99 protein-coding genes, 3 tRNA genes, 1 other RNA gene, 3 pseudogenes and 1 riboswitch (1 of these 107 running past the window's edge) are annotated in these 115,343 nt (G+C 44.8%); of the genes and pseudogenes, 64 read left to right on the top strand and 42 right to left on the bottom strand.

What is annotated here, in order from left to right; translation table 11 throughout:
• The 4 genes from ICV38_RS06815 to ICV38_RS06800 form a co-directional block, all read left to right on the top strand.
• A protein-coding gene (locus ICV38_RS06815; RefSeq protein ID WP_215378596.1) for a FecR family protein crosses the window boundary here: on the top strand, positions 1-718 show its 3' end. It extends 1,430 nt beyond the left edge of the window; the window shows 718 of its 2,148 coding nt (coding positions 1,431-2,148); its start codon lies beyond the left edge, outside the window; the stop codon is at positions 716-718.
• A 26-nt stretch (positions 719-744) separates the two neighbouring features.
• The gene (locus ICV38_RS06810) at positions 745-2,238 is read left to right on the top strand and encodes a FecR domain-containing protein (protein ID WP_215378594.1); all 1,494 of its coding nucleotides are present in this window, start codon (positions 745-747) and stop codon (positions 2,236-2,238) included.
• Positions 2,239-2,278: 40 nt separating this feature from the next.
• Positions 2,279-3,022 (top strand): hypothetical protein, encoded by a 744-nt coding sequence (locus tag ICV38_RS06805; RefSeq protein WP_215378592.1) that lies wholly within the window; start codon positions 2,279-2,281, stop codon positions 3,020-3,022.
• 418 nt (positions 3,023-3,440) lie between these two features.
• Complete coding sequence (locus ICV38_RS06800) at positions 3,441-3,983, top strand: hypothetical protein (protein ID WP_215378590.1); 543 nt, start codon at positions 3,441-3,443, stop codon at positions 3,981-3,983.
• Here ICV38_RS06800 and ICV38_RS06795 read toward each other — a convergent pair.
• Entirely contained in the window at positions 3,965-4,630 is a 666-nt protein-coding gene (locus tag ICV38_RS06795) for a prepilin-type N-terminal cleavage/methylation domain-containing protein (RefSeq protein ID WP_215378589.1), read from the bottom strand. The genes ICV38_RS06800 and ICV38_RS06795 overlap by 19 nt on opposite strands.
• A 44-nt stretch (positions 4,631-4,674) precedes the next feature.
• Positions 4,675-5,073, bottom strand: coding sequence for an ATP-binding protein (locus ICV38_RS06790; RefSeq protein WP_215378587.1), 399 nt, complete (start codon positions 5,071-5,073; stop codon positions 4,675-4,677).
• 201 nt (positions 5,074-5,274) lie between these two features.
• On the opposite strand from ICV38_RS06790, the gene ICV38_RS10315 reads away from it, so the two are divergent.
• The 9 genes from ICV38_RS10315 to ICV38_RS06745 are packed head-to-tail and all read left to right on the top strand — an operon-like array spanning position 5,275 to position 16,038.
• Positions 5,275-6,003: an A24 family peptidase gene (locus ICV38_RS10315; protein ID WP_256441307.1), complete on the top strand. Its 729-nt coding sequence runs from the start codon at positions 5,275-5,277 to the stop codon at positions 6,001-6,003.
• 12 nt (positions 6,004-6,015) lie between these two features.
• Positions 6,016-6,354, top strand: a complete 339-nt coding sequence (locus ICV38_RS06780; protein ID WP_215378583.1) for a DUF2497 domain-containing protein — start codon at positions 6,016-6,018, stop codon at positions 6,352-6,354.
• Between the two features lie 4 nt (positions 6,355-6,358).
• The gene (locus ICV38_RS06775; RefSeq protein WP_215378581.1) at positions 6,359-8,782 is read left to right on the top strand and encodes a type II secretion system protein GspD; all 2,424 of its coding nucleotides are present in this window, start codon (positions 6,359-6,361) and stop codon (positions 8,780-8,782) included.
• 8 nt (positions 8,783-8,790) lie between these two features.
• Positions 8,791-9,117: a hypothetical protein gene (locus tag ICV38_RS06770; RefSeq protein ID WP_215378580.1), complete on the top strand. Its 327-nt coding sequence runs from the start codon at positions 8,791-8,793 to the stop codon at positions 9,115-9,117.
• Between the two features lie 39 nt (positions 9,118-9,156).
• A complete protein-coding gene (locus tag ICV38_RS06765; RefSeq protein ID WP_215378578.1) occupies positions 9,157-10,764 on the top strand; it encodes a PilN domain-containing protein in 1,608 nt (535 codons plus the stop codon).
• A complete protein-coding gene (locus ICV38_RS06760) occupies positions 10,765-11,955 on the top strand; it encodes a hypothetical protein (protein ID WP_215378576.1) in 1,191 nt (396 codons plus the stop codon). It abuts the gene before it with no gap.
• Positions 11,956-11,960: 5 nt separating this feature from the next.
• Positions 11,961-12,962 (top strand): SPOR domain-containing protein, encoded by a 1,002-nt coding sequence (locus ICV38_RS06755; protein WP_215378574.1) that lies wholly within the window; start codon positions 11,961-11,963, stop codon positions 12,960-12,962.
• 15 nt (positions 12,963-12,977) lie between these two features.
• Positions 12,978-14,765, top strand: coding sequence for a GspE/PulE family protein (locus ICV38_RS06750; protein ID WP_215378573.1), 1,788 nt, complete (start codon positions 12,978-12,980; stop codon positions 14,763-14,765).
• 16 nt (positions 14,766-14,781) lie between these two features.
• Positions 14,782-16,038, top strand: a complete 1,257-nt coding sequence (locus tag ICV38_RS06745) for a type II secretion system F family protein (protein WP_215378571.1) — start codon at positions 14,782-14,784, stop codon at positions 16,036-16,038.
• 52 nt (positions 16,039-16,090) lie between these two features.
• On the opposite strand, the gene ICV38_RS06740 is transcribed toward ICV38_RS06745, so the two are convergent.
• Positions 16,091-16,483 (bottom strand): hypothetical protein, encoded by a 393-nt coding sequence (locus ICV38_RS06740; protein WP_215378569.1) that lies wholly within the window; start codon positions 16,481-16,483, stop codon positions 16,091-16,093.
• Positions 16,484-16,806: 323 nt separating this feature from the next.
• Here ICV38_RS06740 and ICV38_RS10355 point away from each other — a divergent pair, with 323 nt between their 5' ends.
• The 5 genes from ICV38_RS10355 to ICV38_RS06715 all read left to right on the top strand — a co-directional run bounded on the left by ICV38_RS10355 (position 16,807) and on the right by ICV38_RS06715 (position 21,220).
• Positions 16,807-17,346 (top strand): type IV pilin protein, encoded by a 540-nt coding sequence (locus tag ICV38_RS10355; protein ID WP_215378567.1) that lies wholly within the window; start codon positions 16,807-16,809, stop codon positions 17,344-17,346.
• Positions 17,347-17,490: 144 nt separating this feature from the next.
• Entirely contained in the window at positions 17,491-18,057 is a 567-nt protein-coding gene (locus tag ICV38_RS10350; RefSeq protein ID WP_215378565.1) for a prepilin-type N-terminal cleavage/methylation domain-containing protein, read from the top strand.
• Between the two features lie 60 nt (positions 18,058-18,117).
• Complete coding sequence (locus ICV38_RS06725) at positions 18,118-18,588, top strand: STAS domain-containing protein (protein WP_215378563.1); 471 nt, start codon at positions 18,118-18,120, stop codon at positions 18,586-18,588.
• Positions 18,589-18,648: 60 nt separating this feature from the next.
• Positions 18,649-20,619: a tetratricopeptide repeat protein gene (locus ICV38_RS06720; RefSeq protein ID WP_215378562.1), complete on the top strand. Its 1,971-nt coding sequence runs from the start codon at positions 18,649-18,651 to the stop codon at positions 20,617-20,619.
• Positions 20,620-20,656: 37 nt separating this feature from the next.
• The gene (locus tag ICV38_RS06715; RefSeq protein ID WP_251368126.1) at positions 20,657-21,220 is read left to right on the top strand and encodes a type II secretion system protein; all 564 of its coding nucleotides are present in this window, start codon (positions 20,657-20,659) and stop codon (positions 21,218-21,220) included.
• A 68-nt stretch (positions 21,221-21,288) separates the two neighbouring features.
• Here ICV38_RS06715 and ICV38_RS06710 read toward each other — a convergent pair whose 3' ends face one another.
• The 4 genes from ICV38_RS06710 to tsaE form a co-directional block, all read right to left on the bottom strand.
• Positions 21,289-21,792 (bottom strand): type IV pilin protein, encoded by a 504-nt coding sequence (locus tag ICV38_RS06710; RefSeq protein WP_215378560.1) that lies wholly within the window; start codon positions 21,790-21,792, stop codon positions 21,289-21,291.
• 525 nt (positions 21,793-22,317) lie between these two features.
• Positions 22,318-22,393, bottom strand: a tRNA-Lys gene (locus ICV38_RS06705).
• Between the two features lie 87 nt (positions 22,394-22,480).
• Positions 22,481-23,824 carry an N-acetylmuramoyl-L-alanine amidase gene (locus ICV38_RS06700; protein WP_215378558.1) on the bottom strand — a complete coding sequence of 448 codons (1,344 nt, stop codon included), beginning with the start codon at positions 23,822-23,824 and terminating at the stop codon, positions 22,481-22,483.
• The gene (gene tsaE, locus ICV38_RS06695) at positions 23,825-24,352 is read right to left on the bottom strand and encodes a tRNA (adenosine(37)-N6)-threonylcarbamoyltransferase complex ATPase subunit type 1 TsaE (protein ID WP_215378556.1); all 528 of its coding nucleotides are present in this window, start codon (positions 24,350-24,352) and stop codon (positions 23,825-23,827) included.
• A gap of 42 nt (positions 24,353-24,394) precedes the next feature.
• Between tsaE and queG the strand changes: the two genes are divergently transcribed.
• From queG to ICV38_RS06680, 3 genes are read left to right on the top strand one after another with little or no spacing between them, the layout of a single operon-like run.
• Complete coding sequence (gene queG / locus ICV38_RS06690; RefSeq protein ID WP_215378554.1) at positions 24,395-25,495, top strand: tRNA epoxyqueuosine(34) reductase QueG; 1,101 nt, start codon at positions 24,395-24,397, stop codon at positions 25,493-25,495.
• Positions 25,496-25,528: 33 nt separating this feature from the next.
• Complete coding sequence (locus ICV38_RS06685) at positions 25,529-26,314, top strand: AzlC family ABC transporter permease (RefSeq protein WP_215378552.1); 786 nt, start codon at positions 25,529-25,531, stop codon at positions 26,312-26,314.
• 8 nt (positions 26,315-26,322) lie between these two features.
• The gene (locus tag ICV38_RS06680; protein WP_215378550.1) at positions 26,323-26,673 is read left to right on the top strand and encodes an AzlD domain-containing protein; all 351 of its coding nucleotides are present in this window, start codon (positions 26,323-26,325) and stop codon (positions 26,671-26,673) included.
• Between the two features lie 23 nt (positions 26,674-26,696).
• Here ICV38_RS06680 and ICV38_RS06675 read toward each other — a convergent pair whose 3' ends face one another.
• Together ICV38_RS06675 and ICV38_RS06670 are read right to left on the bottom strand one after the other, a co-directional pair.
• Positions 26,697-29,759, bottom strand: a complete 3,063-nt coding sequence (locus tag ICV38_RS06675; protein WP_215378548.1) for an FAD-binding and (Fe-S)-binding domain-containing protein — start codon at positions 29,757-29,759, stop codon at positions 26,697-26,699.
• Positions 29,756-30,448 (bottom strand): GntR family transcriptional regulator, encoded by a 693-nt coding sequence (locus tag ICV38_RS06670; RefSeq protein ID WP_215378547.1) that lies wholly within the window; start codon positions 30,446-30,448, stop codon positions 29,756-29,758. Before ICV38_RS06670 ends, ICV38_RS06675 begins: the two co-directional genes overlap by 4 nt.
• Positions 30,449-30,630: 182 nt before the next feature.
• On the opposite strand from ICV38_RS06670, the gene ICV38_RS06665 reads away from it, so the two are divergent.
• The 3 genes from ICV38_RS06665 to ICV38_RS06655 all read left to right on the top strand — a co-directional run bounded on the left by ICV38_RS06665 (position 30,631) and on the right by ICV38_RS06655 (position 33,795).
• On the top strand, positions 30,631-31,815 hold the full coding sequence (locus ICV38_RS06665) for an alanine--glyoxylate aminotransferase family protein (protein ID WP_215378545.1): 1,185 nt from the start codon (positions 30,631-30,633) through the stop codon (positions 31,813-31,815).
• 144 nt (positions 31,816-31,959) lie between these two features.
• On the top strand, positions 31,960-32,364 hold the full coding sequence (locus tag ICV38_RS06660; protein WP_215382829.1) for a heme-binding protein: 405 nt from the start codon (positions 31,960-31,962) through the stop codon (positions 32,362-32,364).
• Between the two features lie 6 nt (positions 32,365-32,370).
• Positions 32,371-33,795, top strand: a complete 1,425-nt coding sequence (locus ICV38_RS06655) for a DEAD/DEAH box helicase (RefSeq protein WP_215378543.1) — start codon at positions 32,371-32,373, stop codon at positions 33,793-33,795.
• A gap of 15 nt (positions 33,796-33,810) precedes the next feature.
• Here the strand turns inward: ICV38_RS06655 and gluQRS are convergent, their stop codons facing one another.
• The gene (gene gluQRS, locus ICV38_RS06650; RefSeq protein ID WP_215378541.1) at positions 33,811-34,758 is read right to left on the bottom strand and encodes a tRNA glutamyl-Q(34) synthetase GluQRS; all 948 of its coding nucleotides are present in this window, start codon (positions 34,756-34,758) and stop codon (positions 33,811-33,813) included.
• 3 nt (positions 34,759-34,761) lie between these two features.
• Here gluQRS and dnaE point away from each other — a divergent pair, with 3 nt between their 5' ends.
• Positions 34,762-38,376, top strand: coding sequence for a DNA polymerase III subunit alpha (dnaE, locus tag ICV38_RS06645; RefSeq protein ID WP_215378539.1), 3,615 nt, complete (start codon positions 34,762-34,764; stop codon positions 38,374-38,376).
• Between the two features lie 3 nt (positions 38,377-38,379).
• Here dnaE and ICV38_RS06640 read toward each other — a convergent pair whose 3' ends face one another.
• The 3 genes from ICV38_RS06640 to ICV38_RS06630 are packed head-to-tail and all read right to left on the bottom strand — an operon-like array spanning position 38,380 to position 41,071.
• On the bottom strand, positions 38,380-39,522 hold the full coding sequence (locus tag ICV38_RS06640) for a glycosyltransferase family 9 protein (protein WP_215378537.1): 1,143 nt from the start codon (positions 39,520-39,522) through the stop codon (positions 38,380-38,382).
• 11 nt (positions 39,523-39,533) lie between these two features.
• Positions 39,534-40,313: a glycosyltransferase family 2 protein gene (locus ICV38_RS06635; protein WP_215378535.1), complete on the bottom strand. Its 780-nt coding sequence runs from the start codon at positions 40,311-40,313 to the stop codon at positions 39,534-39,536.
• Positions 40,310-41,071, bottom strand: coding sequence for a glycosyltransferase family 2 protein (locus ICV38_RS06630; RefSeq protein ID WP_215378533.1), 762 nt, complete (start codon positions 41,069-41,071; stop codon positions 40,310-40,312). The genes ICV38_RS06635 and ICV38_RS06630 overlap by 4 nt, the downstream gene beginning before the upstream one ends.
• A 10-nt stretch (positions 41,072-41,081) precedes the next feature.
• Here ICV38_RS06630 and msbA point away from each other — a divergent pair, with 10 nt between their 5' ends.
• Positions 41,082-42,845, top strand: a complete 1,764-nt coding sequence (gene msbA / locus ICV38_RS06625) for a lipid A export permease/ATP-binding protein MsbA (protein ID WP_215378531.1) — start codon at positions 41,082-41,084, stop codon at positions 42,843-42,845.
• A 4-nt stretch (positions 42,846-42,849) separates the two neighbouring features.
• On the opposite strand, the gene rng is transcribed toward msbA, so the two are convergent.
• The 8 genes and pseudogenes from rng to ICV38_RS06585 all read right to left on the bottom strand — a co-directional run bounded on the left by rng (position 42,850) and on the right by ICV38_RS06585 (position 49,503).
• Positions 42,850-44,313: a ribonuclease G gene (gene rng, locus ICV38_RS06620; protein WP_215378529.1), complete on the bottom strand. Its 1,464-nt coding sequence runs from the start codon at positions 44,311-44,313 to the stop codon at positions 42,850-42,852.
• The gene (locus ICV38_RS06615) at positions 44,310-44,933 is read right to left on the bottom strand and encodes a nucleoside triphosphate pyrophosphatase (protein ID WP_215378528.1); all 624 of its coding nucleotides are present in this window, start codon (positions 44,931-44,933) and stop codon (positions 44,310-44,312) included. Before ICV38_RS06615 ends, rng begins: the two co-directional genes overlap by 4 nt.
• Positions 44,934-44,937: 4 nt before the next feature.
• Positions 44,938-45,381 (bottom strand): 23S rRNA (pseudouridine(1915)-N(3))-methyltransferase RlmH, encoded by a 444-nt coding sequence (gene rlmH / locus ICV38_RS06610; RefSeq protein ID WP_215378526.1) that lies wholly within the window; start codon positions 45,379-45,381, stop codon positions 44,938-44,940.
• 17 nt (positions 45,382-45,398) lie between these two features.
• Positions 45,399-45,785: pseudogene (gene rsfS / locus ICV38_RS06605) on the bottom strand (ribosome silencing factor); the annotation flags it as partial.
• 47 nt (positions 45,786-45,832) lie between these two features.
• Positions 45,833-46,522 (bottom strand): adenylyltransferase/cytidyltransferase family protein, encoded by a 690-nt coding sequence (locus tag ICV38_RS06600; RefSeq protein WP_215378524.1) that lies wholly within the window; start codon positions 46,520-46,522, stop codon positions 45,833-45,835.
• Between the two features lie 10 nt (positions 46,523-46,532).
• Positions 46,533-47,444: an oxygen-dependent coproporphyrinogen oxidase gene (hemF, locus tag ICV38_RS06595; protein ID WP_215382827.1), complete on the bottom strand. Its 912-nt coding sequence runs from the start codon at positions 47,442-47,444 to the stop codon at positions 46,533-46,535.
• Between the two features lie 40 nt (positions 47,445-47,484).
• Complete coding sequence (gene purD / locus ICV38_RS06590) at positions 47,485-48,762, bottom strand: phosphoribosylamine--glycine ligase (RefSeq protein WP_215378522.1); 1,278 nt, start codon at positions 48,760-48,762, stop codon at positions 47,485-47,487.
• A 21-nt stretch (positions 48,763-48,783) separates the two neighbouring features.
• Positions 48,784-49,503, bottom strand: coding sequence for a YebC/PmpR family DNA-binding transcriptional regulator (locus tag ICV38_RS06585; RefSeq protein ID WP_215378521.1), 720 nt, complete (start codon positions 49,501-49,503; stop codon positions 48,784-48,786).
• A 152-nt stretch (positions 49,504-49,655) separates the two neighbouring features.
• On the opposite strand from ICV38_RS06585, the gene ICV38_RS06580 reads away from it, so the two are divergent.
• Positions 49,656-49,740, top strand: a tRNA-Leu gene (locus tag ICV38_RS06580).
• A gap of 36 nt (positions 49,741-49,776) precedes the next feature.
• On the opposite strand, the gene ICV38_RS06575 is transcribed toward ICV38_RS06580, so the two are convergent.
• The 3 genes from ICV38_RS06575 to lptF form a co-directional block, all read right to left on the bottom strand.
• Complete coding sequence (locus tag ICV38_RS06575) at positions 49,777-50,718, bottom strand: CysB family HTH-type transcriptional regulator (protein WP_215378519.1); 942 nt, start codon at positions 50,716-50,718, stop codon at positions 49,777-49,779.
• A 63-nt stretch (positions 50,719-50,781) separates the two neighbouring features.
• Entirely contained in the window at positions 50,782-51,936 is a 1,155-nt protein-coding gene (lptG, locus tag ICV38_RS06570; protein ID WP_215378517.1) for an LPS export ABC transporter permease LptG, read from the bottom strand.
• Positions 51,933-53,054 carry an LPS export ABC transporter permease LptF gene (gene lptF, locus ICV38_RS06565; RefSeq protein ID WP_215378516.1) on the bottom strand — a complete coding sequence of 374 codons (1,122 nt, stop codon included), beginning with the start codon at positions 53,052-53,054 and terminating at the stop codon, positions 51,933-51,935. Before lptF ends, lptG begins: the two co-directional genes overlap by 4 nt.
• Before the next feature lie 193 nt (positions 53,055-53,247).
• Between lptF and ICV38_RS06560 the strand changes: the two genes are divergently transcribed.
• The 9 genes from ICV38_RS06560 to ICV38_RS06520 all read left to right on the top strand — a co-directional run bounded on the left by ICV38_RS06560 (position 53,248) and on the right by ICV38_RS06520 (position 63,157).
• The gene (locus tag ICV38_RS06560; protein WP_251368125.1) at positions 53,248-54,858 is read left to right on the top strand and encodes a leucyl aminopeptidase; all 1,611 of its coding nucleotides are present in this window, start codon (positions 53,248-53,250) and stop codon (positions 54,856-54,858) included.
• Between the two features lie 14 nt (positions 54,859-54,872).
• Entirely contained in the window at positions 54,873-55,337 is a 465-nt protein-coding gene (locus ICV38_RS06555) for a DNA polymerase III subunit chi (RefSeq protein WP_215378514.1), read from the top strand.
• Positions 55,338-55,349: 12 nt separating this feature from the next.
• The gene (lgt, locus tag ICV38_RS06550; protein WP_215378512.1) at positions 55,350-56,141 is read left to right on the top strand and encodes a prolipoprotein diacylglyceryl transferase; all 792 of its coding nucleotides are present in this window, start codon (positions 55,350-55,352) and stop codon (positions 56,139-56,141) included.
• A gap of 12 nt (positions 56,142-56,153) precedes the next feature.
• Positions 56,154-57,062 carry a LysR substrate-binding domain-containing protein gene (locus ICV38_RS06545; RefSeq protein WP_215378510.1) on the top strand — a complete coding sequence of 303 codons (909 nt, stop codon included), beginning with the start codon at positions 56,154-56,156 and terminating at the stop codon, positions 57,060-57,062.
• 132 nt (positions 57,063-57,194) lie between these two features.
• A complete protein-coding gene (locus tag ICV38_RS06540) occupies positions 57,195-58,499 on the top strand; it encodes a malonyl-CoA decarboxylase domain-containing protein (RefSeq protein WP_215378508.1) in 1,305 nt (434 codons plus the stop codon).
• Between the two features lie 154 nt (positions 58,500-58,653).
• A complete protein-coding gene (dctP, locus tag ICV38_RS06535) occupies positions 58,654-59,727 on the top strand; it encodes a TRAP transporter substrate-binding protein DctP (protein ID WP_371819231.1) in 1,074 nt (357 codons plus the stop codon).
• 3 nt (positions 59,728-59,730) lie between these two features.
• Positions 59,731-60,237: a TRAP transporter small permease gene (locus tag ICV38_RS06530; protein ID WP_215378506.1), complete on the top strand. Its 507-nt coding sequence runs from the start codon at positions 59,731-59,733 to the stop codon at positions 60,235-60,237.
• A 2-nt stretch (positions 60,238-60,239) separates the two neighbouring features.
• Complete coding sequence (locus ICV38_RS06525; protein ID WP_215378504.1) at positions 60,240-61,598, top strand: TRAP transporter large permease; 1,359 nt, start codon at positions 60,240-60,242, stop codon at positions 61,596-61,598.
• A gap of 35 nt (positions 61,599-61,633) precedes the next feature.
• The gene (locus ICV38_RS06520) at positions 61,634-63,157 is read left to right on the top strand and encodes a malonyl-CoA synthase (protein WP_215378502.1); all 1,524 of its coding nucleotides are present in this window, start codon (positions 61,634-61,636) and stop codon (positions 63,155-63,157) included.
• Here ICV38_RS06520 and ICV38_RS06515 read toward each other — a convergent pair.
• From ICV38_RS06515 to ICV38_RS06495, 5 genes and pseudogenes are all read right to left on the bottom strand, one after another.
• Positions 63,154-63,972: a sulfite exporter TauE/SafE family protein gene (locus ICV38_RS06515; RefSeq protein ID WP_215378500.1), complete on the bottom strand. Its 819-nt coding sequence runs from the start codon at positions 63,970-63,972 to the stop codon at positions 63,154-63,156. The two genes, ICV38_RS06520 and ICV38_RS06515, sit on opposite strands and share 4 nt — an antisense overlap.
• A non-coding RNA gene (gene ssrS, locus ICV38_RS06510) (6S RNA) lies at positions 63,973-64,191 on the bottom strand.
• Between the two features lie 84 nt (positions 64,192-64,275).
• Positions 64,276-64,506: pseudogene (locus ICV38_RS10380) on the bottom strand (cell division protein ZapA); the annotation flags it as partial.
• Positions 64,487-64,768: a hypothetical protein gene (locus ICV38_RS06500; protein WP_215378498.1), complete on the bottom strand. Its 282-nt coding sequence runs from the start codon at positions 64,766-64,768 to the stop codon at positions 64,487-64,489. The pseudogene ICV38_RS10380 and the gene ICV38_RS06500, both read right to left, overlap by 20 nt.
• A 109-nt stretch (positions 64,769-64,877) precedes the next feature.
• Positions 64,878-66,899 carry a TonB-dependent siderophore receptor gene (locus ICV38_RS06495; protein WP_215378496.1) on the bottom strand — a complete coding sequence of 674 codons (2,022 nt, stop codon included), beginning with the start codon at positions 66,897-66,899 and terminating at the stop codon, positions 64,878-64,880.
• Positions 66,900-67,038: 139 nt separating this feature from the next.
• A riboswitch (cobalamin riboswitch) is annotated at positions 67,039-67,254 on the bottom strand.
• Positions 67,255-67,336: 82 nt separating this feature from the next.
• Here ICV38_RS06495 and ICV38_RS06490 point away from each other — a divergent pair.
• The 6 genes from ICV38_RS06490 (at position 67,337) to ICV38_RS06465 (ending at position 74,014) form a co-directional block, all read left to right on the top strand.
• On the top strand, positions 67,337-67,954 hold the full coding sequence (locus ICV38_RS06490; RefSeq protein ID WP_215378494.1) for a Crp/Fnr family transcriptional regulator: 618 nt from the start codon (positions 67,337-67,339) through the stop codon (positions 67,952-67,954).
• Between the two features lie 213 nt (positions 67,955-68,167).
• On the top strand, positions 68,168-69,877 hold the full coding sequence (oxc, locus tag ICV38_RS06485) for an oxalyl-CoA decarboxylase (RefSeq protein WP_215378492.1): 1,710 nt from the start codon (positions 68,168-68,170) through the stop codon (positions 69,875-69,877).
• 76 nt (positions 69,878-69,953) lie between these two features.
• Positions 69,954-71,204, top strand: a complete 1,251-nt coding sequence (gene frc / locus ICV38_RS06480) for a formyl-CoA transferase (RefSeq protein WP_215378490.1) — start codon at positions 69,954-69,956, stop codon at positions 71,202-71,204.
• Between the two features lie 71 nt (positions 71,205-71,275).
• Positions 71,276-71,704, top strand: coding sequence for a PAS domain S-box protein (locus ICV38_RS06475; RefSeq protein ID WP_215378488.1), 429 nt, complete (start codon positions 71,276-71,278; stop codon positions 71,702-71,704).
• A gap of 128 nt (positions 71,705-71,832) precedes the next feature.
• Positions 71,833-73,080, top strand: a complete 1,248-nt coding sequence (gene frc, locus ICV38_RS06470; RefSeq protein ID WP_215378487.1) for a formyl-CoA transferase — start codon at positions 71,833-71,835, stop codon at positions 73,078-73,080.
• 1 nt (position 73,081) lies between these two features.
• A complete protein-coding gene (locus ICV38_RS06465) occupies positions 73,082-74,014 on the top strand; it encodes a methionyl-tRNA formyltransferase (protein ID WP_215378485.1) in 933 nt (310 codons plus the stop codon).
• Positions 74,015-74,028: 14 nt separating this feature from the next.
• On the opposite strand, the gene panC is transcribed toward ICV38_RS06465, so the two are convergent.
• From panC to metG, 4 genes and pseudogenes are all read right to left on the bottom strand, one after another.
• Entirely contained in the window at positions 74,029-74,880 is an 852-nt protein-coding gene (panC, locus tag ICV38_RS06460) for a pantoate--beta-alanine ligase (RefSeq protein ID WP_215378483.1), read from the bottom strand.
• Positions 74,877-75,740, bottom strand: coding sequence for a ScpA family protein (locus ICV38_RS06455; RefSeq protein WP_215378481.1), 864 nt, complete (start codon positions 75,738-75,740; stop codon positions 74,877-74,879). Before ICV38_RS06455 ends, panC begins: the two co-directional genes overlap by 4 nt.
• Entirely contained in the window at positions 75,733-75,921 is a 189-nt protein-coding gene (locus tag ICV38_RS06450; protein WP_215373543.1) for a DUF3460 family protein, read from the bottom strand. Before ICV38_RS06450 ends, ICV38_RS06455 begins: the two co-directional genes overlap by 8 nt.
• Before the next feature lie 109 nt (positions 75,922-76,030).
• Positions 76,031-77,695: pseudogene (gene metG, locus ICV38_RS06445) on the bottom strand (methionine--tRNA ligase); the annotation flags it as partial.
• Between the two features lie 150 nt (positions 77,696-77,845).
• Here metG and ICV38_RS06440 point away from each other — a divergent pair.
• The 3 genes from ICV38_RS06440 to ICV38_RS06430 are packed head-to-tail and all read left to right on the top strand — an operon-like array spanning position 77,846 to position 81,607.
• Complete coding sequence (locus tag ICV38_RS06440) at positions 77,846-78,688, top strand: formate dehydrogenase accessory sulfurtransferase FdhD (protein ID WP_215382821.1); 843 nt, start codon at positions 77,846-77,848, stop codon at positions 78,686-78,688.
• A gap of 40 nt (positions 78,689-78,728) precedes the next feature.
• The gene (gene dcd, locus ICV38_RS06435; protein ID WP_068948880.1) at positions 78,729-79,295 is read left to right on the top strand and encodes a dCTP deaminase; all 567 of its coding nucleotides are present in this window, start codon (positions 78,729-78,731) and stop codon (positions 79,293-79,295) included.
• Positions 79,296-79,339: 44 nt separating this feature from the next.
• Positions 79,340-81,607: an arginine/lysine/ornithine decarboxylase gene (locus ICV38_RS06430; RefSeq protein ID WP_215378477.1), complete on the top strand. Its 2,268-nt coding sequence runs from the start codon at positions 79,340-79,342 to the stop codon at positions 81,605-81,607.
• A gap of 46 nt (positions 81,608-81,653) precedes the next feature.
• Here ICV38_RS06430 and ICV38_RS06425 read toward each other — a convergent pair whose 3' ends face one another.
• From ICV38_RS06425 to argH, 3 genes are read right to left on the bottom strand one after another with little or no spacing between them, the layout of a single operon-like run.
• The gene (locus tag ICV38_RS06425) at positions 81,654-83,186 is read right to left on the bottom strand and encodes a TRAP transporter large permease subunit (RefSeq protein WP_215378475.1); all 1,533 of its coding nucleotides are present in this window, start codon (positions 83,184-83,186) and stop codon (positions 81,654-81,656) included.
• Positions 83,183-83,734 (bottom strand): TRAP transporter small permease subunit, encoded by a 552-nt coding sequence (locus ICV38_RS06420; protein WP_215378473.1) that lies wholly within the window; start codon positions 83,732-83,734, stop codon positions 83,183-83,185. Before ICV38_RS06420 ends, ICV38_RS06425 begins: the two co-directional genes overlap by 4 nt.
• A 1-nt stretch (position 83,735) precedes the next feature.
• Positions 83,736-85,154, bottom strand: a complete 1,419-nt coding sequence (argH, locus tag ICV38_RS06415; RefSeq protein WP_215378471.1) for an argininosuccinate lyase — start codon at positions 85,152-85,154, stop codon at positions 83,736-83,738.
• A gap of 43 nt (positions 85,155-85,197) precedes the next feature.
• Here argH and hemC point away from each other — a divergent pair, with 43 nt between their 5' ends.
• Positions 85,198-86,175 carry a hydroxymethylbilane synthase gene (gene hemC, locus ICV38_RS06410; RefSeq protein ID WP_215378470.1) on the top strand — a complete coding sequence of 326 codons (978 nt, stop codon included), beginning with the start codon at positions 85,198-85,200 and terminating at the stop codon, positions 86,173-86,175.
• Between the two features lie 30 nt (positions 86,176-86,205).
• On the top strand, positions 86,206-87,030 hold the full coding sequence (locus ICV38_RS06405; protein ID WP_215378468.1) for a uroporphyrinogen-III synthase: 825 nt from the start codon (positions 86,206-86,208) through the stop codon (positions 87,028-87,030).
• A 14-nt stretch (positions 87,031-87,044) separates the two neighbouring features.
• Here the strand turns inward: ICV38_RS06405 and ICV38_RS06400 are convergent, their stop codons facing one another.
• Positions 87,045-87,617, bottom strand: coding sequence for a chorismate lyase (locus ICV38_RS06400; protein WP_215378466.1), 573 nt, complete (start codon positions 87,615-87,617; stop codon positions 87,045-87,047).
• 2 nt (positions 87,618-87,619) lie between these two features.
• Positions 87,620-89,140, bottom strand: a complete 1,521-nt coding sequence (locus ICV38_RS06395) for a DEAD/DEAH box helicase (protein ID WP_215378464.1) — start codon at positions 89,138-89,140, stop codon at positions 87,620-87,622.
• A 248-nt stretch (positions 89,141-89,388) separates the two neighbouring features.
• On the opposite strand from ICV38_RS06395, the gene leuE reads away from it, so the two are divergent.
• Positions 89,389-90,066 carry a leucine efflux protein LeuE gene (gene leuE / locus ICV38_RS06390; RefSeq protein WP_215378462.1) on the top strand — a complete coding sequence of 226 codons (678 nt, stop codon included), beginning with the start codon at positions 89,389-89,391 and terminating at the stop codon, positions 90,064-90,066.
• On the opposite strand, the gene ICV38_RS06385 is transcribed toward leuE, so the two are convergent.
• On the bottom strand, positions 90,067-91,464 hold the full coding sequence (locus tag ICV38_RS06385) for an aldehyde dehydrogenase family protein (RefSeq protein WP_215378460.1): 1,398 nt from the start codon (positions 91,462-91,464) through the stop codon (positions 90,067-90,069).
• Between the two features lie 49 nt (positions 91,465-91,513).
• On the opposite strand from ICV38_RS06385, the gene msrA reads away from it, so the two are divergent.
• The gene (gene msrA / locus ICV38_RS06380) at positions 91,514-92,086 is read left to right on the top strand and encodes a peptide-methionine (S)-S-oxide reductase MsrA (RefSeq protein WP_215378458.1); all 573 of its coding nucleotides are present in this window, start codon (positions 91,514-91,516) and stop codon (positions 92,084-92,086) included.
• 7 nt (positions 92,087-92,093) lie between these two features.
• On the opposite strand, the gene pdxH is transcribed toward msrA, so the two are convergent.
• Positions 92,094-92,729: a pyridoxamine 5'-phosphate oxidase gene (gene pdxH / locus ICV38_RS06375; RefSeq protein ID WP_215378457.1), complete on the bottom strand. Its 636-nt coding sequence runs from the start codon at positions 92,727-92,729 to the stop codon at positions 92,094-92,096.
• A gap of 22 nt (positions 92,730-92,751) precedes the next feature.
• On the opposite strand from pdxH, the gene ICV38_RS06370 reads away from it, so the two are divergent.
• From ICV38_RS06370 to ICV38_RS06345, 6 genes are all read left to right on the top strand, one after another.
• Complete coding sequence (locus tag ICV38_RS06370; protein ID WP_215378455.1) at positions 92,752-93,540, top strand: ThiF family adenylyltransferase; 789 nt, start codon at positions 92,752-92,754, stop codon at positions 93,538-93,540.
• A gap of 298 nt (positions 93,541-93,838) precedes the next feature.
• Positions 93,839-95,164, top strand: a complete 1,326-nt coding sequence (locus ICV38_RS06365) for an amino acid permease (protein ID WP_305848977.1) — start codon at positions 93,839-93,841, stop codon at positions 95,162-95,164.
• A gap of 9 nt (positions 95,165-95,173) precedes the next feature.
• Positions 95,174-96,292, top strand: coding sequence for an alanine dehydrogenase (ald, locus tag ICV38_RS06360; protein ID WP_215378451.1), 1,119 nt, complete (start codon positions 95,174-95,176; stop codon positions 96,290-96,292).
• A gap of 53 nt (positions 96,293-96,345) precedes the next feature.
• A complete protein-coding gene (locus ICV38_RS06355; RefSeq protein WP_215378450.1) occupies positions 96,346-96,921 on the top strand; it encodes a TMEM165/GDT1 family protein in 576 nt (191 codons plus the stop codon).
• Positions 96,922-96,965: 44 nt separating this feature from the next.
• Positions 96,966-99,575: an aminopeptidase N gene (pepN, locus tag ICV38_RS06350; protein ID WP_215378448.1), complete on the top strand. Its 2,610-nt coding sequence runs from the start codon at positions 96,966-96,968 to the stop codon at positions 99,573-99,575.
• 73 nt (positions 99,576-99,648) lie between these two features.
• A complete protein-coding gene (locus ICV38_RS06345) occupies positions 99,649-100,647 on the top strand; it encodes a class 1 fructose-bisphosphatase (RefSeq protein ID WP_215378446.1) in 999 nt (332 codons plus the stop codon).
• 63 nt (positions 100,648-100,710) lie between these two features.
• Here ICV38_RS06345 and cphA (ICV38_RS06340) read toward each other — a convergent pair whose 3' ends face one another.
• Positions 100,711-103,281 (bottom strand): cyanophycin synthetase, encoded by a 2,571-nt coding sequence (gene cphA / locus ICV38_RS06340; protein ID WP_215378445.1) that lies wholly within the window; start codon positions 103,279-103,281, stop codon positions 100,711-100,713.
• Positions 103,282-105,474: a cyanophycin synthetase gene (gene cphA / locus ICV38_RS06335; RefSeq protein ID WP_215378443.1), complete on the bottom strand. Its 2,193-nt coding sequence runs from the start codon at positions 105,472-105,474 to the stop codon at positions 103,282-103,284. It lies immediately after the preceding gene.
• Between the two features lie 203 nt (positions 105,475-105,677).
• Here cphA (ICV38_RS06335) and ICV38_RS06330 point away from each other — a divergent pair, with 203 nt between their 5' ends.
• The 9 genes from ICV38_RS06330 to ICV38_RS06290 all read left to right on the top strand — a co-directional run bounded on the left by ICV38_RS06330 (position 105,678) and on the right by ICV38_RS06290 (position 115,334).
• Positions 105,678-108,035, top strand: a complete 2,358-nt coding sequence (locus tag ICV38_RS06330; RefSeq protein WP_215378441.1) for an ABC transporter ATP-binding protein — start codon at positions 105,678-105,680, stop codon at positions 108,033-108,035.
• Positions 108,032-108,502: a DUF1854 domain-containing protein gene (locus tag ICV38_RS06325; protein ID WP_215378439.1), complete on the top strand. Its 471-nt coding sequence runs from the start codon at positions 108,032-108,034 to the stop codon at positions 108,500-108,502. The genes ICV38_RS06330 and ICV38_RS06325 overlap by 4 nt, the downstream gene beginning before the upstream one ends.
• Before the next feature lie 15 nt (positions 108,503-108,517).
• Positions 108,518-108,593, top strand: a tRNA-Thr gene (locus ICV38_RS06320).
• Positions 108,594-109,109: 516 nt separating this feature from the next.
• On the top strand, positions 109,110-110,372 hold the full coding sequence (oxlT, locus tag ICV38_RS06315; protein WP_215378437.1) for an oxalate/formate MFS antiporter: 1,263 nt from the start codon (positions 109,110-109,112) through the stop codon (positions 110,370-110,372).
• A gap of 69 nt (positions 110,373-110,441) precedes the next feature.
• Positions 110,442-110,813 (top strand): DUF2946 domain-containing protein, encoded by a 372-nt coding sequence (locus tag ICV38_RS06310; RefSeq protein ID WP_215378435.1) that lies wholly within the window; start codon positions 110,442-110,444, stop codon positions 110,811-110,813.
• Positions 110,814-110,894: 81 nt separating this feature from the next.
• Positions 110,895-113,099, top strand: coding sequence for a TonB-dependent receptor (locus ICV38_RS06305; protein ID WP_215378433.1), 2,205 nt, complete (start codon positions 110,895-110,897; stop codon positions 113,097-113,099).
• A gap of 41 nt (positions 113,100-113,140) precedes the next feature.
• A complete protein-coding gene (locus ICV38_RS06300) occupies positions 113,141-114,349 on the top strand; it encodes an exo-alpha-sialidase (RefSeq protein WP_215378431.1) in 1,209 nt (402 codons plus the stop codon).
• Positions 114,346-114,822 carry a TlpA disulfide reductase family protein gene (locus ICV38_RS06295; RefSeq protein WP_215378429.1) on the top strand — a complete coding sequence of 159 codons (477 nt, stop codon included), beginning with the start codon at positions 114,346-114,348 and terminating at the stop codon, positions 114,820-114,822. Before ICV38_RS06300 ends, ICV38_RS06295 begins: the two co-directional genes overlap by 4 nt.
• A 32-nt stretch (positions 114,823-114,854) precedes the next feature.
• Positions 114,855-115,334: a copper chaperone PCu(A)C gene (locus tag ICV38_RS06290; RefSeq protein WP_215378428.1), complete on the top strand. Its 480-nt coding sequence runs from the start codon at positions 114,855-114,857 to the stop codon at positions 115,332-115,334.
• Positions 115,335-115,343 lie beyond the last annotated feature (9 nt).

The raw sequence follows: 115,343 nt of genomic DNA, 5'->3' as shown, positions 1-115,343 counted from the left end.
TTTAGTTCTTAATGGCTCAGGTGCTTCACAAGATTCTAAGACCGCTGCAGCCAGTATCGTCAGTCAAGCAAATACCATCAGCACCCAAGCGAATACGGCGATTACTTCTGCTGGTAATGCCAATTCTGCTGCTACTAATGCAATGACCTCAGCTCAGACAGCAGCAAATCAAGCTTCTGCATCTGCATTGGCAGCTGCCAATAGCTCCTTAAGTGCTTATGCCTCAGCACTTACAGCTGCCCAGACGCTTCCTACGCTTGAAACTATCTCCCAAACGATTGCAACTCCTACAGTTCTTGGTCCTTTAGGAAATGTGACATTTAGTACAACAAACGTGGCAATGAGCTGTATTCCGGGCGTCAACTGTGGCGGGGGATCTGCAACGATTAATAACCATGCATTTATTTTCAATTTCCAAAATTCAACTGTAACGAACAACTACAACATTAGTTTTAATCAGTTCAATGGGTACACTGGAACGGTAAGTGGTTCAAATAGTGCAACAGCAATCAATTGGAGTTCACCAACGATTGTTAGTTTGCCTGTATCAGGACAGGTCTCTACAGCGCCAGTGAGCGCTGCAATGGATGTCGTTTTAACTTCAGTGGGGCTTCAAAATGTCACTAATAGGGCTAACTTAGCCACTGTATATACCAGCATTAATAGCGGTAGTGCTTATATGGGTGTTGGTAATGGGTATAAAATTTTAGGAAAGTAAGGCAATCAATTTTTAGGAAATTGACTATGAGCTTAATAAATCATCGCCTCCTCATTTCTCAGGTAATTTATCTTTCTTTCCTTGTTTGCATTGGTATGGGTGGCGCATTTGCAGATCAAATGCCAGCACAGTCAGGCATCATTGCTTTGGCTAATGAACCAGCAACTATTAAAACCGTATCTTTAGAAGGCAAGATCATTGGGCGATCCGCGGGAACGGGTCAGCCGATTTATTTGAATGATGAAATTAAGACTGGCCCTCAAAACCGACTGCAGATTCTACTCAAGGATCAGTCTGTTTTCAATATTGGACCCAACAGTATCTTGATCATTGATAAGTTTGTCTATGACCCCAATAAATCGGAGTTGAATGTCAGTATTCAACGCGGGGCATTTAAGTTTGTTTCGGGAAAGATCTCTAATGGCAATCCTGACGCTATGAAAGTCTCGATTCCAAATGCGACGATTGCGGTGCGCGGAACTGGGGTTGCCGGTGAGGTCGCGCCCAATGGGTCTTCTACCGTCGTTTTATTGCATGGCGTTGTTGGCATCACCAGTACTAATCAGGGTGCTAGCTCAACAGCGACATTGAGTAAATCTGGTTGGGGGGTACAGGTTGGTGCCCAGGGAAATCTTTCTAGTCCATCGCTAGTACCTATTGAAACACTTAAAGGGATTACTCAAAAAGTGGGGTCTAGTAATACGGCGCCAAATACCCAGACTGCAGCTAGCTCTTCAAACAACCCTAATCAATCAAACACCCAATCGAATTCAGGCCTATCTTCAGCTGAGTTAGCTAATTCTGTAGATGCTAGTCGTTATGTAAGTGCTGCTGCTGCTCAGAACTTTAAAACCAGTTTTACAAATGCAGTCAATGCCCAAACTGCTTTAAATGGCAATAGCAATATGCTAAGTGCTAGCGTACTAAGTGATGCTATTTCGAATAACCCAGAAGTTTCGGCAGGGATTGTTAAAGCTTTTGGTATGCCACCAGGTACTATAGTGCCAACTAGCACTTTGTCACAATTTATAAATAGTGATTTTGCGACCTATTACGCACTTTTAGTATTTCCAACCATTTATTCTGCAAGCGACATTATTAATAGCAGAATGGGCCCACTAGGCAATGTTAGTTTTAGCGCCAATAACATTGGCATGGCCTGTCAAAATACGAACTGTGGAACTGGCGCTACTGCAACTATCAACTCGCAAACAGTTGTACTTAATTATTCAACTTCTGTGATGACAAACTCTTATAACGTTTCTTATGCCAACTTTAACGGCGCCACTGGAAGCATAGTGAGTTCTGGAAGTTCGAGCTTTAGTGCCCTAACAGCAGCAAATGCTCAAAACGTACAATTACCCATGGGGACTACCTCTGGACCAGGATCAGCAACCTTAAATATGATTGGCCAGTTTGGCTCGCTAGGTAGCTTAACTGGTAAGTGGTCAACCCTAACTACTACTATTGGTCAGGGATCTGGAGTAATGCGGGCAGGCTATCAGGTAAAAGGGCAGTAGTAAATATATCTGACATTGATAATATAGTGCTAAAGATAAAGTGTCTAATTCAAAAAAACATCACTTTCAAAATATTCTTCAATCGCGAAGATATTCGGAGCATTCTCTAGCAAAGAGTTTTCTTCAGGCGCAATTAATTGCTGGTATATCAGCTAAATCAGATGATCCCCACACTCAAAATCTCTTGAGAATCTCAGAGCAAATGATTGCTTATGTTGAGAGTGAAGGTAGTCATCAGGAAAAGCTTGGTACTGAGCCTGCTTACCACAATCGTCAGCATTTTGCCGATACCATTCTTGCGATGGGTTTTTATTTGCAAGATATAGACAACTTTTCTGATATTCAAAAACTATTGTTGTTGCTAACTATGCTTTGCCATGACTTTGGCCATGTTGGCGCCGCCAATAAATCTTCCTTAGATCATAGTCAAGAAGTAGAGACCGTAAGATTACTCAGGAATACACCACTTAATCAATTGCCATTAAACTACTTTGAGCTAATTGCTAAGCTCATAAAAGGAACTGAGCAAAGTTGTTTGACTCAAAACCGAGCTAACTATAACAATCATCCTGAGAATCTTGAATTCCTCATGCAATCATTGGTTAATGATGCTGATATCTCACTAAGCTTTATCGATTCGCTATGCCCGCAATTAAGTAAGTTAATTCTTATAGAGCTTGGCAATGATCAGCCTAGTGAGCAAGAGGTTAATAAATTGATGACAAAATTTAAACAAGATTATGACCTTACCACTAGAGTTGCTAGATCATACTATTATGAATGACAAATCATTGATTAATCATTAATGATGTAGTTGCCTGAATTTCTTTAAATCTTGAGCTACTCGATTTAGTAGCTAAGAGCACACAAGTCCCAGAGCTTATTGCAGTTAACACTGCACCATTAATACTGCAAATATTTTGAGATGTCGTTGAGTAAATTACATTACCGGGACCGCTACCGCCATAAGTGTCTAAATTGATCGTCGATCCTAAGGATATAGATTGATCAGATAAAATAATGAGTAAAGGAGACTGATCAATTTTTCGATTGGAATAGCTTTCGTTCGATTCTTTATTGATCCTGTTTGTTTGATCTAGATAAAATTGGTAAGCACCCCAAAAACTAAATATTACGATATTGAGAAGGGCGATATAAACTAGCGTCTCTACTAGAGAGATGCCCGGTACGCACCTAGCTAAATGTTTACAATTTCTCATAATTTAAAAAACAACAAAGATGGCTTTGCTATTTTAGCTGCACTAGTGATAGTGGTGATCTTTTCCATCGCTATATCGCAGTGGATAATAACTGATTCAGCCACCTCTAAATTTAAAATTACGCCAGTGATCTATGCCAAACACTTAGCTCAAGCTCAGCAAATTAATAACCTGATTAGTTCAAGTATTGATTCCTTTGATATATTTAAATCGCAAGCTAGCTTTGATCAGTGCTCTCGGGAAAGTAGCGCTTGCTCTAGATATATTAATGCTACGCAAAATGCACTGTGTACACCCACTCCTACGGCAGGTAAGGCTTACGCTCAGGCAATCGCCAGCCAGAACTCTTCTGTCAATAACAAGAAAATTTTTACTCTAGTTTGGTGCGATGATTGCCTATCTCCTTCTCAAATTCAAATCACCACCTGCGTATCCGATATTAGCGGTGAAAATATCGCGCTTTCAGTGTGGCGTTTAACTCAGAAAAATAAAGACTTAAAGTTAGTTCAGGAGGAGGAGTTCTGATAGTCAATTGCAGGATAGTAGTATTTAATAAAGCCATCGCTTCTAGGATTTTTTAAAGTTCCTTGAAAAATCAATAGATAGCTTGGTAATGCCGAGCTTATATTGAGATTGTCTAGCGGGCAATTGGCTGTGATTACTTCCGTATTATTATTTTGTGCCTGAACTACTGTTTGGCACTTAATGTCTGTAGGCCCTGTCGCCGACCCTAAAGCGGGAACTGATTGCAGTGCATTTTTTGCTAAAGCTGATTGCGCCGTATTCAATGATGTTGTTCTGCAGCTTAGCGCTACGCTAGATAGATTGCACGTGAGTGGGTAAACATTGGCTAAAACAGTAGCGCTATCTAAGTCCGACTTGCTTTGACTACATTGTTTATTTGGGCTAAGACTAATTTGCGTCACAGTACTAGAATCATTTGTGATGAATTGGCAATTGCTATCTGCTCCAGGTACCCCAATATATTTTGTCCAAATAAGCTTCTCTAGATAGCGCTGCGCACTAATATTGTTGGCACTGATGCTAAGGTTCATGCTACTCATATTTTGGGTTTGTATAAAACCCGTAACCCCGAGCATGGCAATAGCAATAAGGCTAATAGCGACCAGTATCTCAATAATGCTCAAACCTTTTTTTAAACAGGTATGCATGAATTTCTTTTGAGGATTTTTTATCAATTCAGACAGCTTAAGCGCTATGAATGAAACTTCAGGGTCGTGAGGTTCCCATCTGATTGAGGATCAATTCTAAATTCCAGTGCAATTTTTTTAATCAGATCTATTCCCATGCCACCCAACTCTGAAGGAAAGTGCGTTTGATACATAAATAATTCTGGATTGCTCGGTGGGGCATCATCTTTAATAATAACTTCAATGACATCGCCCAGCTTTGCAATAGTTAGCACAAGATATCCTGGCTTTGTATTTACATAAGCATGACGGACGATGTTTTGCAGAGCTTCGCCAACGGCAATCTGAATGTCTGTTTTATCTTGGATTTCGAGCTTTTCCAGTGTGCTGTGAACAAACTCTCTTGCTAAGGACAATTGGCCTGGTAAGGACTGGAAAGTGGTTGAAAAAGATGTGATTGTCATTGTTTTCAATATATTGCCCTAGGTGGGCATTCTTTCGGCTATTTGCAATTAATACTAGCACCCCAAAACAAGGCCTTAAACCACCCTAGCTGTTGTTTACTGGAAAAATAGTGAATATCTCAAGTTCCGCTAAACTAAGTGCCTAGGGGTCTAATTTATCGTATTTGAGGGTATCTTGTGTTGCAGGCAAATCCTATCTTGATGGCTGTTTTGGGGTTTTTACTGGGGGCCTGTATAGGCTCCTTCGTCTATGCCTGCGCGCAGCGAATTGTGGGTGGCGAAGACCTTCTCTTTGCCAGGTCTCGGTGCAGATCCTGTGAAAAACCCCTTTTAAAACAACAACTTATACCAATTTATTCTTGGTTAGCTCAAAAGGGTCGCTGCGCCTGTTCCCGCATATTACTAAGTAAGGGTTATTTATATTCCGAACTGGGGTTTGCATCACTCTTGGCGATAGTTTGGTATGGGTTGCCACTTGGTGATGCTCTGGCCTTAAGTTTGTTTTATGGCTTATTGGGCATTTGTTTTTTTACTGACTTTTTAGACCAAGTATTGCATATGCCCACCATGCTAATCCTGATTGGATCTGGGATTTTATTAAAGTCAGTTTTAGCTGTCCCATTACTGACTGATGCCATCTTGGGTAGTACTTTCGGCTTTGCCTTAATTTATGGCAGTAATCTGATGTATCGATTTTTTAGAAAAAAAGATGGTTTTGGTAGTGGGGATGCGTGGCTTTTGGCTGGAATTGGAGCATGGACCAGCCCCCTCATAGTTTTGTTTGTTTTTATTTTAGCCGCTTGGATTGGTGCTATTTTTGGAATGGTATCGATTCTTAGAGGCAAAGGCAGTCTTGGCTCACCGATTCCATTTGGGGTATATCTTGCCATCAGTACGGTATTAATTGGCCAAAGGCAGCTTTTTGTCTAATCAGGAGCCTTTATGAGCATGGAAAAAGAGGAAATTGAGCAATCTATTCAGCATCTTATTCATGAGGCGGAAATGGCCGCGCAGTTGTTGTCTCAGAAGCAAGACGATGCCCTGGATCGTCTGAGTGCCAGTAATTTGCCGGAGAACCAAATAACACTGATTGCGGAAGAGATTAAACGTTTCAGGGCTGAGTTTGAAGGTAATGTCAGTGAGGATATTATTGAAAAAACCTTGGCTAATGTATTACGCCCCGCAATAGACAGGTGGCTTGAATTAAATATGGCGGCAATTACTAGGGATGTTGTTTCAAAAAAGCTAGATGAAATTTCAAAGGATGCACTGTCGAAGTGAAAATATGCGTCTAAAAATAGTTAGCCTTGCGATTGGTCTTGTTTGCATCACTTTATTAGGTGGATGCTCGACTCCTACTATTGATTTTGATATGGGTTCGGCCAAGGAGCGATTCAAGCAAAACAGGCTAAAGATCCAAGAAGATGACGATATGGAGAGTATTGCTCTTTTACAAGGGACCGAGAAAATCAATTCTGTCTTACTCAGATTTCGATATGGTCCAGATAGTCTAGAGGAAAAAGACTTTATAGATTACCTAAGCTCATTAAATTTGCAGGATGTTAAAAGGAATAGTTCTCTTGAAAAGAAAAAACTAACAGATATTGAGCGGGGTAATATAGATTCTGAAAGACTCGAGCAAAGAGCTTTGCTGATTCAAAACGAAAAACAAAAAATGCTTTCCCAACTTCTGGTAGCTCAGCGCGTTATTAAAAACTATACTCAAAACAAGCAGACTGTTGTTTTAAATTTACGTAATGCGCCACTATCAAGTGTGCTTGAAGATTTGGCTCAAAAACAAAATGCACAAGTGATGTTTTCAACTCAGGCTCTTGAAAAATCACCGATGGTAACGATTGATTTGAATGGTCAACCTGATGTTTTATTCGAAAAATTGGTCGCCCAATATAAATTTAATTCTAGCTATGATATTGAAGCTCGTTTGTATAGAGTTTCTGCTCCAAATGAATTGCGAGTTAAGGTAGAGACGCAAAATGGAACTAGAGATGATATTAATTTCAATACTCTGTCTTTAGACAATACCCTTATTCCAGCAAACTTTATTGCAGCGATTGGATATTATCGAAGTCTCGTTCAAAGGCTATCAAATGAAACAGCATCTACTTTCTTAAATGCTATACAGCAAACCTCATTTGCTCAGTCTGGCTCAGAAGCTCAACGCAAATTGCATATGGCTATGATGAGAGATGCTTCTGAGCTCCAAGCAAAGTTAGAGTATTTTGATCGTCAAACTAATCTTCAACTACGTGGATATGTATTTGAAAAGAAAGATCAAAAAGCAGTTTCTGAAAACGTCATGAACTTTGGAACTTTGGATGAGTGTATTAAGCCTGGTAAGGAGCTTTATACAGAAAAACTGTATGTTTATAGAGAATTTCCAAAATATGTGGCAGAGCAAATTAGAGATTACGCTGTTAATGAGGGTTACGCCGCTTTAGGTTATTTACCAGGGCAATACCCAAAAATGCAGCAAGCGAGCAGAACGCAAAATCAAGGTCGTTCACCCAATAATCCGTTGGGTAGCAATCAAGCCCCAGGAATGCAAGCACCCTTAAACCAGTGGACCCCTCAAAATCCCGGTTCTGGAGGCGCAACTCCTCCTAACCAAACTCCTGGACAACAAGCCCCCTTGAATCAGTGGACTCCTCAGGCTCAAGGGGGAGGCTCTCTGCCCCAAACCCAGGGTCAGAACCCTTACAATCAAGCTGTACCATTTCCTCCTGGTCAACAACCTATGGGTCAAGGCCCTGTCCAATACCAAAACTTATCCACTGGAAGGTCAGGCTGCTCTCAACCAGCAATGGTGGTTCAAGAGGATGCTACCGGCATTATTGTGACTGGTACTCGTGAGCAAATACAGCTTGCGAAGAGATTGGCGTCTACTTTTGACATCACATCAAAACAAGTTTTGATTGAAGTGTTTATGGTTGAGGTTGATAAAAATTGGCAAAGAGAAATTCAGAGCAAGATTGGGGGCCAATCATCAAATCCAAACAGCTCTGGAGGTGTTGGAGGTAGCGCCACTAACTTCCCAACAACGGGTCCAAATGGACTCATTAGCGTTCAAAGTACCACTACAGATGGTGGGTTTGTAGGTCAGTTCATCCCTGGAAAGGGTTACTTAACCCAGTTCTTGAACTTGTTGGAATCGAACAATATTGGTCGAAAGATCTCTAGCCCAACAATTCTGGCAAAGGATGGGCAAACTGCAACAGTGAATCGAGATAATATCGTGAGACAGATATTGACCCAACAAACAACCGTTGCTGGAACATCGCCTGTTACAACAAATTCTCAAAATGTGATTGATCTAAATGCACCTTTAGTACTGAAGGTAACTCCACGTGTTAATCACCATAATAATCACGTCAGTATTGACTTTGATTTTAATGAGACGGTTTATGACACTGCTGGGACCCCAACTATTACCTCTCCAACGATTTCCAACAGTATTGCCACTACATTAGAATCTGCGCCAGGCGACGTTATTGTGTTAGCGGGACTCTATAAAGAGACAAATGGGCGTTCAACAACGGGGGTACCAGGCACCACAGGCTTCGGTGCTTTGACAGGCTTAATCATGGGATCTGACTCTTTGAGTACGAAAAATAGTGAATTATTAGTTTTTATTGCGCCCACAGTTATTGAGCCAGTAGCTGGAAAAACACAAATCAATTCAGTGAGATAAGTAAATCGATGAATTACTCGGAATCTTTCTTTTTTATTCTGACTGGTATCTTAGTCATAGTTGGACTAATTATTTTTTTATTGATAATACGAAAAAGAAACGAGGAGCCTCTAACTTTTTCAAGCATATCTGACGGTGGTGTGCAATCTGAAAGCATAGTGAGCACTAAAAGAGTTAGCGATTCTCTAGAGGCTGTTGATGAGGAATTAGAGCGGTTGATAGAAATTGAAAGCTCTTTACTAGCCGTTAAGGAGTTATATTTGAAGCGCCTCATCTCAGCACAGAAATATGTTGAGGAAACGAGGTTAATTGCCCAACAAAAAATTAAATACTAAATTTTGATAGAGCAAATTAAATTTCTAATAAAGAAAAGGATGGATCGTCCTCACCAGATTTTTGTCCTTAAATTAACTGTTGATGCTTGGGTAGGTGGTATCACCTCATATGAAGATGAGAATCTAACAATCCATAAACTCATATGGCATCCGTTACCCAAAAAAATTGATCCTAATAAGCCGAGTTTAGATATTGAAATTCTTCAAGCTAGCCTGGCAGAGCTTGTCGAAAAGTATGATTTGGTTGGATATGACGTTGCTTTTTCTTTAGCCAGCAGTATTGCAGAATTAAAAATGCTAACTGTGCCGTTTGACTTGAGTAATAAAGCAGATCAAAAAGAGTTTTTAGCCAATAGTAAAGATAAAGTTTTTTGGCAGGAATTTGATGCTGAAATTATTGACTTGAAGTTCCCAATCTTTAGCTATGAGTACGCCGCACCTTCAGAGGATGAAGGAAGCTCCCTTATTTATGCGACTTGGGCAGATCAAAGGGCCATTAATATTTGTATTGAGTTCTTGTTAGCTGCTCAGCTTTATCCCATCTTAATTTGTCCAGAGACTCAATCAATATATAACTATTTATACAGGCAGCTAGATCGACTAGAAAAGGAAACGTTTTTTGGTGTTTTACATATTGCTTCCAAGCGATCTCAGTTAATGATTATCGGTCCCGAGAGAATTGTTCACGCAAAGCTAAACATTACAGAGTTGGATGAAGTATTGCTTGAAGATCTTGAAAAAATTGATGAGGTAGATGGTCCATTTTGGGAGGAGGTGGGAGCCCGCATAGGAAATGCCCTCAAACAGGCATTTTTATACCTCAAAGAGGAGGAGGGAATACCGCCAATACGAAATATCTATGTAGTATCTGAGTTATCCAGTATTAAAAATACCATGTTGCTACTTGGTCGTAACTTTAATTTGAGCAATTTAAAGTCCTATCCTTTTTCAAAGAGTGTTAGTCAAATGATTTCCATGGCTGATTCAAACAGAGTTGATAATCAATCAGTCTTTAGTGGTATTTTGGGGCTTGGCTTACAAGAGGTCGTTAAGAAAAGGATTTTTTTAGGAAAGAGCAGTGATAGAGAAAGTTTTGTTGATTTAAATCTACAGCCCTGCATTAAACGCATCACTAGCAATCGAAAAATTGTAAAAATAATCCAAAATATTTACTTGATAGCATTCATTATCTTGGCCATAGGCTTGATTTGGAGCATCATTTATTTATTACCTACCTACATCATTAATCAGACTCAGTTACAGCAATATCGTCTGGAAAATAAGGCTTTGCTCACTCAAGAGAAGGCTCTAAATGAGACACAGGCGGAGAGTAAAAGATATAGTGAGCAAATTGCATTGCTCTTAAAGGCAAGCCAAGGTGCTTCTAAATCAAGATTGATGACATTGTTGCCAAAAATTGTTCCCTCTGGTGTTGAGCTTGATAGTTTTACGGTTACCCCGGATAGCATCAGCATTACTGGACGCGCAACAAGTACTGCCACTGCACAAAATTTTTATAATGCATTGTCAGATAGTGAGTTAGCCACCAATTTGGGTATGGTAGTCGATCGGGAGAATTCACTTTCATTAGTAACCCGTTTTAAGATTGCCGGTAAACCGTCTAAAGTAGAATTGGTAGAGCCTTAAATGACGGAAAAACAAAAAATATTTTCAGGTCCTCTTTCTCAAAGAGCGCGGAAGATTTTGAAGTCGTTGTATGGACTCGAGTCTGATCGGACAATTAATGAATCTCCAAAAAACTTTCGGCCCTCTAATACTTTTAAGCATAACCAAGGGGGAATTGATGGCGATCAACTTTCATGGAGCCATCGTTTTAGGCATGAGAAAAAAGAGCCAAAATTAGGCATGACCTCAGCATTTCCTTCTGATGTAACGCTTAAAAAGCTAACTGAGGAAAAAAATGTATTTGACGAAAAGAAGCTGTCGGGAAATTTTTTTTTATTACGAAATGTAATCAAAGATTCCCTGATCCATCTACTAAATATTGTAGGTTTCTATCATCATAGGCACTTTTCTAAAAGTCGCTATGCCCGAGAATCTAAAGGTACATATCTGATTGATCTAGTATTGGCAGTTAGTATTTTCTTTGTTCTTATCGTCGCGGTATTTTTATCTGACTTTACCCTTTTAAAATCTGAGGTAGGCTCGATTAAATCCAGAATTGGTAACATTCAGGATATTAAAGATAAAACCAATAGCATTAATCGCTTATTAGGGATCGAAAGAGCTTCGCTTGAGTCAAAAAAGCAGACTTATAGTCAATTGCAAAAACATGTGTTTGATCAAAGTTCAATTAAAGACTTAGTTACTAAGTTTCTTGCTGAGTTAGAGAATAATCGAGTAACGGTTAAGATATCCTTGGCACGTTTTTCAAACTTTCCAGTTTATGAGACCAAAAACTTACAGCGCCCTGTAACTTCAGCCAAAGATGTGCCATCTAGCGCTGATCGACTAAAAGAAATGGCACGTATTGCAACTAACAAAGAACCAATTGCCAACCAGGTGGCACAAGAATCTAAAAATAAGACAGAAAAAGGTAAATTACAAGGCTCTCAAGACTTAAATTTAGCCCATTTTTTGCCTGAAGATGCCGATCTAATAACACCTTATGATGCAAATCGATTGGGTATTAATTACTATTACATCAAATTAGAACTTAGTGGAGCTTATATAAACTACCTGGCGATCCGCCAGCAACTTATTAGCCTAGTTCCTGGGGCAATAATAGAATCTGAGAAAGTAACTTCTCAGAATAATAAGTCGACCGTTACAATTGTGGTGGGCATTAATTTGCCTTTCTACCAAGAGAAAAACTAGAACTTATGAGATTGCTCATTTATCCTTTCCTTGCCATTAATATTTTATTTGTGCAAGATATATCTGCTCAGGTAACTAGGGTTGAAGCGCCTATTTCAGCGCCTTCTCCGCAAACAGTGAGATTGGCAGACCCCTTTTCACGGGGTGTTCAAAAACCATTTTCTTATGGTGAAGTTATTAGTGCCAATCCATTAGATGGATCGAAGGCTAATGGTGTTCGATTTTCCACCCAAACTACTGCCGATAATTTACGTCGTTTGCCTGATCTGAGTTCTTATCGTTTGGTTGGTATCTCTAGCAAACCGATTCCGCAAAAACCCAATATTGTGGGGCCTGTTTTAAATATGCCCGATAAGGGGGAGGCTCCTCTGCAGTTCTATCTCAGAATAGGCTCCTTTAATCAACTAAGTTATGCAAAACAATATGCTTGGGATTTTTTTACAACAAACAAAATCTTAATTGATGCAAATTTTGTAATTCGTAGAACGCCATGGAAAGAGGGTGGCAATCTCTTTCAAATTGATTACGGCCCTTTTACTGATTATGAACATGCATTGATTTCCTGTGAACAGCTCACCAAGCACGTCGTTCCCCCACTTACAAAATGTCCCTTAGTCAAAGAGTACGCTTCCTTACAGGAGCAGCAGGCATTCACCAGCAATGCCTTAGTTGGTCTTTCTGCAGCTACGATCAGTCAATTTAGTGATTCCGAAATTTATGAGCCTAAGAAACTGATGACAACGAGCTTTAAAATTAAGGAGGGTGATAAGTTAGGCGCTGGTGAGTATGTTGTACTTAAAATAAATCAAGATGGTGTTTATTTGGCAAAATTAAATACGCTTACTTATTTTTTATCAATCGATACTATTCCATTTAATGCCCCTGGAACTTCTCGAGATGATAAAAATTCTACAAAAGATGAGAAAAATTTAGCTAAAGATGATAGATCGCTGATAAGAGACGATAAGTCTATCTCTAAGAGTATCTCAGCTAATCCACCTCGATAGGTTACAAAAATAATCATGAGTTTGTACTCTGACGATAGTAGTGCTAAGGCATTAAAAGCTCTCATTAGCATCGGTAAATTAAGCCAAGCTCAACTCGACAATTTATTCACTTCAGGACGTCCTGCAGGTTCAATATTAGATGAATGCGTTGCGAATGGGCAATGTGACGAAGAACTACTTAGTGCCATATTTTCTAAAGGTTTTAATTTAAGACGTACTAATTTGAATTTTGATGATCTTAATGAAGCGACTTTAGGTTTATTAAGAAAGAGTTTCATGGAGGTAAACCGAATAATTCCGATAGGCATGGAGGATCGATTTATCAAGATTGCCATGGTAGATCCTGTTAATTTAAAGCTTGCCAACGAGATTAAGGAGTATTCAGGTCTTAATCCGGAGTTTTATGTAATCAAGCCTTCCGAATTTGAAGACTGTATTCGAACCTCTTACTGGAAAAATCTACCCGAGCAAGTCATTTCCCCAAAAAATGATGACAATGCTTCAGAATCTGAATATACAAAAAATGTTTTCTCTAATTCAAGTCAATCTCAGCCTCGGTCATCTAATGGCGGAGCAAGGCAAGTCCGAAGGGCTTTTAAAACTCGCTGGAATATTCATGACAAAGAATTGGTCGTTGAATTTTGCGATCAAATCTTAAGCGAGGCAATTGTTGATGGTGTCTCTGATATTCATGTAGAAACCTTTCGCAATAGTGCTAGGGTTAGAATGCGCAAAGATGGTGCCATGCAGGTGATGGACCATTATTCTGATTATCTTTTTGTGAACTATGGCGCCGTATCAGCTCGTTTCAAAATTATGGCTAGTTGTGATATCTCAGAAAAGCGCCTTCCTCAGGACGGTGCAATTACGATTAAGGATGATAAAAATAACGATATTGATTTTCGATTTAGTACAGTCCCCACTAAAAATGGTGAACGTATTGTCATGCGTATTTTGGCGGGTGACTCCACTTTGTCCCTTGATAGTATTGGTTTAGATTCAAAAGATTATCAAAAAGTTATCGATGCCATTACTTCCCCTCAAGGAATGATTTTGGTAACAGGTCCAACGGGAAGCGGAAAAACAACGACCCTGTATGCTGCCTTAAAGCATATCAATTCCTCAGATATTAATATCCTTACAGTTGAAGATCCTATTGAGTACTACTTGGAAGGAGCTGGCCAGGTTCAGGCAAACGAAAAGATAGGATTAACCTTTTCATCGATTTTGCGGGCATTCTTACGCCAAGATCCTGAAGTCATATTGGTGGGCGAAATTCGTGATCAGGAAACCATTGATATTGCAATCAAGGCTTCATTAACTGGCCATCTATTGTTATCAACCCTGCATACCAATGATGCGGTCTCAACGATATCAAGAATCGTCAATATGGGTGTTCCCAATTTTATGATTTCCTCAGCCTTAACAATGATCATTGCACAAAGGTTAGTGAGAAAAAATTGTCCTGATTGTATTGTTCCTGACAAAGCTGGTACAGCTGATATTTTGAAACGAGTTGGATTTCATGAGGATGAAATTGGCTCGTTTACGCCGATGGTTGGTGTTGGATGTCCAAGCTGTCAGGGTACTGGCGTAAAAGGCCGGCAAGGTATTTACGAGGTACTCAGAAATACCCACGCCCTAGAAGAGGCGATTCTCAGAAATGATCAAGCCCCACAGTTATTAGAGGTTGCCCGTAAAGATGGTTTTAAGACCTTACAGGAAACAGGTAGACAATTAATTCAGTCTGGCGTCCTTTCTCTTGAGGAATATCAGAGAAGCCTAAATATGGATGGTCAATGAGTGATCGCTTGAGCCCATGAGAAACTTTACCTATCAAGCAAAAGATCGCGTTCGAAAAAAAATCAAAGGTAGTTTTCAAGCTGAGAGCATGACTAAGGCTAGGGTACTCCTTCGCAATAAAGGCCTATCAGAAATTACTATCAAGGAATTGCGTCCTGCAAGATCTTCAGCGAGCCTTAGGGGTGCAAAAAACAAAACTAGCTTTAATTTCGCTTTTTCATTTTTTAATTCTATTTCCCCTTTGGTGCTATTAGTTTTTTCTAAAAAACTGGCAACTATGATTCGGTCAGGGTTGCCCATTCTTGATTCTTTAATTCTTATCCAATCACAAACTGAAAATAAGGCATTTGCCAAAGCTTTACAAGACATCATTAATTCAGTTAACTCCGGCGTTTCATTTTCTGCAGCGCTAGCTAAATACCCCCGCTATTTTGATGAGGTTTATCGCAATATGATTGAAGCAGGGGAGGTTACTGGCAAGCTCGATATTTTTCTTGATAGGCTTGTTGAAGGTTTGGAGCGTATGCAAACGATACGCAGCGGTATTAAGAGCGCTCTTTTTTATCCGATGACTCTTGTTTTGGTTACGCTTGCAATATCTGCATTCATGATGATTAAGGTTGTTCCCACATTTGTTGGTATTTATGGAAATATGGGTGTTAAGTTACCAGGGCCGACCCAAGTCATTATGGATATTAGCGCGTGGATGTTAGACGGCTGGAATATGCTGGCATTAATGATTGGATTGCTTTTAACTTATGCAGCTAATGGAATTCTGAATAAATACTCATTTTTATATAAAAGAGCAATCTCAACAATCTTATTAAAGTTGCCCATCTTTGGAAACATCATCATCAAAGCCTCGATTGCGCGCATGTCTTTACTGATGGCGAACCTCTTTGTGGCAGGTATTAGCATTGATGAAATTATGCGTATTGCAAGTAGGACTACTAAGAATATTCTCTTTGTAGGAGCTATGCAAAGAATAAGCAAAGAAATTGTGACGGGTAAAGAGCTATCTACGTTGTTTGAGCAAGAAACTGTTTTTCCGCTTGAACTCTCTCAGTTAGTTAAGGTTGGAGAGAAGACCGGACGTATGGATGAAATGCTCACCTCAATTGCCAAATATTATCTAGAAGAATTTGAAACAGTGGTCAAGGGTTTAACGACAGTGATTGAGCCCTTGATGATTGTGTTTATCGGACTAGTCATTGGAATGTTAGTTATCGCCTTATATTTACCGATATTCAATGCCGGCGATGCAGTTGGCTAGGTATATGAGCAGTTATAGATCTGCTTAAGTCTTATAAAAAAGCCTGGGGTACTTAGAAGGGGAGAAGCGTGGAGCGAATCCACAGCAAAATACGCTCTGCAGAGCGGCGCCTTCTGGTTTCTTGGGGGCTGATAGCCGCTTGATTTACCTTAAGTTCAACTTGAGCCACTATTTCCGTGAGGGCGTAAATTCTGCCTCGTAAATCTGCTAACTCTTGACTGAGTCCCTGGTACTTAATGAGGTCTTTTTCAAGCATGCGCCAGTACCGATCGCCATTGGGCATCACTAGGATGTTCTCTGGTCCCATAGGCACTTCTTCAAGTTTGTGGACGGTATTTTCTTGCGGTGCTGAAATAAATTCAAACCAGTCAGATTGAGTCTCTTTTTCTAAAATAGGCGTTTTTTTGATTTCGCTATCGTATTCTGAAAATGACGTTTGGTTCATGAATAGTATTTTTATCGTTTTTGGTTATGTATAGGGCTTAATACCACTAGGTATAGTATGGATCATACTAAAAATATCTACCAATAGTATGCAAAATACAGAAAATATTAAGGAAGCCTGGAAATTTTTGGTGATTAAGGCCAGAAATAGGACTATTTTTAGTAATGGTAGATTTCGTATAGTGAGAATAATTAGCGCGTTAAAAAAGAGGGTTTTCCCTAGTAAATTATCAAATAATGTCACAAATACTATGTAAAAATGATGTTGCTTAATTAAAATCTAAGCTAAATAAACCCCTTAAAACCCCTAAAGAAGGTTGGAACATGACTGTGATTAAAAAATACTCAGAGACACTAAAAAAAGGTTTTTCTCTGATTGAATTATTGGTGGTCGTTGCCATAATCGGTGTTTTGGCAGCGATTGGTATTGTGGGTTATCAAAAGTATTTAGACAGCGCCAAGCGAAACGCAACGATTGCCAATGCTGCAAACTTTTTAAAAGCACTTGCTGCTGAGGGTACTGCCCGTAGTGGAGGCTTAGCGACTTCAGTGGCTAATTGCAGTCCAAACTCGTTTAACAATACTCTTACTGGCACCACCTATGGGCCCGGCTCATGCTTTGGTGACATTGCCGCCAATATGAAAAATCCCTACAATCAAGCCGACACTCTAGTGCTCGAGGATGGGACTGCAACAGGGCAGGGGGCTAGCGGATGCAGTACAGTTGGGCATATTGCAATTTGGATGAATTCATCGCCGTTGGGTTCTTACAGCGCTAGCACAAATATTCAAGTTGCAGCTTGTTTACCTAATGACGATGGGAATGCAATACTAGGCCCCACCCAAAATGTAAACGGTTTCTAATTTTAGTTGAAGTGATACTTGAATCCCTGCAATAAGCAGGGATTTTTTTAGTCCAAAGTCCACATGTATTTAAAAATTTACATTTTTTATTATCTATCTAACACCATAAGGCTGTATTAAAAAACCCTTAAAGAATATCTGAACATGAGCGCGATTAAAAAATACTCAGAAGTGCTAAAAAAAGGCTTTTCCCTGATTGAATTGTTAGTAGTAGTAGCCATCATCGGTGTTTTGGCAGCGATTGGTATTGTGGGCTATCAAAAATACTTAGAGAGCGCAAAAAGGAATGCCACGATTGCGAATGGGGCAAACTTTTTAAAAGCATTGGCCGCTGAGGGTGCGGCTCGAAGCGGTGGTTTATCTACCCAAAATATTACTTGCAGTGCAGATCCAACCAAATGGAAAAATGATACCGTTCAAAATTCAGCAGGTTTTGATGTCTATCCATTAGGCACATGCTTTGGAGATATAGCTGCCAATATGAAAAATCCATATGACCAATCAGACACCAAAGTTATTGAGTCTGGATCGACTACATGCACTACGCTCGGCCATATTGTTGTTGGAGTTCCATCAACATTAGGCCCTATTTATAACTCTGGTAATCAAATTACTGTTGTAACTTGTGTAGACTTCTATGGCGACGGTGCGCCGAACCCAGCAATCCCAATATTTGATCCAACATCTGTCCCAACACTCAATGGATTTTAATTATGCTTAAGGATAAGAACTGATTTCTGCCATGTAGCAGAGATTTTTTTCTCAATCGTTATGGGATATTCATTCACACGCAACGTCAATGTTCTTAGTGTAGAATTTTTTGATGCAATTGATTTATCTAATGCAAATCTGATTCAATGTGAATTTGATGAGGTTATTTCAAAAGACTTTATCCAAGTCTTTCTGAGCGCCAAAAATCTTAAATATATTGATTCTTCAGGTGTAGCTACGCTACTGATGATGAAGCGTCGCTGCGGCCAGCTTGGATGTGAGTTCATCATTACCGATATTTCGGCGGCTGGGTACAGGGTGATTGAGCTAGCAAAACTAACCGACCTACTTCCAATTAAAAAAGTAGTTGATGAAGATAGTGGAGCGCCTAAAAAAACAATTGAATTTAATGATAGCTTTTTCACCAATCAATCCATTCAAGGCGTGCAAGTTTTAGACGACTCTATGGAGCAGTCTGCCTCAGAGGCGGATTTAGATTCTTTAAATTTTAAGCCCGGATCATTTCTTTAGTACTTTAAAAGAAGTGGCTGTCAGTTTATCGAATTAGCAATTTATTTTTTTAAGACTCTCTTGAAATTAGAACAAGCACTCAAGCTTCACCAGCAAGGCGAGATTGCAGCCGCCCAAGGAATCTATAAGGAAATAATTGAACTAAGCCCAAATGACTTTAATGGATGGCATCTATTAGGGTTGACCTATTATCAACAGGGTGATCTAAAAAGGGCGATAGAGTTGATAACAAAGTCTATTTCTTTTAATCCAAACTATGCACCTGCGCACTTTAATCTAGGCTGTGCCTTACAAGATTTAAATCACTGGTTCAAAGCTCTTGATAGTTACAATACGGCTATTAGGATTGAGTCTAGATACGAACAAGCCTATTTAAAGCGCGTGGAGATTTTAGTTAAGCTTAATCAAATATCTAACGCCTTAACTTGCTGTAATGAGCTAATCAATCTCAAGCCAGACTACCACTTAGCTTTTTATAAGCGGGCAGAGATTCATTTGATGCTTAAGAATCCGCTTGATGCATTATCTGACTACGAGATGTCGATAGAGTTACAACCTAATTTTATTGAGGGACACTTCAGTCTTGCTAACGCGCTATTTGATTTGCGTAAATTTGATCGAGCTCTACTTCATTATCAAAAGGCTATTGCCATTGACCCTCATTATGATTTTTTATATGGGTTTTATATACAGGTCAAAATGAGGATGTGTCACTGGGAAAACATATCAGAAGATTTATTACTTTTTGAAAAGAATCTAACTGAGGGTCTATGGTTCACATTCCCCTTCATCTCTCTAAATTTATTTGATAATCCAAGCTTGCATCAACAAGTTGCTACTTCCTATGTGAATAAGACATATTTAAATACACATATACCCATCAGCTCTTCTTCTATAAAAAATAAGAAAAAAATTCGGATCGGATATTTTTCTGCAGATTTTCGTATTCACCCAACATCACAATTGATTATAGAGATTTTACGGCGCCATGATCGGAGTCAGTTCGAGGTCTATGGTCTCTCGTACGGTCCTGAAAATAATGATTCGACTAAGCGATATATCAGCACAATTTTTGATAAATTTATTGATGTTACTTCGTTTAGCGATACTCAAATTATTAAGCTCTCTAAAGATTTGGGAATTGACATTGCGATTGAATTGGGTGGTCATACCCAGCATGCTAGAACCGGAGTATTTCTGACGAGATGTGCTCCAGTACAGATTAATTATCTAGCCTATCCAGGAACTATCGGCAGTGATGTAGTTGATTACATTATGGCTGATAAAACGGTTATCCATAAGGGTAATCAAGAATTTTTCTCAGAAAAAAAGATTTATTTGCCACATTGTTATGTAACACACGATAGTCAAAATATCATTCCAGAGAGTAAATTGTCTAGGCAGGACTTTGGCCTTAGTCAAAATGCATTTATTTTTTGTTGCTTTAATAGCTCCTTTAAGATTTTGCCTAAAACCTTTGATATGTGGATGCGTATTCTCAAATCGGTCGAAGGTAGCATGCTCTGGCTTTTACTTGACAATCCCTTTGCTGTAAGTAATTTATTAAAAGAAGCGCAATTACGAGGTATTGATCCAAATCGTCTTGTATTTGCTAAGCGCATGGACTTGGATCAACATCTTTCAAGACATCGTTTAGCTGATTTATTCCTTGATACGTTGCCATACAACGCTCACACAACAGCCAATGATTCTCTCTCGTCTGGGCTGCCAGTATTAACGCTAATAGGGCAATCCTTTGCCAGTAGGGTGGCAGCCAGCTTACTGAAAGCTATTGAATTGCCTGAGCTCATATGCCACACCCAAGCCGAGTACGAGGCTAAAGCTATTGAGCTGGCACGAAACCCTCAAAAATTGACTAATTTGAAGAAGAAATTGGCCAAGAATAGGGATAAAACCCCCTTGTTTAATGGGTCTCAACTCACCCGAGATATTGAGTCAGCTTATTTAGCAGTCTATCAACGCTATCAAGAGGGATTGGCTCCTGAGGATGTATTTGTAAATACTTATTGAGTTATATTATTGGTAAATTACCTACGGGGTTCACATAATGCAAAAGAAAATTAAAGACGGTTTTTCATTGATTGAATTACTCGTAGTCGTTGCCATTATTGGTGTTCTGGCTGCTATTGGTATTGTGGGCTATCAAAAGTATCTTGACTCCGCTAAAGATGCAGTTACAAAAGCCAACTTTAAGCAATTGGCTGATGCACTGCTCATAGAGGATTCACAAATCAATCTTTGCCAATCGACTCCCAGATTATTAGATTGTGTCAATACAATATCAGCCAGCGCAAGCATGAAAGACGCCTATACCTTGCAAAACCTGGTAGTGTTAAATGATTCTTATTCGGGTACAAATTCAGCTCCCTATGGAAATCTTCCTGATGGTTCCTGGGGACAACAGTTTATGAGTATTGGCATAGCCATTTGTCAGAATTTTACGGATTCTAGGGGAAATGTATTTAATCCTGATCGGTCTGGTGCCTATGACAGCATTAGAAAGATGGCTTTATTTGGAAAACTATCGAATGGTGATACTTTCTTTCAAGAGCTGAAATTTAATAGCTTAAAAAGTGGCCTTTATGGCTCTACCGGAGCTTGTGATGGTTAATGCCTTCACATGTAAATATTTGATTGAAGTTATTTCAAGAACATTATTTGAGCATGAATAGATCTTAATTAATAAACCTCTGTAACATTAAAAAGTTGACTGCTACCATCTGGTTGGCATGCGCCAACTACCACGGTGTTTCCAATCATTCCCGTCCAAATAGATCCAGCCAGCGGATCAATACCTGGGATGACCATATTTCGCGAGGTATCTGAAAGATCACAGAAATTTGCTGTTGAGATGAGTCGAGCAAAAAAAATGGCGGAGGGATAGTTTTGTCCGGTATACGGGTTTCTCATCGGATTAGCATTCATGACTGACCAAGCACAGGGGGATACATTCCCAAAGCCATTGCTTTTTATCAGGCTAATCATATTCTGGCACATTCCGCCAGGCAGCATTTCTACCGCCATTGCTTTGGCTAAAGTATTGGCGTTAGCGATATTGACCGCTTTTTTGCTTGATTCAATATATTTTTGATAGCCAACAATGCCAATTGCAGCCAAAACCCCAATAATAGCTACTACGACAAGTAGTTCGATCAGAGAAAAGCCATTATGTTTAATACGCATAAATGTTCCATTTCTAGCAGAAATCAAAGAAAATCAAGCAAATGTATATCAATGTTCAACCTAAATAAATTAATTATCAATATTTGCTTATTTAGAAAATTATGCTATCGAATGTGCAAGTACTTTGGGTGCTCAAGTAAGGTCTATATTGCCCTAACTATTTCCTGTATCACGAATTTCTGACTAGTTCGACAACATTAGTTTTTCCAGAACTTTATTAAATAATTCATAATGAACGAACAAATACCGAATAAAAAGCAGCTAACTTCCGCGCTTTAATTGGATTTATACAATTAAATCTGATGGTTAGGATTGCTTAATTTTTGTGCAATTTAAGTTTTTTTGCATAATAGCAACACGCTCACGCTGATAATCAACGAGTTGTCTTGGAAGTGCGTGTATGGTGGTCTTCTGCTTGGTTGCTTATCCCTTTAGCTTGCAGTGGGTGCTAGAAATGGGCAAGAGGTGTGTGAGTGCTTTGTTGTGAAAGAAAAAGCGCACTTTCGTGCGCTTCGCCTTATGCTATGGTGGGTCGGGCGAGATTCGAACTCGCGACCAACGGATTAAAAGTCCGCTGCTCTACCGACTGAGCTACCGACCCAGTTAAGCCATAAATTATAGCAAGAAGTTTATTGATGATCCTTTGGCCTGTAGGGTCTGCCCGTAAGCCCTTGTAGATACAAGTCAACTATGTATTAGTCCGCCGTGCCACTGGTGGATTTTTAGAGAAATAGTCCTTAATTCCCTTCAAAATTGCCTCAGCAATTCGGTCTTGATAGCCGTCATCATTCAACCTAGCTTCTTCTTGTGGATTACTAATAAATGCTGTCTCAACGAGGATAGAGGGGATGTCTGGTGCCTTCAGAACAGCAAAACTCGCCTGTTCTACCTTTCCTTTATGTAGTGGTGCAAAACCGCCGATTTGCTTCAGAACCGAATTGCCGACCTGAAGTGAATCTTTAATCTGGGCGGTGGTAGACATATCCAGGAGTAGGTTAGCGACTTGGCGATCTTGGGTTTTGATGTTGATACCCCCAACTAAGTCTGAAGCATTTTCCTTATTCGCCATCCAGCGCGCCATTGTGCTACTGGCTCCCATTTGTGAAAGCGCAAAAACCGAAGCACCTTTGGCATGGGGTTGAATAAATGCATCTGCATGAATGGAAACAAAGAGATCAGCCTCAACCCTTCGAGCTTTCTGTACTCTGACGTGAAGTGGCACAAAGTAATCACCATCTCTTGTTAAGAACGGGCGCATATAGGCTTCATTCTCAATCTTCTCTTTAAGTCTTTTAGCAATCGAGAGTACGACATGCTTTTCTCGAGAGCCTAAAGATCCAATGGCACCAGGATCTTCGCCGCCATGCCCCGGGTCGATGGCGATGGTAATTAAGCGTTTGTATTTCGCTGGCGCTGGAGATTCTTTGGTCTCGGGTATCGCTTGTGCAACTGGCGGCTTCGGGATATCTTTTTTGGTGGCAAACTGCGCAATGAAATCCACTTCTTCATTTGATTTTGCCAGAGCACTTTCTTTGCGTGCACTGCTCTTCACTAACTCCATGAGTGGATCGGGAGGGGTTGTGGGATACAAATCAAATACCATGCGATAGTTGTATTCAGCGACGGGGTCTAGTGTGAATAGCTGAGGTTTAATGGGTTCCTTTAGATCAAACACCAAACGCACAACACCTGGTTGAAACTGGCCTACGCGGACTTGTGAAATATAAGGATCGTTCGGTTTTACCTTGGCTACTAAATCCTTGAGTGTGGAATTGAGTTCTAAGCCTTGAACATCAACTACCAAACGATCTGGATTGGTCAAAATTTGTTGGCTAATCGGTAGCGGTGTATCTGACTCTAAGGTAATGCGGGTGTAGTCCTCTGATGGCCATACGCGCACACCCAGTATCTTGGCGCCCCAGGCGATCTCAACTTCAGTAAAAAGCAAGGCAAAGCTGAGTAGCTTTGCAGATGTTTTAAGGTGCTGCCTTCTAGAGAGATTGGTTTGCCCAATAGTCTTCTTGATGCGCATTTATTGAGTTAAATTCTTGCTTAAATGATTCAGAATACTGAGGCCGTCATTGAGAAAGGCATTGAGCATCATCGAGCGTTCATTTTCCTCGGCGCCAGCAGTTAGCTCGATTTCGAGATCAAAGGCTGGTAAGGTCCCCTCAGCTTTTTCTGGCCACTCGATTAAGCAAATGCCAGGAATATCAAAGTACTCTGCAAATCCCGCCTCTTGCCACTCAAGAGGATCGCGCATTCTGTAGAGGTCAAAATGATGCACGGTAAAAGCACCATGTTTGGTTTTCAGTAGGTAAGGCTCACATAGGGTGTAGGTAGGACTTTTGACCTTTCCTTCATGGCCCATAGCTTGAATCAAATATCGAGCAAAGGTTGTTTTGCCGGCGCCTAAATTGCCTACCAAGGCGATATTGAGGTGCCCCAGTGGATTTTGTTCAAGGAACCTAAAAATACTAGTGGCAAGCTGTTTAGCAAGGTTGGCGGTGTCCGCTTCTTGCCTACAATGTTGCTTGTGTGTTCCCAATGATTTGCTCATGGTTCTAGTTTATTCAATTATTGCGCTACATTCTCTATTCATATGCCTTTATCTACTCATTTCTCTACTCAAGACGAGTCTAAGCTGCGCGCTTGGCTTGGGGATAAGGCTGGAGAATTAGGGTTCGATGGTTTGCGGATTACCGATACTCAATTGGGTGTTGCCAGCGAGCGTTTGCAGGAATGGTTGGCAGAGGGGCGCCATGGTCATATGGAATATATGCAGCGTCATGCTGATCTGCGCTCAGATCCGCAGTTATTAGTACCCGGTACGGTGCGAGTCATCTGCGTAACGATGAACTATCTTCCACAGGAAAGTGATTTTGAGTTGGAATGGAAGAGGTTAGAGGACCCAATGCAAGCAGTGGTCTCCATGTATGCAAGAGGGCGCGATTATCACAAGGTCCTACGCAATCGTTTACAAGAGTTTGCTAAAGCAATTGAAGAAAAAATTGGGGCTTTTGGATATCGAGTCTTTACTGATTCTGCACCTTTGATGGAAGTTGAGCTTGCTCGTAAAGCCGGTTTAGGTTGGCGTGGTAAACATACGCTCTTACTGAATCGCGAGTCTGGCTCAACATTCTTCTTAGGTGAAATTTTGGTGGATGTACCACTGCCGATTGATCAAGAAACAGAAGAGCATTGCGGTTCCTGTACATCTTGTATTGATGTCTGTCCCACCCGTGCTATTACTGCGCCTTACCAATTAGATGCACGTCGTTGCATTTCTTATCTCACTATTGAAAATCCAGAAGCTATTCCGGTGGAGTTTCGCAGAGCGATGGGTAATCGAGTTTATGGTTGTGATGACTGTCAGCTCATTTGCCCATGGAACAAATTTGCTAAGCGAACACAGTTACCAGATTTTGCTCAACGACATGGCTTAGGCCAAGCAAGTCTGCTGCATTTATGGTCATGGACTGAGGCAGAGTTTGAGCAGCGCCATGAAGGTAGTGCAATTCGGCGAATTGGTTATGGCCGCTGGCGTCGTAATCTCGCCGTTGCCATGGGTAACGCACTGGCAAGTCCAATTGTGAGCTACCAAGATAAAGCAGGGATTCGCAAGGCACTAGGCGAGGGGATGGCAACAGCAGATGCCATGGTGACTGAGCATATTCAATGGGCCCTAGAACACTCTTTTTGAGCAACAATTACCGCTAGCTCTTACAATAAATCCATGTCATCGGCCGATCAACCTTATATAGATCCTAGCGAAATCGCGCTAGAAGGTTCAGCAGTCGAGCGCTTCAACAATCCTAGACATGCATTTTGGATGGGAATGCGAGATGCCGCTGGCGCTCCAGCCATGGTGCTCTTTGCGGGTATGGTCGGTTTTGGGGCGATGGGTAAAACCAATGGCTTTGATGTTTGGTTCACTACCTTTACTTCTTTTTTCATGTTCGCCTTACCAGGGCAAGTAGTTTTGTTAGAGATGGCCATTACTGGCTCATCAGTGATCGCCATTGCGTTGGCAGTGACATTAACTTCGACTCGTTTTATCACGATGACTGTCACACTCTTTCCGCAGTTTGCTAAAAAGGATCGCAATCGAAGTTTGTATGCCTCAGTGCACTTGTTGGCAATGACAGCGTGGGCAATCTCGATGAGAGAGTTTCACGCAATCGAGACTAGGCATCGCTTGGCCTATTTTGTTGGCCTTGGCTTGCTGTGTTGGTTAATTTCAATTCCGGGAACCATCTTGGGTTTTTACTTAGCAGGGATGGTGCCACCAGCTGTCACACTAGGTTTAGTGTTCATTAATCCTCTGTTCTTTTTGTTAACGTTTACTGAGGTCAAACCTTGGATTAATCGGATTGCGATCTTGATGGGCTGCATTTTTGGCCCTATCTTCTTTGTGATTGATCGTGACACTAGCCTGCTTGCTGCAGGGTTAATTGGCGGCACTTTGGCTTACTTTATAGATCGCAAATTGTTGCGTAAGAGAGCTGGGGTAATCGGGTGACGAGTGCTATGGATACGATGGTAAATGCACTGTCTGGATGGGGCTTATGGATTGCTCTAGCAGGTGCATGTCTTGGCACCTATTTCTGTAGAGCGATTGGTGTATTACTCTCGCAAAGTATTAATCAGGATAGCGAAGTCTTCCGATGGCTAGCAGCTGTTACCTATGCAATGGTGGCTGCTTTAACAATTCGCCTGATAGTAATGCCTTTAGGCTTAATGGCAACCGTACCGTTATGGATCCGTATTTTGATTTGCGCCTTGAGTATTGGGGTGATGACATCTAAGCCAAGCAAGCGCTTGGTTCCAGCCTTATTAACGGGAACCTTGCTCATGGTAAGTTACGGTGTTATTCGTTAGTTATCTAGCAAGCCTTTGAATGATCAAAGATGTGCCGCCAAGATTCTGGCGATATGAACCGCTTCCCTTTGTGTACCATCGGCAATCTGATGACGGCAGCTCGTACCATCAGCCACTACCCAGCTATCGGGTGATTTGCGAATACTTGGTAACAGACTTACTTCAGCCATCTGCTTAGAAACTTCGATATGTTCAGCCTCATAACCAAAACTACCCGCCATACCGCAGCAAGAGGATTCAATTAACTTGGGTTCTGCATTTGGAATCAGTTTGAGTAACTCCATTGCAGGTGTTACTGCCGCAAAAGATTTTTGATGGCAGTGACCATGAAATAGCACAGGCTTGCTGGCAGGCTTTAGTGTTAGATTGAGATTTCCTGCTTTGACTTCGCCCGCTAAAAACTCTTCTAAAAGTTGCGCATGCTTCGATACAGTAATAGCAGTTTCCCCAAAGCCCATTACTAATGCTTCATCTTTTAGGGTAAAGAGGCATGAGGGCTCTAGGCCAATGATAGGGATGTTCTTTTCTGCGTAGGGAGCCAGGTGATCTAAGAGTTCACCCAATGTTTCCTTAGCTTTATCAACCATGCCTGCAGCGAGATAGGTTCTGCCACAGCAAAACTCTTTTGAGCAAGTGCTTGGTGCTTTATTAGTTGACTTAATTTCACTCTTATGCGGAATATGTATGCGATAGCCTGCAGCAGTAAGTACTTTTATCGCCGCCATCAGATTCTCGTCTTCGAAGTAAGCATTAAAGGTATCAGCTAAAAGTACCACCCCTTTTTGCTTGGATAATTCATCGGCGCTATATTGATAAGGGGATGCTGTTTTGGATTCACTCCAGAAAGTCCTACTCTTCCAAATTGGCAAGCTTCTCTGGGCGGAGATGCCCATCATCCATTCTTGTAACTTAGTAACTGGTGCAATGTGATTTCGTAAGTTGAGTATTGCTGGTAAAAAAGGAATTCTGCTAATCGTCGCGGCATATTTCGGAAGATAGGCAACCGCTAAGTCTCGAAGAGAGTGACCAACTCTTATCTTATAGGCAGACAAGAACTCAATTTTCATCTTTGCCATGTCTACGCCAGTAGGGCATTCACGACGACAGGCTTTGCAGCTGACGCATAGTTCCATCACTTCTTTAATCGCATCGCTACCTAGCGGTGAGCTCTCGTCTTTAATGTCGAGTTGATTGGATAGCGCAAGGCGCAATGTATTTGCTCTACCACGGGTGAGGTGTTTCTCATCGCGAGTTACGCGATAGCTTGGGCACATCACTTCAGCATCAAACTTACGGCAGTGGCCATTGTTGTTACACATCTCCACTGCTTTTGCCAGACCCATAGCGGGGTCACCACCAGTGCCTGGTGCAGTTGTTTCTTCTGTAATAGGATTATTTTGCACATTCCAGGCGGACCAATCTAATGCTGGTTGCAATGGAATCACTTTGTAACTTGGCGGAAATCTGAAATTGCTTGCATCATCCATTTTCGGTGGATTGATGATCTTGCCTGGATTGAATAATCCCTTGGGATCAAATGCATGCTTGATTTCTGCAAGGGCCTCGGTGATCTTCGGACCAAACTGCCAGGAGATCCATTCACCACGGCATAGTCCATCACCATGCTCACCGCTATAGGCACCTTTGTATTTGCGTACCAATGCAGAGGCTTCTTCTGCAACAGAACGCATTTTCTGCGCACCATCTCTACGCATATCCAAAATAGGGCGGACATGTAAAGTGCCAACTGAAGCATGCGCATACCAAGTGCCGCGTGAACCATATTTAGAGAAGACATCAGTTAAAGCTTGGGTGTAATCAGCCAAACTCTCTAAGGGCACAGCACAGTCTTCAATAAAGCTCACTGGTTTGCCATCCCCTTTTAGGCTCATCATGATGTTCAAACCTGCCTTGCGAACTTCCCACAAATTCTTTTGCAGAGTGGCGTCTGACATTGGGACTACTGAACCTGCTAAGCCCAAGTCACCCATGAGCTCTTCGAGCGCTTTAAGCTTCTCAAGCAAGGGGGCATGAGCCTCACCAGAGAACTCTACTAACAATATTGCTTCAGGTGTTTGTGCAGTGTGATCAATTAGTGCGGTTTCAATGGTTTTCTTAAAGCTGGGGTTGCTACGTGCTAGATCAATCATGGTGCGATCGACCAGCTCAACAGCAGTAGGGCCTAGTTTGACAATATGCTGAGCACTATCCATCGCTTTATAAAAGCTAGCGAAGTTCACAATACCCAATACTTTATGTTTTGGTAGGGGTGCTAGTTTAAGTTTGAGGGATTTGAAGTAGGCAAGTGTGCCTTCGCTTCCTACTAAAAGATGTGACAAGTTAACGCTACCGTCTTTTGTGTAAGGTAGTTCGCTTTGTGGATGAAAAATATCTAAGTTATATCCGGCAACTCGTCTCAAGACTTTAGGAAAGTGCGTCTCAATCTCGGGTTGAAGATTGTTTGCTAGATCTTTAACGAAGTCACCAAGTTGCTTTGCTACACCAGAGCTGTTGGCATAGTTACCGAACTCTCCAATCTTGCCATTGGCCATCCATGCATTAATGCCTAAAACGTTATGCACCATATTACCGTAAGCAATAGAGCGGCTACCGCAAGAGTTATTGCCAGCCATACCGCCAATTGTTGCTTGACCAGCGGTAGAGACATCCACTGGATACCAGAGACCATGCTGTTTGAGTGAGCCATTGAGGTGATCGAGCACCATCCCAGGCTCAACCTCTACGTAGCCCTGATCAATATTGAGATCGAGTACATTTCTAAAGTATTTAGTGTTATCAATGACAAGAGCTGCGCCAGTAGTCTGACCGCATTGGCTAGTGCCACCACCCCGAGGTAGAACGGGAACACCTAATTCAGCAGCAATTTGGATGGCAGTAGCAATATCTTCCGCGGTCTTCGGTACGAACACAGCTACTGGCATTGCTTGGTAAATAGAGGCATCTGTTGCATAGCGCCCACGGCTAGCGCTATCGGTCATTACCTCACCAGAAGTTTCCTGCCGAAGACGCTTGGTGAGTTGAGCTTGATCAATCATCAACTCTTTCAGCTCTAAAGGTTTATTCATTTGACTGTCTCCGCTGCTGTTGTAGTTGCAGCTTCTGCTTCTAATAGTTGGACCACAACATCACGTTTGTTTTGTACGTGTTGAATCATGATCTTGCGCATACGCTTGCTATCACGGGCTTTGAGGGCATCAAGCATCTCTTGATGTTCTTCTACAGCCTTTTCCCATTTCACGCCATCTTGATTAGAGCGAAAGCGTAAAGCTTCAATGCGGGCGTTTACCTGTGAGAAGAGGCGCGACAGCACAGGATTGTTCGCTGCTTGATTAATCAGATGATGAATGCGCAGGTTGAGTTTGTAATAACTCGATAAATCACGACGCGCATACGAGGCCATCATTTCATATTGAAGTGCCTCTAATTCGGAGAGAGCGGCAGCGCTAATATTGTTTGCAGCTAATTCCCCTGAAAATCCTTCAAGGTCTGCAATCACATCAAAGGTATGAATCACGTCTTCGAGGCTGAGTTGTACTGCAATGGCACCACGGTTAGCGATTAGTTCCACCAAACCATCAGCAGCTAAACGCTTAATTGCCTCGCGAATCGGGGTGCGAGAAACGTTTAGGCTTTCAGCTAGCTCGCGCTCATTCAGCTTGCTGCCAGGCGCAATTTTTCCTTCAACCAAGAGAGATCTCAGTTTTTGCAGGGTTGCCTCATGCAGATTTTGGGATTGAGCTGATTCGCTAGCCATCTCTCCGGAGTCCTAAATTTGTATACAAAAATACCAATTAGCCATCATAAAGCATAAATAATCACTTTTAATGCCTAAATTTAGATTTATTTTGTATACAAAATAGGAAATTGCTAAAAATTGTCATACACTAGTGCTAGAAACTCATTTTCTTCATAAACATACCTACAGTGAGACAAAGCATGTTGAAACTAGATAACCACGCCTCAGGACGCCATTTCTTACACATTCCTGGTCCAAGCCCAGTTCCTCCACGCGTATTGCGTGCCATCAGTTACCAAACCATCGACCATCGTGGGCCTGAGTTTGGCGCTTTCGGTTTGAAGGTTTTAGATGGTATTAAAAAGATTTTTAAAACAGAGCAGCCCGTGATTATTTATTCTGCGTCAGGAACGGGTTCATGGGAAGGTGCTTTAGTAAACGTTCTCAATCCTGGTGATACTGTATTGTTTTATGAAACAGGTCAGTTCGCCAATTTATGGCGTGCACTTGCTCAACGTCTTGGCTTAAATGTGGAAGTAGTTGGTAAGCCTGGCCAGGATTCTTGGCGCTGGGGCGTGGATGCATCCGTAATCGCTGAGCGTTTGCGCAACGATACTCAGCATCAGATTAAAGCGGTATGTGTAGTGCATAACGAAACCTCTACTGGGGTTACCTCCAATATTGCTGCAGTCCGCAAGGCAATTGACGATGCTAAACATCCTGCCTTGCTATTAGTCGACAGCGTTTCAGGGCTTGGCTCTGCGGACTATGAGCATGATGAATGGGGCGCTGACGTAACCGTCTCTGGCTCGCAAAAAGGGCTGATGTTGCCACCCGGTATTGGCTTTAATGCTTTGTCACCCAAAGCAATTGAAGCGAGTAAAAAAAGTACTTATCCAAAATCGTATTGGGCTTGGGATGAAATCTTGGAGTCCAATAAAAATGGCTATTGGCCAACTACCCCAAGTACTAATTTAATGTACGGCTTACATGAAGCGATAGATATGATGATGGCCGAAGGTTTAGACACAATCTTTGCACGCCATCAACGTTTGGCTGCAGCATGTCGTGAAGCAGTCAATGCATGGGGTTTAGAAATTCAATGCCAAGATAAAAATTGCTACTCTCCAGTACTCACTTGTATTGCTACACCTGAAGGTATGGATGCGGATAAATTGCGCAAACATGCTTTGGAGAAATTCAATCTTTCTTTGGGCACAGGCCTCGGAAAAATTAAGGGCAAAGCATTCCGCATTGGCCACTTAGGCGATTGCAATGAATTGAGTCTGATGGCTGCTTTGAGTGGCGTTGAGATGAGTTTGGGATCAATGGGCTTTAAACCTAAGGCTAGTGGGGTAGTGGCCGCCCAGGAATTCCTCAAATAGTCGCCATTGGATGTAGATTGGGTGGGGCTAGGCTAGTTGCCGTGAGTCTAGCTACACCCTTTATAATTCAGGCACTTGTATTGATGGCAATTTCATCAGATAAAACAAATTCGAGACAATAGTTTTTTAAAAGGATTCAACATGTTGGCAACTAAACCATACCTTACACAAGCTGATGTTCAAAAGATTTTGGACGCTGCAAACAAACATGCTGCCGCAAACAATTGGGCAGTAACGATTGCAGTTTGTGATGACGGTGGCCATATGCTGGGTTTAATTCGTCGCGACGGTTGTGCTCCTGTATCTGCTTACATTGCTCAAGAAAAAGCACGTACAGCTGCAATGGGTAAACGCGAGAGCCGTGTTTATGAAGAAATTATTAATAACGGTCGTACCTCTTTCTTATCTGCCCCACATATCTCGGGCATGTTAGAGGGCGGCGTCAATATCGAGGTAAACGGGTTTACCATCGGCGCAGTCGGCGTTTCCGGCGTTAAATCGACTGAAGATGCTGAAACCGCTAAGGCCGGCATCGCAGCCATTCTGTAAGTTACCTTGACAAATACTGCTACTGAAATACATTCATCTACGGGGGTTAGTGACGCAGTTGCTTCTGTCGCTACCTCTCCAGTAACAATCACTTTTGCTGATTTTGGTTTAGACCCGCTGATTCAAAAAGCGGTTGCTGAACAGGGATATAACACTCCCACTCCGATTCAAGCGCAATCCATTCCCCATGTATTAGCGGGAAGCGACTTGATGGGCGCTGCCCAAACGGGCACCGGCAAAACAGCGGCCTTTGTATTACCAATCATTCAAAAGATTTTGCGTCACGCCAGTAACAGCGCGTCGCCTGCACGTCATCCGATTCGTGCTCTTGTATTGACGCCAACTAGAGAGTTAGCTGTACAGGTGGCTGAGAATGCCGCTAGCTATTCTAAGCACACCGATTTACGAGCTGCTGTGGTCTACGGTGGCGTAGATATGAAAGAGCAAGTTGCTATTTTGCGCAATGGCATAGAAATCCTGATTGCCACCCCAGGACGCTTGTTAGACCACATTGGTTCAAAAGTGGCTAACCTGTCGCAAGTGGAGATTCTGGTTTTAGATGAAGCCGATCGTATGCTTGATATGGGCTTCTTACCAGACTTACAGCGCATCATTAATTTGATTCCTGCTCAAAGACAAACTTTATTGTTCTCAGCAACTTTCTCGCCTGAGATTAAGAAGTTGGCGCAGAGTTATTTGCGCACTCCAGTCACAGTCGAAGTGGCGCGTCAGAATGCTGCAGCGGATACGGTTAAGCAAGTAGTGCATATGGTTTCATCGGGCGACAAGCAGCGTGCGATTGTGAAGGTCCTAGAGAACCGAACACGCCAAGGTCTATCGCGTCAGTGCATCATCTTTACCAATAGTCGCTTGGGCTGTGCGAAGTTAGCGCGAGCACTAGAGCGTGATGGCATTAAAGCAGGTGCAATTCATGGTGATAAGAGTCAGGGCGAGCGCACTTTAACCTTGGATGCATTTAAATCTGGCGCTATTGAAGCTTTGGTAGCCACCGATGTGGCAGCACGGGGTTTGGATATTCCGGATATGCCTTGCGTGATTAATCACGAACTTCCCTATAACGCTGAAGACTTTATTCACCGCATTGGTCGAACTGGTCGTGCCGGTAGCAAAGGGGATGCAATTGCATTAGTGGATGACAGTGAAAAGCGTCTGCTTGATGACATTGAAAAATTAATGAAGCGTAAGTTGGATATTAAGCCTTTGCCTGAAGGGACTCCTTCGTACGCAAAGCCATCATCTAGTAGCGCTGCGTCAGCCAAGATGGCGGATCCATTTTTCTATAAACCCTACGAGCCCAGCGCCACGTCACTGCCAGCTGGTGACATACTTAAGCCAGAAGAGAAAAAAGTGGGTAATGTTGCTGCTAAGCCAGCAGTAGGCGCCTTATTAGGCGGTTTTAAAAAGAAGTAAAGAGCAAAGAAGTGATTAAATCCAAGCACGAGTCGCTGCTAAGAGCCACTCTGCAATGGTGATTCTCTCGCCGTCAGGTAATCCAACTAGCCCTAAATGTTTTGCTGCCTTGCGCAGCTCTGCAAGTGCATGCGCTGCATCTTGAGTATTGATCTGAGTAGCTAAGGTTTGCTTGCTCAATTTTTCACCATGCTCATCCAATACGAGTGGTAGATGTTTGTAGTGCGGAGTTTTGTAGCCCAAGATATTTTGCAAATATATTTGTCTGGCGGTATTGCTCAATAAGTCTGCGCCGCGCACGACATGTGTAATACCTTGTTGCGCATCATCCACTACAACGGCCAATTGGTAAGTAAAAAGACCATCACTTCGTTTAAGAACAAAATCGCCTACTTGTTCATTCAGATCTTGGTCTTGTGGCCCAAGGAGCATGTCCTCAAAATGAATTTGGCAATCTTTGGGTAAGGAAAGGCGCCAAGCACTCTTGGTGTTATTGAGTAACCCATAAGAATATCCTCTTGGTGACTCTGGTTTACAGGTACCGGGATACACCATTTCTTGATTGCGAGGTGTTTGAATTTGCAGTGCGGCCAGAGTGTTGGCAATCATCTGCCGAGAGCAATGACAGGGGTATAGCTGTTCTTGGTGATTTAAGACCTCCAAAGCGCTTTGGTAGAGCTCTTGGCGTGCCGATTGGTAGCTAGTGTCCTCATCCCAGAGAAGACCACAGGCGAGCAATTGGGCCTGTATTTGCTGGTCAGCACCCGGGATGCATCTTGGGGTGTCTAAATCCTCGATTCGGAGTAGCCATTTACCCCCATTTTTACGAGCATCCAGCCAACTTCCTAGGGCGGCAACCAGCGATCCCGCATGGAGCGGACCAGTAGGTGAGGGGGCGAATCGCCCGCGATAGCCGTCGGCTGGGGAGGGAGGGTTTTTGAGCTTGGACACAGCTAAAATCATCTCATGGCTTCACCCCGTTTTGTTCATCTTCGCATTCATTCCGAGTTTTCAATTACGGATGGAGTCGTGCGCATTGATGATGCAGTCGCTGCTGCCGTCAAAGATGAAATGGGTGCCCTAGCTATTACAGATTTAAGTAATTTATTTGGCCTGGTCCGTTTTTATACTGCTGCCCGCTCTGGCGGTATCAAACCCATTGCCGGCGCAGACGTTTGGGTGAGTAACCCCCAAGACCCTGATCAGCCTCATCGATTGTTGCTCTTAGTTCAGAATCACTCGGGTTATCTCAATCTTTGTGAGCTTCTCAGCAGGGCCTCATTAGACAATCAATCGCGCGGTCGTGCTGAAGTAGACCCGGTCTGGTTTAGTGAACCTGCCGCTAAAGCAGAAGATAAAAAAGCTAAGAGAACACTTGCATACGGATTGATTGCGCTTTCTGGTGCTCGCATGGGTGAGGTGGGTGTTGCACTATTAGCGGGACAGGAAGACCAAGCCAAGATCGCCGCCAAACGTTACGAAAAACTCTTCCCCAAATCCTTCTATCTTGAAGTGCAACGCGGCGGTCATCCGCAAGATGAAAAGCAACTTCAACTTGCTTGCCATTTAGCCAATCAACTCGATTTTCCTGTGGTAGCAACACACCCCGTGCAGTTTATGCAAAAGAGCGACTTCACTGCGCATGAGGCAAGAGTTTGTATTGCTGAAGGTGAGCTGTTAGGTAATCCACGCCGAGCTAAAAAATTTAATGAAGAGCAATACTTCCTATCGCAAGAAGAGATGGAGAAGCGCTTTGAGGATTTACCTGCAGCATTGGCAAACTCTGTTGAAATTGCGAAGCGTTGCAATCTATCTTTGGTATTAGGTCAACCACGTTTGCCTGATTTTCCGACGCCTCCTGGCATCACCCTAGATGAGTATTTGCTTGCTCAATCTGAGATTGGCCTCAAGCGGCATATGGAACGGAACTTTCCGGATCCGAAAGAGCGCGCAAAAGAGATGCCGCGTTATCACGAGCGTTTGGAATTTGAGGTCAAGACTATTTCACAGATGGGCTTTCCCGGATACTTCTTGATCGTTGCCGACTTCATTAACTGGGCAAAGAATAATGGAGTGCCTGTGGGTCCAGGCCGTGGATCCGGTGCCGGCTCTTTAGTGGCCTACTCGCTTGGTATTACGGATCTAGATCCCTTGCGATATAACTTACTTTTTGAGCGCTTCTTAAATCCTGAGCGGGTATCGATGCCCGACTTCGATATCGACTTCTGTCAGCATGGTCGTGACCGCGTGATTCAGTACGTTAAAGATAAGTACGGCAAAGATGCTGTGAGTCAAATTGCTACCTTTGGCACGATGGCTGCGAGAGCGGCGATTCGTGACGTGGGCCGTGTTTTAGAACAGGGCTACAACTTTGTTGACGGGATTGCCAAGCTTGTCCCTAATAAGCCAGGTCAGTACATGACTATTGAGATGGCGAAGAAAGAAGAGAAGCAATTAGCTGAGCGCGAAAAGAATGAAGATGAGGTGCGTCAGCTTCTTTCATTAGCTCAGCAGCTTGAAGGGATGACTCGCAACGTCGGCATGCATGCTGGTGGAGTGTTGATTGCTCCAGGACGACTGACCGATTTTTGTCCGCTGTACACCCAAGAGAGTAAAGATCAAGATAGCAGCTCCGTTATTAGTCAATTTGATAAAGATGACGTTGAAGCAATCGGCTTAGTCAAGTTTGACTTCTTGGGATTAACAACGCTGACGATTTTGGCTGCTGCTGAGCGTTGGATTAAAGCCCTGCATGCTGATCGCAAGGATTGGAGTATCAGCGACATTCCGTTAGATGATGAAAAAGCATTTGATGTACTTAAGAGAGCTAATACTGTTGCTGTATTCCAGCTAGAAAGCCGCGGCATGCAAGGCATGCTGCGTGAGGCTAAGCCTGACCGCTTTGAAGACATTATTGCTCTCGTAGCTTTGTATCGACCCGGTCCAATGGATTTGATTCCGGATTTTATTGAGCGTAAGCACGGCCGTCAAAAAGTAGAGTATCCCGATCCTCGTATTGAACCTGTTCTGCGCGAAACCTACGGCATCATGGTTTATCAAGAGCAGGTGATGCAGATGGCGCAGATGATTGGCGGCTACTCACTTGGTGGCGCTGACATGCTCCGTCGCGCAATGGGTAAGAAAAAGCCAGAGGAGATGGCGCAGCATCGCAAGATTTTTAGTGACGGCGCAAAGGCTGGTGGTATCTCTGAGGGCAAGGCCAATGAGATTTATGACTTGATGGAGCGTTTTGCAGGTTATGGATTTAATAAATCCCATGCTGCTGCCTATGCCCTTCTGGCGTATCAAACTGCTTGGCTCAAAGCCTACTACCCTGCCGAATTTATGGCAGCCAACTTATCGCTCGCAATGGATGACACCGATAAGGTGAAGATTCTCTATGACGATTGCTTGGCTAACCAGATTCGAGTGTTCTCACCTGATATCAATACGGGTGCTTATGAGTTCACACCATTGCGTGCGCCTGATGCGGCTCTTGATGCACCAATCAGTCATATTCGTTATGGCCTAGGTGCAGTCAGAGGAACTGGTGAAGCAGCAATTGAAGCAATCGTTAAAGCCCGTCAAGCTGGCGGACCATTTAAAGATTTATTTGATTTCTGTGCTCGGGTCGACCGTAGACAAGTGAATCGTCGCGCTATTGAAGCTTTAATGCGTGCAGGTGCATTTGATAGTCTTTACAAAGATTCTCTATCGGCTGGCGGTAATCTATATGACATCCGCTCAACCTTGTTAGCATCACTAGCTAGAGCAATTGAGGCTGCCGAGCAGGCAGAAGCTTCGATTCATCAAGTCAGTTTATTTGAGGTGGCTGGTGAAGATCATGCACATCAACCTGAGTTGGTGCGTGAACCTGTTTGGTCAGAGAAAAAACGGCTCCAAGAAGAAAAAACTGCCTTAGGACTTTGCTTAACTGGACATATGTTCGACGCCTATCGCGAAGAGACCTCTCATTTCATACGTCAACCTCTGGCTAAGATTACCGAAGGGAAGGATCAGTTAATTGCTGGCATTGTCACCTCCGCGCGGATGTTGACAGGCCAGCGCGGACGTATGATGATTGCAACAATTGATGATGGCACAGCCGCTTTAGAGGTGACTTTGTATAGCGAAGTCTATGAGCCGAATCGTTCGTGGCTAAAAGAAGATGAATTGCTGGTTGCCAAAGTTAATGTGACCCCAGATAAATTCTCGGGAGGCATGCGAATTGTTTCCGAGGCAGTGATGGATATCACCGGCGCAAGAATGCGTTTCGCACGAAATATTCATGTCTGCTTGGATTCCGCTATGGATATCAGGATGTTGCGAAGTCAAATCGGGCCTTATCTCATGGCTAATCGTAGTAGAGATCCAAAACAAAGTCCTCATGCACCCACCCCCAATACTAATGATGGCGTGAAGGGTTTGATGTTAACGGCGGCAGTAACTACTAGTGGTGGTGCCTGCTTGATGCAGTTCCCTGAAGAGATGCGTATATATCCTGATGATGCTTGCCTGCATAGCCTGAACCAATTGCTTGCATCAAAACAAAAAGATCCAGTTCAGGTTCAATACCACTAAGCTTTATTTGCTTATCAAAAGCTTTTCTATGGCCTCAATGACTTGAGCGGGCTCCAGTAAATCCAAACATTCGCTGTTACCATCTGCGCGATCTAGACAGCCCGCTTTGCGGCATGGTACGCATTCACCAGGGCCTTGCAAAATGGTAATGTTGCCAACAGTTTGAGAGCGTGCACGCAGCTGATAAGGTTGTTTCCCAATAAAACCATTTGGCCATGGCCCAAAATTAGTGGGCGGAGTGGCGCCAAATAAAGTAATTGTTGGCGTGTTGCAAGCTGCTGCTAAATGGGTAATCGAAGTATCTACGCCGATATACAAAGCAGCGCCTCTGAGTAATGATCCCGCCTGAGGAATGGATAATTTACCTGCTGTATCAATGACCTTTTCGCAAATCTCTGGAGTAAGTAAAGACAAAATGTCGTGGTTTAGTTGTAGGTCTTGTTTGGCAGGGGAGGCACTGAGCACCACCTGATAGCCACGTCTCACCAAATCAGCAATGAGATATTGCCAGTGCGCTAGTGGCCAACGCTTATAAGCAGTAAGGGGGCCTGGATGAATCACAACATAAGGTTGAGTTAATTGGCTGGCAATGATCGGCGTTAAGGCCTGACCGATAGGAGGAGTTACATCAATTGGTTTAGAAAATAATTCAGCAGGATTTCTAAAAAAGACTTCGAGTAGGCGTAGCTTTTCGGTAATAACATGCTGTGAAAAATAATCTACATCTACGTTGTGCATAGAGATCAATTTTTTCCAAGCATTTTGTTGGTGAGACTTGTTAGCTAATTTGCCTTGTGGGTGCCCACCTAAGACGCCCACTCTGTGGAAAGCAGCTACCAAACCATAGATGTATGCTCGATCGCTCGGTTGTGTCACAAACGCAAGGTCATAACGCTGAAAGAGTTTATTAAATAATGAGAGGTATTCGCTAAAGCCAGGGCGGTCAGAGGTTTCGATAATTTCCGCAATATCTGGGTTGCCTTTGAGCATGTCAAGCTTGCCCTTGTATCCCAGAAAATGAAATTGTGCGTTAGGCCATAGTTCACGGGCTTTGCTAATCAATGGGGTAGTGACTAGTACGTCGCCAATTTGCCGCGTGGCGATGAACAATACTTTTTTCGGCTTAAGAGTAGAAAAATTGCTCATATCCAAGACGCTTATATTGCCTTTGCCAAAATCTTTTCACGCACACGCCGCGCATTCTCGGCAGCATTACTTTGATCATGAATTTTATGAAAGAGATGTAGTACTTCAGTGGCCCATGAGCCAGATTTACGTTTGACGTGGTGACGCTGTAGGCGAAACACAAAGTCTGCATCCTCATGACCCCAGCCCGTCATGGCTTCATCAAAGCCATCAATTGCTTGCGCATCCGCTTTCCAGCAGGCCATATTGCAACCTTTAATGCGGCGCCAAACAAATTTTTGATAGTCGCGCCACCCACCATTACCAAATTTAATCATGAGAGGCAGGCATTTATTGATTCCACCGCTAAATCGTTCGCTTATAAGGTTGGAGCTAAAGCGTTTAAAGTCCCATGTATTCCAGGTGAGTAGCTCCTGGGTTAACTTTTCATTCAGAAGAACTCTACTGCCAGTAACTAGATAACCTTCTTGTGCAAGTTCGCGATGACGTGCTACAAAATCAGGCTGAACGATACAGTCACCATCCAAAAAGATAAGGTAATCACCTTTAGCGCTAGCAATTGCTTGGTTCAGAATTTTTGTTTTACGAAAGCCTTGGTCTTCCTGCCAGAGGTGAGTAATTGAAATTGGGTGTGAGGCTCTGAATGTGTCAATGACTTGTTTGGTGCTCTCGGTCGAGCCGTCATCGGCAATAATGATTTCAAAATGATGATCAGTTTGAGTGGCTAAAGATTCTAGGCAGAGCTTGAGTGCTTGCGGCCAGTTATAAGTAGCCAACAAAATGGAAATCATTTACTAGCTTCCTGATGAAGATGCCAGAGCTTGATATAGCGATAGTAAGTTCCTTGAGCATTGGACATGGCTAAAGTAAATCCTTGGCCACCATCCAAAAATCCAGCGCGAACAATGTAAGTCCGTATAAAAGCCCATGCGCCGTGTAAGACTGCTTTAAGAGGGCTACTTGTTTTACCTTTGGCGAATGCTTGCTCTGCAGAGGCAGTGGAGTAGCGATCCAGTTTTTGGAGAACCTGAGAGTAATTCATAAAACTGTAGTGCAGCATGGGGTTTTCTAGTTTTGCCACAGCGCCATTTGGAATGAGTCGCTCGTGTACTAAGTCATCTGAAAAACGGGCGGTCCCTCGCCTAAAAAGGCGGTCTACATAGTCTGGGCTCCATCCAGAATGACGAATAAAGCGGCCACAGTACCAAGATAGTCTTGGAATGGCAAAACACTCCACATGGGCGCTATGGTGAATAGCCGTCAGAATCTCCGAACGCAATGCAGGGGTAAGCCGTTCATCCGCATCCAGGGATAAAACCCAGTCTCCAGTAGCTAAATCTAGGGCGCGGTTCTTTTGAGGGCCAAAACCTGGCCAATCAAGGGGTTGGGCGATGGTTGCTCCATGATTTTGGGCAATTTCTAGGGTGCGGTCAGAGCTATTGGTGTCGACCACGACAACCTGCTGGGCAATGCCTTCCAGTGAGGCTAGACAGTCGTCTAAATTGGCCTCTTCATTGCAGGTGATGAGTATGACTGATAAGGTGGGCATAATTCATTATATGAATGCTCAAGACCGTACCGCTCTAAATCGCTTAATTACCTATCTGAAGCCCCATATTGGGCTCATTATTGGCTCTTTAGTAGCCATGGCTTTTGTGGCAGGGGCTGAGACCTCAATCCCTGCATTGATGAAGCCATTATTGGATCGTGGCTTCACCGGTCAGCTCAATAGCAAATTGTGGCAGGTGCCTGTTTTCTTGGTTGGTCTAGCCTTGGTTCGCAGCTTGGCACAGTTTTTATCGAACTATTTGCTTACCCGAGTTATTAATGCAGTACTGCTCAAATTGCGCGAGCAAATGTTTCAGACCTTATTACATGCGGGAACTACTTTTTTTCAGAGAAATTCAGCATCTTCTCTCATTAATGCGGTGGTCTTTGAAGTTAACAACGTTCTATCCGTCATGGGAAGCATGCTTATTAGCTTGGTGCGCGACTCTCTCACTGTGGTGGGATTGATGGGCTACTTAATCTATCTCAACTGGAAGTTAACGCTAGTCGTTTTATTTATTTTTCCTGTTATTGCTTTAATTATGAGCAAGATTAATCGACGCCTAAGATCGCTTAATCGTGAGCAGCAAAATCTGACGAGTGAGCTAGCTTATATCGTTGAAGAGTCCTCTGCAGGTTACAAAATTGTCAAAGTGCATGGTGCCCAAGAGTATGAAATGAATCGCTTTATGCAAAAGGCAGAGCGTCTGCGTCAATTTGCATTGAAATCAGCAGTGGCGGGCGGTCTCAATCAGCCGATTACGCAATTGATAGCCTCTATGGCTCTGTCGATCGTGTTGGTCATCGCTTTAATGCAGTCTGCTACTGAAGGTACGACTGTTGGTGGCTTCGCAGCCTTCATTACCGCAATGATGTTGGTGATCTCCCCTTTAAAGCATCTTGCGGATATCAATCAACCTTTACAGCGCGGTCTTACTGCAGCAGAGATGATTTTTGGATTAATGGACCAGCCCTTTGAGGAGGATGAGGACCGTAGGCTGAATATGAAGTCTTTGGATAAAGCCAAAGGGGCGATTCGTTTTGAGAATGTTGGGTTCTCATACCAACAAGAGGTCGGCCGAAAAGATGCGTTAACTGATATCAATCTGAGTATTAAGCCAGGAGAGGTGGTTGCATTTGTTGGGCCTTCAGGCGGTGGCAAATCAACGCTAGTAAATTTGCTGCCAAGATTTTTTAAGCCTACAAGCGGCCATATCTATTTAGATGATCTTCCGCTGGAGGATATTGTTCTTGCAGATGTTCGCAAACAATTAGCCTTTGTGAGCCAAGATGTTATTTTGTTTAATGACACCATTGCAGCAAATGTGGCTTATGGCGCCGCAAATGAACAAGGCATCGATCGTGGTCGTGTTATGGAAGCTCTAGAGGCTGCAAATCTGAGTAGTCTGATACGCGAGCTACCTGAAGGTATTGACTCAATGGTTGGTGATAATGGCAACCGTCTGTCTGGCGGCCAACGTCAGCGTTTAGCTATTGCTAGGGCAATTTACAAGAATGCCCCAATTCTGATTTTGGATGAGGCTACCTCTGCTTTAGATTCTGAATCTGAGCGACAAGTACAAGATGCCTTAGAGCGATTGATGGCTGGCAGAACCACTTTGGTTATTGCACATCGGTTATCAACTATTGAGCATGCGGATCGCATCGTGGTTCTGGAGCACGGGAAGATTGTGGAAAACGGCTCTCACGAAGAGTTAATTCAGCAAGATGGCCTGTATGCCAACTTGCACCGCATACAATTTTCAAACGCCTAAATTTTTAGCTTAAAACAATATCGTATTGTTCTTGGCGGAAGCTACCCTCTGCCTGCAAGGTAATGGGTTTGCCAATGAAGTCCCCTAACTGAGCTAAGAATTGATTCTCTTCTTCCAGGAAAAGATCAATCACATCTGGTGCGGCCACGATGCGGAATTCGCGAGGATTAAATTGACGATGCTCACGCACAATCTCACGCAAAATTTCATAGCAAATCGTTTGGGCGGTTTTGATTTCACCCTTGCCCATGCAGGTTGCGCAGGGCTCACAGGTGATGTGGGCTAGTGATTCACGGGTTCTTTTGCGGGTCATCTCTACAAGACCTAGTGCCGAGAATTCACTTACTGAAGTACGCGCATGATCGCGTTCTAGATTGCGCTTGAGTTCATGTAAAACTGACTCTTGATGATCTTTGCTAATCATGTCGATGAAATCAATAATGATGATGCCACCCAGATTGCGTAAACGCAGTTGGCGAGCGATTGCCTGAGCGGCTTCTAGATTGGTCTTAAAGACGGTGTCATCTAGATTGCGAGCGCCTACATAGCTTCCAGTGTTCACATCAATCGTGGTCATTGACTCTGTTTGGTCAATCATTAAATAGCCGCCCGATTTCAGATCAACGCGTCTGCCAAGGGCTTTGTTGATTTCGGCATCAACATCAAATAAATCAAGGAGGGCACGCTCGCCGCGATGCAGTATCAGCTTGCTTAATAGATTGGGCATGTAGAGATTTGCAAAGCCCTTGAGCTTCTCAAAATTTTCTGCAGAGTCCACCCGAATTTGGGTTGTTTCTTCTCCTGCAACATCTCGTAATACTCGTTCGGCCAAACTCAGGTCTTGATAAAGAAGGTTGGGGGCAGCCTTCTGTTTCATAGCCTCCCGAATATTTTCCCAGGTAGTTCTGAGATAGCGCAAGTCATGCTGCAGCTCAGTATCGGATGCATCTTGGGCGCTGGTGCGCACAATGATGCCGCCTTTTTCATCCTCAGTCATCAGGCTAGCAAGGCGAGCTTTAATCGCCTCTCGCTCCTCAGGCTGGTCAATTCGTTGAGATACGCCAATGTATTTTTCGGTGGCTGTATCTGTTCCTGCTGGCGGCAGATAAACCAAATTACGACCCGCAATACTCAATTGAGTGGTTAGGCGTGCCCCTTTAGTGCCTAAGGGATCTTTTAATACCTGGACTAATAAAGTTTGACCCTCAAAAAGAAGTTTTTCAATTTGTGGCTGTGGATTGCCTTGAGTAATATCCGCTACGTGCATAAAAGCGGTGCGCTCGAGACCAATTTCAATAAACGCAGACTGCATGCCTGGCAAAACCCGAACTACTTTTGCCAGGTAAATATTGCCGACGATACCGCGTTGACGAGTCCTCTCAATTTGCAGCTCTTGCACCGCACCTTGCTGAATTAAGGCAACCCGCGTCTCTTGCGGGGTGATATTGATCAGAATTTCTTCATTCATATACGTTGAACTTGAGCGCGGTCTAGGAGTAAAGCAGTTTCATAAAGGGGTAACCCCATGATACCGCTATAACTACCTTTGATCTCAGGAATAAAAGCGCTAGCACCACCTTGAATGCCATATGCACCAGCCTTACCGAAAGGCTCTTTAGTCTCAATGTAGGACTGGATTTGTGCATCCGTAAGTTCGGCAAATCTCACCTCAGAAATCTGTACAAGATGAATAGGTACGTCATTCGGATTAATGGTCAGAGCAACCGCAGTTAATACTTCATGGGATTTTCCGCTAAGCATTCTTAAAATACGCTCAGCATCCAATGCATCTGCGGGTTTACCTAAAATTTCACCTTGATCACTATTGGGCAGGCTCACTGTCGTATCTGCACATAATATTGGCGCCCAAGCTAAGTCACTTTTCCCCCAACGCTCTAGTGCAGCTGCGCTTTTAGCTAAAGTGACTCGCTCTACGTAGGCACGCGCTTTTTCATTGAGGAGGGGTGTTTCAATACTTTCGCTATCTTCGCCAGTTTGAGGAATAAGCATTTCAAAGCGCACCCCAATTTGTTTTAAGAGTTCTTGGCGACGTGGACTTTGGGAAGCAAGATAAATAAATGGATACACAGCATTACTCGCGGTGATAGGGGTGGCCTTGCAGTATCGTCCAGGCACGATAGAGCTGCTCAACTAGTAAAACTCTGGCCATAGCGTGAGGCAGGGTGAGGCTAGAAAGTCGCCACATTGCTTGGGCATTTGTTTTGAGGCTGGCATCTAGTCCATCGGCGCCACCAATCAAAAAGGTGATGTCAAACCCCTCCTGGCGCCAACTGGTAAGTTGTGTTGCTAAATTCTGTGTAGTTTGATCTTTACCGTGCTCGTCTAACGCAATGACTCGTGAGCCCTTCGGAATAGCTGCCAAGATTTTGACAGCTTCTTTTGCTGGGGTAATGTCAGGTTTGATTTCTTTGATTTCAATACTGCAGTCAGCCGGCATGCGCTTGACGTAATCATGGGTTGCAGTGGCAACCCACTCCGGCATTTTGTGGCCAACTGAAACAATGGTTAAGCGCATTGACTAAACAAAAATTACTCGTCGTCTTCAGATTCGCTAGCCTTGACTAGCCCTTTAGCGCCAGCTAACTTCACACGCACTGGCTTGGCACCCCACATACCCTCAAGCTGATAATAGGAGCGCAGCATTGGTTGCAAGATATGAACCACGATATCACCGCAATCAACCAATACCCATTCACCAGTTTCTAAACCTTCGATAGAAATCACCTCGCCACCTTTGGCGTTGACCTCTTCTTTCACCGACATGGCTAAGGAGCGCGTTTGGCGATTACTAGAGCCAGTCGCAATAACGACGCGATCAAATAACTCGCTGAGCTTGGTAGTGTCGTAAACACGAATATCTTGCGCCTTAACATCTTCTAAGGCATCAATAATGACGCGCTGTAATTTACGTAAATCCATGGTGTGTATTTAATTTTCTTTAGAGGTTATGGGGGATCTTAGCTTGATTACTGATACAAGCCCAGTTTCGCAATGATTTCAAGGGTATGCGATGGAATTTGCTCTGAAAGTTCAGAGTTTTGGTTGGAGGTTTGTATTTGATGCCTCAAAGCGGTAGAGGAAAGGTCTACCGCGAGCGTTTCATCAACATAGATGTGGCCAGAAGCGCTTTTTTCAAGAGCCTTGATATCCTTTGTCTGATGCTTGGCTAGTAAATCTAGTATTGCTGAATTTGTCTCAATTGCAAGCTCATGATTTGGGCGGCTTGCGACTGCTAAATTGACGTAATCAGTTAGCCCTTGCCACGAGTGCCACGTGGGCAGAGCATTGAATGAATCTACCCCCATTAACCAAATTAAACTTGTCCCAGGGCCAAAGCGCTCTCTTAAGGCTTTAGCGGTATCAATGGCGTAACTTGGGCCAGCACGATCAAGCTCTATGCGATCAACACCTACTTGAGTAGGTATATTGAGATACAGGAGAGCACGCGCTAAATCAATCCCAGCAGCTTCAGTCAGCTGGAGCCGCACTTCGGCAGAAGTAATTCCAGAGCCCTTTTGCCAAGGCTCGCCGCTAGGAACCAGAAGTAAGACATCTAAGTTCAACAGTTTTGCAAAATGGCTTGCAAGTTTGAGATGGCCAATATGTGGCGGGTCAAAGGTGCCACCGAGGATGCCGATTTTTTTCAACTGACTCAATTTGAAGCGCTCAAGCTAGCCAATCGCGTGGCTTTAGGTAGTGCTCATAAAGCTTGGCCTCGGGTGTATCGGGCTGTGGATGCCAGTTGTACCACCACTGGACTACTGGGGGCATCGACATTAGGATGGATTCGGTTCGCCCACCCGAGTGCAAGCCAAAGATCGTGCCACGGTCAAAGATCAGGTTGTATTCCACATAACGTCCACGACGATATTCTTGAAATGACTTTTCTTCCGCAGTGAAAGTGTCCTGATGACGTCGCTCAACGATGGGTAGGTAGGCGTCAATAAAAGCATCCCCAACTGCGCGCGTCATGGCAAAGCTTTTATCAAAGCCAAGATCATTAAAGTCATCAAAGAAAACACCACCGATACCGCGAGGCTCTTCGCGATGCTTGAGATAGAAATACTCGTCGCACCATTTTTTAAATCGCGGATAGAGCTCAGTTCCAAATGGATCTAAAGCATCTTTCGCAGTTTGGTGAAAGTGCCTGCAATCTTCATCCACGCCGTAATAGGGTGTTAAATCAAAGCCGCCACCAAACCACCATACCGGCTCTTTATCAGGTGCCTGCGCAATAAAGCAGCGCACATTCATGTGGGTGGTTGGAACCTTCGGGTTGTGCGGATGAAAAACCAGAGAGACTCCCATAGCCTCAAAACTGCGACCTGCTAATTCAGGGCGGTGATGGGATGCGGATGGTGGCATCTGATCACCGCGTACGTGAGAGAAGCCAACGCCACCTTTCTCAAGAATATTGCCGTCATCCAAAATGCAAGTGCGCCCGTACCCCTTGAGTTTGCTATCTTCAGGTTTATGCCATTCGTCTGCAACAAATACTTTCCCATCCAATGCACTCATTGCACTAGTAATACGATCTTGTAAGTCTAAAAAATATGCTTTTAAGGCTCCAATATCCATTTGTGTATGTTGTATTGACAAAGGTTGATGATTTCTAAAATTATTTGATTGCACGATAGCCAATATCTTTGCGATATTGCATGCCATCAAACTGAATCTTATGAATAGCCTCGTAAGCTTTTTGTTGTGCGCCACGAACGGTATCCGCTAGACCGACAATACACAGCACGCGTCCGCCTGAAGTGATTACTTTGCCATCTTGCAATTTCGTACCTGCGTGGAATGTGACTTGATCGTCAGTATCAGCGGGAATACCAGTAATGACGTCGCCATTACGCGGGGTATCCGGATAGTTGTGTGCGGCAAGTACAACGCCTAATGCAGTGCGACGATCCCATTCAAGTTCCACTTCATTTAATTTGCCATCGACCGCATGATCCAGAGCATTCACGAGATCGCTACGTAAGCGTGCCATGATCGGCTGAGTTTCTGGATCACCCATACGACAATTAAATTCAAGTGTTTTGATCTTGCCATCAGGAGTAATCATGAGGCCAGCATACAAGAAGCCGGTATAGGGCAGGCCATCTGCCTCCATGCCTTTAACCGTTGGCATGATCACCTCACGTAATGCACGCGCATGAATTTCTGGGGTGACAACAGGAGCAGGGGAGTACGCGCCCATGCCTCCAGTATTGGGACCTTGATCTGCATCCAATAGGCGTTTGTGATCTTGGCTAGTTGCTAATGCTAAAACATTCTTACCATCAACAAGAACAATAAAGCTAGCCTCTTCACCAGTGAGGAACTCTTCAATCACGACGCGGGCGCCTGCATTGCCGAGTTTGTTGTCGGCCAACATCATGTCTACTGCAGCATGAGCTTCCTCTAGACTCATGGCTACTACAACGCCTTTGCCAGCAGCCAATCCGTCAGCTTTAATCACAATTGGTGCGCCCTTAGCATCAATGTAGGCATGAGCCTCTAATGCATTAGAGAAGGTTTGGTAGTCCGCTGTTGGAATGCCATGGCGTTTCATAAATGCCTTAGAGAAGTCCTTTGAAGACTCAAGTTGCGCTGCCAATTGGGTTGGCCCAAATATCCGTAAGCCGTTATTGCGGAATACATCCACAATACCTGCAGCTAATGGAGCTTCGGGTCCTACAACGGTTAAGTGAATCTTTTCACGCTTGGCAAAATCAGCAAGCTCTTGTAGGCCGGTGATGGGTAAATTCTCAATACCGGTAGCTGCTTTTTTGGCAGTGGCTGTGCCACCATTACCGGGTGCAACATATACCGTTTGTACTTGTGGAGATTGCGCCAGTTTCCAGGCTAATGCGTGTTCGCGCCCACCAGATCCAACGAGAAGAATTTTCATAATAAAAGAGCTGATAAAAGTTTAAAGGGCTGCGTTTGTAAAGACTTCTTGCACATCGTCAAGGTTCTCAAGAGCATCGAGTAATTTCTGCATACTTTCTGCCTGCTCACCCTCAAGTGCAATTTCTGTTTCAGGGCGCATAGCAACGGTAGCAAGTTCTGCCTTCAAACCTGCTTTTGTGATGGCATCCTGAACCTTAGGAAACTCGGGAACGGGTGTTAATACTTCGAGTGATCCATCATCGTGAGTGATTACATCATCTGCGCCGGCATCTAAAGCAACTTCCATGAGTTTATCTTCGCTAGTGCCAGGTGCAAATAGCATTTGGCCGCAGTGCTTGAACAAGAAAGCAACCGAACCCTCAGTTCCCATGTTGCCACCATTTTTATTAAAAGCGTGACGAACTTCAGCAACAGTGCGAGTTCGGTTATCGGTTAAGCAATCCACAATGATGGCGGCACCATTGATGCCATAACCTTCGTAACGAATCTCTTCATAACTCACGCCCTCTAGAGTGCCAGTGCCACGTTGAATAGCTCTTTGCACGTTATCGTTTGGCATATTGGAGTCTTTGGCTTTATCAACAGCTAAACGAAGACGAGGATTAGTTGCAAGATCTCCGCCGCCCAACTTAGCTGCAACGGTAATTTCCTTAATGAGTTTGGTCCAAATCTTGCCGCGTTTTTCGTCTTGACGACCTTTGCGGTGCTGAATATTGGCCCATTTCGAGTGGCCGGCCATACGGGTGAGTCCTTTTAATAATTTGGCTACAAGACTCTATTTTAAGGGGTTCTAGATCCAAGGAAGAGGGCTAATAAGCAATTTTTGTTACACTCTTATGTCTTAGCAGTAACAAAGTATCAAATTAAGCAGAATTTCCACTGCAAACACCTGCCTCGGTGATGGAATTGGTAGACGTGCCGGACTCAAAATCCGGTGCCGCAAGGCGTGGCGGTTCGAGTCCGCCCCGAGGCACCATTTACTGGTTAATCAATCGGTGAATTTCCTAAGACATCAAATTTCGTAGGTTTCAGATTTCTCGCTCATCGCTTGCTCAACGATTTTCTTGGTGAGAGTTGGTGAGAAAAGCTCAATAAAAGTGTAGACAAAAGATCTTAGATAGGCGCCTTGTTTAACGCCAATGTGGGTCACATTATTTCCAAATAAATGACCCACAGGAATTACTTTGAGATTGCGATCTCTATCTTGGTCGTATGCATGACCGGCAACAATGCCGATACCCATACCTGCCTCTACGTAGGTCTTAATGACATCAGCATCAATTGCTTCCAAAATAATGTCAGGGGCGATATTGCGTTGAGCAAAGGCGGCATCAATTTTGCTTCGACCTGCAAAAGCTTTGTCGTAGGTGATGATGGGATATTTTGCAATTTCCTCTAGTGTCACCGTTGCTTGGTTGAGTAATGGGTGGCTTAGCGGCACCATGATGACGTGCTGCCATTGATAGCCTGGTAGGGCAAGGACGCCAGGTGTATTGGCAATACCTTCGGTGGCGATAGCAATGTCTGCACGATCATGGCTCAATAACTCAGCAATTTGTCCTGGACTACCTTGTTGAATACTGACGCGTACTTTAGGAAAGCGCTTAGTAAATTCAGTAAGCACTTTAGGTAGCGCATAGCGAGCTTGAGTATGGGTGGTAGCGATAACAAAGTTGCCTTGATCTTGGCTGGCAAAATCTTTACCGACACGTTTTAGCGTTTCTACTTCGTCTAGGATCCGCTCAATTGAACTCAGAATGCGTTTGCCGGGTTCAGTGAGGGAGCGGATACGTTTGCCGTGGCGTCTAAAAATCTCAACTCCCAACTCATCCTCTAATTCGATAATGGCTTTCGATACACCTGGCTGTGAAGTAAAAAGAGCCTTTGCTGCAGAGGTTAGGTTGAAGTTTTGTCTAACGGCTTCGCGGACAAAACGAAATTGATGGAGATTCATATGCGATTCCTATCTATATATCGGCAATGATATAGGAATCAAATTCTATATGAGTTTTTGGTATTAAGCCTTGGAAACCGATCGTAATGCCGCAAGCGCCAAGAGGAAGTACAGCATTGGTGGAATTAAGGCTGTTAAAAAAGTGGGCCATGCGCTGAGCAGGCCCACGTTCGAAAAGAGTGAGTTGAATAACTGGAAACTCATGCCCAGCATGATGCCTCCAAATACCTTGATACCCACACTGCCTGCCCTGACTTTCAAGTAGGCAAAGGGGAGTGCCAAAGCCAGCATGACAAAAATCGTAAAGGGATAAACCACCTTTTTCCAAAAGGCGATGGAATGACGTTGAACATCTTGTTTGTTTTCTTGGAGGTGATTAATAAAACGACCCAAGCTCACGATCGACATTTTTTCTGGGCTGATTAACAGCACGCTCAAGATTTGAGGTGTGACTTCCGACTCTAGAGTCAAAATCGGATGGGTGAAAGTCTGCGTAGAAAAAACAGGATTTAGTGGGTCTGTTTGTTTGGTTTCTTTGAAGCGGGTTTCAGTTACGTCGTTCAATACCCAAATACCGGTCTCATCAAAGTGACCAGATGGTGCGCTGCGAATCGATAACAAGTTGTAACTGTCATTAAACTCATACATGCGGATATCACGAATTTCATTATCTTTATCGACCTTGCCCACATTCACGTAACGCACACCTGGGCGAACGGGACCTCTACCATCTTCATCTCTCAGGCGGTCTTTAACCCACACTCCTGTCTTGAACTGAGAGGCGTAGGTGGCACCTAAGGCCTTCATGCGAATTTGTTCTGATTTATTTTCAGCGTATGGGCCAGCCCACTCACTCATTACTAGGGTGAGAATAACGAGTGGTAATGAAATTTTGGTGAGCGCAATTAAGCCGCGCTTAACGTCAAGCCCCGCAATGCGCAGAATAGTGAACTCGGATTGACTGGCAAGCATTGCAAACACATAAATACTGCCAATGAGTGCTGCAATTGGAATGATTTCAGAGATACGGCTAGGAGCTTTCAGAAGCACATGGAGCAATGCGATTGGTAAAGTGTAGCCACCCTGTACTGAGCCTAACTCGCTCAAGATGTCAAAGAATAAAAACAGTGCTACGAGGGCAAACAAAATAAAGCCAAACGCAGCATAGATCTGCTTAGCTAAATAACGCTCATAGATGAAAGGAAAGAGCAATTTCATTTCTTCATAAAGGAGGCGGGTATTTGACGGCGCCACCATTTCACAGAAGGGTTAATACGATTGCGAATTAATACTGTTGCAATCAAGAGTGCCAAAAGATGAATAGGCCAGATTCCCACAAACACACTGAACTTGCCTTGCGCAACAAAGTTTTGTGTGAGGTTGAGGAGATTGCTATAAATCAAGTAAATCAGTACCGCATAGAACATTGCAGTGTAGTTACCTAAGCGTGGGTTGACATAAGCTAATGGAATAGCAATGAGTACCAAGCCAAGGGCCATCAATGGAAGACCAATGCGCCATAGCAGTTCAGCGCGATTTGCATTTAATGTGGCAGGATTACTGTCGTTTAGGTTTAGCAATTCAGTAATTGTCTTTTCGCGGTCGCGGGGGGCTGGAGCCAAGGTTTCCTTACTGCGAATCTTAGTGGTGTAGTCATTAAATTCAAGGATTCTGAAATCCGACTGGGTAGGTTGCCCTTCGTAGCGCCGCCCATGATGAAGAACAATAGACTTTTCTCCGCCCTCCGAGTTTTTAATATATCCAGTAGACGCAACAGCAATGTTCAGGCGACCGTTTTTATTGTCCGCCACAAAAATATTTTTCACTTCACTTTTATCAACGTCTAACTCTTCAATAAAAAAGACTCGTTCAGCCCTAGCGGATTCTTTAAATTGCCCAGCGCTAACCATGGAGACGTCATCACGTTGTTGAAAGCGCTGACTAATTAGTGTGGTCTCACGATTGGCCCAGGGCCACACAAAAAGTGCTAACAAAGCAATGATGATGATAAGTGGTGTAGCAAATTGTAGAATGGGGCGAATGAGGTTGCTAATGCTTAAACCGCTTGTAAACCAGACAATCATTTCTGAGTCTTTGTACCAGCGCACCAACACAATGAGGGTAGCAACAAAAAGTGAGACAGTTAGCAGTACCGCAAGGTAACCAAGGGTAGCTAAAGCAATTAAAACAACTGCATCTTCGGGATTAACCGTGCCATTTGCTGCATACCCCAAAATGCGGATCACCAAAGTCGTCACCATGATGGTGACCAGCACCAAAAAGACTCCGCCTGTTGTAAAGCTAAGTTCGCGGCGTAGGGCTTCTTTGAAAATCATGAGTGGTTTATTGGTTGGGTTCGGATTGGATGGGCTGTATGGGGTTTATGGGCTGACAGGGAAGTCTAAAGGGCTTATTTGGCACGGGAAAATAGGTTAATCTCATGTCGGAGGATAATGGATAAGCATCGTAAATTTATACCTTTCACCCCTAAATCGACCTAAAACACCGTAATAGACACTGCAATAGATCATGACAATTCAATTTAGTTCTAAGATTTTCCCTCGGGCTGACCTACAAAGCGCCAAACAGCTCAAATCTGGCCTCAAAAGTCTTTTGACTCAAAGCACGGATTGCCTGGTGCTGGGCTACTCAAAAGCAGACTTTGATGCTTTTGCCGGCAGTAAGGGCGCCAAAACAAAATCTGGTCTTTTGACAGAATTGGATCTCCTATTGGGTGGCTCAGTAAGTCACGCTAATTTATTGGGTGATCTTGATGGCAAGCAAGCAAGTGTTTGCGTAATAAGGGCGGATAAAACTTGGATCGCTCATGCGGTAAAAGCGAAAAGGGTTTTATTGCTCGGCATTGGTGATCTTCAGTCAGCATCTGATCGAAGTTTGACCGCCTATTCAAAAGTGGCCCGATCAGGACTGAAGGCTCTAAGCGGTGGCTCAATTGAGAACGCAGTTTGGTTTGTTCCAAGCTTGACCTTATCTAAGGCATCTGAGTTGATTGCACATGAAGTCCGCCTGACGATCCAATATGCAGGTGACCAGGCATATCGATTTGGTGTACGTCAGCCAGCGATGAAATTTAAAGCCAAAGACAAGGCAGATGTTTTTAAGCATTTAATTCTTGCTGGTAACGATACTTGTGCAAAAGAATTAAAGCTTGCGGTTGAGCAGGGTAGCGCAATGGTTGAGGGCATGAACTTAGCCAAAGACTTGGGTAATCTCCCGCCAAATATCTGTACGCCAACCTATTTAGGTAAGACTGCACAAGGTTTGGCAAAAAAAGTAAATCTCAAAGTGGAAGTCTTAGGTCTCAAGCAAATTGAAGCTTTAGGCATGGGCTCATTCTTATCTGTGGCTAAAGGTTCTGAAACCCCCCCTCAATTTATTGTGATGCGTCATCAAGGCGGTAAAGCAGGAGAGGCTCCAATTGTTTTGGTTGGGAAGGGAATTACTTTTGATACTGGCGGTATCTCATTAAAGCCAGGTGAAGCCATGGATGAAATGAAGTACGACATGTGTGGTGCTGCGTCTGTGATTGGCACCATGTACTCGACTGCTTTAATGAAGTTGAAGAAAAATGTGATCGGCGTAATTCCAACTTGTGAAAATATGCCGTCTGGAAAAGCTACTCGTCCAGGCGATATCGTAAAGAGTATGTCTGGCCAAACTATTGAGATTCTGAATACTGATGCCGAAGGCCGTTTGATTTTGTGTGATGCACTGACTTATGTTGAGCGTTTTAAGCCTAAAGCGGTGATTGATGTGGCAACATTAACTGGCGCCTGTATTATTGCGTTGGGTCATGTTCATAGCGGAGTGTTCTCAGATGATGAAGGTCTGGTGAGTGCTTTAACCAAAGCTGGCCAAGATTCTTTAGACACCGTTTGGCGTTTACCTTTGGATGCCGCATATCACGAGCAACTCAAATCGAACTTTGCTGACGTTGCCAATATTGGTGGTCGTCCTGCCGGAAGCGTGACGGCTGCTTGTTTCTTGTCACGCTTTACTGAGAAATACAAATGGGCTCACTTAGATATCGCGGGAACCGCATGGAAAAGTGGTGCCGCCAAGGGCTCTACGGGCCGTCCAGTGCCCCTGTTGGTGAATTACTTGCTGGAACAAAAGTAAGTTAATAGACCAATATGGCGAGAATTGATTTTCATAGCAATGTGAGCGACAAGCTGGAATATGTCTGTCGCTTGACTCGCAAAATTTGGAGCACCACGCAAGAAGGTCAAGCTGTTCGTAATATAGTCATTGTCGGCGAGAGAAATGATCTTAATAAGTTAGATGAGTTGCTTTGGACTTTTAGTGCTACCGACTTTTTGCCACATTGTTATGTTGATGATGAGGCTGCGGCTGAAACGCCCATTGTCCTTGCAGATTCCTTTTCCTCCCAGGGGTTTAGTGGAATCCCTCATGCAGATGTCATGATTCACATTGGTATGCGTATGCCACCCGATGTACCTGCATTGGGAGCTCGGTTTCCACGTATTGTCGAGGTGGTAACCGTGAACGAGGCTGAGCGCTTAGCAGGTCGTGAGCGCTTTAAGGCCTATCGTGAACTAGGTCATGAGTTACATAACTTTGATCAATCTAATAGTTAAACCCGCTCTTTTATGTTGATCCATCCCCAGTTTGATCCAGCGGCGTTGCGCATAGGATCGTTTGCGATTCATTGGTATGGCTTGATGTATCTTCTAGCCTTTGCACAATTTTTATTGTTGGGTCGCCTTCGTATTCAAGCTCCACGCTATCAAGCATTGGGTTGGACCTATAAAGATCTAGAGGATTTGTTATTTGCGGGGGTCCTCGGTGTAGTGCTGGGCGGTCGTCTCGGCTATACCTTGTTTTACATGCCCGGTTTTTATCTCTCTCACCCACTCAGTATTTTTAAAATTTGGGAGGGTGGTATGTCGTTCCATGGTGGGCTACTTGGTGTGTTGGTTGCCTTATGGTGGTTTGCCAAAAAACGCAGCACCACTTTTTTTGTGGTGAGTGATTTGGTTGCGCCATTGGTTCCTTTTGGTTTGGCGTTTGGTCGTTTGGGGAACTTTATCAATGGTGAGCTCTGGGGCAGGCCTACTGATCTTCCTTGGGCGATGGTATTTCCATTGGTAGATTCCATCCCCCGGCACCCATCTCAAATTTATCAGTTACTCGGTGAGGGCGTATTTCTTGGAGTTGTGCTTTGGATTTATGCCAGTAAGCCGCGCCGTATTGGGCAAGTCTCTGGATTATTTTTATTGGGCTATGGGGTTTGCCGTTTCTTAGCGGAGTACGCTCGCGAGCCAGATGCTTTCTTGGGATTATTAGGTCTGGGATTGTCAATGGGCCAGTGGTTGTGCGTTCCTATGATTCTTTTTGGCGTATACCTCATGCGCCGGCATGCAGATTCCAAATCCTCTTAAAGACTTCTTCATATGCTCAATGATGAAGTAACACTGAGAAAGTTAGAGGTGCTGTGTTCCTTTGTAAGGACGGGTAGTCTGGTCAAGACAGCCGAAGAGTTGCAATTAAGTTCAGTCAGCATTCACAAAGCGCTTCACTCTCTTGAGGTTGGAATCGGATGCCCTTTATTTGTCAAGGAGGGGCGTCAATTAAAAGCGCTTCCCGCAGCCATTTATTTAGCAGAAGCAAGCTCAGATTTAATTGGCGATGTCGAGCGCATTCTCAAAAAGACGAGAGCGAAAGCGGGATTGGATAGCACGCAAATTCGTTTAGGATCCATGTATTCGCTGACGGCAAACATTATTCCTAGAATGATTATGGGGACAAAAATTCGTCGCCCAGAATTGGATATTGACTTGCATCTTGGTTCCAATGAAGATCTTATGAAAAAACTCAACGAGGGCAATATTGATGCTGTGGTAATTGCGGTCCCTCCGAATGATCCCTTGGATGGAATTCAAATCGTCCCCTTGTTTGAAGACGATTTGTATCTAGCTTCATCAAAAAGCAGTAAACCCAAGGGAGGTGAAATCGATCTCTCAGAATACGAATACGAGAAGTTTTTAACCCTTCAAGATGGTTTTGCTACTACCTCAGGTTTTTACGAGGCCTTTAGGCTTGCTGGTTTTAAGCCAAATGTCGTGATGAAGGTGGGAGATATTTTTTCTCTCATGAACATGGTTTCTGGAGACATGGGCAGATCCCTGCTGCCGGGTAGGGTGCGAGCCCTTATGGGAAATGCCATCGAATTTACCCCCTTGCAGTCTAAATATCGAGTGACCCAAAGAATCGCCTTAATGTATCTCCAGGCTAATGAATCAAACCCCAATATCCTAGCTTTAGCAGCTGAAGCCCGTATGCTGCATCGCATTAATAATTAAGCAAGCCACAGCCCTTTTCAAAATTCATTAACATTGGGTTAATGAAAATGCATTTAACTTAATTGATTCCCCTGGCTGGCGGGAATACATTGGGCTCTTAGCGTTATTTACCGTTTGCTCAAAGAGACTTACATGCTTGAAAAGTTAGCAAAAGCCAGATATTTTTCGCGCGTCACTGGCGCGGTGAATCGCCTCATTTCCGAGAGGGGCGAATCTAATGCTTTGAGTATGGCTGATGATGTTTTTAATAACTATCGCAATCTCACTAAAGATCAGCACGTAAAGTTTTTTACTTTCTTATTTGAAAAGCTCAATCCGGATCCAGCTGCAGTAATGACTGCGGCACAAAATTTTTCCGCAGAAGCTAGTGCCCGTAACTATATTAAGTTACAGCGTGTTACAGAGCCACCCAGACAAGAGTTGTTCCGCCGCTTAAATCGAGCCACTAACGGAACTGCTGCCTTAGTTGGAATGCGTCGTGATTTGCTGCAATTATTAGAGAAGCAGCCTGAATTGACCGCAGTGGATTTTGACTTGCGTCACCTACTTTCCTCTTGGTTTAACCCGGGCTTCTTAAAGATGCATCGTGTGGATTGGAAGTCGCCAGCCGAGGTTCTCGAAAAACTGATTCAACACGAGGCCGTGCATGCAATTGATGGCTGGGACGACCTGCGCAGGCGCTTGCAGCCTGATCGCCGTTGCTTTGCGTTTTTTCATCCTCAGTTACCAAATGAGCCTCTGATCTTCGTTGAAGTGGCACTATTGCCCGAGATTCCGGCAGTGATTACACCATTGGTTGATAAGAAAGCCGAGACTGTCCATCAAACTTCGCAATATAAAGTTGCAGCGTTCTACTCAATTAGTAACTGTGAGCCTGGCTTACGTGGCGTATCTATGGGCAACTTCTTAATTAAGCGAGTTGCTGAGCAGTTGCATGCTGAGTTCCCAGGCTTAAAAACTTTTGTCACTCTTTCTCCTATTCCTGGCTTCATTGATTGGGTTGCAGCTGGTGCGGATATTGGCGGTGAAAAATCAGGCGTTCAATTAAAGCCAGCTGTTCGTGCGGCTCGCGAACAGGCATTAGAGACAATAGATCTTGCGAATCGCTCATGGACTGAGCGCCTAAGTGCAGGTTGGCACCCAGATAATGCAACTGAAAAAGAAAAGTCTGCACTGCTTTGTTTGGCAAGTATTTATTTGGCTTTAGGATCTGCTGGCAGAAACGGAAATCCTGTGGCGAAGTTCCATCTAGGTAATGGTGCGAAATTACACCAGATCAATTGGGCCGGAGATTTGTCACGCAAGGGCTTGCGTCAATCAGCTTCCTTGATGGTGAATTACTTATACGATTTATCGGCAGTTGAAGAGAATCATGAGCGTTTTACCCATGGTGAGATTGATTATTCGCGTGCAGTAGGTCGTTTAATGCAGCCTTAAGTGTACTTAGAAGCAGAAATTTTGGAGGAGAGACTCTAAAGCAGAAGCCAAAGAGCATTCGCTTTAGAATGAATGGTGAAATAACCGGGCGCTAAGATCCGGCAATAAATATCGAAATAATAATTAGATAGAAACAACAAATCAGGAGATCAGCATGAGCAATGAATTTAATTCAGGATCGGACACATCTAAGCCAAACACATTACGTCGTCAATTGTTGGCGGGATCTGCTGCGCTACCTTTAGCGGGAGTAATGGGCTATAGCAATCAGTCAATGGCTCAAGGCGCCACTAAAACACTCAATATTTCTCATCAATTTCCTGGTGGCACTATCCAAGCTGGTGACTTCCGTGATCGTCTTTGCAGAAAGTTTGCCGAGTCTGTGGAGAAGCGCACCAAAGGTGCCCTGAAATTTCAGGTTTATCCCGGCTCATCACTCATGAAGACCAATGCGCAATTTAGCGCAATGCGTAAAGGTGCTTTAGATATTTCTTTATTCCCCATGCCCTATGCTGGTGGCGAAGTACCCGAACTCAATATTGGTTTGATGCCTGCTTTGGTCAGTAGCTATGAACAGGCTACCAAATGGAAAACTGCTGAAGTGGGTCGCATGCTCACAAAAACTCTTGAAGAGAAGGGCATTGTTCTGCTGAGTTGGATATGGCAGGCTGGTGGCGTTGCCAGTAGAAGCAAGTCGATTGTGTTGCCTGAAGACGTTAAAGGTATGAAGATTCGCGGCGGTAGCCGTGAGTTTGACTTGATGCTCAAAGCGGCTGGTGCTTCTGTCATTTCCCTGCCCTCTAATGAGATTTACGCAGCCATGCAAACCGGTGCTATGGATGCGGCTTTCACATCATCCACTAGTTTCATGTCTTTCAAATTAGAAGAATTGGCTAAGGCCTTTACAAGCGCACGTCAAAAATCTTATTGGTTCATGCTTGAGCCATTGATGATGTCTAAGCAAATTTTTGATGTGTTACCAAAAGATCAGCGCGATGCTTTGATGGCTGCTGGTGCAGAAATGGAAAAGTTTGGCTTAGAAGCCGCTAAGGATGACGATAAAACAGCAGCGCTTGCCTATGCGAGAGCAGGTAGCAAGGTTACTGATATTGATGCAGCAATTGTTGATAAGTGGAGAGCAATTGCCCGCGATAGTGCTTGGAAAGATTACTCAGAGAAAAATGAAAGCTGCGCAGCCTTGTTAAGAGCAGCAGAAAAAGTGGCCTAAGCAATGACTCAATTATTACTGGCGACTGACCGCTTAATGTCAGGAATCAATAAGTTGATGGTGTTTTTAGGCTCTCTGGCTCTAGTAGCGGCATCAGTTATTTTGAGTTACAGCGTTGCCTCTCGTGCATTTTTTGGCGCAACAACGGATTGGCAAGATGAAGCGGCAGTGTTTTGCTTAGTAGGTGCAACATTCTTATGCGGGGCTTATGTTCAGCAAATTCGTGGTCACGTTGGGATTTCTGCTATCTCATCGATGCTGCCAAAAGCAGTAAACCAAGCCAGAATTCTTCTAATTGATCTCGCTTCTTGTGCTTTCTGCACATTCTTTGCCTGGAAATCTTGGACCTTGTTCCACGAGGCTTGGGTGGATGGTCAGGTGACCTCATCATCTTGGGCTCCACCTTTGTGGATTCCATACATCATGATGTCAATCGGAATGAGCTTGTTGGCATTTCAAATTTTGCTCCAAGCGTTTGGAGATGTAGCAAATCCAGACAAAGGGGAATAAATATGTCAATTATGACGCTAGGATTATTATTCGCAGCGGTAACGCTGCTGATTATGTTTTCAGGAATGCCTATCTCATTCGCGCTGGGTTCTGTTGCCGTTGTATTCATGTTTTTCTTCATGCCATCCTCTTCCTTAGATACGGTTACCCAAAACGTATATGAAGAGATGGCGAGTATCACTTTGCTTTCGATCCCCCTCTTTATCTTAAAAGGGGCGGCCATCGGTCGCTCACGCGCTGGTCAAGATTTGTATGAAGCATTGCATGTCTGGTTGGGTAAAGTGCCCGGTGGACTTGGAGTTGCTAACGTTTTAGCTTGTGCCTTGTTTGCTGCAATGGCTGGATCTAGTCCTGCAACCTGCTCAGCGATTGGTAGTGCTGGTATTCCAGAAATGCGTAAGCGTGGTTACTCACCTGGTTTAGCGGCTGGAATTATTGCTGCAGGTGGAACGCTAGGTATTTTGTTACCGCCATCTATTACGATGATTTTGTATTCAGTGGCAGCTGAACAATCTCTTGGACGCCTGTTTCTTGCAGGCATTGGGCCAGGCCTCATGTTGGTAGTGTTCTTCTCGATGTATACCGTGTATCGCTTCCGTAAGGAATACAACATGGCATTAGATGCAGTAGAGAAGGGTGCACCGAGCCAGCCTATTTTGGAACGTCATACCTACACCATGCAACAGAAGATGAGTTCTTTACCAAGAGTTTTGCCTTTCTTGGTGCTATTGATTGGTGTGATGGTGGCATTGTATGGTGGTTACGCAACCCCATCAGAAACGGCTGGTCTTGGCGCTATCTTGGCATTTGTATTGATTGCCGGCATTTACAAGATGTGGCGCATTAAAGATTTGTCACCACTGCTCAATGCAACGATTAAAGAATCCACAATGTTGATGTTCATTATTGGTATGTCTTTATTGTTTTCCAATGTAATGAGTCATTTACACCTCAGCCAGTCAGCAGCACAAGCGATCGTTGATCTCGGTTTAGGTCGTTGGGGTTTATTAACCGCCATTTTGATTTTGGTGATTATTCTTGGATTCTTTTTGCCACCAGTTTCAATCATCTTGATGACTGCACCTATTTTCTTGCCACCACTACGTGCGGCTGGTTTTGACTTGGTATGGTTTGGTGTGGTCATGACGATTGTGATGGAGACAGGATTGATTCATCCTCCAGTAGGCTTGAACATCTTCGTGATTAAGAATATCGCTCCCGATATTTCCTTAAACCAAATCATCTATGGGGTGTTGCCATTCGTTGTCATCATGATTCTCTCTGTAGTATTGCTCTGCTTTATGCCAGAAATTGCTACAGGATTGTCAGACCTTGTAATGGGACCAGCGAAAGTTCATTGAGTTAATTAAAAATCAGAATCATTTAGGACTATTTCATGAATTTGTACTCAGTATTGGGAAAAGGTTTTCCAAAAGATAAAAAAGCTTGTGCTATCGAAACGCATGATGGCCTCTACTACTCCTGGAGTGACCTAGAGCGCGCAACTGCGAAGATGGCCAACTTACTCAAGAGTCTTAAATTACCTGCGGGCTCTCGTGTAGCTGTTCAGGTTGAGAAATCTCCAGAGGCGCTCTTTTTGTATTTGGCTACGATTCGTGCTGGTTATGTGTATTTGCCTCTCAATACGGCCTATCAGGCAGCAGAAATGCAGTACTTCATTGAAAATGCTGAACCTGCTGTAGTGGTTTGTAGTAGTAAAAACTTCTCATGGGTTTCAGAGGTGGCATCTAAGGCTGGCACTGAGCATGTTCTGACCTTAAATGAAGATCGTACTGGCACATTATTGGAGCGTGCCGGCAGTTTGAGTGATACCTTCAAAACGGTGGCCACAAAGGATGACGATCTAGCCGCAATCTTATATACCTCTGGTACTACTGGGCGCAGTAAAGGCGCCATGTTGACTCATAAGAATTTGTATAGCAATGCGCAAGTGTTACAAAAGTTCTGGGGTTGGATAAAAGGCGATGTTCTCTTGCATGCCTTGCCAATTTTCCATGTGCATGGTTTATTTGTTGCCGCTCATGGTGCTTTGATTAACGGTAGCAAGATGATTTGGTTGCCGCGCCTAGACATTGCACAATTAATTAAGCATATGCCCAAATCTACCGTGATGATGGGTGTGCCAACATTCTATGTTCGATTGCTTGCTGATAAGGGCTTTAACAAAAAGGTAACGCGCAATATGCGCTTGTTTATTTCTGGCTCTGCTCCGTTGCTTACTGAAACATTTAATGCGTTTAAGAAGCTGATTGGTCAACCAATTCTCGAGCGGTATGGTATGAGTGAGACTGTGATGTTGGTTTCTAATCCATACAAAGGTGCGCGCGTTGGAGGATCGGTAGGTTTGCCTCTGCCGGGCGTTAAGGTTCGCGTGGTTAATGAAGATAACAAACCTTGTGGCGTTGATGAGATCGGCAACATCCAAGTCAAAGGCCCAAATGTATTCAAAGGCTACTGGCGCATGCCTGAGAAGACTGCTGAAGAATTTACAAACGATGGTTGGTTCAAGACGGGTGACGTAGGCCGCTGGGGCGGTGATGCTAATGGTGGAAAAGCACCAAAAGATTACCTATGCATCGTTGGTCGCAGCAAAGATTTGATCATTTCAGGTGGGTACAACGTTTATCCAAAAGAGATCGAGAGTTTTATTGACGATATGGAAGGCGTTGATGAAAGTGCTGTTATTGGTATTCCACACCCTGACTTTGGTGAAGCTGTAATGGCAGTGGTTGTGCCAAAAGCAGGTGCTAAGTTAGATGCTGAGGCGATGATTGCTACCTTGAAAACGCAAATTGCGAACTTCAAGATTCCTAAGCGTTTAGAGATTGTTTCTGACTTACCACGGAATGCAATGGGTAAAGTGCAGAAGAATATTTTGCGCCAGACCTACGCTGCTTAAAAACCAAAAGCCTTGCGGCTTTCATTGAACATGAAGGCTGCAAGCAGCAGTAGCATGACGCCAAACACTCGTTTAAGTTGGACAATATCCAGTTTTCTGGCCATCTTTGCACCTAAAGGTGCAGTAAAGATGCTGACGGTTACGATGCATGCAACCGCCGGTAAATAGACAAAGCCCAGAGAGCCTGCTGGAAGATTGGGATTGCCCCAGCTTCCATACATATAACCAAGCGTTGCCGCAGCTGCAATCGGAAAGCCCAGGCCTGATGATGTCGCCATTGCAGTGTGGGGTTTGACATTGCACCAAAGCATAAATGGCACGGTGATAAATGCGCCTCCTGCGCCTACTAGGCTTGCAAGGGCGCCAGCAAATGTGCCAAAAGAAAATAATCCAGCTGTACCAGGCAAGTCTCTGCCCGCCTTAGGCTTCTTATTGAGCAACATCTGGATTGAGGTGTAAACAATAAAGACGGCAAAGAAAAGTGAGAGCCAAGAAGTTTTGAGTGCTTCAAATAATTCACTGCCACCAACCAATCCACCAAAAATCATTCCGGGACTTAAGGAGGCAACTAGCTTCCAATCAATGGAGCCATGTTTGTGATGTGCCCAGATTGCGGAAGTCGTCGTAAATAAAATGGTAGCCATTCCAGTAGCGATCGCCATATGGACGATGACTTCTTGGCTAAATCCCAGATGGTTAAAAACCAAAATCATGAAGGGCACCAGAATCATGCCGCCACCAATACCCAGCAGTCCAGCCAAGTAGCCAGAGATGGCGCCGCATAACATCAACATCAAGATATCGCTTAGTAACATGAATTCCCCGCCTTAGCCGCTAGGCCGTCATCCTGAACCCTAGGGTTCAAGGTGGAACGGCTACTCTGCTTCGGGTGCATTAAGAGGCTCAGGGAGTAACCAAGTTTAAGTTGGCACTGTGAACTTTCGAAACGCTCACGCCCACAAGGTAAAGATCGTTCCGGATGCTTGCGCATCGGTTCAAGGAACTATTGGCCTTGGCGAACCAGGCAGGGAAAGGGTTTGCATCAAAGAATCTACTTGATCTTCTAGTTCGCGAATTTGGCTTTGAAGACGAGTCACTTCATCGGGGCTTACATTGGAAGAGGTGCTTTGATGCGTTTGATTTTTCTGAAGTGTAATGAGGTCGCCCGCAATCTTCAGGGCTGCCATCATGCTCGCACGTTCAATGCTCCGGTTGCCACCGCTGATAGCAAGTTGAATTTGCTCATCAACCAATACACAAGCAGCACGGAGTAGTGGCTCATGTTCAGCACTGGTTGCTAAAGTGATCTTTTGACCTGCAAGAGTTACTTCAATGCGTTGTTGGCTCACTGTCGTCCTCTGGGTTGGTTGGTGGATTTGCTTCGGCTAGTAAGTTGAGTTGTCGACCATCATTTTGCTCGGGTAGGCGACTCAGGATTCGTTGTACCCGTTTTTGAGCATCTTCAATCTTACCCTCAAGCTGAGCACGACTCTGAGTCAGGTTGCGCACAGCATCCTGAATTGAAGAAATCTTTTCAGACAGGCGCTGAATAGATGCACTCAATGCATCCAGATCTACATCGCCAGTGGAATGAGGTATAGGCTCGTTCATACTGGCATTGTAGCCTCGACTTAGTGTGAAAGCCTAACACCCTATTTTTGGACCAATTGGTCGGAAGGGGAGGGTGAAGCAACCCCATCCTATGGAGTGACCAGCATTTCTATCGATATGAGTAACTGACTCCGGCAAAAATATTTGACCCCATATTGTTGTAGCCATAGATGGTTTGATATTTGGAATTTGTCACATTATTCCAGCGAGCAAATACCTTCCAGTGGGGTTCAAATTCATAACTTGAGTAAAGACTTAGTAATGTATATGGATTGTTGGTTTGCACGTTTGTACCTATGACTGTGTAATCAGGCGCATATTTAATTGAGTATTCATTAGTCTGGCCGCTATACGTGAGATTTGCTCCGAGGTTCATTTTGCCTTGCTTGTACTCTGCAGCTAAATTCGCAGTATTTCTTGCGCGTCTTGGCAAAAATAAGCCAGAATTTTCATCAATTGCGTTGAGGTGATCAACTGAGCCTCTAAGGAAGTAGTTTCCTATGTAGGTTTGAGCTCCAGCACTAATACCTTGAATTTTTGCTAGTCCAATATTAATTGGGTATCCATTTAGGTTTGAACCGGCGGTGTAGTAAGGCTCAATGTAATTGGAAATATTATTTTGATAGATACTTAAACGTCCTGTAGTAGTCCGCCCTTCATAGTTGACCCCTACCTCAATATTATGACTTGACTCAGGTGTTAGTGCAGGATTGGCAGTCCCCGGAGAATACAAGTCATTAAATGTCGGAACTCTATACCCTGTGCTGTAGTTAACGCTGGCGCGCCATTCTTTTGTGAAAAAGTAACCATAGGCGGCACCCCCAGTTACCTTGGAGTTAAATCCTGAAATTGAGTCATTTCTAAGTGATAGGGTTGCGAGATTGTTCCCACGTTTTAGTTCATATGATCCAGCTATAGAGTCTGTTGTTCTACTTTGATTAACTAGGCAGTTATCCGTACATCCAGTTAACGTAGGGGTGTTTGTGACATAAACATACTGAGATCGATGCTCTGCGAGAAGTTGCAACTTATCTTCGCCAATCGCAATATTGTTTTGCCAAAGATAGTCGTATTCAGGCATATCAATTTTATCGTTAGCACTCGTAATTCCAATTGGAGGCCATATTGATTGTTGGCTATTAGAAACAGCGCTGATTTGTAAAACGCTTTGCCACATTTCTGTGATTTGATTTTTTGTGAAACCAGTGGCTGTGAAAAATTTATTAAATTGCTGGCCGACTAAGGGGTTGTATGGTCCTCCAAAAGGGAGATTTGGATCCTGCGAATCAATGGTGCTCCCAGGATATTGATTCTTATTGGAGCTTGCAAATATACTGACTCCTAATTGTTGACCTCTTGACCACTCTTGTGAAATTTGTCCAGTAGTGCCAAGTCGCGTATATCCAGTTGCATTTGTAGCATAGACGCATGAATTTTGTTTGCTTGGAGAGCAGGCATTATTTGATCCAACCGTATTAAATCCTGCAGAATTCTCCTGGCTAAGGCCTATTGAATATTTGGTTTTATTTGCATCATCAATTGATCCGGTAACGCTAGCATTATTGATACTGGTACCGTATGTTCCATAGCCCGAAGATGCGGTAAATTGAGTTGGTCCACCACCAGTTTTGGTGAAAACCTGAATGACACCTCCAATTGCGTTTGAGCCGTACATCGTACCTTGTGCGCCGAATACGATTTCAATATGGTCAATTAGCGATAAGGGAATGGAGTTAAGAATTCCACCCCCCGAGGCAGAATTATCGATTCGGACTCCATCAATTAATAACAGGCTTTGTGCGTTGCTTGTCCCCCTTAAGTTAACGCTGGATAGATTGCCATTGCCCCCATAGCTTGAAACTTGGATTCCTCTTTGTTGTTGTAGAAGGTCTGTTAGGCTTGTTTGAGCGGCTTGTGCAATCTCTTCCGGCCCAATGTAGACAAAGTCTGCCAGTACATCTTCGGCTTTAGTTGCCGATCTTGTGGCGGTAACAATAATCGGCTCAAGTGAGTTTGATGCCGTTGCTACTGAAACACTAGAATTATTTTGTGAAAATGCTGTGCTGCTGAGTGTTATAAAACTTGCACATAGAAGGGCGCTCAAATTTTTACTGCTGAACTGCTGTTTCATTGTTGACTTTCTGTTATCGATTGCCTAGCTCACCTCCCCGTAAGCTGGGTCGAACAGAATTTCTTGTGCAGGAGATTGGCGTCAATGTGCGTCAGCTTTGGACCAAGCGCTGTCATCGGCGCGCGAAGGTCCCCGTCCGCGAAATTCCACCTGTCTTGGCCGGTATCCGGGCTAATAAATCTCAGAATCTGGCCTTCCCATGCAATTGACGAGCACAGTGGCGTATTTAGATTCCTGACCTCCAAAATGACTATGTAGGAGGCATTTACTTACCGTTGCGGGGGCAGCACACGTTTAGTGTTTCCCGTTTAACTCTGTTGCATTGCAACAAAGCACCACGACACCGTGATTCTAGCTTATGTGAGTATTGGGGAAGGGGATTTGTCCCGTTTTTAGGGCAAAAAAGCCTACAATACTAGGCCTAGGACGAAGGATTCATGACTGTATTAGATAAGCACCCCGAAAAAAACCTGATTCGACTTCAGTTGAGCCAAAACTGTGTGCTCAAAAGTCTAGACTCAGCGGCAATGTCTGACCTAGAGCGTCATTTAGAGATCTCTGACTTAAAGAAATCAGAAATACTGCTACACCAAGGCGATCACCAGATGGAGCAGTACTTCGTGCTTGATGGAATTTTGAAGCGTATTGTTTCTAGCGCTGATGCAAAGGAGATGATCCTACGGTTTGCTATCGAAAAAGATATCGAAACTAGCTATGCCGCATGGCGCCTTAAGACGGCAGCCCCGTATAGCATTGCCTCGGTGACCAAAGCCCGCGTGGCTCGGATGCCCATGAAAAAATGGGCTGAGTTTTTGGAGGAGCATAAGCCCCTTAAAGAAAGCTTTGAATTTGAGGTGATGCGTTTGATGAGCGAGATTATGGCTCACACCATTACCCTACATATGCTCGATGCCCCAGGTCGGGTAGAGCGCTTTCTACGCAAATATGAGGATCTATTTGAGCTCCTTCCTAAAAAAGAGCTGGCCGCCTATCTCAACCTCTCTCCGGAGACCTTGAGCCGCCTTAAAACGAAGCATAAAGAGCTTTTTATATAGGTCTTTTGAAGTTCTGCACCCCTTTTGGGATCGGGGATTTAGGGGAAATTGACCGAAGTCAATGATGAACCCCCACCCCAAGCCTAATATTCAACTCAGCCTAAGCGGGGCTAAAACCCGCAGTGCGATGAATAACCTAATTGGAGACACTAGCGAGAGCTAAGCTGCACAAACCATCAACTGGTGGTGCTTGCAGTTCACATGAAAATTTCTATGACAACAGATAACCAAAACACACAATTAACTGATGGCTTCCATCTCGTCATTGACGCTTTAAAAGCGAACGACCTCAATACGATTTTCGGTCTTGTTGGTATTCCAATTACTGACTTATGTCGTTTGGCTCAAGCAGAAGGTTTGCGTTTTATTGGCTTCCGTCACGAACAGCACGCAGGTAATGCTGCAGCGATTGCCGGTTACATGACTCAAAAGCCGGGTATTTGTATGACTGTTTCTGCACCAGGCTTCTTGAACGGTTTGACAGCATTGGCTAATGCCACTGTGAACTGTTTCCCAATGATTTTGATTTCTGGTTCAAGTGAGCGCGAGATCGTTGACTTGCAACAGGGTGACTACGAAGAGATGGATCAGCTTAATGCTGCTAAGCCATATTGCAAAGCTGCTTATCGTATTAATCACATTGAAGATATCGGTATTGGTTTTGCTCGTGCAATCCGTGCTGCAGTATCCGGTCGTCCAGGCGGTGTGTATTTGGACTTGCCAGCTCAGTTGCTATCCCAGACTATGCCTGTTGAAGAGGCAAAGAAAACGATCTTCAAGGTAATCGATCCAGTTCCACGTCAGATTCCAGCAGCTGATGCAGTTGCTCGTGCATTAGATGTGCTCAAGGGCGCTAAGCGTCCATTGATTCTTTTGGGTAAAGGCGCAGCTTACGCACAAGCTGATAAAGAGATTCGTGATCTCATTGAAAAATCCTGCATTCCTTACTTGCCAATGTCAATGGCTAAAGGTTTGTTGCCAGACAATCATCCACAGTCCGCATCTGCAGCGCGCTCATTTGTATTGGCTGAGGCTGATGCAGTGTTGTTGGTTGGTGCACGTTTGAACTGGTTGCTTGCGCATGGTAAGGGTAAGACATGGGGCAAAGAGCCTAAGAAATTTATCCAAATTGATATTCAAGCAAACGAAGTTGACAGCAACGTGCAAATTGCTGCCCCATTGATCGGTGATGTTGGTTCATGCGTTGGTGAACTCTTGAAGGGTATTGCTTCAGTACCTAAGCCAAGCGCTGAGTGGATCAATGCCATTAATGAGAAAAAAGATAAGAATATGGCGAAGATGGCTGAAACATTGACCAAAGAAGCTAACCCAATGAACTTCCATGGCGCATTACGTGTTATTCGTGATGTGATCAAGAAGAACCCAGATGTGAACTTGGTAAACGAGGGCGCTAATACATTAGATTACTGCCGTGCCATCGTGGATATGTACAAGCCACGTAAGCGTTTTGACTCAGGTACTTGGGGCATTATGGGTATTGGTATGGGCTACTCCATTGGTGCTGCTGTGATTAGCGGCCTACCAACATTAGCGGTTGAAGGTGATAGCGCATTTGGCTTTAGCGGCATGGAACTCGAAACGGTTTGCCGTTACAACTTGCCGATTACGACGGTCGTATTCAATAACAACGGTGTATACCGTGGTACTGATGTCAATCCAACAGGCGGCGCTGATGTTGCTCCAACGGTATTCGTTAAAGATGCGCGTTACGACAAGATGATTGAAGCATTTGGTGGTGTTGGTTATTACGTAACTACCCCAGCAGAATTAGAAGCAGCGTTAACAGAAGCAATTGCTGCCGGTAAACCAGCCCTCATTAATGCTGTTATTGATGAAACTGCAGGTACTGAGAGTGGACGTTTAACTAACTTAAACCCATCCACAGCAGCTGCTAAGAAATAAGAGTAGTTGGTAATAAAAAGTTAATATTTTTGGACTAAATTTGCAGCAAATAAGAAAGACTTAAGGAGAAATAAACATGACTAAGCCATTAGACGGTATTCGCATTATTGACTTCACACACGTACAAGCAGGTCCTGCTTGTACTCAGTTGCTGGCATGGTACGGCGCTGACGTTATCAAAGTTGAGCGTCCAGGCGCTGGTGACGTAACTCGTAGCCAATTGCGCGACATTCCAGGCGCAGATGCTTTGTACTTCACGATGTTGAACGGTAACAAGCGCTCTTTGACACTCGATACCAAGACTCAAGAAGGTAAAGAAGTATTGGAGAAGATGATCAAGACTTCTGATGTGATGGTTGAGAACTTCGGTCCAGGCGCTTTAGATCGTATGGGCTTTTCTTGGAAGCGTATCCAAGAATTAAACCCAAAAATGATCATGGCATCTGTTAAGGGCTTTAGTGATGGCCACTCATACGAAGATTTGAAAGTGTATGAGAACGTAGCTCAGTGCGCTGGTGGTGCTGCTTCTACTACAGGCTTCTGGGATGGTCCTCCTACCGTTTCTGCTGCAGCTTTGGGTGACTCAAATACTGGTATGCACTTGGCAATTGGTATTTTGACTGCATTGATGCAACGTGAAAAAACTGGCCGTGGTCAAAAAGTATCTTGCTCAATGCAAGACGCTGTATTGAACTTGTGCCGCGTGAAGTTGCGCGATCAACAACGTTTGGATAAGGTTGGCTACTTGGAAGAGTACCCACAGTATCCTCACGGCTCATTCACTGACGTAGTTCCACGTGGCGGTAACGCTGGTGGTGGCGGTCAGCCAGGTTGGGTGTTGAAGTGTAAGGGTTGGGAAACAGATCCAAACGCATACATCTACTTCACTATTCAAGGTCACGCTTGGGAGCCAATTACTAAAGCATTAGGCAAACCAGAGTGGGCAACTGATCCTGCTTACATGACTGCTGAAGCTCGTCAAGATAAGATTTTTGACATCTTCGCAACCATTGAAGACTGGCTCAAAGACAAGACTAAATACGAGGCTGTGGACATCCTCCGCAAATTCGATATTCCATGCGCTCCAGTTCTCTCTATGAAAGAATTGGCTGCATCACCAGACTTGCGTAAGAGCGGTTCGATTGTTGAAGTTGACCACAAAGTACGTGGCAAGTATTTGACTATCGGTAGCCCAATCAAGTTCTCTGATTTGGAAATCGAAGTCAAGCCATCACCTGTTTTGGGTGAGCACACTGATGAAGTGTTGGCTGACCTTGGCTACAGCAAAGATGACATCGCTAAATTGCACGCAGCTAAAGCAGTTTAATTGCGATAATTCATCGGATTGATTTGAAGGCGCTCCTTGTGGGCGCCTTTTTTATTCGATAGACTGAATACATGAAGACAAATGTAGATTTGTATGAATTGCTTGAATGTGTGGGCGATGCCATCATTGTTTCGGATGCCAATGAAAAAATTGTCTTGTGGAATCCAGCAGCTACCAGAATCTTTGGTTACTCAGAAGTAGAGGCTCTTGGTCAGACCTTGGATCTCATCGTTCCTGAGCGTCAACGTCAGAGGCATAACGAGGGCTATAGCAAGTCTATGGAGACCGGCATCACCCGATATGGCACTGCATTATTGAAGGTGCCGGCAAAGCATAAAGATGGCAGCATGCTATCTATCGCCTTTACCGTAGGGATGCTGTTCAATGAAAATCACAAAGCAAATGGGGTGGTGGCGATTATTCGCGATGAAACTGCTCGTTTTGCCGAGGAAAGTGCCCTGAAAAAGCGCCTTTCTGAACTTGAGGACCCAACAGCTTAGCCACATATAGTTTCTGTAAGGCCTAGTAGCATCTTGTGCCCAAAAATTGGGCACATGCCATTTTCCAGAATTCCCCGCTGGTAAAATTGCCTCAATTCAAAATTTTCATTCTTATTGGGACTTAAATCATGGCAAAAGCACTAGAAGGGGTCAAAATCCTCGACTTTACGCACGTTCAATCGGGGCCAACCTGTACGCAGTTGTTGGCTTGGTTTGGTGCAGATGTGATCAAAGTGGAAAAATCAGGCGAAGGTGATGCAACTCGTGGTCAACTACGCGATATTCCAGATGCAGATAGCTTGTATTTCACGATGTTGAACCATAACAAGCGTTCCATCACGGTGAATACCAAAACCCAAAAGGGTAAAGAGATTCTCGAGCGTCTTATCAAAGAGTGCGATGTATTGGTGGAGAACTTTGCTCCTGGTGCACTTGATCGCATGGGTTTTTCTTGGGAACGTATTCAAGAGCTGAACCCAATGATGATCATGGCTTCAGTAAAAGGTTTTGGTCCTGGGCCATATGAAGACTGCAAAGTGTATGAGAACGTTGCGCAATGTGCTGGCGGATCAGCTTCCACTACTGGTTTTGATGATGGCCCTCCCATGGTTACTGGTGCGCAAATTGGTGATAGCGGAACTGGTTTGCATTTGGCTCTTGGTATTGTGACGGCGCTTTATCAACGCACGCACTCTGGTCGTGGCCAAAAAGTATTAGCGGCAATGCAAGATGCAGTATTGAACCTGTGCCGTGTGAAGCTGCGCGACCAGCAGCGCTTAGAGCGTAATGGCCTAATGCAAGAATATCCGCAGTTCCCAAATGGTGAGTTCGGCGAAGCTGTACCGCGTGCTGGCAATGCCTCTGGTGGCGGTCAACCTGGTTGGATTGTGAAATGTAAAGGTTGGGAAACTGATCCGAATGCCTACATGTATGTGATCGTTCAAGCTCCAGTCTGGGAGGCGGTATGTAAAGTGATTGGTCGCGAAGACTGGATTACTGATGTCCGTTTTGCATCCCCAATGGCACGCTTGCCACATTTGATGGAGATCTTTGGCGAGATTGAAAAATGGACCATGACGATGACGAAATTTGAAGTCATGGATGTATTGAATAAATATGACATCCCCTGCGGCCCAATTTTGTCGATGAAAGAAATTGCCGAAGAGCCAGCACTCCGTGCGACTGGAACGGTAGTAGAAGTGGATCATCCAATTCGTGGCAAGTATTTGACTGTTGGTAACCCAATCAAGATGTCTGATAGCCCAACTGAAGTGACGCGTTCACCTTTATTAGGTGAACATACAGATGAGATTCTCAGTGAGTTGGGTTACTCCACCGATGAGTTGATTGCATTACGTCACGATAAGGTGATCTAAGATGCGGGTTGCGTTGATTGGGAGTGCCGATTTTGGCAAGGCTGCTCTGGAAGCTTTTTTAGATCGTGGTGACGAGATCGTTGCTGTCTTTTGCCCACCCGATAATCCTAAATCAACTAAGCCAGAAATCCTTAAAGAGGCTGCGCTAGCAAGGGGCTTAACCCCCTTGCAGTTTGCTTCCCTCAAGGGTCCTGAAGCTGCACAGGCAATGATCGATAGCCAGGCTGATATCTGTGTCATGGCTTATGTATTGCAGTTTGTCCCACAAGAGCTTTGCAAAATTCCAAAGCATGGCACGATTCAATATCACCCATCACTACTTCCAAAGTATCGCGGACCAAGCGCCATTAACTGGGCGATTGCATTGGGTGAAGAAAAAACTGGCTTAACCATTTTCCGTCCATCTGATGGTTTGGATGAGGGCGAAGTCATTTTGCAGAAAGAAGTTACGATTGGGCCTAATGACACCTTAGGCAAGATCTACTTTGATCATTTATTCCCGATTGGTGTAAAGGCTTTACTGGAGGCTGCTGATTTAGTTGTAGCTGGTAAGCATCAAGAAATCGTGCAGGATGAATCGCTAGCCAACTACGAAGGCTGGTTTGATGTCAATGCTGCACAGATTCATTGGGCTACTCATATTAGTCAAATCTACAATCTCATTCGCGCTTGCAATCCTGCGCCTGGTGCTTGGACAAAGTTTGGCGAGCAAAAAGTACAAATCTACGATTGCCACAAGCATGTGGCCGCTACCTTTGGCGCAGTCAAAGGCAAGCCAGGGGAGATTACTCAGATCACTCTAGACTCATTCTTTGTGACTTGTCATGGCGGGCAAATTGAAGTCCTGAAGGCTAAGGGAGCAACGGGTAAGTTGACTGGCGCTGAACTAGCAAAAGAATTAAATCTACAAGTAGGGCAGTTCTTCGCCCTTTAGGATAAACCTAGAGATTAAATCTCTAGGTTGTCAATTAAGCGTGTTTTACCAAGTTTGGCTGCTGTGAGAATCACTAGTGGCTCATTCGCTTGTAGGCTCTCATTAGATGCTGGTGCCAAGTCGCTTTGTTGGCGAATGGCGATGTAATCCGGTTTCCACCCACGGGCGGCAAGTGAAGCAACAGCCGCTTTTTCTATTTCAGAGATAGATTGGCTATTGCGATTCGCAAGTTGCAAAACACGCTCCCGCACTTCCTTAAGCGCTCTTTGTAGTTCAGGTGCTTCTGCACGCTCCTCAGCCGAGAGGTAGCCATTACGAGATGAGAGGGCTAAGCCATCATCAGCGCGAATCGTCTCACCAGGAACAATATCGACTGGTAGCGCAAACTGTTTAGCCATCTGTCGAATAATCATTAGTTGTTGGTAATCTTTTTTACCAAACACCGCAACTTTAGGCTGTACACAAGAAAAGAGTTTCAGAACTACTGTACAAACACCTCTGAAGAAGCCGGGGCGGAACTCACCCTCAAGGATGTCACCCAATTGCTGTGGCGGATCAACGCGGTATTCCTGGGGCTGTGGATACAGATCGCGCTCAGTAGGCGCAAACAGAATGTATACACCTTCTTTTTCCAGTTTTTCGATATCTGCTTGCATTGTGCGTGGATAGCTATCGAAGTCCTCATTAGGACCAAACTGTAAGCGGTTTACAAAGATGCTAGCTACCACTGGGTCGCCATGTTGTCTTGCTAGGCGCATCAGTGATAAGTGGCCCTCATGAAGGTTACCCATGGTTGGCACAAATGAAGCGCGATTTTGTCCGCGCAAGTGATCGCGCAGCTCTTGAATATCGCTAATGATTTTCATGCAACAGGAGTGTAAGCGAGGCGGACGTAGATTGGTGCGTATGGCTCAGCTTGAGTGATTTCGATTAAAGCTTCGCGCGACAGCTCTAACATGGCGATAAAGTTCACAATCACTACTGGTATGCCATTGCCAGACTTGATGGCATCTTCAAATAATTCACCAAACTCGACGAACTTCGTGTTCTGTAAGCGACGCAGAATACGGGTCATAAAGTCGCGTACTGAGAGTTCTTCGCGGGTAATGGTGTGGTGTTGGGTTAGTTTGGCGCGGTGAAGAACATCACGCCAAGCCATTTGTAAATCTTCTAGATTGACCTCTGGCCAAGTAATAGCAACAGTAGTGTCTACAAAGCCATGTGCCACCTGGAAGTCGCGACCTTGTTGCGGAATTTGGTCAAGTTCTTGAGCTGCTAGTTTCATGCGCTCGTACTCTAAGAGGCGACGAACCAGTTCAGCGCGCGGATCTTCTACTTCTTCCTCGCTATCAGCTTTCTTCATTGGGAGCAGCATGCGAGACTTAATCTCAATCAACATCGCTGCCATCAATAAATACTCAGCAGCGAGTTCAAGGTTGTGATGACGAATTTGGTCGATATAACTCAGGTACTGCTGCGTCACCTGCGCCATTGGAATATCGAGAACGTTAAAGTTCTGTTTACGAATCAAATACAGCAAGAGGTCGAGTGGACCCTCAAATGCTTCTAGAAAAACCTCTAGCGCATCTGGTGGAATATAAAGATCTGTTGGAAGCTTGAAGAGGGGCTCGCCATATAGTTTGGCGAATGCTTCCGACATCCCATCGGTTACCGATGGAGTGCTATCTAATAAATCAGAAATTGGGGCGGTGCCCGGCTCAGTCATTCGAGTAAACGTAAGCGCGTTGTTTTAACTTAGCGGCTTTGGCGCGACGCTGATCTTCAACACTCAGTGGCTCTTTGTCCCACAGGAGGGCGCGACCAGCTTGTTGCTCAGCCTCAAGATTCGGTTTCTCGGTTTTGAGTTCATTTAAGAACTGGGTGAATTCAGATTGATATCTTGCCATGGTATTTCCTAAAAAACTCAATAAATTCAATAACTTACAGATTTAATTCCACAAATTATTTGGGGAATACGACCACCATTATAGGTGCTTTTCCACCCTCTTTTTACAAGTTTGCAGCCAGCAAGGCCTCAATTTGAGGGGCTTCCACCCGGGTCATGAGGTGCTTATAGGGCTTGATTGGGTTCTGGCTAGAAAGCGGGGTATTAATGTCCGACCAGGATTGCGGGACAAGGGATAAAAATTCTTCAACTCCAGTAGCTACCTGTGGAATCACAGGCTTGAGGTACAGGCTGAGCATGCGGAATGCCTCCAAGGTCACACTACAGACGCGTTGTAAATCTGCTTCACGCTCAGGATCTTTGGCAATTTCCCAGGGCTTGTTTTCATCGACGAAGCCATTGATCTTGTCAGCAAGCTCCATGATCGAGCGCAATGCTTTTGCATATTCACGACCCTCATAGAGTGCAGCGATTTTTTCGCTGGCCGCTGAGATTTCCTTGAGTAGTGGATTATTCATCGCCTCATCAGAAACAACACCACCAAAACGTTTAACCAAGAAGCCGGCACTGCGACTTGCAATATTGATGTACTTGCCGAGTAAATCGCTATTCACACGAGCAACAAAATCTTGCAGATTGAGATCTAAGTCTTCCATGCTGTCGTTTAATTTCGTAGCAAAGTAGTAACGGAACCACTCAGGATTGAAGCCGCACTCGATCACACTATTTGCAGAGATCAAAGTGCCACGTGACTTGCTCATCTTTTCGCCATCAACTGTTAAAAAGCCATGGGCAAACACATTGGTTGGTGTGCGATAGCCTGCAAATTGCAAAGTCGCAGGCCAAAATAGGGTATGGAAATACAGAATATCTTTGCCAATGAAATGGTATTGCTCAGTAGTGGTATCTGGCTTAACCCACTCATCAAAATTAAGGCCTTTAGCCTGACAATAATTTAGGAAGCTGGCATAGTAGCCTATAGGAGCGTCAAGCCAGACATAGAAATATTTTCCTGGCGCATCCGGGATCTCAAAGCCGAAATACGGGGCGTCGCGGGAGATATCCCAGTCACCTAATTTGCTCTCACCAGGCTCACCAACCCACTCTTTCATTTTATTGCGAGCTTCGGGTTGTAATGGCGTTTTGACTTGAGTCCACTCGCGTAAAAACGCTTCGCAACGGGGATCAGATAACTTAAAGAAGTAGTGATCAGAGATTTTCTTGATGGGTGTTGCACCGCTCACAACCGAGAATGGATTTTTCAGGTCAGTAGGCGAATAGGTAGCGCCGCATTTTTCACAGTTATCACCATATTGATCTTTAGCACCACACTTAGGGCATTCACCTTTGATAAAGCGATCCGGTAAGAACATTTCTTTAACGGGATCGTAAGCTTGCTCAATGGCGCGCTTTTCAATCAAGCCAGCATCACGAAGCTTGATATAAATGCTTTGCGCTAACTTTTCATTCTCTGGACTATCAGTGGTGTAGTAGTTATCAAAAGAGATTAGAAATTGATCAAAGTCACGCTTATGTTCTTTCCAAACATTGGCAATGAGTTCCTTTGGCGTAAGACCTTCTTTTTCGGCGCGCAACATGATGGGGGTGCCATGCGTATCATCGGCGCCTACATAGTGAACCTCATGACCACGCATCCGCTGAAAACGTACCCAAATATCTGTCTGTACGTATTCCACCAAATGGCCGATATGGATCTGACCATTGGCATAGGGTAGAGCAGAGGTAACAAGGAGGCGACGCTGGGAGCTACTCATGAAAGCGGTCTTTAATAACAGGGTTGAATTTGGGGCTAATTCGCAATTATGCGGGTTTGAGCAGTAATTTTAGTCTGCGGTTAAAGTTAATTCCCAATTAGTCTCGATAAAATTCAGTTTGAACCCAATAGAAGGCGCCCAATGTCAGCAGTGGCAGTAAAACCCAACATTCAGATGTCGAATGCCTCCGTGCCTTTGGTGCATGAGGTAGAGATATTGGATGAGGCGGGCCGAACTAAGCTGGTTCACATCCCAGGTGAGCGCCCTTTAACCATCTACTTGGATAAGCGCGAGGTGGTTACCTTGATGACCTTAGGTAGCGCTCCTGAAGCTTTGGTCTTGGGTTATCTGCGAAATCAACGCTTAGTTGAGTCGCCTGATGACATCGAGAGTATCCAAGTCGATTGGGAAACGGATTCGGCTGCGGTGAAGACCCGTCGCAGTACTGTGGATATTGATGCCTTGACTAGCAAGCGTGTGGTGACTACTGGATGTGGCCAAGGAACTATGTTTGGCGGCTTGATGGAGGAGATGTCTGAGATTCGTTTGCCTGATGGGCCGGCGTTATCTCAGGAGGCAATTGTTGCCTTAGTTGAGAATATTCGGGTTCACGACACAATTTATAAGAAGTCTGGCTCGGTTCATGCTTGTGCGGTATTTGAGCGCGAGGGTGAGCATGGGGTACGACTACTCCACTTTATTGAAGATGTAGGGCGCCATAATGCGGTCGACTCCATTTCCGGGCTGATGTGGCTAGCCGATAAAGCCGGCAGAGATTTGGTTTTTTTCACAACTGGTCGCCTCACCTCAGAAATGGTGATCAAGGGCGCTCAAATGGGCATTCCCTTCTTGCTAACGCGTTCAGGGGTCACCCTCATGGGCCTAGAGTTAGCGCGCAAAACCAATCTCACCATTCTCTCCCGTTGCTCGGGTAAACATTTCGAGATCTACAACGCCCCGGACCGGGTGGTTTTTACCCAAAAATCCCTATAAATTCTTGGGTAGGTCAGGGCGAAGGTTTTACAATTCGCCCATGACTATTAAATCTGACCACTGGATCCGCCGCATGGGCGAGCAAGGCATGATCAGCCCATTTGAACCTGGGCAAATCCGCCAAGACGCCGCAGGCAACAAAATCGTTAGTTATGGCACATCAAGTTATGGCTATGACATTCGCTGCGCAGACGAATTTAAGATCTTCACCAACATCAACAGCACAATTGTTGACCCTAAGAATTTCGATGAGCAATCATTTGTAGATTTTAAAGGTGATGTTTGCATCATTCCTCCAAACTCATTTGCGCTTGCAAGAACGGTGGAGTATTTCAAGATTCCTCGTAGCGTGCTGACAGTGTGCGTTGGTAAAAGTACCTATGCACGTTGCGGCATCATCGTGAACGTCACCCCATTTGAACCAGAGTGGGAAGGCTATGTCACTTTAGAGTTTTCTAATACGACCCCATTGCCTGCAAAAATTTATGCAGGCGAGGGATGCGCGCAAGTACTCTTCTTTGAGAGTGATGAAGTGTGTGGCACATCTTATAAAGATCGCGGTGGCAAGTATCAAGGTCAGCGGGGCGTTACTCTGCCAAAGACTTAATGATTTCTCGCGCAAATTCAAATTCGCTAACCTAAAGGGTAGTCATGAAATTTCGTTTCCCAATCATCATTATTGATGAGGACTTCCGTTCCGAAAATATTTCGGGATCTGGTATTCGTGACCTTGCAGAGGCCATCGAGAATGAGGGTATGGAAGTGATTGGTTTAACCAGTTATGGTGACCTGACTTCTTTTGCGCAACAAGCATCCCGTGCTTCCACATTTATTGTCTCCATTGATGATGAAGAGTTTGTCTCAGACTCTGAAGACCATGATTTACCTGCCTTAAACAATTTACGCGCTTTCATTACTGAAGTGCGTAAGCGCAATGAAGATATTCCAATCTTTTTGTATGGTGAGACACGGACATCGCGCCATATGCCTAACGATATCTTGCGTGAGTTGCATGGCTTCATTCACATGAATGAAGACACCCCAGAATTCGTGGCGCGGCATATTATTCGTGAAGCGAAGGTCTACCTTGATTCATTAGCGCCACCATTCTTCCGTGCCTTAACTAATTACGCTTCTGAAGGTTCATACTCTTGGCACTGCCCTGGTCACTCTGGTGGCGTGGCTTTCTTAAAGAGTCCTGTAGGCCGTATGTTCCACCAGTTCTTTGGTGAAAACATGTTGCGCGCAGACGTTTGTAATGCGGTTGAAGAGTTGGGTCAGCTACTTGACCATACAGGCCCAGTCCTGCAGAGCGAGCGCAATGCCGCCCGTATCTTTAATGCTGACCATTTGTTCTTTGTCACCAATGGCACATCTACTTCTAATAAGATTGTGTGGCATTCAACCGTTGCGCCTGGTGATGTTGTGCTGGTTGACCGTAACTGCCATAAATCCGTGATTCATTCCATCACCATGATGGGCGCGATCCCAATTTTCTTAATGCCAACCCGTAATCATCTGGGCATTATTGGCCCAATTCCAAAAGAAGAGTTTGAGTGGGCGAACATCAAGAAGAAAATTGATGCCAACCCCTTCATTAAGAATAAAAACGTCGTGCCACGCGTGATGACGCTGACGCAAAGTACTTATGACGGCATTGTGTATAACGTTGAGATGATCAAAGAGATGCTCGACGGCAAAGTGGACTCATTGCACTTTGACGAAGCTTGGTTGCCACATGCCGCTTTCCATCCCTTCTACAAGGATATGCATGCGATTGGATCCGATCGTAAGCGCACTAAGAAGAGTTTGATGTTTGCAACTCAATCTACTCATAAGTTATTGGCAGGTTTGTCGCAAGCTTCTCAAGTCTTGGTGCAGGACGCAGAAGATACGAAGTTAGATCGCGATTGCTTTAATGAAGCCTATTTAATGCACACCTCCACTAGTCCACAGTACGCCATCATTGCGTCATGTGACGTTTCCGCAGCCATGATGGAATCTCCTGGTGGTACTACCTTGGTTGAAGAATCGATTGCAGAAGCAATGGACTTCCGTCGTGCGATGCGTGAAGTTGATGATAAGTTTGGTGCCGACTGGTGGTTTAAGGTCTGGGGCCCAGATCATCTGGCAGAAGAGGGTATTGGTGAGCGCTCTGATTGGGTGTTGGAACCCAATGCAAATTGGCATGACTTTGGCAAACTTGCCAAGGGCTTTAACATGCTCGACCCCATTAAGGCTACCGTTGTAACGCCTGGTTTAGATATCGAAGGTAACTTTGGTTCTATGGGTATTCCTGCGAGCATCGTCACGAAGTACCTTGCTGAGCATGGTGTGATTGTGGAGAAGTGCGGTTTGTACTCCTTCTTTATTATGTTCACGATCGGTATTACCAAAGGTCGCTGGAATACTTTGGTTACAGAGTTGCAGCAGTTCAAAGATCACTTTGATAAAAATGCTCCGCTGTGGAAAGTCTTACCTGAATTTGTAGCTAAGCACCCACGTTACGAACGAGTTGGCCTGAAAGATATCTGCCAGCAAATTCATGAGTTTTACAAGGGTCGTGATGTAGCACGCATGACTACTGAGATGTATACCTCTGATATGGAGCCAGCAATGATGCCTGCCGAGGCTTGGGCAAAGATGGCACATAAAGAAGTTGATCGTGTGCCATTAGACAAATTAGATGGTCGTGTAACGGCAATGTTGGTTACTCCATACCCTCCTGGTATTCCGCTCTTGATTCCGGGTGAGCGTTTTAATAAACGCATTGTTGATTACCTCTACTTCGCAAGAGACTTCAACGAGAAATTCCCAGGCTTTGAGACTGATATTCATGGCCTAGTGAAGGCTGATGTTGATGGCCATAGCGAGTACTACGTGGATTGCGTAAGACAAGAGCGCGATATCACTCTGTAACATAGTGAATGCTTAACAAAATGCCCCGTAGATTCGGGGGTATTTTTTATTTGACTGGCTTATCTAACTGAAAGTTTACCGGCGCATCTTCATCAATTTTATTAGTTGGCACATCGGATTTATTTTCTTCACCGCCAGTGAAATTGAAGTCTTGGCTCTGAATCACTGCAGCCGGCTTATCCAGTAAGGTAGTTACCAGCGCAGGGAATGCCATTACAACGGCGACCATGACAAGCTGTAAGCCTACCCAAGGCAATGCGCCCCAATAGATATCACTACTCTTAACTTCTTTCGGTGCTACGCCACGAAGATAAAAAAGGGCAAAACCAAAGGGTGGATGCATAAATGAGGTTTGCATATTGACGCATAGCATTACCCCAAACCAAACCAGCGCCGCACTGGCTGCTGCTTGAGGATTGCCATTCATAGAGTCAAGCAATACAGGAGAAAGTAATTTGACTGCCACTGGTGCCAGCATCGGTACAACAATAAAAGCAATCTCGAAGAAGTCCAGGAAGAACGCCAAGAAAAAGACAAACAGATTGACAACAATCAAAAATCCAATCCAGCCACCTGGCAAACTGGAGAAAAGTTCTTCAACCCAGCGCCCACCATCGACCCCCTGAAACACCACCGAGAAGCAGGTTGAGCCAATTAAAATAAAGACCACCATCGCTGTAATGCGCATGGTGTTTTGATAGGCCTCCTGAACTAGTCCTTTGAGATTGGGAATGCTGGCTCTTCTAATCCAAGCCAAGAGTAATGCACCCATCGCACCCATCGCGCCTGACTCAGTAGGGGTGGCAACACCAGTCATGATGGTTCCGAGCACTAGAAAGATCAGTACAGCAGAAGGAATAATGCCGATCAGACATTTTTTCCACAGAGCCCAACCTTTAAGTGTTAGGTCACCCTCTGGTACAGGTGGCAAATAATCTGGACGTATGCGTGCCAAGAAGAATGTATACAGCGCAAAAAGAGCGATTTGTAGCAAGGACGGACCCCACGCGCCTAAATACATGCTACCCACATCTGCACTACCACTTTGTGTTTTAAGTTGATCAGCCAACACAATCAGAACAAGTGAGGGAGGAACAAGTTGCGTAATGGTTCCAGAAGCGGCTAAAACACCCGTGGCGTAGCGCATGTTGTAGCCGTAACGCATCATGACTGGCAGAGCGATCATCGCCATAGCAATCACCTGAGCGGCTACAGTGCCGGTAATGGCGCCCAGAATAAAACCAACAATGATGACTGAGTAGCCAAGGCCGCCACGTACACGACCAAAGAGTTGACCCATCGAGTCCAGCATTTCTTCTGCGAGGCCACAGCGTTCGAGGATGGCGCCCATAAAGGTGAAGAAGGGGATCGCCAGAAGTAGGTCATTGGCTAGAACGCTACCGAAAATACGCTGGGGGATGGCTTGTAAAAAGGGCATGCCAAAAAAGCCTTCGCTCATTGCGATGACAGAGAAAAACAAACCTGCTGCCATTAATGAGAATGCAACCGGAAAGCCAATCAACATAAAGATGACTAGACCAGCAAACATGAAGGGGGGCATCCATTCCAATGGAATCATTGCATCGGCTTTTCGTAATGAAGATCTTCTGCTGGCAAGACAATCTCACCATTTAGTGCACCAATGCGTTTAATGATTTCGGATACACCTTGCAGACTCAGCATGAAAAATCCAAATGGCACAATAAATTTGATGGGATAGCGCGCAAGTCCGCCAGAGTTCATTGAGCCTTCTGTAACTAACCAGGATGGATAAAACAAGCTGGTCCAAGATAGCCATGCAAATAGTAAGCAAGCCGGCATTAAAAAACATGCCAAACCAAAAAGATCAATCCAAAGACGACCGCGATCTGATAGATGTGAATAAATGAGGTCAACGCGTACATGCTCATTGCGCTTGAGGGTGTATGAAGCACCCAGCATGACTGCGGCGCTAAATAAATACCATTGAAGTTCTAGTGGCCAGTTATTGCTAATGTCTAAGCCATAACGGAGAAGGGCATTCGTAGCTGATACCACGCATGACAGCAAAATCATGATGCTGGCAATACTACCTAGCACTTGATTGACTCGATCAATGCCCGCAGAGAGCTTAGTCCAAAACCCCATCTTAGAGGTCTGCGCGGCCCTGCTTAATCGCAGCGAGTACTTGTGAGGGCGCTGTACCACCAGCATGTTGACGAGATTGCACAGAGCCATCAACGGTGAGCAGGGCAAAAACATCATCACTGATCAATTCTGGGCGATTATCTAAACCACAAGCAAAGCGCAACTCAGACAAGCTTAGATCGGTCAGCATGCAATTTCTGCCGACGCAAGCTTTAACGGCATGCGCAACAGCTTCGTGGGCATCACGGAAGGCAAGACCTTTTTTAACCAAGTAGTCCGCTAAGTCAGTAGCAGTAGCAAAACCTTCTTCAGCAGCCGCCTTCATGACATCAGCCTTGACTTCGATGTGCGGAACCATGTCCGCAAAAATACGTAAGGTATCTTGTACGGTATCAACCGCATCAAACAAAGGCTCTTTGTCTTCTTGGTTGTCTTTGTTGTATGCCAAAGGCTGGCTCTTCATGAGCGTCAATAAAGAAATCAAGTCACCATAAACGCGACCTGTTTTACCACGTGCCAATTCTGGGACATCTGGATTCTTCTTTTGTGGCATGATCGAGCTGCCAGTGCAGAAGCGGTCAGGCAGATCAATAAAGCCAAAGCGCGGGCTCAACCAAAGTACTAGTTCTTCAGACAGACGCGAGACATGCATCATCAAGATCGACGCAAAGGCACAGAACTCAATAGCAAAGTCGCGATCAGACACGGCATCTAGAGAGTTATTGCAAATGCCATCAAAACCCAGGGTCTTAGCTACTTGCTCGCGGTCAATCGGATAGGTGGTGCCAGCTAAAGCAGCAGCACCTAAAGGTAAGCGATTAAAACGCGCTCGTAAATCAGCTAAGCGACTTGCATCGCGGCTGAACATTTCATAGTAGGCCATTAAGTGATGACCAAAGGTAATCGGTTGCGCTACCTGTAAATGCGTGTGACCAGGCATGATCGTACCGGCATGCTTTTCTGCGAGATCTAGCAAAGCGGTGCGTAAGGTTTTTAAAGTAGCAGCAATTTCATCGACGCTGCCACGCAACCAAAGACGCAAGTCGGTAGCAACTTGATCGTTGCGTGAGCGACCGGTGTGTAAACGTTTGCCAGCATCACCAACTAATTCAGTGAGGCGTGCTTCAATATTGAGATGCACATCCTCTAGGGCTAATTGCCAGTTAAATTCACCAGCCTCGATTTCGCTCTTAATTTGAGCCATCCCTTTTTGGATGTCGGCTAAATCTTGACCGCTGATGATCTTTTGAGCAGCCAGCATTTGGGCATGCGCGAGGGAACCGGCGATGTCGACCAGGGCAAAGCGTTGATCAAAGCCAATAGAGGCGGTATAACGCTGAACGAGTTCGTCAACCGGTTCGGCAAAACGGGCCGACCAAGCTTGGGCTTTGTTGGCTAGGGAATTTTTGGATGAGCTCATAAACACAGTATATTGGTGTAGGTCTTTGATTATTTTAAATGTTATGTCCCAAACCCTGAATTCTTCACCCTCATCCGCCACTCTGGAAGCTCCAAAGCGCCTAGTTATTGCCTCCCGTGAAAGTCGCTTGGCCATGTGGCAAGCCGAACATGTGCAGGCATGCCTTAAAAAGCTCTATCCAGGGTGTGATGTGCAGATTTTGGGAATGACCACCAGGGGAGACCAAATTTTGGATCGCGCACTGTCCAAAGTCGGGGGTAAAGGCCTTTTTGTAAAAGAATTAGAAACCGCTCTTGAGGACGGTCGGGCAGATTTAGCAGTGCATTCCTTGAAGGATGTCCCTATGGTCATGCCCGCAGGATTTGACCTTGCATGTGTCATGGCCAGAGAAGATGCGCGTGACGCATTTGTATCGAATGATTACGCCAGCTTAGCAGATCTTCCAAAGGGAGCAATCGTTGGTACCTCAAGCTTGCGTCGCGAATCCGTCCTGCGCGCAAAATTTCCTCATCTAGAAATTCAACCACTACGTGGAAACTTAGATACCCGTATGAGTAAGTTGGACCGTGGTGAGTATCAAGCTATTATTTTGGCAGCCGCTGGATTAAAGCGTCTGGGTTTAGAAAGCCGTATTCGTGCATACCTTCCTTATGATCCTTACACGCCAGCAGCAGGGCAAGGTGCATTGGGTATCGAAACCCTGAGCAAGCATCCCAATATCAAAGAGTGGTTAACACCCTTAAATGACTTACCAACTTTGTATGCAGTTACAGCAGAGCGTATGGTTTCTCGTCAGCTAGGAGGCTCATGTGAGGTGCCCCTGGCAGCCCATGCAGTATGGGATAGAGACCATATGCAAATTCGCTCGTTCGTAGCGAGTGTCGATGGTAAGGCTATTTGCCTTGCTAAGGGAGATGCAACAGTGCAATCAGTGGATGATGCAGAAGCTCTCGGACTTGCTGTAGCAAAAGATTTGTTAGCTCAAGGTGCGGCAGACTTGATTCCGAAGATTGCTAAATAAAACTCACCTTTAGAAACAAGAACGATAGCAATGAGCACTAAAACTATTGTGATCACTAGACCGAGTGGACAGGCTCGGCAGTTGACCGAAGTGCTCTCGCAGATTATTGAAAAGAGCGGTGTCGCAAAACGTAGTCTTCCAGAGATCCTCTCTCTTCCTTTGTTAACAATTGTTCCCAAAGATGATGAGCAACTTGCTGATCATATTGCTAGCGCACTGAAAGAGGCTGATTTAGCAATCTTCGTTAGTCCTAATGCGATTGAATCTGTCATGCGTTTGTTGGAGCGAGATTGGCAAGATTTTTCTAAGAAGGTAATACCTATTGGGGTGATGGGTGGTAGTAGTGCCTTGGCACTGAAAAATCACGGTATCGGCTTAGAAACAAAGCCAACCCGGATATTGATGCCAAAAAGTAATGAGCAATGGGATTCTGAGGGCTTGTGGAAGGAGTTACAAAGCTTGAAGTGGGACTGGCCAAGCAAGAAGATTGTCATCTTTAAGGGTGAAGGGGGTCGAGACTGGTTAGCCGACACTCTTAAAAAGGCTGGCGCATCGGTGCAAGCAGTATCCACCTATACGCGTGTTCCATTGGATCTACAGAATCCTGCATGGCATGCCATCCGTGAGATGGATATCTCTAAATCACTATGGTTGTTAACTTCATCAGAGGCGGTGCGCTATTTAGGCCAAATTGCAAAGGATCAATTTCCTCAAGGTCTGCAAAGCGCTAGTGCAATATGCCCCCATCACAATATTACTGACGCAGCAGAGGCTATTGGTTTTGGCGAAGTCTTCACTTCTGATCCGGGAGATGAAGCGCTGATTAAAGCCACATTGGCTTGGCTCACGATTTAATAGCCGAGTAAGTCTTAAATAGATGGGTAGTTCAGCAAAGCCGGTAAGAAAATTTCATTGACCAAGATAGGGTGGCCTTTTAAGCGATACAGCGTACGCCGTGCCCATAAGGGTGAGCTAAGGTCAACATTATGCTTAGAGCATTTTTTCCATAGCGCACTTCCTTTATCAAGGCGTGCAATATCACGCGGCGGTTTTGCTTTGGAGTGCATACGAGTTTTAGCAAACAGTACAGCACCTAGGGGCTTGCTACCAAGACGCAATACTGAATGATTACTGCCACTTGAGCTCAGCGTGGGTATTACGCTATGCGCCATCACCAGGGGAATATTGTTTGCGCAGAGCATTACTTCACGAACCCGACAACGTCTAATCTGGAAATGAAAATAGCGACTCTCGTCGCTATTTAAGGTTTGAGGGCAATCACGCAAAACCTGAACCTGCAGTTTTTGACCAATTGCTTTCTCAATTTTTTGGGTCAAAGACCCGGTATCGCTCAACCACGGTTGCCACTTGCGTGGCGCCCGATGAATCTCACCGGAACCGACTCGATTCCATGCAGAACGGAGGCGATTGCGGTGAGTCATGTTTAGTTGCCGCTGAAGTTACGACGTTGGCCGCCAGTCTTTGGTTTAGCAAAGCGTGGACCACCCGCTGGACGAGCTGGACGTGAATCCGCGGAACGTGCAGGACGTGAGTCAGCAGAGCGCGCTGGACGTGAATCGCTAGAACGAGATTCACCAAAACGATTTCCACCGCCATTGCCACCACCGCCTCCAGAGCGGTTACCGCCAAAGCCGCCGCCAGAGCGACCGCCTCCAGAGCGGTTACCGCCAAAGCCGCCGCCAGAGCGACCACCAGGACGACCACCGCCACCGCCAAAACTAGGCTTAGCTTGTGGCTCAAGACCAGCGATCACTGAGGCAACAATATCTTGCTGTGTAAAGCGCTCAATATTGCGAATCTTGGCGCGATCACGATGTTCAACCAATGTGATTGCGACGCCATTACGACCAGCACGACCAGTTCGACCGATACGGTGCGTATAGTCTTCTGGTTTCATTGGCAAGCCAAAGTTAATCACGTGGCTAATGCGTGGCACATCAATACCACGAGCCGCTACATCTGTTGCAACCAAAATCTTGGTATGACCCTTACGTAAGGACTCAAGGCGACGCATACGCACAGCTTGAGGCATTGCACCGTGAAGGGCAGTTGCTTCGTAACCGTTTGCACGCAGTGTGTCAGCGATCTTTTCGCTTTCAACTTGAGTGCTTGCAAACACTACTGCTTGATCCAAAGAGGCATCAGCCAAAATGTGCTCAAGAAGCTTGTGCTTGTGTGACATGCTGTCAGCCCAGTGCAACTTCTGCTCAATATTGGCGTGCTTTTCACCTGCGTGAGCAAGTTCAATACGCTTGGCATCTGTGGTCAATTCATTGGCTAAAGACATAATCTTTGGCGCAAAAGTTGCAGAGAACATTAAGGTTTGGTCGCGACTAGCGCAACGTTTATCAATTGCTTCGAGATCTTCGGCAAATCCCATGTCGAGCATGCGATCAGCTTCATCAATGACGAGTTGTTTAACATCATCTAAGCGAATTGCTTTGCTATCACACAAGTCGAGTAAACGACCTGGGGTTGCAACAACTAACAATGCACCTTTCAATGCCTGGATTTGTTTGCCGTAAGGCATGCCACCCATAACAGTGGCAATGCGAATACCTTTCATGCCGCGAACTAAATTCACTGCGTCAGCAGCAACCTGTTGAGCTAACTCACGGGTCGGGCAGAGCACTAGCACTTTAGGTTGTGCGCGACCTGGTACAGGTGAATTGTTCGGGTTGCTTTCAATTAGTTGATTAATTAAAGGCAATAAAAAGGCAGCAGTTTTACCGCTACCGGTTTGGCTACTGACCAATAAGTCACCACCAGCTAAAGCTGCAGGAATAACCTGAGCTTGAACAGGTGTAGCTTGGGTAAAACCCAGTTCAGCAACGTTTTTAAGAAGTGACGCAGCTAAGGCGAAATTCTGGAATTCAGATCCAGTGCTCTTTGAGTCTTGACTTGCGTCTTTTGACTCATGTTTAGTTTCTTTAGAAAAAGTCATGCTATTACATCCCCTTTAAGGGATGTCTCCGTATGTTGCACCCATGGTTTTTTATAGGGTGCGATGGTCAAAGGCATCGACCATCAGACAAGCGGCAGCGCGTTTTGTGACTTCTGTGTTTATGACTTCTAAACGGTACGCTGAAATAGAGCTGGGGGGCGATGAATCAAATTGCTTAAAAAGCCTCTTATTATGGCATTTTGAACACTTGATTACAAGGGTTTCCCCGAATTAATTATGATGAGGTGATGGAATGGTTCTCATTAAGTCTCTTATCCCCCTCAAATGCGGGAATCAATGATTTCTCAAGCTATTTGCTTGGAACCTTGCTCATCATTTTGTTGCCGGGCCCCAATTCACTTTATGTCTTAACTATTGCAACACAAAAAGGCTGGCGCTCTGGTGCTTGGGGTGCGCTTGGAATATTCGTTGGCGATTCAATTCTGATGGGCGCTGTTGCTCTGGGCGCAGCTTCATTGCTAATGTCATCGCCTCTTCTATTTCAGTTTTTACGCATCATCGGAGCGATTTACCTAGCATGGATAGGGCTGGGCTTGCTACGCAGCGGGCGTCTACGTTGGACAACACAATCTCATTCAAAGGTGTATGAGATTCAAGCGCGCTTAATGCAATTGCACCCATTGCTTGCAGCGTTATCCCTGTCATTAACAAACCCCAAGGCTATCTTTTTCTTTATTGCCTTCTTCTCGCAATTTATTCAGTCAGATTTTGAGTATCCAGGCTTTACTTTGATTTATCTTGCAACGGTTTTGCAAATAATGAGCATGGCTTATCTCATGGGACTTATCTTAGTAGGGCAGTATTTCTCAGAACATTTTAAGAATCATCGCCGCTTTACTGCAGGATTATGGATCCTTGCAGGACTACTCTTTATCGGCTTTGCATTGCGTCTGATCTTTGTCTAATTACTTCAGATACTTTAATAAGCGCTCTGTTTTTTTCGAGTAAGGAGGGTGAGCAGGTTTGGTGCCCTTCATGAAGTTTGTGCCTAAAAGTCCGCGCACTTCAAGAATAGACTTCTGGTAACTGAAGGTATCAAAACCTGCTTTACCGTGATACTTGCCCATCCCGCTTGAGCCAACCCCGCCAAAAGGTAGCGACTCGACAGCGGCATGCAGGAAAACATCATTAATGGTGACGCCACCAGAGCGAGTTTGATCTAAGACTTGACGCAAATTTTTCTTGTCCTTACCAAACCAATACAGCGCTAATGGATGAGGTCTGCTGTTGATGTACTCGATCGCAGCTGCACAATTGGGTACAGTAATGATAGGCAGAATAGGGCCAAAAATTTCCTCATTGAGGATGCGTGCATTCTCGGGGATGTCAATTAAAGCAACTGGTTCAAAACGTCTTGTACCTGTAGAAGAGCTATCGAGCAGCGTGATCACCTTTGCCTTACGCTCGATGGCATCGTTTAAGAGACTATCCCAGTTTTTCAGTTGAGCATCATCAATTGGTCCAGTGAGTTGTTTGGTGCCGCCAAATTGCTTGCGGGCTGCTGTTTGAAGTTCACGGATGAATGCGTCTTGCAGGCTCTGCTCGATGAGGATGTAGTCGGGAGCGATACAGGTTTGACCACCATTGAGAAGCTTGCCATAGACAATAGAAGCAGCCACATCTTTTAGCTTTGCTGAATGGTCGATGATGGCTGGTGATTTGCCTCCGAGTTCCAGAGTAACGGGAGTCAGATTTGTCGCTGCGGCGCGCATTACTTTTTTGCCTGTGAGTTCTGAGCCTGTAAAAAACAGGTGGGCAAAGGGGAGTTCCGCAAATTGCTCAGCAATATCGGAGCCACCAGTCGTCACGCAAAACTCACTAGGATGAAAATATTCCTGAATAAGGCTTGCCAAGAATCCAGAGGTACGTGAACTACGCTCAGATGGTTTTAGCCATACCCTGTTGCCAGCCGCTATCGCGGCAATCGCAGGAAGCAAGGCCAACCGAACTGGGTAATTCCAGGTACTCATGATGCCAACGACTCCAATAGACTGGCTTTCGACCCAAGCTTCTGACCCTCCCATATAAAAAGGAGTTTCAATTTGTACGGGCCTCATCCACTCTTTGAGATTTTTGCGGGTATAGGCGCATGCTTGATAGATCCCTTGAAATTCCACTAACCCAGATTCAATAGGGTCCCGATTGCCAAAATCGGCAATAAGCGCTTTGCAAAGCTTTTCTTCATTAGCCTTGACCATCTTTTCAATTCGCCCAATTCTCTCCAGCCTTGCTTCTATTGTGGGATTGGGTTCGGCGGCATAGGCAGCCTTAATTTCGTTGAACTGGAAGGTGAATCGATTCATGGTGTGTTTATGGTTGGCAAATATTTTGATTAACCATTAGGATAAAGCCATGACTGAAAATGCTAATAAAAATCTATTGCCCCTAGGAAGAGCTACCTTAGGAGGGGGATGTTTTTGGTGTCTTGAGGCTGTTTACCAGCAGATTTTGGGTGTGAAAAGTGTAGTTTCTGGCTATGCCGGGGGTGCTCGCCCCAATCCCTCTTATGAATCTGTTTGTACTGGGGTCACTGGGCACGCAGAAATCGTCGATATTGTGTTCGATCCCCAAGTCATTTCATTTAGAGATTTACTGGAAATTTTCTTTGTGATTCATGATCCCACCACCTTGAACTATCAGGGCAACGATCATGGAACCCAATATCGTTCTGTCATCTTTACCCATAGTGATGAGCAATTCAAAATTGCGCATGAAGTAGTGCAAGAATTGGAGGGCTCAAAAATTTATGCCAATCCTGTGGTGACGCAAATTGAAACTGCGCCAACTATTTACCCAGCAGAGGACTACCACCAGAATTATTTTCAGCAGCATCCCCATCAAGGATATTGCGCTGCGGTGGTTGCCCCAAAGCTAGCAAAGTTTAGGGCGAAATTTAAATCGCTGATTGCTCCGCAATACGCATAATTAATCTTTACGGAGCCAAGCGGCTGATCTTCCAATGACTGCCATGGAGTTTGTAATGGATGCGATCATGCAAACGGGAAGGTCGACCTTGCCAAAACTCAATCTCCGTTGGACGTAAGCGATAGCCACCCCAATGCTCAGGGCGCGGAGGGGTATCACCGAATTCTGATTTGAAGCGTTCCTCTGCTTCTTCTAAAAACTCTCGATTTGGAATGGCTTCACTTTGAGGTGAGGCCCAAGCCCCAATTCGAGAAGCTGGTGGGCGAGAGTGGAAGTATTGATCACTTTCTTCCGGGCTCACTCGTTCGACATTCCCTTTAATTCGTACCTGGCGCTCTAATTCATGCCAATGAAAGAGTAGTGCAGCTTGTGGTCGATCTGCGAGCTCTTTGCCTTTTTGGCTCTCGTAATTGGTGAAAAAGGTAAAACCATTTTCATCAGCTCCTTTTAGTAAGACAATACGAGCTGATGGATTACCTGCTTTATCTGCAGTTGCCAAAGTCATGGAATTGGGCTCAGGGCACTCGGCTTTAACAGCTTGGTCAAACCAAAGTTGAAAAAGAGGCAAAGGTAGGTGCGTAACCTCAGTTTCTGAAAGCTGGCCAAAGGTATAGTTTTTGCGAAGTTGAGCAATAGGATCCATTTTTTCAGTATAAAGAGAAGCTATGGCAGAAGACAAGATTGAAGATCTGGCTGGAGTGAATGAAGGCTCTTTGCAAGAACGCCGTTTCGGGGGAGTCTCTAGGCTCTATGGTCCTGAGATGCGCGCACGCTTTCAGAATGCTACTGTTGTTGTAGCTGGCTTAGGCGGTGTTGGGTCTTGGTCAGCAGAAGCACTCGCCCGAACCGGAGTTGGTCATTTGGTATTAGTAGATTTTGATCATATTGCTGAAAGTAATACCAATCGTCAACTGCATGCATTTGAAGGTCAGTATGGCAAAGCCAAAGTCGAAGCCATGACTCAGCGCATTTTGCAAATCAATCCTGAAATTCAAATTACAGCATGCGATGAATTTCTGGAGCCTGAAAATCTGGATCGAATTATTCCCGAAAATGCATTTGTATTAGACGCCACTGATTCAGTGCAAACCAAAATTGCATTATCGGTTTGGGCGCGAGCAAATAATCGTGCTTTAGTAATGTGTGGTGCTGCAGGAGGGAAGTCTGACCCCACTTCGATACGTTGTGATGATTTATCTCGTACCGAGCAAGATGCCTTATTAGCAAAGGTGCGTCAGGGTCTGCGCCAAGACCATGGCTTTTCTAGAAATCTAAAGCACAAGATTGGCATCAGAGCCATCTACTCTCATGAGCCGCGAGCTGGCGCTTCCACAGGTGGCTTGGCCTGCTCTGGCTATGGTTCTACGGTCATGGTGACTGCGGCTTGTGGGCTTGCTGCTGCTGCAGAAATTCTGAATTTGATCGGCCTAGATCAAAAAGATGAGCAAAAATAAGTCATGTTAGCTGTAAATCCTTAAGGGGATTCCCTGTAGGAAATTACTGATTCTGTTGCAGTCATGTAGTGTGTACAAAGATTACTCCTTATGATTTAAAAGAGATTTCAATTTCAAGAGACTCTACTTTTATTCATTTCATCACTTTAGTTATTTTTAGCCCCTAGTGCAGACGAGCAGTCCTCCCTAGACTTTGCCTCGTTGGTAAACCGCCAACGACAAATCGAAAAGGAGTTCTCTTTTGCAGACTGAACAAACTGGCTTAAAACGCCACCTTAAGGTCCGGCACATTCGTTTAATGGCCTTAGGTTCAACAATAGGTGTTGGATTATTTTTAGGCTCTGCGAGCGCAATCCAAATTGCAGGCCCATCAATTCTTTTGGGATATCTGCTTGCGGGCATTGTTGCCTTCATCGTCTTACGTACGCTTGGTGAGATGGCAGTTCATGAGCCTGTTGCAGGTTCTTTTGCGGCATATGCCAATAGCTATGTGGGGCCATTAGCAGGCTATATGGTGGGTTGGGGCTATTGGACCTATTGGATTGTGGTTGGAATTGCTGAAGTCACAGCTGTTGGTATTTACATGGGTATTTGGTTCCCAGAAATACCGCAATGGATTTGGGCGCTATCTTCTATTGTGATGATGGGGCTAATCAATCTGATTGCCGTCAAGGTATTCGGTGAGTTTGAGTTTTGGTTTGCACTCATTAAGGTAATAGCCATTGTGGCCATGATCGCGTTAGGCGGATCAGTCATTTTGTTTGGTTTTACGAATGATTGGCAACCTATTGGCCTTACCAATCTTTGGCAGCATGGCGGTTTCTTTCCAAATGGCATCGGCGGTATGTTGCTCTCCTTGCAAATGGTGTTGTTTGCCTATGTCGGTATCGAGATGATTGGTTTATCTGCAGGTGAGGCAGAGAATCCTCAGAAAACGATTCCAATGGCAATTGACTCACTGGCTTGGCGCATCTTGATTTTCTATATGGGCGCAATCTTAGTGATCTTAGCGCTCTTTCCTTGGAATCAAGTTGGTCAGCAAGGCAGTCCATTTGTGGTGATGTTTGAGCGCATCGGTTTACGCGAAGCGGCAGGCTTAATTAACTTTGTTGTAATCACTGCAGCGCTCTCCTCATGCAATGCTGGCATCTTTAGTGGCGGCCGTCTTCTGTACGCTTTATCTTCTAATGGTTATGCCCCCGCGCCTTTTGCGAAGCTATCAAAGTATGGCGTTCCTCACCGAGCAGTGATGGCGACAGTGGCGGTATGTATGTCTGGTGTAGTGCTGAATTACTTTGTGCCTGATAAAGCCTTCCAATACATCATGGCCGCTGTCACCTTTATAGGATTGACGGTGTGGATTGCAATCCTATTTACCCAAATGAAATTCCGTCGCTCATTAAGTAACGAACAGGTTGCGCAGCTTGGCTATCGCGCGCCTTGGTGGCCGTATTCCTCTTGGTTTGCTCTGGCATTCATCGGTTTGGTAGTTGTTCTGATGGGCTTTCATGAGGATGCACGGATGGCATTGATATTGGGTCCGTGTTTATTGGGCGTGTATCTCGCGATGTTCTACATCGTTGGTTTACATCGCAAAACAACAAGTCGTGAATTTAAATCATAGGAGATCGCAATGATTATTGGTGTTCCACAAGAAGTCAAAAATAATGAGTTTCGGGTAGGTCTTACTCCGGGAAATGTGAGTGGCTTAAGTAAGCAAGGTCACGTGGTATTGGTTCAGCGAGGTGCGGGTGCTCAGATAGGCTTGGGTGATGAGGCTTATCGTATTGCTGGTGCTACGTTAATAGATAGCGCAGCAGAAGTGTTTCAGAAAGCCGAGATGATTGTGAAGGTTAAAGAGCCTCAGCCACAAGAATGCGCCATGCTACGCGAAGACCAGATTCTTTTTACCTATTTGCATCTTGCTCCAGATCCTGCACAAACTAAAGCCTTGTTGGCATCCGGTGCGACCTGCATAGCCTATGAGACGGTGACCTCTATGAATGGTGCGCTACCCTTGCTGGCTCCAATGAGTGAAGTGGCTGGCCGAATGTCGATTCAGGCTGCTGCCTCTCATTTAGAAAAGACGCAAGGGGGTTTAGGAGTATTGATGGCGGGTGTGCCTGGAGTATCGCCGGCAAAGATTGTGATTCTGGGTGCTGGAGTAGTTGGTCGAAATGCATTACAGATGGCAGTAGGTTTAGGCGCAGACATTTGCATCTTTGACCGAGATATAGATCGCCTTAGGCAGATTGATACGCTCTATGGCAATCGTGTGCGTACTTTTTATTCCGATAGTTTATTAATTGAACAAGAGGTCAGCGAGGCTGATGTGGTGATTGGGGCAGTATTATTACCAGGTGGCGCAGCGCCAAAATTAGTGACGCGCGAGATGGTCAAGAAAATGAAAGAGGGTGCCGTGATTGTTGACGTCGCCATTGATCAGGGGGGTTGCTTTGAAACATCTAAACCAACGACCCATGCAGACCCAACTTTTCTAGTGGATGGTGTGCTGCATTACTGCGTAGCCAATATGCCAGGTGCCGTAGCAAGAACCTCCACCTTTGCGCTAACCAATGCGACTTATCCATTTGTAGAGGCATTGGCTAACCGTGGAGTAGTGAAAGCTCTATCGATTGATCATCATCTGCGTAATGGCTTGAGTATTCATAAAGGTGTACTGACTTCCGAGCCGGTAGCTCAGGCACAGGGATTGGATTTTGCGCTCTCAGAGGAGCTTTTTATGGCCTAGTTATCTTGAGGATTTAAACTGATTCAATTGCTTTGATTGAATCTATAAGATCTATGGACTTTACAGCCTTAACCCTCTCTGCTGGTGTTGTTACATTGGCGGAGATGGGTGACAAAACCCAATTACTTTCTTTGATGCTCGCTGCTCGCTATCCCAAGCAAGCGCTAGCCATCATCGCTGGTATTTTTATTGCCACCATTGCAAACCATGCTTGTGCGGCATTACTTGGACATTGGTTAATGACTTTGGTTTCGCCCGATGTGATGCGATGGATCTTAGGCGCTAGCTTTCTGGGTATTGGCTTATGGCTTTTGGTGCCAGATCATATTGATGATGCGGCAGGCTCTCAGGTGACTGATCGAGCTTTTCAGGTATTTGCCTTAACAGTGGTGTTGTTCTTTTTGGCGGAGATGGGTGATAAAACCCAAATTGCAACAATTGCTTTGGGTGCTCGCTATGAAGATGTAGTTTCAGTTACGATAGGCACCACCTTGGGGATGATGCTAGCTAATGCTCCAGCCGTGTGGATTGGTCAAAAATTTACCCAGCGTATGCCAATCAAGTGGGTGCATGCGGTTGCCGCTGTGACCTTTATCGCTATTGGCATAGCTACCCTGATCTGGAGTTAATTCAGACCCCAGCATTGCTTGGTCTCAAGACTTAAAATAGACCAATGAAAACTGATCTGCCCCAGAGCTTTCGCCGGCTCGAATACCGCCCCCCCATCTATACCTTTGACCAAGTTGAGCTGGACATTGCCTTAGATCCAGCCCGCACGATTGTTAAAAGCAAGATTGAGGTATTGCCAGGAAAGAGTTATGAGCCTGGCGCACCGCTGGTGTTGGTAGGACAAGAGCTAGAGTTTGTTAGTTTGCGAATCAACGGCGAGGCACATCGCCATTTTGAGCTCACCCCAGAGACTTTAACAATCCACTCTTTACCAAATGACGGTAAAGATAAGTTTGTACTGGAAATTATCTGCATCTGTGTACCTGAAAAAAACACAAGTCTCATGGGTTTGTATGTTTCCAACGGAAACTTTTTCACCCAGTGTGAAGCAGAAGGCTTTCGGAAGATTACCTACTTCTTAGATCGTCCGGATGTGATGGCGCGCTATCGTGTGACACTGCAAGCCCGTGAAGCAGAGTGCCCAGTGTTGTTATCGAACGGTAATTTATTAAGAGAAGAGAAGCTGCCTAATGGATGGCATAGCGCGACTTGGGAAGATCCATTTCCTAAGCCATCCTATTTATTTGCTCTGGTAGCGGGCAAGCTCGAGTGCATAGAAGAGACCATCACCACCAGTAGCGGTGCTCAGAAGCTTTTGCAGATCTGGGTTGAGCCCCATGATCTTCAAAAGACCCGTCATGCCATGGACTCCTTAATTGCCTCGATTCACTGGGATGAAAAGCGCTTTGGCCTTGAGTTGGATCTTGAGCGCTTCATGATTGTGGCTGTAGGCGACTTCAATATGGGCGCTATGGAAAACAAGGGCTTGAATATTTTCAATACCAAATTTGTTTTGGCCCAACCAGAAACTGCAACAGATGCTGACTTTGCCAATATTGAAAGCGTAGTTGCGCATGAGTACTTTCATAACTGGACTGGTAATCGTGTGACCTGCCAAGACTGGTTCCAGCTTTCTCTTAAGGAAGGCTTAACTGTTTTTAGGGATCAAGAGTTCTCTGCAGATCAAATGGGAAGTGAGTCTGGCAGGGCAGTAAAGCGCATTGAGGATGTGCGACTGTTACGTCAGTTGCAGTTTCCAGAGGATGCGGGTCCGATGGCGCATCCAATTCGTCCGGATGAGTATCAAGAAATTAATAACTTCTATACCGTCACCGTGTATGAGAAGGGCTCTGAGGTGGTGCGGATGTATCAAACCTTGCTCGGCAGAGATGGTTTCCGTAAAGGTATGGATTTGTATTTCAAGCGCCACGATGGACAAGCTGTAACTTGTGATGATTTCTTGGCGGCAATGGCTGATGCCAATGGCAGAGATCTGACCCAGTTCAGAAACTGGTATAGCCAAGCTGGCACACCAAGAGTCAAAGTAGAGGAGCGCTACGATGCTGCCAAAAATCAATTTCATCTCACCCTGACACAGAGTTGCTCACCAACCCCAGGGCAGCCTGAGAAGAAACCATTTCATATTCCATTGAAAATGCGTTTAATAACTACCGCTGATGATCAAACAGAGCAATTATTAGAGCTTACAGGGCCTACTCAGTCATGGACGTTCGACAATATCTCTGAGAAGCCAGTGCTTTCTCTTAATCGCAGCTTCTCTGCCCCGATTAATTTAGATTTCGAGCAAAGCGAGGCAGATCTTCTGAGCTTGCTTTCTAGTGATGACGATCCTTTTAATCGCTGGGAGGCGGGTCAGAAGCTAGCCATGCAAATGATTCTGAGCAACCGCTTGCCTGATGCTACGCTGATGAGTGCGTATCGTAACCTATCACTAGATCCCGAGCTCGATCCTGCGTTTAAAGAGCTAGCCATGACTTTGCCCGCTGAGTCTTATTTATATGAGCAGTGTTCGAGCGTAGATCCACAGCAAATCTTTACTGCACGCCGTGCATTCCGAAAAGAGATCGCCAAGCAACTGCAGCTGGAGTGGGCTGCAATATATCAGCAGAACCAAACTCCTGGACCCTTCAAGTCTGACGCTCAAGATTCTGGCAAGCGCGCATTGAAGAACCTCGCGCTCAGCATGTTACTCGAGGCCGACCCGAAGATTTGGGCACCAATGGCAGTCAATCAATACCAGACTGCTGACAATATGACCGATCGCTATGCTGCACTGGCGGCACTTGTCATTCATGGTGTAAAAGGTGCAAACGATTGTCTGAATGATTTCTTCAGTCGTTTTGCTAACGATGCTCTGGTAATTGATAAGTGGTTTGGATTGCAATCAAGCCGTCCCCCCGTTGCTGGTCTCGAGCCAACGCTAGCTGATGTCAAGCGATTGCGTGAACATCCGGCCTTCAAATTAAATAATCCAAACCGTGCGCGTAGTGTGATTCATGCCTTCTGCGCTAATAATCCTGCAAGCTTTCATCAGGTTGATGGCAGTGGTTATGCGTTCTGGGCGGAGAGTGTTCTTGCTCTAGATCCAATTAACCCGCAAGTAGCTGCTCGCCTAGCGAGAGCCCTAGATCGCTGGCGCTTATTTGCACAGCCTTATCAAAGTCATATGAAGGCTGCTTTAGAAAGGGTTGCCGCATGCTCAACCCTTTCTCCAGATGTACGAGAGGTAGTGAGTAAGGCTCTCGGGAGCTGATTTTTGGGTTCTTGGGATAACAAGGCAAAATAGAGTCTATTGAGCATACGCAGTCATTATTGGAGAAATCGTTTTGTCTTCTAGTACCCATATTAATTTCAAGCATTATTTAGAAACCGCCAAACCAAATGGCATAGCAATACCTGCTGGACTTCAAGAATTACTGGCTGCTGTGGTTAATACCTGCTCCACCTTAAGTCACGAAGTAGCCCAGGGCGCCTTGATAGGTTTATTGGGCTCCGCTGGAACGGGTAACGTGCAGGGTGAAGTACAGCAAAAACTTGACATCATTGCTAATGATTTATTAATTGATGGCGTGAAAAGTTGTAAGTCACTTGCAGGTTTGGCTTCTGAAGAAATGGAATTGCCAGTGCCCGTGCAAGGTACTGGAGATTATCTTTTATTATTTGATCCATTGGATGGTTCATCCAATATTGATGTGAACGTATCTATTGGCACGATTTTCTCCATCCTGAAAAAGCAAGACTCACAAGCGCCAATACAGACTTCTGATTTCTTATTGTCAGGTCGTCATCAAGTTGCAGCTGGTTACGTGGTCTACGGCCCTCAAACAACGATGGCTTTGACGCTGGGTGATGGTGTAGTGATGTTTACCTTGAATAAGGTGACTGGCGAGTTCTTATTAATTAAAGATGCAGTCACGATTTCGCATTCCACCAAAGAGTTTGCTATCAATATGTCGAATATGCGTCACTGGGCCGATCCAGTGCGTCGCTATGTTGAAGAGTGCTTGGCTGGTGTAGGTGGGGCCCGTGAAAAAGATTTCAATATGCGCTGGATTGCCTCCATGGTGGCTGATGTGCATCGCGTTCTTTCTCGTGGTGGCGTCTTTATGTATCCATGGGATCAACGAGAGCCCCATAAGCCCGGTAAATTGCGTTTGATGTATGAAGCAAACCCAATGAGCTTCTTGGTTGAGCAGGCGGGCGGCGCGTCTACCAATGGTAAAGAGATCATCATGGATTTGCAGCCTACGGATTTGCATGAACGCGTATCGGTCATGCTAGGTTCTAAAGAAGAAATTGATCGTCTGCAGCATTACCACTCTTAAATAACAAAGCTAGCTCTGCAGAAAAGTAAAAACCCGATCAGATGATTGGGTTTTTTGTTTGCTCTAAGGCTGAACCTTATCCTTCAGGTAGGCTAGCGATTCTTCAACTTGGTCAATCAAGATCAAGCAGACATCACCTTCGGCGACTTCACTCAAGACGGTATCAATAGCTTTAAACTCGCCACGGATTTCTTTAACTTGCTTAGCTTTGGTGGCGCCTACCAAGCCTTCTTGTAAAAGCTTGAGTACTTCGCCATCTTCACGACCACGCTGACAAGCATCTTCATAGAGGATGACATTATCAAATGCATTGCCAAGAATTCGGGTGAGGTCGCGAATATCTTCATCGCGACGATCGCCAGCACCACTAATTACCACATGGCTTTTCTTGGGTTGCATCGATTCCACCGCGCTTGCAAGGGCGCGCATCGCATCAGGATTATGACCGTAGTCAGCAATCACGGTGGCACCTTTGTGCTTGAATTGATTAAAGCGTCCAGGCACAGCATTTGCAGTGCTCTCAAAACTATGCAAGCCACGTGCAATCTTTTCAGCATCTAGACCTAAAGCCCAAGCAGCGCCAATGGCTGCCATGGCATTTTCAATTTGAAAGCCTAACACTCCGTTTTGGGTCAGCGGAATTTCGCTTACTGGAAAGCGGTACATCACGCGTGAACCTTTGGAGGCAACAATATAGGTGCCATCAAAGAAGATCACTTTCTTATTCTTAGCACGGTGTGCCGTGATGACCGGGTGATGTTGGTTCTGGGCGAAGAAGATCACGCGGCCCGAGCACTTATCCCCCATCTTAGCCACCATCGGATCTGCGGCATTGAGAACAGCGGCTCCAGTTGGCGCAACGTTTTGGACAATCACGCGTTTGAGGATTGCTAAATCTTCTACGCTAGTGATGTAGTTCAAGCCTAGATGATCACCTTCGCCAATATTGGTCACAACCGCAACTTCACAGCGATCAAAGCCCAGGCCCTCGCGCAATAAACCTCCACGAGCAGTCTCAAGAACGGCAGCATCGACATCGGGGTGCATTAATACATTACGTGCGCTCTTAGGACCACTGCAATCACCAGTATCGATGAGACGATGATTAATGTACACGCCATCTGTGCCGGTCATGCCTACTCGCAGACCAGTTTCATTAAGGAGGTGAGCGATCAGACGCACGGTGGTGGTTTTGCCGTTGGTGCCTGTAACGGCAACTACCGGAATACGGCCATCTTCCCCTAGAGGAAACATCATGTTGATAATGTCTTCACCGACAGGACGACCCTTGCCATAGGATGGCTTTAAGTGCATGCGTAATCCAGGAGCAGCATTCACCTCAACAATGCCGCCGCCTTGTTGCTCCAGAGGCTTATAGATAGATTCACACAGAATATCGACGCCGGCAATATCTAAACCAATCATTTGAGCTGCTGCTACTGCGCTTGCAGCAACATCTGGGTGAACGTCATCAGTAACATCAGTAGCGGTGCCGCCAGTGCTCAAGTTGGCATTGTTGCGCAATAGAACGCGTTCACCGGTCTTAGGTACATATTGTGGTGAGAGTCCATTACTTGCTAAATGAGCAAGGGCAATATCGTCGAAACGAATTTTAGTTAATGCAGTTGCGTGACCATCACCACGCAATGGATTTTGATTTTCTTTTTCTACCAGTTCCGCAACGGTATGCTTGCCATCACCAACTACTTGGGCAGGCTCACGACGGGCTGCAGCTGACAGACGATTGCCAACCACAAGGAGGCGATAGTCAGCACCAGGCAAGTAACGTTCCACAATCGTTTCACGACCAAAAGCTTGGGTGACCTCAAAGCCAGCACGCACCTCTTCTTCGGTTTGGATATTAGCAACAACACCTTTACCTTGATTGCCATCTTTTGGTTTGAGAACAATCGGGCCGCCAATTTTTTGTGCAGCACGCCAAGCATCATCTGCATTAGTTACAACCTCGCCAATCGGAACCGATACACCGGCCGCTGCAAGCAGATTCTTGGTGAGTTCTTTATCTTGTGCAATCGCTTCGGCAATTGCACTGGTATCGCTAGTTTCAGCTGCTTGAATACGCTTTTGTTTGCTACCCCAGCCAAACTGCACCATGCTGCCCTCGGTCATGCGGCGGAAGGGAATATTACGCTGCACGGCGGCATCCACAATGGAGCCAGTGCTTGGACCAAGACGCACATCCTCATAAAGCGCTTCAAGTTCAGATAGAGCGGCAGCTAAATCAAAGGGCGCATCATTTAAGGTTGCTTGAATAAGAGCAAAACCAAAGTCGAAAGCCATGCGGCCAACAACTTCTTCAATATATTCGACAACTACTTGATAGACGCCTTCGTCGATGGTTTGTACGGTTCGACTAAAAGTGACAGGGCAGCCAGCTTGTGCTTGCAAGCCTAGTGCCGCATGTTCTAGTGCATGAGCAAGGGACAAAACTTCTGTATAACCACCGCGACGCATGCTGCCAAGTTGTGGAAAGCGTTCGCGAATCTTGGTTTCGAACTGAGGAATGGCATCAATCGAGCGCTCTGCAGGTTCGCAAGTCACAATCGCTTCTAAAGCAGTATGACGGCTCCATAAATTGGGGCCACGTAGCATACGAATACGGGTAATTTCCAATTAAGCCCCTATGATAGTTGTAGCGTCTGGTACGAAAGTTTCTGCACCAGCCTCAATCACATTAAACGGAATATCTAAAGCCCAAGCAGCAGCAATGGCGGCGCCAAGATTCATTGTCTTCCATGGGCTTGCACTGTTGGCTTCAGAGTGGCGTGGCACTGGAATCGATTTTTGATCTAGCTTGCCTGATTTCAGGGTGATTTGTTGTTTGCCAACTAGCACTGCGCGGCCACCATTTTGTAGATATATCTTAACGACTTCTGAATCTGAGTTCTCACTAAAGAAAATGACTTCGCCATCACAGAGCTCAGCCATTTGTACGCACATGGGATCATCTGCGTTCAGAACACCAACACCGGTTGGAAGAACAACATCAATTTGTGTGCGCACAATGCTGAAGACTTGGTCTTCATCGTAGATTGCGTACTGCGGGAAGTTTGCTTTGGGATTCACGTTGAGCACGACACCAACTTGGCAACGATCGTAGGCTAGGCCTTCAATGAGCATAGATAGGTGATTGTTCTCAATCACAGCCGCTTCTACAGCGCGGTTGAGTAAAGTGCGACGGGCATTTTCCCAATTCGATACATTGGTGTTCGGAATAGCGCGATTACCAAAAAATAAACCTTTGCTGCAAGACAGGCCAACATAGACGTTGGTAAGGCGCAGAAAGTGAGCAACCATTTCAGCAACTGGTGTCTTGCCGCTTTCGCCACAAATACCTACTAGTGGAATACGGAAGTCCGTTCCAGGCGGAAAGAGGTGGTTCGCAATCTCTTTACCAACCGGCTGTGGTTTGCCGCTAGCAGGCTTGAGGTGCATTAATAGGCCTGGGCCAGCATTGACCTCAACGATTGCAGCATTTTGCTCTGCAAGAGGACGGCTAATATCTTGTGCGACTAGATCAACACCCGCAATTTCTAAGCCAACAACACGTGCCGCTAAGGCGACTTGGCTAGCAACATCGGGATGCACTAAGTCGGTCACATCAAATGCTACGTTGCCATTACTCTGAATTAATACTTTATGGTCCACCGCAGGGATGCTAGAGCCAGTCAGCTGTTGACGCGCAAGCTCAAGCTCTACTGCAGAATCAATGCGCACAGGATTGAGAGGATGCTCCTCAGCAGTGCCGCGACGCGGATCAGAGTTAATCTGAATCTGAATCAATTCTTGGACTGTATGTTTACCGTCGCCAGTGACCCATACAGTTTCACCTTTAGCAGCCGCAACCACTTTATTGCCTACTACTAGCAAACGGTGTTCATCGCCAACAATATGACGTTCAACCAATACTTCACTACCTTCATCAATTGCTACTGCATAAGCAGCTTCAATTTCTTGCTGGGTATATAGATTAATAAATACGCCACGACCATGATTGCCATCGATTGGCTTCACAACCACTGGCAAGCCAATATCTTGGGCTGCTTCCCACGCATCATCTGGACTGGTAACCGTTCTACCTTCTGGTGTGGGAACGCCTGCACTACGCAATAGACTTTTGGTGAGGTCTTTGTCTCTGGAGATGGTTTCCGCAATTGCGCTGGTCTGGTCTGTCTCAGCAGTCCAGATGCGACGCTGCTTTGCGCCATAGCCGAGCTGAACTAAATTACCTTCAGATAAACGAATGGAAGGAATGCCGCGCTCTTCTGCTGCGTTAACGATGCAAGCTGTACTAGGGCCTAGCAATAAATCATCGCCAAGATCGCGTAGCTTTTCAATAATGTCTTGAACTAAGGCAACGCAGTCCGCTTGGTCTTGCGCAAGGGCGAGATAAAGATCGCGAGCGTACTTTAATGCGGTAAGAGTAACTTCTTCATTGATGGCGCTGACCATCACTTTGTAAACGCTGCGACGATCACCATCACGCGCTTTACCAAAACCACCGGGAATGCCTGCAAGATTTTGCAGCTCAAGTGTGAGGTGCTCCATGATGTGCGCTGGCCAAGTGCCTTCTTCAACACGCTTTAGAAAGCCACCCGTTTCTCCATAGCTACAGCGATGCTCGACAAGACTAGGAAGGGCTTTGACCAGGCGGTCATAAAAGCCAGGAATGAGATTAGAGGGATAGTCCTCTAAATCCCCAATATCAATCCAAACCTCAATAACGGGATGGTAAGTCCACATATTGGGGCCACGGAGATGCTTAACACTCAGGATCTCGATGGATTTATCTAGTAATTGGGGCATTTAAGGTATTGCGAGGGGTCGGCACCAGGCTTCAGGGGTCGGTGCAGCTGACTGTCTCTCTATTTTTAGTTTTCTTCAAAATCCACAAAAATTGCAAAAATACATAAAAAGGACTGCTTCGCTAATTTAACGGTTTTCTACCCCTGAAAGTTGACAGTAGCAATAAATCTAAAAAATCCAGCTCCACTATACTTTTGGGGTTAATGAAGCCATCCATCCTACCTTTTGCTCCTGCGCTGCCAAGCGATTGGCAGGCTGTTCTTGGGGGTAAAAATTCCCCCATTCAGAGCTTAGAGGCAGTGCTGGCTTGGGTTGAATTAGATTTGGGTGCTGATTTACGCTTTCAAAAAAGTCTGCTTTGGCTTACTGACCAGGGTTTGTTTTGGACGGACGGTGCCAAGTTTGAAACTTGGCCTATTAGCTCTGCAGAGCATCTCATTCATGGCGACCATGCCGGAGTGGGGCATTTAAAACTTGAAACTGCCGATGCTCTGCAAAGAATTTGGTATTTCACATTAGCAGTCAATCCTCAAGTTTTACGTCTGCAGTCTAGTTTTAAGCTGCTCACTCGTGGTGAAGAGCGCAATGACGCAGAGGTCAGTGAGTATGACAAGCAAGTGTGTCCGGTTTGTTTAAGTCCTAAACCAGCAAACTCCGATGCTTGTCCTAGCTGTGATCCTGAAGATGACAAGCCGCCATCTACTTGGACTTTGTTTAAGCTCTGGCGTTTTGCTAAGCCTTATCAAAAACAGTTGCTACTCGGCTTTGTTCTCACGCTACTATCGACTGGTGCAACATTAATCCCGCCCTATCTCACCATGCCGTTGATGGATCATGTTTTGATTCCCTATGAGCGTGGCAATCCAATTGATTTTCATTTAGCAACTAAATACTTATTGGCACTATTTGGTGCTGCCATCATCGCCTGGGGTTTGGGTTGGTGGAAGACGTATTTACTTGCATTAGTGAGTGAACGTATTGGGGCCGATCTTCGCAATACAACATTTGAACACTTACTTAAGCTCTCACTTGAATACTTTGGTGGCAAACGCACGGGTGATTTGATTGCTCGTATTGGCACAGAGACTGATCGTATCTGCGTCTTTCTATCCCTTTACGCGCTTGACTTTGCGACTGATGTCCTCATGATCACCATGACTGCCGCAATCCTAGTATCGATTGATCCGTTGTTGGCTTTAGTGACCCTGGCGCCGCTCCCATTTATCGTGTGGATGATTCATGTTGTGCGTGATCGTTTGCGTTTTGGTTTTGAGAAGATTGATCGTATTTGGTCTGAAGTGACCAATATTTTGGCTGATACGATCCCAGGTATACGGGTAGTAAAAGCATTTGCGCAAGAAGATCGCGAGCTCAAACGTTTTGTAGATTCCAATAAACATAATCTGCAAATTAACGATCGTGTGAATCGTGTCTGGGGATTATTCTCACCAACAGTCACTTTGTTGACTGAAACCGGTTTATTAGTTGTTTGGGGTTTTGGTATCTGGCAAGTTGCACATCAAAAAGTTACCGTTGGTGTATTGATTGCTTTCCTCGCCTACATCGGACGTTTTTATGTACGTTTAGATTCGATGAGTCGCATTGTGTCCCATACCCAAAAAGCGGCGGCTGGCGCAAAGCGTATCTTTGACATTTTGGATCACGTCTCGAGTGTTCCTGAGCCCATCAACCCAGTACCTCTAGGCCCAGTAAAAGGTCGCATCTCTTTGCGTGGCGTCGGTTTTCGCTACGGTAATCGTGCGGTATCCAAAGGGATTGATTTAGATATTGCCCCAGGCGAAATGATTGGTTTGGTAGGGCATAGCGGTTCTGGCAAGAGCACTTTGGTGAATTTGATATGCCGTTTTTACGATGTGAGCGCTGGTTCTATCGCTTTAGATGGTCGCGACATTCGTAGTATTGCGATTGCCGACTATCGCAAATGTATTGGTTTGGTTTTGCAAGAGCCATTCTTATTCTTTGGCACGATTGCAGAAAATATTGCTTACGGCAAGCCTGATGCTACCCGTGAAGAAATCATTGAAGCAGCGCGTGCTGCACATGCCCATGAATTTATCCTTCGCCTGCCATTAGGTTACGACTCACTCGTGGGTGAGCGTGGTCAGTCCTTATCTGGTGGTGAGCGTCAACGTATCTCGATTGCACGCGCACTTCTCATTAATCCAAGTATTTTGATCCTGGACGAAGCAACATCATCGGTCGACACAACTACTGAAAAAGAAATTCAGCGCGCATTGGATAATTTGGTTAAAGGTCGCACGACGATTGCGATTGCACACCGCCTATCTACTCTCAGAAAGGCTGACCGCCTTGTGGTGCTGGATAAAGGTGAAATTGTAGAGATCGGTTCTCATGAGCAACTCATGGATGCGCAAGGTGCTTATTACACCTTGTATCAAGCACAATTACGTCATGCTGCTGAGTTAGTTGAGGGTGGTGCGATTGGCGAGAGCTTAGAGGAAAGCAAAGAAGAAAATAAAGAAGAGCAGCACGAAGAGAAGCTACAAGAGATTGCTAAGAATGTTGGAGGAGGGGTATGAGACAGACCTCACATCAATTGACGCGTGATTCACTTGGACGTTTAGTGTTTGTCGATACCAAAGGTCATTCGCATGTTGGCGTACATCCAGTGCGCGCGTTTCCGATTACAGCTCCTAGTGCTGGAATTGGGATCATGGATCAGTCTGGTAAAGAAGTATTTTGGTATCCCGATGTTGCGGTAATTCCAAAGCAAGAACTTCAACTCATTGAAGAAGAATTGGCTGCCCGTGAATTTATGCCCGTCATTGAGAAAATTACTAAGGTCTCAACGTTTGCCACTCCAAGTATTTGGGATATCGAAACTGACAGAGGCCCTACCCGAATTCGCTTAAAAGGCGAGGAGGACATCCGCAGAATCGCTGGCAATACCCTGTTGATTGCAGACTCGAACGGCTTGCAATTTCTCATTAAAGACTCAACTGCCCTAGATAAGGTCAGCAAGAAGCTTTTGGACCGTTTCCGCTAGAATTTATTGCGGTAAGCCGCTTTAGCTCAGTCGGTAGAGCAGTTCATTCGTAATGAAAAGGTCGCCAGTTCGATTCCGGCAAGCGGCACCACTCTTCTTGTTCTCTGAATCATAAATACACAATAAAAACAAATACTTAAGGCAATATTTAAGTAGAGATCTCTTAAATTGCGTACGCTCCAATGCTGTTGCACCGCAATAATATTAGGGTTATAATCTAGGTATTAACCCTTAAGGAGATTCAAATGACTGTTCTATTGAATATGATCAACCAGCTTTTTACTGAAAGCAAACCAAGCCAAAAGCAGGCTCGTCACTACGATTTCGACGGCGCTTACCGCGGCATGTAATTGAAAAAAATTACAGATTAAAAAAGCCACCTTCGGGTGGCTTTTTCTTTGTCTAAAAGATTTCCTAAAGTGATGCGTACTAGCCCCTTAGGAGTGAAATAGACCCAAATATCATGGGGTTATGACGAGGGTAATCACTAGTGTGGATTTGAACAAAACTTGATTACTGTCAAGATCTCTATGTCACAAATCCTTAACAATCAGTTACCGATTTATTTCGGATTGACACATATAAAAGCATAAATAGGAGATTTAGTATGAGCGGCGAGAAAACTGCAGGACCTCTAGGAGGTCGTTGGTTTCAGCTACTAATCGGCATTATCTGTATGTCGATGATTGCGAACTTGCAATATGGTTGGACTTTATTCGTAAACCCAATTGATGCGAAGTTTGGATGGGGTCGTGCAGCGATTCAAGTTGCTTTCACCATTTTCGTATTGACAGAAACTTGGTTGGTTCCAATCGAGGGATGCCTCGTTGATAAATTTGGCCCACGCCCAGTTGTATTCTTCGGCGGCATCTTGTGCGGTATTGGCTGGATGATGAACGCCCATGCCGATACTTTAACTATGCTTTACATTGCAGCTGCTGTGAGCGGTGTTGGCGCTGGTGCTGTTTATGGTACTTGTGTAGGTAATGCACTTAAGTGGTTCCCAGATCGTCGTGGTTTAGCTGCTGGTATGACAGCTGCTGGTTTCGGTGCAGGTTCTGCATTGACTGTTATTCCAATTGCAAACATGATTGCTAACCAAGGCTATCAAGATGCGTTCTGGTACTTTGGTATCTGGCAAGGCGCGATCGTTGTGGTCTTGAGCTTGTTGCTCTCTAAGCCTATTAAGAGTGCCATTACTACAGTCAAGGCTGCAGTGGTTCAGACTCGTAAAGACTTCCGTCCAATGGAAATGGTTAAGCAGCCAGTATTCTGGATCATGTATGTGATGTTCGTGATGGTTGCTGCTGGTGGCTTGATGGCTACCGCACAATTAGGCCCAATTGCTAAAGACTTCCAAATTGCTGGCGTAACCGTGAGCTTGATGGGATTGGCATTACCTGCATTGACCTTCGCATTGACAGTTGACCGTGTATTGAACGGCTTAACCCGTCCATTCTTCGGTTGGGTATCTGACAAGATTGGTCGCGAACAGACAATGACTCTTTGCTTCACATTTGAGTGCTTAGGTATTCTTGGTTTGTACTACCTCGGTCGTGATCCAGTAATGTTTGTGTTGTTGACTGGTTTAGTATTCTTTGCATGGGGTGAGATTTACAGCTTGTTCCCATCAACCAATGCTGACACATTCGGCTCTACCTATGCTGCTGGTAACGCAGGTCTCCTCTACACAGCAAAAGGTACAGCTTCATTGTTAGTTCCTTTGTCTAGCGTATTGGTAACGATGACTGGTGGTTGGGAAGCAGTATTCTGGGTTGCTAGTTTCTTGAATGGAACTGCTGCAATTTTGGCTTGGTTTGTATTACGCCCAATGCGTCGCAAACTTATCGAGCGTTCTGCTTCAATGTAATTTGGCTAAAAGCCTAAGAAAAGGGGTCTTCGGACCCCTTTTTGTTTGTTCGGATAAAATCACATTGTGATGAAAGTCTCCAAAAACCGCCTTATTCATTGGATTGCAGCTGTAGCCATTGCAATGAGTGCACTTGCCCCAGCAGTTTCACAAGCAGTGTCGCTTGTGAAGGGTGGTCATGGTTTTGCGATGGAGATTTGCTCGGTAGATGGCGCTAAGATGCAAATTGATGTTCAGACTGCCGATCAAGATCTCTCAGATCAAATGCAACCTTGTCCATATTGCTTAAGCCATAGCAGCATTACCCCAGCGTTTAATACCAATCTGACATTTGCAGCCCCAAACTCTTTTGCGTTGCTGCCTCAGCTTTTCTATCAATCACCCAAGCCACTTGCTGTTTGGGTAACTCCTCCTTCAGCAGCACCTCCAACACAAACCTAAATAAACCTTAGGGCATAGCCTAGCTATGTATTTGGCAACACAGTCGTAACTAAGTTGCCGTAGTATTGTGTGGAGAAGTAAATGTTGTTGAAGCAAAAGAAAATTAGCATAAGCATTGGTTTGATATTCGTATATGTATGTGTGCAGGCTCAAGTTGCGCCACCGCCTGATTATGATCAGCGCTTAGGTAATGTCATTGTGAATGCTACTCGCTCGGGTACGCCTTTGGATGAAATTCCGCTCAACACTACTGTATTGACTAAAGAAGTTATAGAGTCCTCACCAGATCAGACAATTGATCAAGTCTTGAAAAACACTCCAGGCGTTTTTCTTAATGACGTACCCTACTACCAGAAAGATCCAACCGGACAAAGTATTAACGTTCGCGGCCTTGGTAATTCAAGAACCTTGGTGATGGTGGATGGTGTTCCCCTAAATGATGCATTCTACGGAACAATCCAGTGGAATCTTGTGCCGCTTTCTTCAATAGATACAGTGGAGTTTATTCGAGGAGGGGTTTCTAGTTTATGGGGAAACTACGGTATGGGCGGTGTCATTAACGTCAACACTAAAAATCCTAAAAATAGTCAACAAGACGTGTCTGCTAGTTATGGTGCATTTGGCACTGGAAATGTCGCGGCCTCAAAAGACATCATTGTGTCAGACGCTATGCAGCTAAGATTTTCAGCTGATTATTTTGGAACTGAAGGCTATCAGAATATAGCAACAATCTATCCAGCTTCCCCGGCAAATATAAGCCCTGGGCAAAATTCTTCTTGGTCAAAAAATACCAATATGCGACTTCAAGGGAACTTCAAAGCATCTCAAGGTACTGATGGATTTTTTAGAATGGGATATCACACGATGAACGATATCTCTAGTAATTATGGTTTTGCTACCAACCTTATGCAGGAAGTAGATTTTGCTGGTGGAACAACCACTCGATTGGATGATAGCTCGAAAGTTCAAGCGAACTTGTTCTATGAAAATACTATTTTTAATAAGCAAAATGGTTCTGCAGCAGCGGTAAGCTCATCGCTAAATCCAGCGCATATTGCAACCGGTACCGGGTACATTAGCGCTAATTATCAAAACCCATATTCTACTTTGGGCGCCTCTGTTCAGTACACCAAAGAAGTAAAAGGTCTAATCGATCAGTATGTGGCTGCAGTTGATGTTAGAAATATATCTGGGTCAAATCAGACAAATAATCTCACCACAACAGGTGGTATTAGTTCAATCAATTATGGTCAGGGGCAGCAGAACTTTAGTGGCTTGATGGGGCAAATTAAATCAAAAAGTGATGTTATTCCGTTGGAAACTACACTTGCTGCGCGCGTAGATTATTGGACTAGTCAAACTCCGACTTATTACAATACGGGCTCAAATGGTTCAAATCCTGCTTATCAAAATATTCCAAACCAGAGCAAAACTCAGTTAAGTCCAACTTTAGGTTTTTTGTACAACTTATCCAAGGGATGGGACTTAAGGTCTGCCGCTTACCAAGCATTTCATGCGCCGGGTCTTAACAATACGCTCCGCTCATATGCTTCCTCAAGCGGAGGCAACTACTTCGCAAATCCTTACTTAACGCCTGAGACGATGACTGGTTACGAGTTTGGTTCAGACTATCGCTGGAAAGAAGGTTTTTTTCAGATTACAGGGTTTAATAATTATGTAAGGAATGCTGTGGCAACTTATAGTCTTAGCGCTTCAAGTGCTTCAGATGTTGCATTGGCGCAAAGTTTATGTGGCGTAACTAATGGCGCGAATCCTCTGTCAGCTTCTGCGGGAAACTGTGTATCAAAGTCGATTAGCTACTATACAAATAATCAGAATTTACTAAGCCAAGGCCTAGAGGTTGAGTTTCATCATGATTTAAGTCCTATGTGGGCTTTGGATGCTGGGTATGCTTATACGAGGACTTCATTAACATCAACCACAACTAGTGATGCTCCATATGTCGGCAATCAAATCGGTGGTGTGCCGCGAAACTTGGGGAATGCGGGCATAACGTATTACCCCATTCCTAAAGCCAGTCTCACCGCAAATGTGCGCTATGTAGGTAACTCTTGGATGAATACTAGCCATAGCTTGCCAGTGCCAGCTTATGCTGTTGTTGGAATGAGGGCAAATTATGAGCTGACACAACAAGCAACTATTTTTGCTTCCGTTGTTAACTTGTTCAACCGTAATTACATTACTTTTAATTCGGCTACAACAGCCACAAGCTATCAGGCAGGTATGCCTCAGGCAATCACTGTTGGCGCGCGTATCATCTTCTAATGCTTAAATCCTCTTCCCATCTATCATTTAAAGCTCTCTTGATGAGTGTTTTGGGGTTGGTCGCATTTAATTCTGCGTTTGCCCAAATGGATCACTCATCTCACATGATGAGTGCCTCTCTTGCAAAGCCTACCGCTTGCACTGGGTCTGGATTGGATTGCGCAAATGCAGCAACTCCATTCTTTATGGCAGATGGCAAGTTATTGCTGGCATGGACTGGGGGCGGCGTGGTTTCTGTTGCTCAGTCGATGGATAAGGGAAATACGTTTTCTACCCCTGTGGTTATTGCTGAGCATGGGAAGTCTTTGGATGCCGGCGCTGATGCGCGTGCACAAATTGTTGCTGACGCAACTGGCAATGCGTTGCTGGCTTATGCATTTTTCAAAGATTCCAATTGGAACGCCCAGATCAATATTGCAAGGTCCTCTGATGGGGGTAAAACGTTTTCTCAGCCCCAATCTTTGGTGAAGGATAGCTCTAGTCAGCGCTTTCCATCAGTTGTTATTCGACCTGATAACTCTATCTTTATTGCATGGATTGATAAGCGCTTAGTGGCTGATGCCAAGAAGTCAGGGCAGCAACGTTTAGGTGGATCCATAGCCTATTCCTTTTCTAATGATGGCGGCAATAGTTTCGCTCCGGAATCAATTGCCAATGAAGCTAGTTGTGAGTGCTGTCGCATTGGAGCTAGTGTGGATCCTCAGGGTGGAGTTGGAATTGTGTACCGTGCGATATTCCCGGGCGGCATTCGGGACCATGCGACTCAGATCATTACGCAAATGGGTGCCGGCAAGACTCAACGCGTTGCTCGAGATGAGTGGAAAACAGACGCTTGCCCGCATCATGGACCAACTATCGCTATATCGACCTCAGGGAAAATCCATGTAGCTTGGTTTACGCAAGGTCGCACTCGCTCGGGTGTTTTTTATGCTAGCTCTATCAATCAAGGCGAAACCTATTCCAAGCCCCAAAGAATTGGCGTAGAAAACGCTAATGTATCAAGACCTTATTTGTTAGCAATCGATCAATCCGTTTGGCTGGTCTGGAAAGAGTTTGATGGCGCGAAAACTTCTATATACCTAAAAAAATCACTTGATGATGGAAAGAGTTGGTCGGCCCCAAAGTTAATCAGTGCTACGGCTGGATATAGTGATCACCCTTTACTGATCAGTCATGGAAAAGAGGTTTACCTCTCATGGCTCACTCGTGAAGATGGGTATCAATTGATTCCATTAAACTCAAAATCATGAATAAACTACTGAGCATCTTATTTATCAGCTTGGCATTTATGCAGTCTGTATTTGCCCAAAGTACCGCATTAAAGCCATATCAAAAGGGCGATTGGAAGACTTTTACTAAGCCTTATGCAGGGCAGCCTGTTGTAATTCATTTTTGGGGTGTTACTTGCTCGCCTTGCGCAAAAGAAATGCCGTTATGGGGAAAATTTCTAAGTCAAAATAAAAACGCCAAAATTATCTTTATTCAGGTTGATGATGTTTCCTCAGAGAGTGCATCCAAGATGCTCACAGCCGCTAATGTCAATCCTATCGGCAACTACACCTTGGCATCACCTTTTGATGATGCATTGCGTTATGAGATTGATCCCAAATGGCGCGGTGAAACTCCAATGACATTATTGGTTAATAAAAATGGGAAAGTGATTCGCAAGACTGGCAGTATGGATTTTGAGAAATTAAAGCAGTGGTACACCATTGGTACATAAGAGATTTGGCAAGATTAATTAAGGAGAAGTAAATGAAAAGATCATTATTAAAAACGCTATCCATCAGCATTCTCAGTTTGGGATTCTGTGGATCATTGATGGCTCAAGACGTTTCAAAGACCGTCACCACTAATGCAATCAAAATTGAAAATGCCTACACACGTGCTACTGCACCAGGTCAGCAGGTAGCGGGTGGGTTTATGAAGATTGAAAATAAAGGCACTGCTGATCAACTGGTATCAGCAAGTTCTCCTGTTGCTGGTGAAGTTCAGCTACACGAGATGAGCATGGATGGCAACGTCATGAAAATGCGTCAAGTGAAAGATATTGCTGTACCTGCTAATGGTGCTGTAGAACTCAAGCCAGGCGGCTACCACTTGATGTTCCTAAATCTTAAGGGGCCATTTAATGCCGGTCAAACCGTTCCGGTTAAGTTGAAGTTTGCTAAGGCAGGCGAGGTAGAAGTAAAACTGCCAGTAAATGCCGTTGGAGCGATGCACGATAAACATTGATATATCTTG

The sequence above is a fragment of the Polynucleobacter sp. MG-6-Vaara-E2 genome (assembly GCF_018687695.1).
Lineage (GTDB): Bacteria > Pseudomonadota > Gammaproteobacteria > Burkholderiales > Burkholderiaceae > Polynucleobacter.
The sequence above is the reverse complement of the archived record's forward strand: the minus strand, read 5'-3'. Positions and strand labels throughout refer to the sequence as shown.

Bases quoted from the DNA above. Each gene is read 5' to 3' on its own strand.
- ICV38_RS06810 (WP_215378594.1), top strand. From the start codon at position 745: ATGAGCTTAATAAATCATCGCCTCCTCATTTCTCAGGTAATTTATCTT.
- ICV38_RS06800 (WP_215378590.1), top strand. From the start codon at position 3,441: ATGTTTACAATTTCTCATAATTTAAAAAACAACAAAGATGGCTTTGCT.
- ICV38_RS06795 (WP_215378589.1), bottom strand. From the start codon at position 4,630: ATGCATACCTGTTTAAAAAAAGGTTTGAGCATTATTGAGATACTGGTC.
- ICV38_RS06790 (WP_215378587.1), bottom strand. From the start codon at position 5,073: ATGACAATCACATCTTTTTCAACCACTTTCCAGTCCTTACCAGGCCAA.
- ICV38_RS10315 (WP_256441307.1), top strand. From the start codon at position 5,275: ATGGCTGTTTTGGGGTTTTTACTGGGGGCCTGTATAGGCTCCTTCGTC.
- ICV38_RS06780 (WP_215378583.1), top strand. From the start codon at position 6,016: ATGAGCATGGAAAAAGAGGAAATTGAGCAATCTATTCAGCATCTTATT.
- ICV38_RS06775 (WP_215378581.1), top strand. From the start codon at position 6,359: ATGCGTCTAAAAATAGTTAGCCTTGCGATTGGTCTTGTTTGCATCACT.
- ICV38_RS06770 (WP_215378580.1), top strand. From the start codon at position 8,791: ATGAATTACTCGGAATCTTTCTTTTTTATTCTGACTGGTATCTTAGTC.
- ICV38_RS06765 (WP_215378578.1), top strand. From the start codon at position 9,157: ATGGATCGTCCTCACCAGATTTTTGTCCTTAAATTAACTGTTGATGCT.
- ICV38_RS06760 (WP_215378576.1), top strand. From the start codon at position 10,765: ATGACGGAAAAACAAAAAATATTTTCAGGTCCTCTTTCTCAAAGAGCG.
- ICV38_RS06755 (WP_215378574.1), top strand. From the start codon at position 11,961: ATGAGATTGCTCATTTATCCTTTCCTTGCCATTAATATTTTATTTGTG.
- ICV38_RS06750 (WP_215378573.1), top strand. From the start codon at position 12,978: ATGAGTTTGTACTCTGACGATAGTAGTGCTAAGGCATTAAAAGCTCTC.
- ICV38_RS06745 (WP_215378571.1), top strand. From the start codon at position 14,782: ATGAGAAACTTTACCTATCAAGCAAAAGATCGCGTTCGAAAAAAAATC.
- ICV38_RS06740 (WP_215378569.1), bottom strand. From the start codon at position 16,483: ATGAACCAAACGTCATTTTCAGAATACGATAGCGAAATCAAAAAAACG.
- ICV38_RS10355 (WP_215378567.1), top strand. From the start codon at position 16,807: ATGACTGTGATTAAAAAATACTCAGAGACACTAAAAAAAGGTTTTTCT.
- ICV38_RS10350 (WP_215378565.1), top strand. From the start codon at position 17,491: ATGAGCGCGATTAAAAAATACTCAGAAGTGCTAAAAAAAGGCTTTTCC.
- ICV38_RS06725 (WP_215378563.1), top strand. From the start codon at position 18,118: ATGGGATATTCATTCACACGCAACGTCAATGTTCTTAGTGTAGAATTT.
- ICV38_RS06715 (WP_251368126.1), top strand. From the start codon at position 20,657: ATGCAAAAGAAAATTAAAGACGGTTTTTCATTGATTGAATTACTCGTA.
- ICV38_RS06710 (WP_215378560.1), bottom strand. From the start codon at position 21,792: ATGCGTATTAAACATAATGGCTTTTCTCTGATCGAACTACTTGTCGTA.
- ICV38_RS06700 (WP_215378558.1), bottom strand. From the start codon at position 23,824: ATGCGCATCAAGAAGACTATTGGGCAAACCAATCTCTCTAGAAGGCAG.
- tsaE (WP_215378556.1), bottom strand. From the start codon at position 24,352: ATGAGCAAATCATTGGGAACACACAAGCAACATTGTAGGCAAGAAGCG.
- queG (WP_215378554.1), top strand. From the start codon at position 24,395: ATGCCTTTATCTACTCATTTCTCTACTCAAGACGAGTCTAAGCTGCGC.
- ICV38_RS06685 (WP_215378552.1), top strand. From the start codon at position 25,529: ATGTCATCGGCCGATCAACCTTATATAGATCCTAGCGAAATCGCGCTA.
- ICV38_RS06680 (WP_215378550.1), top strand. From the start codon at position 26,323: ATGGATACGATGGTAAATGCACTGTCTGGATGGGGCTTATGGATTGCT.
- ICV38_RS06675 (WP_215378548.1), bottom strand. From the start codon at position 29,759: ATGAATAAACCTTTAGAGCTGAAAGAGTTGATGATTGATCAAGCTCAA.
- ICV38_RS06670 (WP_215378547.1), bottom strand. From the start codon at position 30,448: ATGGCTAGCGAATCAGCTCAATCCCAAAATCTGCATGAGGCAACCCTG.
- ICV38_RS06665 (WP_215378545.1), top strand. From the start codon at position 30,631: ATGTTGAAACTAGATAACCACGCCTCAGGACGCCATTTCTTACACATT.
- gluQRS (WP_215378541.1), bottom strand. From the start codon at position 34,758: ATGATTTTAGCTGTGTCCAAGCTCAAAAACCCTCCCTCCCCAGCCGAC.
- dnaE (WP_215378539.1), top strand. From the start codon at position 34,762: ATGGCTTCACCCCGTTTTGTTCATCTTCGCATTCATTCCGAGTTTTCA.
- ICV38_RS06640 (WP_215378537.1), bottom strand. From the start codon at position 39,522: ATGAGCAATTTTTCTACTCTTAAGCCGAAAAAAGTATTGTTCATCGCC.
- ICV38_RS06635 (WP_215378535.1), bottom strand. From the start codon at position 40,313: ATGATTTCCATTTTGTTGGCTACTTATAACTGGCCGCAAGCACTCAAG.
- ICV38_RS06630 (WP_215378533.1), bottom strand. From the start codon at position 41,071: ATGCCCACCTTATCAGTCATACTCATCACCTGCAATGAAGAGGCCAAT.
- msbA (WP_215378531.1), top strand. From the start codon at position 41,082: ATGAATGCTCAAGACCGTACCGCTCTAAATCGCTTAATTACCTATCTG.
- rng (WP_215378529.1), bottom strand. From the start codon at position 44,313: ATGAATGAAGAAATTCTGATCAATATCACCCCGCAAGAGACGCGGGTT.
- rlmH (WP_215378526.1), bottom strand. From the start codon at position 45,381: ATGCGCTTAACCATTGTTTCAGTTGGCCACAAAATGCCGGAGTGGGTT.
- hemF (WP_215382827.1), bottom strand. From the start codon at position 47,444: ATGGATATTGGAGCCTTAAAAGCATATTTTTTAGACTTACAAGATCGT.
- purD (WP_215378522.1), bottom strand. From the start codon at position 48,762: ATGAAAATTCTTCTCGTTGGATCTGGTGGGCGCGAACACGCATTAGCC.
- ICV38_RS06585 (WP_215378521.1), bottom strand. From the start codon at position 49,503: ATGGCCGGCCACTCGAAATGGGCCAATATTCAGCACCGCAAAGGTCGT.
- ICV38_RS06575 (WP_215378519.1), bottom strand. From the start codon at position 50,718: ATGAATCTCCATCAATTTCGTTTTGTCCGCGAAGCCGTTAGACAAAAC.
- lptG (WP_215378517.1), bottom strand. From the start codon at position 51,936: ATGAAATTGCTCTTTCCTTTCATCTATGAGCGTTATTTAGCTAAGCAG.
- lptF (WP_215378516.1), bottom strand. From the start codon at position 53,054: ATGATTTTCAAAGAAGCCCTACGCCGCGAACTTAGCTTTACAACAGGC.
- ICV38_RS06560 (WP_251368125.1), top strand. From the start codon at position 53,248: ATGACAATTCAATTTAGTTCTAAGATTTTCCCTCGGGCTGACCTACAA.
- ICV38_RS06555 (WP_215378514.1), top strand. From the start codon at position 54,873: ATGGCGAGAATTGATTTTCATAGCAATGTGAGCGACAAGCTGGAATAT.
- lgt (WP_215378512.1), top strand. From the start codon at position 55,350: ATGTTGATCCATCCCCAGTTTGATCCAGCGGCGTTGCGCATAGGATCG.
- ICV38_RS06545 (WP_215378510.1), top strand. From the start codon at position 56,154: ATGCTCAATGATGAAGTAACACTGAGAAAGTTAGAGGTGCTGTGTTCC.
- ICV38_RS06540 (WP_215378508.1), top strand. From the start codon at position 57,195: ATGCTTGAAAAGTTAGCAAAAGCCAGATATTTTTCGCGCGTCACTGGC.
- dctP (WP_371819231.1), top strand. From the start codon at position 58,654: ATGAGCAATGAATTTAATTCAGGATCGGACACATCTAAGCCAAACACA.
- ICV38_RS06530 (WP_215378506.1), top strand. From the start codon at position 59,731: ATGACTCAATTATTACTGGCGACTGACCGCTTAATGTCAGGAATCAAT.
- ICV38_RS06525 (WP_215378504.1), top strand. From the start codon at position 60,240: ATGTCAATTATGACGCTAGGATTATTATTCGCAGCGGTAACGCTGCTG.
- ICV38_RS06520 (WP_215378502.1), top strand. From the start codon at position 61,634: ATGAATTTGTACTCAGTATTGGGAAAAGGTTTTCCAAAAGATAAAAAA.
- ICV38_RS06515 (WP_215378500.1), bottom strand. From the start codon at position 63,972: ATGTTACTAAGCGATATCTTGATGTTGATGTTATGCGGCGCCATCTCT.
- ICV38_RS06500 (WP_215378498.1), bottom strand. From the start codon at position 64,768: ATGAACGAGCCTATACCTCATTCCACTGGCGATGTAGATCTGGATGCA.
- ICV38_RS06495 (WP_215378496.1), bottom strand. From the start codon at position 66,899: ATGAAACAGCAGTTCAGCAGTAAAAATTTGAGCGCCCTTCTATGTGCA.
- ICV38_RS06490 (WP_215378494.1), top strand. From the start codon at position 67,337: ATGACTGTATTAGATAAGCACCCCGAAAAAAACCTGATTCGACTTCAG.
- oxc (WP_215378492.1), top strand. From the start codon at position 68,168: ATGACAACAGATAACCAAAACACACAATTAACTGATGGCTTCCATCTC.
- frc (WP_215378490.1), top strand. From the start codon at position 69,954: ATGACTAAGCCATTAGACGGTATTCGCATTATTGACTTCACACACGTA.
- ICV38_RS06475 (WP_215378488.1), top strand. From the start codon at position 71,276: ATGAAGACAAATGTAGATTTGTATGAATTGCTTGAATGTGTGGGCGAT.
- frc (WP_215378487.1), top strand. From the start codon at position 71,833: ATGGCAAAAGCACTAGAAGGGGTCAAAATCCTCGACTTTACGCACGTT.
- ICV38_RS06465 (WP_215378485.1), top strand. From the start codon at position 73,082: ATGCGGGTTGCGTTGATTGGGAGTGCCGATTTTGGCAAGGCTGCTCTG.
- panC (WP_215378483.1), bottom strand. From the start codon at position 74,880: ATGAAAATCATTAGCGATATTCAAGAGCTGCGCGATCACTTGCGCGGA.
- ICV38_RS06455 (WP_215378481.1), bottom strand. From the start codon at position 75,740: ATGACTGAGCCGGGCACCGCCCCAATTTCTGATTTATTAGATAGCACT.
- ICV38_RS06450 (WP_215373543.1), bottom strand. From the start codon at position 75,921: ATGGCAAGATATCAATCTGAATTCACCCAGTTCTTAAATGAACTCAAA.
- dcd (WP_068948880.1), top strand. From the start codon at position 78,729: ATGACTATTAAATCTGACCACTGGATCCGCCGCATGGGCGAGCAAGGC.
- ICV38_RS06430 (WP_215378477.1), top strand. From the start codon at position 79,340: ATGAAATTTCGTTTCCCAATCATCATTATTGATGAGGACTTCCGTTCC.
- ICV38_RS06425 (WP_215378475.1), bottom strand. From the start codon at position 83,186: ATGATTCCATTGGAATGGATGCCCCCCTTCATGTTTGCTGGTCTAGTC.
- ICV38_RS06420 (WP_215378473.1), bottom strand. From the start codon at position 83,734: ATGGGGTTTTGGACTAAGCTCTCTGCGGGCATTGATCGAGTCAATCAA.
- argH (WP_215378471.1), bottom strand. From the start codon at position 85,154: ATGAGCTCATCCAAAAATTCCCTAGCCAACAAAGCCCAAGCTTGGTCG.
- hemC (WP_215378470.1), top strand. From the start codon at position 85,198: ATGTCCCAAACCCTGAATTCTTCACCCTCATCCGCCACTCTGGAAGCT.
- ICV38_RS06405 (WP_215378468.1), top strand. From the start codon at position 86,206: ATGAGCACTAAAACTATTGTGATCACTAGACCGAGTGGACAGGCTCGG.
- ICV38_RS06400 (WP_215378466.1), bottom strand. From the start codon at position 87,617: ATGACTCACCGCAATCGCCTCCGTTCTGCATGGAATCGAGTCGGTTCC.
- ICV38_RS06395 (WP_215378464.1), bottom strand. From the start codon at position 89,140: ATGACTTTTTCTAAAGAAACTAAACATGAGTCAAAAGACGCAAGTCAA.
- leuE (WP_215378462.1), top strand. From the start codon at position 89,389: ATGGAATGGTTCTCATTAAGTCTCTTATCCCCCTCAAATGCGGGAATC.
- ICV38_RS06385 (WP_215378460.1), bottom strand. From the start codon at position 91,464: ATGAATCGATTCACCTTCCAGTTCAACGAAATTAAGGCTGCCTATGCC.
- msrA (WP_215378458.1), top strand. From the start codon at position 91,514: ATGACTGAAAATGCTAATAAAAATCTATTGCCCCTAGGAAGAGCTACC.
- pdxH (WP_215378457.1), bottom strand. From the start codon at position 92,729: ATGGATCCTATTGCTCAACTTCGCAAAAACTATACCTTTGGCCAGCTT.
- ICV38_RS06370 (WP_215378455.1), top strand. From the start codon at position 92,752: ATGGCAGAAGACAAGATTGAAGATCTGGCTGGAGTGAATGAAGGCTCT.
- ICV38_RS06365 (WP_305848977.1), top strand. From the start codon at position 93,839: ATGGCCTTAGGTTCAACAATAGGTGTTGGATTATTTTTAGGCTCTGCG.
- ald (WP_215378451.1), top strand. From the start codon at position 95,174: ATGATTATTGGTGTTCCACAAGAAGTCAAAAATAATGAGTTTCGGGTA.
- ICV38_RS06355 (WP_215378450.1), top strand. From the start codon at position 96,346: ATGGACTTTACAGCCTTAACCCTCTCTGCTGGTGTTGTTACATTGGCG.
- pepN (WP_215378448.1), top strand. From the start codon at position 96,966: ATGAAAACTGATCTGCCCCAGAGCTTTCGCCGGCTCGAATACCGCCCC.
- cphA (WP_215378443.1), bottom strand. From the start codon at position 105,474: ATGCCCCAATTACTAGATAAATCCATCGAGATCCTGAGTGTTAAGCAT.
- ICV38_RS06330 (WP_215378441.1), top strand. From the start codon at position 105,678: ATGAAGCCATCCATCCTACCTTTTGCTCCTGCGCTGCCAAGCGATTGG.
- ICV38_RS06325 (WP_215378439.1), top strand. From the start codon at position 108,032: ATGAGACAGACCTCACATCAATTGACGCGTGATTCACTTGGACGTTTA.
- oxlT (WP_215378437.1), top strand. From the start codon at position 109,110: ATGAGCGGCGAGAAAACTGCAGGACCTCTAGGAGGTCGTTGGTTTCAG.
- ICV38_RS06310 (WP_215378435.1), top strand. From the start codon at position 110,442: ATGAAAGTCTCCAAAAACCGCCTTATTCATTGGATTGCAGCTGTAGCC.
- ICV38_RS06305 (WP_215378433.1), top strand. From the start codon at position 110,895: ATGTTGTTGAAGCAAAAGAAAATTAGCATAAGCATTGGTTTGATATTC.
- ICV38_RS06300 (WP_215378431.1), top strand. From the start codon at position 113,141: ATGAGTGTTTTGGGGTTGGTCGCATTTAATTCTGCGTTTGCCCAAATG.
- ICV38_RS06295 (WP_215378429.1), top strand. From the start codon at position 114,346: ATGAATAAACTACTGAGCATCTTATTTATCAGCTTGGCATTTATGCAG.
- ICV38_RS06290 (WP_215378428.1), top strand. From the start codon at position 114,855: ATGAAAAGATCATTATTAAAAACGCTATCCATCAGCATTCTCAGTTTG.